General features: G+C 39.2%; 77 protein-coding genes, 1 tRNA gene and 1 riboswitch. Of the genes, 27 read left to right on the forward strand and 51 right to left on the reverse strand.

What is annotated here, in order from left to right; genetic code table 11:
- Both I2F31_RS11970 and I2F31_RS11975 read right to left on the reverse strand, forming a co-directional pair.
- A partial coding sequence (locus I2F31_RS11970; protein WP_195773937.1) for a cold-shock protein occupies nucleotides 1-321 on the reverse strand: 321 nt, incomplete at its 3' end.
- On the reverse strand, nucleotides 314-1,282 hold the full coding sequence (locus I2F31_RS11975) for a homoserine kinase (RefSeq protein WP_195769734.1): 969 nt from the start codon (nucleotides 1,280-1,282) through the stop codon (nucleotides 314-316). The genes I2F31_RS11975 and I2F31_RS11970, both read right to left, overlap by 8 nt.
- 104 nt (nucleotides 1,283-1,386) lie before the next feature.
- Here I2F31_RS11975 and hisF point away from each other — a divergent pair, with 104 nt between their 5' ends.
- On the forward strand, nucleotides 1,387-2,145 hold the full coding sequence (gene hisF / locus I2F31_RS11980; RefSeq protein ID WP_195769735.1) for an imidazole glycerol phosphate synthase subunit HisF: 759 nt from the start codon (nucleotides 1,387-1,389) through the stop codon (nucleotides 2,143-2,145).
- Between the two features lie 30 nt (nucleotides 2,146-2,175).
- Here hisF and I2F31_RS11985 read toward each other — a convergent pair whose 3' ends face one another.
- Genes I2F31_RS11985 through I2F31_RS12010 form a run of 6 tightly spaced genes read right to left on the reverse strand, consistent with a single transcriptional unit; the run spans nucleotide 2,176 to nucleotide 8,267 of the window.
- The gene (locus tag I2F31_RS11985) at nucleotides 2,176-2,928 is read right to left on the reverse strand and encodes a CDP-diacylglycerol diphosphatase (RefSeq protein ID WP_195769736.1); all 753 of its coding nucleotides are present in this window, start codon (nucleotides 2,926-2,928) and stop codon (nucleotides 2,176-2,178) included.
- Nucleotides 2,929-2,932: 4 nt separating this feature from the next.
- The gene (locus tag I2F31_RS11990; RefSeq protein WP_213014888.1) at nucleotides 2,933-4,126 is read right to left on the reverse strand and encodes a phospholipase D-like domain-containing protein; all 1,194 of its coding nucleotides are present in this window, start codon (nucleotides 4,124-4,126) and stop codon (nucleotides 2,933-2,935) included.
- 40 nt (nucleotides 4,127-4,166) lie between these two features.
- Nucleotides 4,167-4,796 (reverse strand): MotA/TolQ/ExbB proton channel family protein, encoded by a 630-nt coding sequence (locus I2F31_RS11995; protein WP_195773938.1) that lies wholly within the window; start codon nucleotides 4,794-4,796, stop codon nucleotides 4,167-4,169.
- Between the two features lie 12 nt (nucleotides 4,797-4,808).
- Entirely contained in the window at nucleotides 4,809-7,022 is a 2,214-nt protein-coding gene (locus tag I2F31_RS12000) for a TonB-dependent receptor family protein (protein WP_195769739.1), read from the reverse strand.
- A 20-nt stretch (nucleotides 7,023-7,042) separates the two neighbouring features.
- The gene (locus I2F31_RS12005; RefSeq protein WP_228285932.1) at nucleotides 7,043-7,861 is read right to left on the reverse strand and encodes an energy transducer TonB; all 819 of its coding nucleotides are present in this window, start codon (nucleotides 7,859-7,861) and stop codon (nucleotides 7,043-7,045) included.
- 1 nt (nucleotide 7,862) lies between these two features.
- Nucleotides 7,863-8,267, reverse strand: a complete 405-nt coding sequence (locus tag I2F31_RS12010) for an ExbD/TolR family protein (RefSeq protein ID WP_195769740.1) — start codon at nucleotides 8,265-8,267, stop codon at nucleotides 7,863-7,865.
- Between the two features lie 253 nt (nucleotides 8,268-8,520).
- Here I2F31_RS12010 and I2F31_RS12015 point away from each other — a divergent pair.
- A tRNA-Thr gene (locus I2F31_RS12015) sits at nucleotides 8,521-8,596 on the forward strand.
- A 48-nt stretch (nucleotides 8,597-8,644) separates the two neighbouring features.
- Here I2F31_RS12015 and I2F31_RS12020 read toward each other — a convergent pair.
- Nucleotides 8,645-10,618 (reverse strand): phytase, encoded by a 1,974-nt coding sequence (locus I2F31_RS12020; RefSeq protein ID WP_195769741.1) that lies wholly within the window; start codon nucleotides 10,616-10,618, stop codon nucleotides 8,645-8,647.
- Between the two features lie 21 nt (nucleotides 10,619-10,639).
- On the reverse strand, nucleotides 10,640-13,132 hold the full coding sequence (locus I2F31_RS12025) for a TonB-dependent receptor (protein WP_195769742.1): 2,493 nt from the start codon (nucleotides 13,130-13,132) through the stop codon (nucleotides 10,640-10,642).
- Between the two features lie 301 nt (nucleotides 13,133-13,433).
- On the opposite strand from I2F31_RS12025, the gene I2F31_RS12030 reads away from it, so the two are divergent.
- Nucleotides 13,434-14,366 carry a GGDEF domain-containing protein gene (locus I2F31_RS12030; protein WP_195769743.1) on the forward strand — a complete coding sequence of 311 codons (933 nt, stop codon included), beginning with the start codon at nucleotides 13,434-13,436 and terminating at the stop codon, nucleotides 14,364-14,366.
- A complete protein-coding gene (locus I2F31_RS12035; RefSeq protein ID WP_195769744.1) occupies nucleotides 14,363-15,364 on the forward strand; it encodes an AraC family transcriptional regulator in 1,002 nt (333 codons plus the stop codon). The genes I2F31_RS12030 and I2F31_RS12035 overlap by 4 nt, the downstream gene beginning before the upstream one ends.
- Here I2F31_RS12035 and I2F31_RS12040 read toward each other — a convergent pair.
- Nucleotides 15,356-15,673 carry a hypothetical protein gene (locus I2F31_RS12040; RefSeq protein ID WP_195769745.1) on the reverse strand — a complete coding sequence of 106 codons (318 nt, stop codon included), beginning with the start codon at nucleotides 15,671-15,673 and terminating at the stop codon, nucleotides 15,356-15,358. The genes I2F31_RS12035 and I2F31_RS12040 overlap by 9 nt on opposite strands.
- 249 nt (nucleotides 15,674-15,922) lie before the next feature.
- Between I2F31_RS12040 and I2F31_RS12045 the strand changes: the two genes are divergently transcribed.
- Nucleotides 15,923-16,828 (forward strand): EamA family transporter, encoded by a 906-nt coding sequence (locus I2F31_RS12045; protein WP_195769746.1) that lies wholly within the window; start codon nucleotides 15,923-15,925, stop codon nucleotides 16,826-16,828.
- On the opposite strand, the gene I2F31_RS12050 is transcribed toward I2F31_RS12045, so the two are convergent.
- The 7 genes from I2F31_RS12050 to I2F31_RS12080 form a co-directional block, all read right to left on the reverse strand.
- The gene (locus tag I2F31_RS12050) at nucleotides 16,825-17,637 is read right to left on the reverse strand and encodes an SAM-dependent methyltransferase (protein ID WP_323127583.1); all 813 of its coding nucleotides are present in this window, start codon (nucleotides 17,635-17,637) and stop codon (nucleotides 16,825-16,827) included. The genes I2F31_RS12045 and I2F31_RS12050 overlap by 4 nt on opposite strands.
- A gap of 1 nt (nucleotide 17,638) precedes the next feature.
- Entirely contained in the window at nucleotides 17,639-18,937 is a 1,299-nt protein-coding gene (locus I2F31_RS12055; protein WP_195769747.1) for an FAD-dependent oxidoreductase, read from the reverse strand.
- A gap of 592 nt (nucleotides 18,938-19,529) precedes the next feature.
- On the reverse strand, nucleotides 19,530-20,162 hold the full coding sequence (locus I2F31_RS12060; protein WP_195769748.1) for a LysE family translocator: 633 nt from the start codon (nucleotides 20,160-20,162) through the stop codon (nucleotides 19,530-19,532).
- A gap of 276 nt (nucleotides 20,163-20,438) precedes the next feature.
- Nucleotides 20,439-20,756 (reverse strand): AzlD domain-containing protein, encoded by a 318-nt coding sequence (locus tag I2F31_RS12065; protein WP_195769749.1) that lies wholly within the window; start codon nucleotides 20,754-20,756, stop codon nucleotides 20,439-20,441.
- Complete coding sequence (locus tag I2F31_RS12070) at nucleotides 20,753-21,478, reverse strand: AzlC family ABC transporter permease (protein WP_323127584.1); 726 nt, start codon at nucleotides 21,476-21,478, stop codon at nucleotides 20,753-20,755. Before I2F31_RS12070 ends, I2F31_RS12065 begins: the two co-directional genes overlap by 4 nt.
- Before the next feature lie 75 nt (nucleotides 21,479-21,553).
- On the reverse strand, nucleotides 21,554-22,387 hold the full coding sequence (locus I2F31_RS12075) for an AraC family transcriptional regulator (RefSeq protein ID WP_195769750.1): 834 nt from the start codon (nucleotides 22,385-22,387) through the stop codon (nucleotides 21,554-21,556).
- A gap of 403 nt (nucleotides 22,388-22,790) precedes the next feature.
- Nucleotides 22,791-23,465, reverse strand: coding sequence for a YoaK family protein (locus tag I2F31_RS12080; protein WP_195769751.1), 675 nt, complete (start codon nucleotides 23,463-23,465; stop codon nucleotides 22,791-22,793).
- A 107-nt stretch (nucleotides 23,466-23,572) separates the two neighbouring features.
- Here I2F31_RS12080 and I2F31_RS12085 point away from each other — a divergent pair, with 107 nt between their 5' ends.
- The gene (locus tag I2F31_RS12085) at nucleotides 23,573-24,316 is read left to right on the forward strand and encodes an AraC family transcriptional regulator (RefSeq protein WP_195773939.1); all 744 of its coding nucleotides are present in this window, start codon (nucleotides 23,573-23,575) and stop codon (nucleotides 24,314-24,316) included.
- A 227-nt stretch (nucleotides 24,317-24,543) separates the two neighbouring features.
- Here I2F31_RS12085 and I2F31_RS12090 read toward each other — a convergent pair whose 3' ends face one another.
- Both I2F31_RS12090 and I2F31_RS12095 read right to left on the reverse strand, forming a co-directional pair.
- Nucleotides 24,544-24,966: a hypothetical protein gene (locus I2F31_RS12090; RefSeq protein ID WP_195769753.1), complete on the reverse strand. Its 423-nt coding sequence runs from the start codon at nucleotides 24,964-24,966 to the stop codon at nucleotides 24,544-24,546.
- 411 nt (nucleotides 24,967-25,377) lie between these two features.
- Nucleotides 25,378-25,734 (reverse strand): DUF6984 family protein, encoded by a 357-nt coding sequence (locus I2F31_RS12095; protein ID WP_195769754.1) that lies wholly within the window; start codon nucleotides 25,732-25,734, stop codon nucleotides 25,378-25,380.
- A 54-nt stretch (nucleotides 25,735-25,788) separates the two neighbouring features.
- Here I2F31_RS12095 and I2F31_RS12100 point away from each other — a divergent pair, with 54 nt between their 5' ends.
- Nucleotides 25,789-26,250, forward strand: coding sequence for a hypothetical protein (locus tag I2F31_RS12100; RefSeq protein ID WP_195773940.1), 462 nt, complete (start codon nucleotides 25,789-25,791; stop codon nucleotides 26,248-26,250).
- A 47-nt stretch (nucleotides 26,251-26,297) separates the two neighbouring features.
- On the opposite strand, the gene I2F31_RS12105 is transcribed toward I2F31_RS12100, so the two are convergent.
- The 6 genes from I2F31_RS12105 to I2F31_RS12130 form a co-directional block, all read right to left on the reverse strand.
- Nucleotides 26,298-28,289 carry a TonB-dependent copper receptor gene (locus tag I2F31_RS12105; protein WP_195769756.1) on the reverse strand — a complete coding sequence of 664 codons (1,992 nt, stop codon included), beginning with the start codon at nucleotides 28,287-28,289 and terminating at the stop codon, nucleotides 26,298-26,300.
- A gap of 88 nt (nucleotides 28,290-28,377) precedes the next feature.
- On the reverse strand, nucleotides 28,378-28,818 hold the full coding sequence (locus tag I2F31_RS12110; protein WP_195769757.1) for a DUF2946 domain-containing protein: 441 nt from the start codon (nucleotides 28,816-28,818) through the stop codon (nucleotides 28,378-28,380).
- 148 nt (nucleotides 28,819-28,966) lie between these two features.
- The gene (locus tag I2F31_RS12115) at nucleotides 28,967-29,380 is read right to left on the reverse strand and encodes a DUF6691 family protein (protein WP_195769758.1); all 414 of its coding nucleotides are present in this window, start codon (nucleotides 29,378-29,380) and stop codon (nucleotides 28,967-28,969) included.
- A gap of 9 nt (nucleotides 29,381-29,389) precedes the next feature.
- Nucleotides 29,390-29,800: a YeeE/YedE family protein gene (locus I2F31_RS12120; protein ID WP_195769806.1), complete on the reverse strand. Its 411-nt coding sequence runs from the start codon at nucleotides 29,798-29,800 to the stop codon at nucleotides 29,390-29,392.
- A gap of 7 nt (nucleotides 29,801-29,807) precedes the next feature.
- Complete coding sequence (locus tag I2F31_RS12125) at nucleotides 29,808-30,362, reverse strand: GNAT family N-acetyltransferase (RefSeq protein ID WP_195769759.1); 555 nt, start codon at nucleotides 30,360-30,362, stop codon at nucleotides 29,808-29,810.
- Between the two features lie 10 nt (nucleotides 30,363-30,372).
- Complete coding sequence (locus tag I2F31_RS12130; protein ID WP_195769760.1) at nucleotides 30,373-32,481, reverse strand: TonB-dependent siderophore receptor; 2,109 nt, start codon at nucleotides 32,479-32,481, stop codon at nucleotides 30,373-30,375.
- A gap of 322 nt (nucleotides 32,482-32,803) precedes the next feature.
- On the opposite strand from I2F31_RS12130, the gene I2F31_RS12135 reads away from it, so the two are divergent.
- The 3 genes from I2F31_RS12135 to I2F31_RS12145 are packed head-to-tail and all read left to right on the forward strand — an operon-like array spanning nucleotide 32,804 to nucleotide 35,664.
- The gene (locus I2F31_RS12135; RefSeq protein WP_228285155.1) at nucleotides 32,804-33,865 is read left to right on the forward strand and encodes an ABC transporter substrate-binding protein; all 1,062 of its coding nucleotides are present in this window, start codon (nucleotides 32,804-32,806) and stop codon (nucleotides 33,863-33,865) included.
- A gap of 30 nt (nucleotides 33,866-33,895) precedes the next feature.
- The gene (locus tag I2F31_RS12140) at nucleotides 33,896-34,891 is read left to right on the forward strand and encodes a FecCD family ABC transporter permease (protein WP_195769808.1); all 996 of its coding nucleotides are present in this window, start codon (nucleotides 33,896-33,898) and stop codon (nucleotides 34,889-34,891) included.
- A 2-nt stretch (nucleotides 34,892-34,893) separates the two neighbouring features.
- Complete coding sequence (locus I2F31_RS12145; RefSeq protein WP_195769761.1) at nucleotides 34,894-35,664, forward strand: ABC transporter ATP-binding protein; 771 nt, start codon at nucleotides 34,894-34,896, stop codon at nucleotides 35,662-35,664.
- Here I2F31_RS12145 and I2F31_RS12150 read toward each other — a convergent pair.
- The 7 genes from I2F31_RS12150 to I2F31_RS12180 form a co-directional block, all read right to left on the reverse strand.
- Nucleotides 35,659-37,023: a sensor histidine kinase gene (locus tag I2F31_RS12150; RefSeq protein ID WP_228285933.1), complete on the reverse strand. Its 1,365-nt coding sequence runs from the start codon at nucleotides 37,021-37,023 to the stop codon at nucleotides 35,659-35,661. The genes I2F31_RS12145 and I2F31_RS12150 overlap by 6 nt on opposite strands.
- A 14-nt stretch (nucleotides 37,024-37,037) precedes the next feature.
- Nucleotides 37,038-37,727, reverse strand: a complete 690-nt coding sequence (locus I2F31_RS12155; protein ID WP_195769762.1) for a response regulator — start codon at nucleotides 37,725-37,727, stop codon at nucleotides 37,038-37,040.
- Between the two features lies 1 nt (nucleotide 37,728).
- Entirely contained in the window at nucleotides 37,729-39,378 is a 1,650-nt protein-coding gene (locus I2F31_RS12160; RefSeq protein ID WP_407647890.1) for a phosphoethanolamine transferase, read from the reverse strand.
- A 46-nt stretch (nucleotides 39,379-39,424) separates the two neighbouring features.
- Nucleotides 39,425-40,129 carry a phosphatase PAP2 family protein gene (locus I2F31_RS12165; RefSeq protein ID WP_195769764.1) on the reverse strand — a complete coding sequence of 235 codons (705 nt, stop codon included), beginning with the start codon at nucleotides 40,127-40,129 and terminating at the stop codon, nucleotides 39,425-39,427.
- A gap of 363 nt (nucleotides 40,130-40,492) precedes the next feature.
- Nucleotides 40,493-41,086 (reverse strand): single-stranded DNA-binding protein, encoded by a 594-nt coding sequence (gene ssb, locus I2F31_RS12170; protein WP_195769765.1) that lies wholly within the window; start codon nucleotides 41,084-41,086, stop codon nucleotides 40,493-40,495.
- A gap of 65 nt (nucleotides 41,087-41,151) precedes the next feature.
- Nucleotides 41,152-42,516: an MFS transporter gene (locus I2F31_RS12175; RefSeq protein WP_195769766.1), complete on the reverse strand. Its 1,365-nt coding sequence runs from the start codon at nucleotides 42,514-42,516 to the stop codon at nucleotides 41,152-41,154.
- 150 nt (nucleotides 42,517-42,666) lie between these two features.
- Nucleotides 42,667-43,749 carry a DUF475 domain-containing protein gene (locus I2F31_RS12180; RefSeq protein WP_195769767.1) on the reverse strand — a complete coding sequence of 361 codons (1,083 nt, stop codon included), beginning with the start codon at nucleotides 43,747-43,749 and terminating at the stop codon, nucleotides 42,667-42,669.
- Nucleotides 43,750-43,889: 140 nt separating this feature from the next.
- Here I2F31_RS12180 and tenA point away from each other — a divergent pair, with 140 nt between their 5' ends.
- Nucleotides 43,890-44,576 carry a thiaminase II gene (tenA, locus tag I2F31_RS12185; protein WP_195769768.1) on the forward strand — a complete coding sequence of 229 codons (687 nt, stop codon included), beginning with the start codon at nucleotides 43,890-43,892 and terminating at the stop codon, nucleotides 44,574-44,576.
- Here tenA and I2F31_RS12190 read toward each other — a convergent pair.
- Nucleotides 44,573-44,932: a GlpM family protein gene (locus tag I2F31_RS12190; RefSeq protein ID WP_195769769.1), complete on the reverse strand. Its 360-nt coding sequence runs from the start codon at nucleotides 44,930-44,932 to the stop codon at nucleotides 44,573-44,575. The genes tenA and I2F31_RS12190 overlap by 4 nt on opposite strands.
- A gap of 294 nt (nucleotides 44,933-45,226) precedes the next feature.
- Here I2F31_RS12190 and I2F31_RS12195 point away from each other — a divergent pair, with 294 nt between their 5' ends.
- From I2F31_RS12195 to omp33-36, 3 genes are all read left to right on the forward strand, one after another.
- Nucleotides 45,227-45,604: a hypothetical protein gene (locus tag I2F31_RS12195; protein WP_195769770.1), complete on the forward strand. Its 378-nt coding sequence runs from the start codon at nucleotides 45,227-45,229 to the stop codon at nucleotides 45,602-45,604.
- A gap of 125 nt (nucleotides 45,605-45,729) precedes the next feature.
- Complete coding sequence (gene uvrA, locus I2F31_RS12200; RefSeq protein WP_195769771.1) at nucleotides 45,730-48,564, forward strand: excinuclease ABC subunit UvrA; 2,835 nt, start codon at nucleotides 45,730-45,732, stop codon at nucleotides 48,562-48,564.
- Nucleotides 48,565-48,957: 393 nt separating this feature from the next.
- The gene (omp33-36, locus tag I2F31_RS12205; protein ID WP_195769772.1) at nucleotides 48,958-49,866 is read left to right on the forward strand and encodes a porin Omp33-36; all 909 of its coding nucleotides are present in this window, start codon (nucleotides 48,958-48,960) and stop codon (nucleotides 49,864-49,866) included.
- 70 nt (nucleotides 49,867-49,936) lie between these two features.
- Here omp33-36 and I2F31_RS12210 read toward each other — a convergent pair whose 3' ends face one another.
- Nucleotides 49,937-50,608 carry an ion channel gene (locus tag I2F31_RS12210; protein ID WP_407647889.1) on the reverse strand — a complete coding sequence of 224 codons (672 nt, stop codon included), beginning with the start codon at nucleotides 50,606-50,608 and terminating at the stop codon, nucleotides 49,937-49,939.
- A 189-nt stretch (nucleotides 50,609-50,797) separates the two neighbouring features.
- Between I2F31_RS12210 and I2F31_RS12215 the strand changes: the two genes are divergently transcribed.
- Both I2F31_RS12215 and I2F31_RS12220 read left to right on the forward strand, forming a co-directional pair.
- The gene (locus I2F31_RS12215; RefSeq protein WP_195769773.1) at nucleotides 50,798-51,172 is read left to right on the forward strand and encodes a hypothetical protein; all 375 of its coding nucleotides are present in this window, start codon (nucleotides 50,798-50,800) and stop codon (nucleotides 51,170-51,172) included.
- 78 nt (nucleotides 51,173-51,250) lie between these two features.
- Nucleotides 51,251-51,883, forward strand: coding sequence for a DedA family protein (locus I2F31_RS12220; protein ID WP_195769774.1), 633 nt, complete (start codon nucleotides 51,251-51,253; stop codon nucleotides 51,881-51,883).
- Between the two features lie 127 nt (nucleotides 51,884-52,010).
- Here the strand turns inward: I2F31_RS12220 and prfB are convergent.
- A protein-coding gene (prfB, locus tag I2F31_RS12225; protein ID WP_195769775.1) for a peptide chain release factor 2 occupies nucleotides 52,011-53,106 on the reverse strand; the annotation gives its coding sequence in 2 pieces (ribosomal slippage) (nucleotides 52,011-53,033 and nucleotides 53,035-53,106; 1,095 coding nt in all).
- Nucleotides 53,107-53,452: 346 nt separating this feature from the next.
- Here prfB and I2F31_RS12230 point away from each other — a divergent pair.
- Together I2F31_RS12230 and I2F31_RS12235 are read left to right on the forward strand one after the other, a co-directional pair.
- On the forward strand, nucleotides 53,453-54,226 hold the full coding sequence (locus I2F31_RS12230) for a putative porin (RefSeq protein ID WP_195769776.1): 774 nt from the start codon (nucleotides 53,453-53,455) through the stop codon (nucleotides 54,224-54,226).
- A 75-nt stretch (nucleotides 54,227-54,301) separates the two neighbouring features.
- Entirely contained in the window at nucleotides 54,302-54,955 is a 654-nt protein-coding gene (locus I2F31_RS12235) for a haloacid dehalogenase-like hydrolase (RefSeq protein WP_195773942.1), read from the forward strand.
- Nucleotides 54,956-54,980: 25 nt separating this feature from the next.
- Here I2F31_RS12235 and recJ read toward each other — a convergent pair whose 3' ends face one another.
- From recJ to I2F31_RS12265, 6 genes are all read right to left on the reverse strand, one after another.
- Nucleotides 54,981-56,699, reverse strand: a complete 1,719-nt coding sequence (gene recJ / locus I2F31_RS12240) for a single-stranded-DNA-specific exonuclease RecJ (RefSeq protein ID WP_195769778.1) — start codon at nucleotides 56,697-56,699, stop codon at nucleotides 54,981-54,983.
- 7 nt (nucleotides 56,700-56,706) lie between these two features.
- Nucleotides 56,707-57,366: a pyridoxamine 5'-phosphate oxidase gene (gene pdxH, locus I2F31_RS12245; RefSeq protein WP_195769779.1), complete on the reverse strand. Its 660-nt coding sequence runs from the start codon at nucleotides 57,364-57,366 to the stop codon at nucleotides 56,707-56,709.
- Between the two features lie 18 nt (nucleotides 57,367-57,384).
- Complete coding sequence (gene glmM / locus I2F31_RS12250; protein ID WP_195769780.1) at nucleotides 57,385-58,725, reverse strand: phosphoglucosamine mutase; 1,341 nt, start codon at nucleotides 58,723-58,725, stop codon at nucleotides 57,385-57,387.
- 136 nt (nucleotides 58,726-58,861) lie between these two features.
- A complete protein-coding gene (gene guaB / locus I2F31_RS12255; RefSeq protein WP_195769781.1) occupies nucleotides 58,862-60,328 on the reverse strand; it encodes an IMP dehydrogenase in 1,467 nt (488 codons plus the stop codon).
- Nucleotides 60,329-60,601: 273 nt separating this feature from the next.
- On the reverse strand, nucleotides 60,602-61,180 hold the full coding sequence (locus tag I2F31_RS12260; protein WP_195769782.1) for a TMEM165/GDT1 family protein: 579 nt from the start codon (nucleotides 61,178-61,180) through the stop codon (nucleotides 60,602-60,604).
- 72 nt (nucleotides 61,181-61,252) lie between these two features.
- Nucleotides 61,253-61,386: riboswitch (yybP-ykoY riboswitch) on the reverse strand.
- A 76-nt stretch (nucleotides 61,387-61,462) separates the two neighbouring features.
- A complete protein-coding gene (locus tag I2F31_RS12265) occupies nucleotides 61,463-61,672 on the reverse strand; it encodes a hypothetical protein (RefSeq protein ID WP_195769812.1) in 210 nt (69 codons plus the stop codon).
- 278 nt (nucleotides 61,673-61,950) lie between these two features.
- On the opposite strand from I2F31_RS12265, the gene I2F31_RS13540 reads away from it, so the two are divergent.
- The 3 genes from I2F31_RS13540 to I2F31_RS12280 are packed head-to-tail and all read left to right on the forward strand — an operon-like array spanning nucleotide 61,951 to nucleotide 65,191.
- Nucleotides 61,951-63,483, forward strand: coding sequence for an amino acid ABC transporter permease/ATP-binding protein (locus I2F31_RS13540; RefSeq protein ID WP_195769783.1), 1,533 nt, complete (start codon nucleotides 61,951-61,953; stop codon nucleotides 63,481-63,483).
- A 27-nt stretch (nucleotides 63,484-63,510) separates the two neighbouring features.
- Nucleotides 63,511-64,347, forward strand: a complete 837-nt coding sequence (locus I2F31_RS12275) for an urea carboxylase-associated family protein (RefSeq protein WP_195773943.1) — start codon at nucleotides 63,511-63,513, stop codon at nucleotides 64,345-64,347.
- Nucleotides 64,348-64,375: 28 nt separating this feature from the next.
- Nucleotides 64,376-65,191: an ABC transporter substrate-binding protein gene (locus I2F31_RS12280; protein WP_195769785.1), complete on the forward strand. Its 816-nt coding sequence runs from the start codon at nucleotides 64,376-64,378 to the stop codon at nucleotides 65,189-65,191.
- A 55-nt stretch (nucleotides 65,192-65,246) separates the two neighbouring features.
- Here the strand turns inward: I2F31_RS12280 and I2F31_RS12285 are convergent, their stop codons facing one another.
- The 7 genes from I2F31_RS12285 to I2F31_RS12315 all read right to left on the reverse strand — a co-directional run bounded on the left by I2F31_RS12285 (nucleotide 65,247) and on the right by I2F31_RS12315 (nucleotide 73,330).
- On the reverse strand, nucleotides 65,247-66,977 hold the full coding sequence (locus tag I2F31_RS12285) for an acetyl/propionyl/methylcrotonyl-CoA carboxylase subunit alpha (RefSeq protein WP_195773944.1): 1,731 nt from the start codon (nucleotides 66,975-66,977) through the stop codon (nucleotides 65,247-65,249).
- The gene (locus I2F31_RS12290; protein WP_195769787.1) at nucleotides 66,974-68,569 is read right to left on the reverse strand and encodes a 5-oxoprolinase subunit B/C family protein; all 1,596 of its coding nucleotides are present in this window, start codon (nucleotides 68,567-68,569) and stop codon (nucleotides 66,974-66,976) included. The genes I2F31_RS12285 and I2F31_RS12290 overlap by 4 nt, the downstream gene beginning before the upstream one ends.
- Nucleotides 68,570-68,584: 15 nt before the next feature.
- Nucleotides 68,585-69,394, reverse strand: a complete 810-nt coding sequence (locus I2F31_RS12295; protein WP_195769788.1) for a putative hydro-lyase — start codon at nucleotides 69,392-69,394, stop codon at nucleotides 68,585-68,587.
- Nucleotide 69,395: 1 nt separating this feature from the next.
- Nucleotides 69,396-70,166, reverse strand: coding sequence for a LamB/YcsF family protein (locus I2F31_RS12300; protein WP_195769811.1), 771 nt, complete (start codon nucleotides 70,164-70,166; stop codon nucleotides 69,396-69,398).
- A gap of 12 nt (nucleotides 70,167-70,178) precedes the next feature.
- On the reverse strand, nucleotides 70,179-71,411 hold the full coding sequence (locus tag I2F31_RS12305) for an NRAMP family divalent metal transporter (RefSeq protein ID WP_195769789.1): 1,233 nt from the start codon (nucleotides 71,409-71,411) through the stop codon (nucleotides 70,179-70,181).
- A gap of 239 nt (nucleotides 71,412-71,650) precedes the next feature.
- Complete coding sequence (locus I2F31_RS12310; protein ID WP_195773945.1) at nucleotides 71,651-72,589, reverse strand: LysR family transcriptional regulator; 939 nt, start codon at nucleotides 72,587-72,589, stop codon at nucleotides 71,651-71,653.
- A 57-nt stretch (nucleotides 72,590-72,646) separates the two neighbouring features.
- On the reverse strand, nucleotides 72,647-73,330 hold the full coding sequence (locus I2F31_RS12315) for a GntR family transcriptional regulator (RefSeq protein WP_195773946.1): 684 nt from the start codon (nucleotides 73,328-73,330) through the stop codon (nucleotides 72,647-72,649).
- A gap of 204 nt (nucleotides 73,331-73,534) precedes the next feature.
- On the opposite strand from I2F31_RS12315, the gene I2F31_RS12320 reads away from it, so the two are divergent.
- From I2F31_RS12320 to I2F31_RS12345, 6 genes are all read left to right on the forward strand, one after another.
- Nucleotides 73,535-73,807, forward strand: a complete 273-nt coding sequence (locus tag I2F31_RS12320; protein ID WP_195773947.1) for a hypothetical protein — start codon at nucleotides 73,535-73,537, stop codon at nucleotides 73,805-73,807.
- 29 nt (nucleotides 73,808-73,836) lie between these two features.
- Nucleotides 73,837-75,201 (forward strand): ABC transporter ATP-binding protein/permease, encoded by a 1,365-nt coding sequence (locus I2F31_RS13460; protein WP_195773948.1) that lies wholly within the window; start codon nucleotides 73,837-73,839, stop codon nucleotides 75,199-75,201.
- Nucleotides 75,202-75,363: 162 nt separating this feature from the next.
- Nucleotides 75,364-76,635 carry a siderophore-interacting protein gene (locus tag I2F31_RS12330; protein ID WP_195773949.1) on the forward strand — a complete coding sequence of 424 codons (1,272 nt, stop codon included), beginning with the start codon at nucleotides 75,364-75,366 and terminating at the stop codon, nucleotides 76,633-76,635.
- 18 nt (nucleotides 76,636-76,653) lie between these two features.
- Nucleotides 76,654-77,832, forward strand: a complete 1,179-nt coding sequence (locus I2F31_RS12335; protein WP_195773950.1) for a multidrug effflux MFS transporter — start codon at nucleotides 76,654-76,656, stop codon at nucleotides 77,830-77,832.
- A 143-nt stretch (nucleotides 77,833-77,975) separates the two neighbouring features.
- Entirely contained in the window at nucleotides 77,976-79,388 is a 1,413-nt protein-coding gene (gene wbaP / locus I2F31_RS12340) for an undecaprenyl-phosphate galactose phosphotransferase WbaP (protein WP_195773951.1), read from the forward strand.
- Between the two features lies 1 nt (nucleotide 79,389).
- Nucleotides 79,390-80,196: a glycosyltransferase gene (locus I2F31_RS12345; RefSeq protein WP_195773952.1), complete on the forward strand. Its 807-nt coding sequence runs from the start codon at nucleotides 79,390-79,392 to the stop codon at nucleotides 80,194-80,196.
- Nucleotides 80,197-80,252: 56 nt separating this feature from the next.
- Here the strand turns inward: I2F31_RS12345 and I2F31_RS12350 are convergent, their stop codons facing one another.
- Nucleotides 80,253-81,005, reverse strand: a complete 753-nt coding sequence (locus I2F31_RS12350) for a glycosyltransferase family 2 protein (protein ID WP_195773953.1) — start codon at nucleotides 81,003-81,005, stop codon at nucleotides 80,253-80,255.
- Nucleotides 81,006-81,012: 7 nt separating this feature from the next.
- Nucleotides 81,013-81,924 carry a rhamnosyltransferase gene (locus tag I2F31_RS12355; RefSeq protein ID WP_195773954.1) on the reverse strand — a complete coding sequence of 304 codons (912 nt, stop codon included), beginning with the start codon at nucleotides 81,922-81,924 and terminating at the stop codon, nucleotides 81,013-81,015.
- Between the last annotated feature and the right edge of the window lie 118 nt (nucleotides 81,925-82,042).

Genomic DNA, 82,042 nt, shown 5'->3' on the forward strand with positions numbered 1-82,042 from the left:
AAATAACACCAGCCAATAAATAAGAATCGCAATGGTCATTTTATCGAGCTTAGATGACTGGGTTTGAGGAAATTGCTCAAATGTGGCTGACTGAGAACGAGTCTGTTGAGCATTTAAATACACGACGCTTTTGGCGGCAAAGCGACCTTTACCGTCTACAGCCACAGTATATTCTAATGCACAGCCCACAATCGGGCGTGGGCCACGTTTAGCAAAGTCTTTAATGTGTAAAAATACACGGGCTTTCGATGTATCTTTTGGCTGAATAAAACCATAGCCCTGATCATCAAACCATTCGACCAAACGTCCCTGATCACGCATGGGTTGACTCAAGTTGTAAACGTGCCAAACGATTTAATAACATTTCACGCATTTGAGCAGGGTCTTTTTGGAATACATCACTACCGCCACGCCCTTCTAAGCGGTTTAAACGTGCCACATTTAAACGTAACAACCAAAAACGACATGCGCACATGGCTAAATACACATCTAAACATGCCAACTCATCAGCACTCATGGTTCGCACAGTTTGATACGCCTGTAAGTAAGCATCTACACGTACTTGATCTAAACTTACTTCAGGATATTGGGTACAAAACTCATTAATGGTGATGGCAATATCAAACAGTAACTCATCAAAATTAAGCTCAAAAAAGTCTAAAATGCCCGTAAGTGTGTCGCCTTCAAATAATGTGTTATCTCTAAATAAATCTGAATGGACCCAGCCTTTCACACGGTTTGGATACTTGGCTTGATATTGACTAAACACACCATATACTTGGTCAAACAGTACAGCGTCTTGTGCTGACATCTCTTCTTTTTGTAGCATTTGACCAATATTGGTCCAATACTCATGACCACGGCTGTGGCTACGTGTGAGTGGGAAATCAAGTAAAGCCACATGCAGTTTGGCTTGTGCCGTTGCAATTTCTTTGACTTGTGCCACATTGGTTTGTTCTGGGTGTTGGCCCCACACTCTTGGTGCAACTTGAGCAGGTTTACCCACAATATAGTGAATGGCTTTACCATTATGACTGAGCGGTGCTGCTACAGGTACACCATGTTGTGCTAATTGTTGCAATACAGGCACTAACTCGCCCGCACTTTGCTCTGTTTCATTTTCAAAGACCGTGAGCACATACTGTTTTTGGTCTTCGCAGATAATAAAATAGTTCGTATTTTGGATGCCGCCTTGAATCGGCACGAGGTCAACCACGTTTAAGCCGTATGCACGGGTAAATTGTTGAACTTCTTCTAATTGCAAAGGCGTATAAACAGACATAGAAAACCTGCGTGAAACAAAAATAGTTTGATAGAATACCTGAAGTTTAACAAGTTATAGCCGATCTCGGAAACTTTATTTATAAGCCAGTGCAGGACACCCATATGCTCGCAAAACGAATTATCCCCTGTTTAGATGTCGACAACGGCCGTGTGGTCAAAGGCGTACAATTTTTAGACATTCGCGATGCAGGCGACCCTGTAGAAGTAGCACGGCGCTATAACGAACAAGGTGCAGATGAAATTACTTTCTTAGACATTACTGCAACCCATCATGGTCGAGATACCACTTACCGTACTGTAGAACGTATGGCTGAGTCAGTGTTTGTACCACTAACAGTGGGTGGTGGTGTGCGTAAAGTCGAAGATATTCGCCTATTGTTAAATGCAGGTGCAGATAAAGTCAGCATTAACTCAGCTACTATTACCAATCCAGAATTTGTACAAGAAGCCTCTGCTCGTTTTGGGGCACAGTGTATTGTGGCTGCCATAGATGCCAAAAAAGTTGCCGAAGGGAAATGGGAAATTTTCACTCACGGTGGGCGTAAAGCCACAGGCATAGATGCGATTGAATGGGCAGTAAAAATGGCCAACTACGGTGCAGGCGAGCTACTGGTGACCAGTATGGACGCAGACGGTACCAAAGCAGGTTATGACATTGCACTCATGCGTGCCATTAATGACCGTGTTTCTGTACCCACCATTGCTTCAGGTGGTGTAGGTAATTTACAACACCTTGCTGATGGCATTTTACATGGTGGTGCAGATGCTGTGCTTGCAGCCAGTATTTTTCACTTTGGGCAACACACGATTCCTGAAGCAAAAAAATACCTTGCTGAGCAAGGCATAGAAATGCGTTTGTAAACGTATCAATGCACAAATACGTTTTGTCTCTTATTGTGTGACCTGACAAAACGTATCTTGTATTTCTTCAATACTACCTAAATTTTTCTCAGTTAAATCAAGCTTGGTCGCAAGGAGTATCATGTCTGTATCTGTTGCAGACACCATGGCTAAACCATATTCTGCCATGTGACCTGCCTTAGTTTTCTGTAAATAATCAGACAATATGTGAAATGGGCTTGTGGTATTGAGCTCTGCCAATGTGATTTTCTTTGCTAAATAAGTATGCCCTAAAATTTTATTAGGTAAGGCTTGCCAGTGAGTTGTAATACTTGGCCGTTCGTGTTCAAGTTGTACATAGACTGCTTTGCTTAAGCAAGAAGAGTGTATATGTAACTGGTCTTGGGTACGCCCATATGCTGAATTGACTGAAAAAGATAAATAACGTGGTTCAATGGCTTTTTTATTTTGTGTATCTAAAATATGCCGTTGTACCCATGCATCATTAAAATAATTTTTGGCAGTAGGTTGTAAAAGCTGTGAGTCTTCAATGCCTGTAATTTTAGCAGTTGGAATAATCAAGGTTTGTACAGGCCCATGCCGATCTCTTAACACTACGTAACCTGATGGTCTATTCACCACCAAACACGCATGGGTGTCATCTCGGCTCGTTTCACAGCGATTACTCACAATATCCCACAAAATTTGTCGCTTTGGCAATGTTTTAGGCACAACAAAACAACTTGTCAGCACACTACTCAAGGTAAAAACTGCTAAAAGATTACGACAATTCAAATAGTGCATATATTTACTCTTTGGCAGGGTTGACGACTTTATAAGGCATATTCACATCTACTGCATGTGCATACTCACTTTGCCATAAATCATCATACAAGCGGTCTAAATTTTGGGTAATATCCGCATTATTATTTAACACAATCTCTAAATTACGAGACTGCTCAAAGTAGCCACCACTCCAATTTGATGTCCCCACCCATGCTGTTTTATGGTCTATAGTCATATACTTACTATGAATCACCCGAGCATAGGGAATAAAGCCATCTTTACTTTTAGGAATGGTCACAATTTTAATGTTGATATTGGGTACAAGTGCTAGGCTTTTAATCCAAAGAATATCTGGATACCGAATATTCCAGTCTGCAATCATTAAATTAATCTTTACGCCACGTGCAGCCGCTTCTCTTAAACTACGTTCAATAAAGTCATAAAATACACGCTTGCCCTTACCTTCGGCATAACTCAGTGGTGAATACTGCATGACTTGAATATTAATATTTGACTGCGCACTGGCAATCAGTTTCGGAAAGTTGTCTACGACGGTATAAATATTGGCAGGGGTCACCTCCGGTGGACTCGCCAATAAATAATCACCTTGCATGACCTGTGGCGGTGTTTTATGTTGCGTAACATGTGGAATGCTTTGTTGTTTTCCTAAACGGGTTTGATTATTCCAATCGGTTTGGAAAATCTGTTTCATTTGCCCAACCACCTGAGCATCTTGTATTTTTAGCCCTGTTTCATGAATATGCTTTAAGGCTCGCCAGTCAAAATTTTGACTGCCCACAAACGCCACTCGGCCATCAACAATCAAGTATTTCGCGTGAATAATGCCATTGTCTATTTTAGAGAAATCCATCACCTTCCATTCAAGATTTGGAATATGCTGAATATATTGAATGGTGTCTGGATTAGATAGACTGAGCCCTTTTTGGTCAAGTAAGAAACGTATTTTCACACCCCGTTGCCCCGCTCTTTTTAAAGACTGCAACACAGCATCAAGTGCAGTATCTGGCAAGCTCGACACATAAAATTGTGCAATCTCTATTTCAGATGTTGCCCCATCAAACAACTGTTGCCAAGTGGTTTGTGCATCTTGCAATGCAGGGTGCTGTAAAGTGGTTTCTGTTGGAATATTTACCACCAGCTCAAAGTCAGATGAACCTTGAGCATGAGCGGTATAAGATACACTCAGAGAAGTCAAAAAAATGCCCAAACAAGCGAATTGTTTGGGCAGTTTAACATTAAGCATAACGGTTTTCTTCAGTCGATTGTGCTTTCCAATCTGACGCTTTCACCACTTTACTCTTACCTGTGTTAATGAGTAATACTTTAGACAACTCATTAATACGTTCAATACGGTTACCTAAGAAGTTATTAGCAACCAATGCTACAAGCGCAATGGCAATCCCCAACCCTGTAGCATATAACGCCGTACCCATACCCCCTGAGACCTTACTGGCATCAGACACACCAGATGCTGCCAAGGCTTGGAATGTATCTACAATACCTAAAATTGTACCCAATAAACCTAACAATGGTGCGGCAGCAACAATGGTTTCTAACACCCAAATACCTTTATTTAAAGCCGCTTTGCTTTCAATGTACTGTTGTTCAATGGCATCGTTACGCTCATTTTCAGTTAAACCACTGACTAACAATGGCTCAACCAATAAGTAGGCAGGGTTTTTGTCTTTTTTCTCAATCTGCTTTTCATCGAGTGCATGATGTTGTTTCAGTTGTTCATTTAGCTTTTTGGTTTGCTTTTGTGTCCATGTCAAATAAATCACACGTTCAATAAAAATCACACATAGCACCGCTAAGCAGGCATACATCATGTAAAAAATAATACTATGAACTAATTCAGCATTCATATTGGTTCACCCTTAAAGTTTTGCAGATAGAGAGATCACAAACGTACGCTCTTCACCAATATTATAAAGTGGTGCTGAACCTGTCGCTGTGCCTACTGTTTTTGAATTTATTTGTACTGTTTTTGCCGATGCTAAATATTCTTTATCAAACATATTGTTCACACCAAAACTTAACGTCACATCTTTTACAAAGTTACCTTTGACTGGCACATGTACACCTGCCGAGAAGTCAAATGTGGTACGACCTGCAATTTTTTCATCGTTAGTCAAGTCACCATAAAATGGCCCTGTGTAGTTACCGCTAAAGTTCCAAGACCATGTACGGTTGTCATAGCCAATACCTGCGCTAAAGACATTTTTAGATGTATTTGGCGTTTGTTTACCCACGGTTGGTAAATACACGCCTTTATTTAATGCATTGCCTTTTTGTTTAGAATCAGTGTAACTATATGACGTGTAATAGTTCATGTTGTACGGTAAGTTGCCGCTCCACTCGAGCTCTACACCACGGCTATCCACTTTACCTGCATTCACCATGACATAATCACCGCTCGGGTCTTGGCTTGAAATTTGGCGGTTTTTGTAATGCATATTATATGCTGTTGCACTTAGCAACATGTCTTGGGTTTGATAACGCCAGCCAAGCTCTTGGTTTAAGCTTAACTCTGGTTTTAAATTAATTGAGTCGCCTACGTTATACAGCACATAGTTTTGTGGTGCACGCATGTTTTTAGAGAGGTTATAGAAGAACTGATTTTGATCATTAAGCTGATATTTGGCGCTAAAATTCGGCAATAGCTCATTGTATTTGGCCTGCTTTGTTTCAGCTTTGGCAGAAAGACTACCTAAATTGTTACCTTTACGTTCAACACTTTCCCACGCTAAGCCACCTAACAATGTCACTTTCGGTGAAACATACCAAGCATCTTGTAACCATACACGTTGTGCAGGTGTAATGGTAAATTGATTACGTCCTTGGACCACTTGACCTTTAGCATCTATAAACTGATTTGACTCTGCCCAAGTATCTGCAGGGCCTGATGTTGTACTGGTTGTAATATACGGCTGTGTTTGACGTTGACGTGCACGCTCATACCAATAGCCTGTAGATAGGCTATGTTGGTCGTTAATGTCCCATTTGGCTTTCACCGTTACACCAGGACGCCATGTTTGCGTCATAGATGGACGATAAAATGCTGTCGTTGCAGACAAATTGCTTAAGTCATAAATACCCGATTTACTCGATGATTTTGACAAATTGCTCGTACCATTAGAGCCACCACCATTACCCCAGTAATAATACGGCTGAATGGTTGCTTTAAAGCTGTCACTTAAAATCAAATCTTGCGTAAATGATACATTTAAGTTTTCAAATGGATTCCGTGCATTTTGGTATCGATCTGCTGGAAAATCTGCTTTGTGACCGTTACTACCCGTTGCATCTGGTGCTGCATCATAAGCAGCTTTCGTAATTGTTGCATAACCATAGTTATCTTGTTTGTTATATTTCACAATCAAACTACTGGTATTGCCATTGTCTGCTTTATAAAATGCATTGGCTTCGACTTTATTGCCTTCTAAGTCGCCTTGGCCTTTCCATTTATTGGCCTCTGTATGTGATGCAGACAACCATGCACTAAAGTTACCTATTTGGCCTGTTTCAATACGAGCAAAGGTTTTTTTCAGGTCATTACTACCAAATTTTTGCTCTACAAATAAACCTGCATTTTTATCTGGACGTTTGGTACTTAAACCAATATTACCGCCACTCGAACCAATATGCGGGCCGTCTACTTCTGCCGAACCTTGGGTCACAAACACTTGACTGATGTTTTCCGAGTCACCTAAAAGGTTTGGATACACCGCATAGTTTCCAGAGTCATTTAAAGGAATACCATCGGCAGATAAACCAATTTGATCTGCCCCCATACCACGCATGGTGTAATTCAAGCCACTTATGCCCGATGAGTCAGTACTACTCATTTGCAAGCCAGGTACTTTCGCAATTTTATCTAAAGCATTGCCTGCACTTGGATTATTACTCAAAGCTTCACTGGTCACCACTGAACGAGCTTTTGGTGTGTCTTCTTGTACCATCAGACCGCCACCTAACGCTTGGCCTTGTACAGAAACTACACCCACATCGACACTTTGGGCGTGTGCAGTTGCAGATAAGAGTATAGACAGTACAGAAACTGACAGTAATTTTTTCTCAAACGTTTTCATTTCTTTCCCCTGTAGTTAAACTACGGTGCTGTATAATTTAATGTGGCAACAAATCGTTTTTGGCTTTCGCCTGAAAAGGCATCTTCAGGAAATGGCTCAACTTGCTTAATGGCTTGTAAACTTGAAAGTGCGACACGGTTAAGCAACATACTCTTAGATTTTGAAGCAATGCCTGAGTCTAAGACCTTGCCACTACGGTCAATTTGCAACCACACTTCCACATTACCTTCTGGTCGCTCAAGCGATGCTTCTCGCCCTGTTGGGTAACGTTTTTGTTGCTCAACCGCAGCTCTGACTTTATTTAAATAACTTGCTTCCGCCGAATGGCTTCCTGTGCTTGCAGGTTTTGGTTGTTCTGCAACAACAGGCTCAGCTTTGGCTTTAGGTGCTTCTTGCACTTTTTCTGCGACAGGTGCAGGTTTTTCTACTGGATTTTCAATCACTTTTTCAGTGACTTTTGCTTCAGTAACAGGTGCTTTTTGCGTTTCATTCACTTTTGCCTCAACCTTTTTGGGTTCAACCTTTTCTATAGGTTTCACTTTTGGTTCAGGTTTTGGTTTCACCTGCTCCACTACTTTAGGTTTTGGCTTTAGTTTTTCTTCAATAATTGCATCTTCAGGCGGAGCTTCTGGTTCTGGTGTGGCCTGCACTACTGGTGTTGGCGGTGTAACAACTGGCTCTGGTGGTGCAGCCAAAGTAATTTCGATGGGCTTTTCATCATATTTTGGTTCGATTTTCAACACATCTGGTTGCGTCAAAAAGAGCAAATATGCCCCCATAAACACCGCAGGACACCAACTTAAAGCCTTTCGATGCTGATAAACAACATACATACTCATACTAGACTTTCCGTGTGGCCAATGACACCGAGGTAAAACCATCTGCACGTAAACGGTCCATTACACTCACCAATTGCTCTACTGCAACACCCTTATCGCTATTAATAATCACAGCAATGCTTTTACCTGCTTGTTGTTGTGATTTCAGTGACTGAACGAGTTGATCGATGCTGGTATTTTGACCATCGAGCTGAATTTGGTCTGCCAATAAAGTCACAATAGCTTTTGTTTGTGGTTTTAATGCTTGTGAAGTGGTTGCTGAAGGCAGTTGTGTTTTGAGCCCTTGTGATGGAATAACATTTAAACTAATGAGTACAAAAAAAACCAATAAGAACATCATCACATCAATCATTGGAATCAATTCGATATGTGGTTTTGCTTTTTTTGTTTCACTCCAGCTACGCATTATTTTCACCATGACATATTTAATGGTGCAAATTCTATGAATTAAATATGACAAGACCTTGATAAAATTATGACAATTTCATGAAATTAAAATATTTTAAAATCATTCAGTTAAAATAAAAAACCAACACAACCATCAAACCACAATAGGTATGAATCAACAGTTGTATTGGCAAGGGTAAAACTTAAATATGCTAAATGGTTATTTTTTGGCTTGACCTTTTTTAAAAACTGTATAGAATTGCCACCACGTTGCCGACATAGCTCAGTTGGTAGAGCAACTGACTTGTAATCAGTAGGTCCTCAGTTCGAATCCGAGTGTCGGCACCAACGTATTTTTATAGACCATCAACCCCAATTGATGGTCTTTTTTTATGCCTACTCTGGCAGTTTTAGTGCCTGAGCAATACTTGTCCATGGTACATATTTAAAATTTTGGTTGCCTTCAGGCATACGCTTATGACCATCTTGTGCCACAAACATGCCTTGCTTCCATACACCACCCATTGCAAAACTACTCACTTCTAAACCATCTGTTTCAGAAATGGCATCAATGTTTTTCGCAAGGTTCATACCCACTTTAAAACGACCACGGTATTGGTAAGGTGCAGTCGCATCAACCACTACATAGCTGTCATTGCCTTGGCTTGAGAACACCAAATAGCTATGGTTCTTACCTTGGTAGATACCCATACCTTCAATGTCATCTTTCACACCATGCTCACCCACTGCAATCACTTTTTGCAATGCGTCATTGTTTGCAAGCAGGCTCATACTCCACACAGCGTGATCTTCTTCACCCAGAAAAATACGATCGTTGAGGTCATCTACCACACAGCCTTCAGGTTGAGTTTTTACTGCAAAACGCTTGACTTCAGTACCTTGTAACTGTTTATTTTTGCCTGTGATTTGATATTGTACAAATGTACCATCTTTATCATTTGGAATAGCAAAAATGTCTTTGTCACGGTTTTGGTATAAACAAATCCCGTAAATATCTTTTAGACTGGTCGCAACTTCACCCAGTACAGACACCTTGCCCGTGCTTTGATCAATGGCAAATACATGTAAGCTGTTTTGATCACGATTGGTTGCAATCGCCACATCTACACGCTCATTTCCCCACATAAAGTTCGAGCGGACATCGACATTATTTAAACGACCTACAGGCAGGTACTGGGTCTCTTTACCTTGCAAGTCATAGACTTGTAAGCCACCGAGTTTATCCGTACCTAATACTCTAGATTGGCTCGGGTTTTTCAAATTATGCCAAATCGCGGGGTCATCGGCCGCATCGCCTGTATGTGGCACAGTCACCGTTTGTATTTCTGGTTGCACCGTCACCACATCTGTAATTGCCACTTGAGTAGTGATTGGCTCAATATTGGCTTCCTTTTCAGAAAGGCTGGCCATTTTTAATTGATGGTTGTCATTCACTAAAAATTTGACTTGCCCTTGCTCTGACCATACCTGTAATTGCTCAGGTTTTTTCATATCTGGCAAAGACCATGTTTTTAAATATGTCCAAGCTTTGCCTTTTTGCTCGTATTGGTAAAGCAAATGAGCCTTTTCATCTAAAACAAAGGCACTTTTTCCAAGTAAAGCCATACCCGCAGGTGTACCTTGTATCTGACCATATGGCTGTACTAGGTCAACAATTTGGCGTGTAAACGGTTGCTCAGGGTCGGCAGGATACTGCCATACACCAATGCCTTCTTCATTGATCAGCAGTTTGCTTTTTTGCTGATCAACTGCACACGAACTACTGCCCACAGGTAGGTTTAACTGGCGTACCAATTTAGGAGCAACAACGGTCTCTCCATGTTGACCAATAATCCACTGCTCACCTTGCCCTTGCTCACCAATGAGGAAAGAAAAGATGTCTTTACTTTCATTTTCATACAAACACAGTGTTTCTATTTTAAAGGTGGTTTTAGGCAATGCCGTCATTTTTGACCATGTATTTGTTTTAAAGTTAAACGTACTGGTCATGGCTTGTTGGTTTTTTAAATCAACCACTTGCACTAAGATCTGTGATGCATCTAAAACACGATACCCCACCGCACCAAACTTCCCTTCAAGTTGAGTCAGCACTTTATTTTGCTGATCTAAAATGCGTAAACCTTGGTTTTTACTGCTTTGAATTACAAATGCTTCAGGCCATGCAGCTACAGCAAGATGCTGAACTGCTTCAACTTTAAAGTCATTGTCTGCAAGAGTGTTAAACTGAAGTGCAGTGCTACTACTTTGCACTTGGCTAGCAGAAGCTACAGATGCCTTATTTTCAGCAGGCTTGCCACATGCGACCAACACCAGTGCCATGCTACTGATTAATATCGTTGTTTTAAACATATTTTTTAACCGTCAATTACATTAAAAATGTGTGAATGTCAGTGCCAATTTATACGTTGGCCCATAAGTTTCATACTGTGCATTCATCGACTTTGAACCCGTATATGCGTAGTACGCCTGATTGGTGACATTACCCACATCAAACTTTAATTTGAGCTGTTTGGTGATGTTGTAGTAGCTGCTAACATCGACAAAGAACTGCTTGTCATTGTAAATATCTAAGGCAGGCTGGCTCACATCTGTAATTTGATACACATTCGCTGACTTATAATTGGCAGACACTTTCACACCTGCTCGCTCACCCTCCCAACCCAACAATGCATTACCCACAAAGTTCGACTGGCTTGGGAAACGAATATGGCGTGTGGTATAGGTATCTGACACGGTAGCATCTGAGTGGCTCAGTGTTGTATTTAAACCCCACACTAAACCATTCCACGGTGCAGGTAGTTGATCCATTTTTTGTGAATACGCCAGCTCTAAGCCATAAATTTTCGCTTGATCACCATTTTTATAGGTTGTGGCTGTATCAAAATCTGCCCATCGCCCCTGACCTGAAAGGTCTGTTTTGTAGACAAAGTTTTTAATTTTTTTATAGAACACATTGGCAGATAACGTACCTGCTGTACCAAAGTAATGCTCTGCACTTAAATCAAAGTTCTGTGATGTCAGTGCTTTTAAATCGGGGTTACCAAACTCTGCTTCTAAGTCGGTATTGCTCACGTACATTCCTGGTGAAGATTGAGCAAACGTTGGACGTACCACAGTACTGGTATAGGCTGCACGAAGTAGGGTGTTTTTATCTAGCTCATAACGCAAAGTTAAATTTGGTAGCCAGTTGTTATAATCTTGCTTGTGCGATGTTGGCGATATTTTGGTATCAATATAACCATAGCCTTGAGAGGTCTTTTTTGTGCCTTCAAAACGTAAACCTGCAATCACACGTAGCTTGTCTATATCTACAGTGTTCATGAAATATAAAGCATTAATATTTTCTTTGCTGTTAAAATCATTAACAGTAGATGCTTCTAAGTCAATGTTTTTATTTGGGTCTAAACCAACCAAGTGATTTTTAGCCGCCGTTTCATCAATAAATGGGCCGAAACTGGCTAGGCTGTAATCTGCATCGCCATAGAAGTCATTACTACCCGCATTTGCTAAATTCTTTTTATACACCCACTCATTTTGATCATTGGTTTTTTGACGATGGCTGATCTTACCACCAAACTTAAACTGTGCTGCATACTCAGCTAAGCTATAGTCACGGCTAAAGTCGAGCTTAATATTTTTCTCGGTGTCTTTTGTCAGTGCTTGCTTTTGCTTAATACTATTTAAAGTAAAGTTTTTCGGGTTATTTAAATCACTCGCACTTGATGTAAATACTGGGCGTTCAGTGTCTGAATAACTTAACCCTTTAAACTTGCCTGTGTACTCTGCACCCGACAAACCTTGTGGGTCATTTTCTTCTGCTTCGCTATAACCCAGTTGACCTTCAACCACCCACATACCAAGCTGTTGCTTACCACCAAGTACATATGATTGTATGCTTTGATCTTCTTCACGTGCCTTTAAAGCACGCGTCACTTTACCTGTACATGCCTGATTTACAACACATGGACTATCAAACTTCACATTACGTGCATAGCGTGATTCGGTATCATCAAAACGGCTGTAAAGCGTTTTTAAATAGTATTGTCCTGAGTCGGTACGCCAGTCAAAATTTAACCCTGCACCTAAACGCTCACGAGCAATATCATAGTAACGCATAGAAATTTTGTTAATGCCTTGACCTGTCCACTCACCTTCAGTTTCAACATTGTCTGAACCAAACTTACGGTTTTGGTAACTCAGTGCAGCCGCCACACCAAAATTATCCTCACCGCCTAAAATGCTAAAACGGTTACTAATTGCACCTGAAAATTTAGGGCTATATTTATCACGTAAGCTGTTATAGCTGCCTTCAGCTGTGCCCGTATAAAATAAACCTTTATGGTCAAATGCAGACAAGCTATTCACTTGTACTGTACCACCTAAAGAGTTGGCATCTAAATCTGGCGTAAGTGTTTTAACCACCGCCAAAGACTGTACCAGCTCAGAAGGTAAAACATCTAAAGCCACACCACGGCGATTACTTTCAGGTGCAGGTACTAATGTGCCATTAATAGTGACGGCATTTAAGTCGGCACTTAAACCACGCACTGTTACAAAACGCCCTTCGCCCTGATCTCGTTCAACAGATACCCCTGGCAAACGCTGTAATGCTTCTGCGGCATTGTCATCTGGCAGTTGACCAATACCATCTGCATGCACCACACTACTAATGCTGTCTGAGCTTTGTTGCTCACGTAAAGCAGCATTCATACTGGCAGCTTGCCCGGTACCTGTAACCTGAATAACACCTAATGACTGTACTTCATTGTCTGCTGCATGTGCTGGATTCAACGCCATTAACGCTAAAACCAATGTACTCAATTGAAATGTATTTAAAGCGGTTTGTTTTTTTGAATGACGCATTACCTGAAACCCCAAGCGAAATTAAGTCTGCTGTAGGCACAATAAGTTGTAATTGTTAATGATCTGTTACAGTATTTTTTTATAAGTATGTTTTTGGATACTTTGGTCTACTTTTTGTCAAAAAATGAGCTGATTTGACCTCAGAAAAAGTGTTAATAACCACAATCTTTTGTAAAAAAGTGCTATAAATTGCATTCTAAAGCTTAATTTAAAAAAAATAATGAGCTATTTTGACTAAATCTTACGCCATAAAAACGTCATATAAATTTGCTTAACTATAAAAAAACACTCTATTTTTAATATGCACGCTCATCTTAGTCGCCCATTAAAGTTCACCTACTACGTGTATCTTTTATCACTGTTATGCTTATTAGGCTTAGTATTATTTTTAACTTTTGGTCAAATAAAACATCTCGCACAGTGGAATTGGGTCGATATTTTAGGCGAAGGTGGTTCAACTATATTTATTGGTCTTTGGATTGCCCTACTATTAAAAGGCCGACCTCAAGGCCGTGTTACCAATTATATTTTTTTCGGGCTAAGTTTTATCTTTTTTCATCTTTGGATAGATACTTTAGATGAGTTTATTCGCTTACCAAAAACCATTCATTGGAATGCATGGTTAGAGTCTGTGCCATTTCCGATTGGTATTGGCCTACTCACCATTGGTTTAATGTATTGGAAACAAGAACAACTGGCCATTTCTAAACAACTGCTCAAGACTGAACGCATTTTTCGAGATCATCGTTTATTTGATGCACTGACCCCACTTGCTGATGCCAACTATTTTAAAGCACAGCTGAATACACTCATAGACAACTCAAAAGACAACGCACCGCACTGTGTGATTTTAATCGACATGCAACAGTTCGATGCCATCAATAAAAAATATGGCTTTGATGAAGGCTCTTTAATTTTACAATATATTTCACAAACACTGATCTTGAACTTACGCTCAGATGACCTCGTTTGCCGACTGGCAGGCGACCGTTTTGTGATTTTATTACCACAAACACGCCTAAAACAGGCCGAAAAAATGACCTTACAGCTTAAAAAATTGGTCGCAACTTGTCAGTACTACCCTCAACATTCAGCTCAAGCAATTGAACTTGCTGTTCATGCTATCTGTAGTGAAATTGACCAAGCCAATGCACATTTGGTCTTAAAACATTTAAACCAAAAACTACAACACACAAAACAAAATGACCCTATACATCAGGTGGTACTTCAATGAATTACGAACATGACCACCCGTTTATACCCGCACACCATCAACTGTCTTTACTCATAGATTTGGCAAGGCAGTATCATTTAGATGACCACATACTTTTAAGTGGTAGTGGTCTATTTTTGCAAGATATTTTATCTGCCAATAAAAAAATATCTTACTTACAGTTTATGACGGTATTAAACAATGCCAAAGCTCACTTTCACAGTGATGATATTCGCTTTTTATTTGGTGGACGCTGTTTAACCACCCCTTTTAACCATGCCTTAAAATCTATTTTATATGCACAAAACTTTGAGCAAGCACTCAATCGTTGCTTGGAATTTCACGCCTTAGTTTGCCCATGGCTTACCCCTAAGATCATGAAAAACCATCAGGAAATCATTATTTATTGGTTAAATGTACCACGTAACAACGATGGTTTATTTTTATTAGAAATGAGTATGAGTGCATTTAAAGCACTATCTAGAGAAATTTTAGCGGAAAAAGTCACTTGGCAATTTGATTTTAATAGCGATGAGCCTGAGTATATTGAACAATACTGGAGTCATTTGGGCGATCAGTTACACTTTAAGCAACCCATTTCTTGTATGCGTCTAAGCATAGATTATTTACAAAAACCGCTACCACAACACTCTTTCACCCTATCTTCAACCTGCTATATACAAGCACAACATGACATTGAAAAATACCAACTACAACACAGTTTTTTAGAAGCTATCTACCGGTACTTAATGCAAAATATTGGACAAGGCGTTTCATTAGACAGCACGGCAACTTATTTTTCTATGAGCAGTGCCACGCTCAAACGCAAACTTAAAAAGCACGGCACATCTTTTCAAGCACAAGTTGACCAATGCCGCTTACATACAGCCATGATATTACAACGCGTACATGGGTTTAACAGTGAGCAAATTGCTCACCATTTAGCCATCCATGATCCGACCAATTTTCGTAGAGCCTTTAAACGCTGGTGTGGCTTGCCTTTACAGTCATTAGTTTAAACCATAGCATTTAGACGTCGCTACATTTTGGTCTGTATTTGAATTTGCAGGATAAACAAAACAAATTAAGGCTTTTTTACCTTGTTGTAAGGTAAATACTGGGCCTGTGTCTTCAATATTTGTACTTACAATCTTCGCCCCATGATTCAAAAAATCAGACAATGGCTTTTGCTCTGCTTTAAGCACCGTTGGGTACTCTAGTGCATTGTCTGCAACTTTTGCACCTGTTGCAGGTGGCCAAATACTTTGTGCATATGTGAATTGACTTAAAGTCCCTAAAGTCAGTAATACAGCAGTGGATTTTAGCATGTATTTTTCCTAAAATGAGATTTCGTTTCAATATAAATTACTTAAAAAACAATAAGAAATAACATAATACAAGTCTCAACAAAGTGTAACTTTAAAGAATCTAGTCTTTATAAAATTTCTCGTAACCATCTAAGTTTCATTGCCTAACACACACCACAAAAAACCTCATTTAAGTGACAACTCAAAATTATATTGTATACACCTGAGTTAGCATGTTATAAACACAAAAAATAATAAAGAGTAACCTTCATGACCATTAAAGACTTCTTACTTGCATGTATTGTCATTTTGGCATGGGGTGTCAATTTCGTGGTGATTAAATTTGGGGTTCAAGATATTCCCCCCTTTTTATTAGGCTGCTTACGCTTTGTTTTTGTGGTCTTTCCTGCCATATTTTTTATTAAACGCCCACCTGTACCTACACGTCTCATTTTAATGTATGGTTTGGCCATCAGTTTTGGTCAATTCAGCTTACTATTTTTTGCCATGTATTTAGGTATGCCAACAGGTATCGCCTCTTTAGCATCTCAAGCACAAGTCTTTTTCACACTCCTATTAGGCGTGCTATTTTTAAAAGAAACATTAAAAATACAACATATTATGGGCATGTTGGTTGCAAGCATGGGACTCATTATTTTAGCCATCAGCAAAGCAGGTATAAACAGCCACGTGCCTCTGATTCCATTTTTATTTATTTTAGCGGCAGCCCTCTCTTGGGCAATTGGTAATATTTGCAATAAAGTGATTTTAAAACATGCCAATGTCAACGCACTGTCTTTAGTGGTATGGGCAGGTCTTGTACCCATTATTCCATTTTTCCTCTGTTCTGTATGGCTCGATGGCATTGATAAAGTCGGCATGAGCCTTGCACATATTCAAGCCAAAGATATTTTTGTAGTATTTTATCTCTCTATTGTCTGTTCATTGGTTGGCTATGGCTTGTGGGGCTACCTACTTAACAAATATGAAACATGGCGAGTTGCGCCACTGACGCTACTCATTCCTGTGGTTGGCTTAATTACCGGCTTTATTGTGTTAGGTGAGCGTTTATCTTACACACAATATATTGGCGTAGTCGTCATAGGTTTAGGGCTATGCATTAATATGTTTGGTCAACGAGTTTTTGCTCGGTTCAAAAGAAAACAAACCATCTAATTTTTAGACATAGTCACTTGTACATAATCAAGTAAACCATCTTGGTATAGCTTTTGGCACAGCTTCGCAGTCATTTTAATTTTAAAACCTGACAATCCTGTAAACTGCGTTGCGGGTTGCTGTGCAACATAATTGGCAAAGCCTAAAAAAACCTCTTGGCTTAGTCTTTGTATCTCTAATTGATGATAACCCTGTACTTGAGCCATTGATTGTAATGTTTGCACTGTTTCTAGGTGTGCAACCTGCACATTGGCAGATTTAAGCAAGTACTGATATTTTTTTTGCTGTAACCATGTTTGGTTATGCCAACGTTCATTGAAAAGCAAGTAATGAAAACCTACTCGTGTATTTGGCTTCACTAAGTGCCGAATTGCATGAAAAAAATCTGGCAAATAGCTATGATATAAAGCATCTATGCAGACAATAACATCGTACTGCTGTGTTAATCCATCTAATGCTAAGAAAGAACCTTGGTGCACCTGAATGTCATGGCTCACATTTTGAAGACGCGCCACACAATTTGCTTGTAATTCAATGCCCGTGATCTGCTTTACGGCGTAATTCTGTTGCCAAAAAAACAGGCTTGCCCCTTGCCCACACCCTAAATCAAGTACATGGTCATTTGCGCAAAGTTGTAATTGGTCGGCCAAGTGTGTGGCTAACTGCTCACATGCTTGCACATAACTGTGTGTTTGCGGTTGCCAGAAACCCAAGTTTGTCCAAGCATATAAAGCCGTATCCCCCAACATAGTGGCATCTACAGCGTATTTATGCCGTGATGCCCCGTGATGTTGCGGTATTTTTTGCACGCTAATAACCGAGTTCAGGTGCAACAGTAACTTTAGGTTTTAAGCCAACAAATGGCAGTGGTGCACCTAAGTTTTTTGCAATCTGCATGGCCGATGTCACAGCAGACTCTAAAATTGGCAAGCCATCGCACGACCATGAACCACAGAAATACACCTTACGATCTGTCGCTTTTTGACGGCGTTGTAACTCCGCATTTAACTCAATGGTCTGCCAGTTCACTACAGCACGGCTCAACTTCACAGTAGAAACAATTTTTTTCTGATCAATTGGCATGACAGGTCGCCATGTCTGGAACACAGCCTCTTTACCTACCAGTGTTGGCTCAATCGCATTCATCCATACAGTAAACTGTTGTTTTGTAAATGGACGATCCATCATATAACTGAGTACTGACCAATCTTTACGGCGTGGTGGCATGACTGTGGCATCAGTATGTATAACCAAGTCACCCTCTTCAAATTTAAACTGTTTGAGCAATGCAAGATCATCAGCAAATTGCTCTGAGTTTAAAAAGTCTTCAAGCTTGTTGGTTGGTGTAGCAACAATGGTACGGTCAAATAATTGTTGAACACCTGCGGCATTTTCCACATAAACTTTTTCGCCTTGTAACTCAACTTTAGTCACGGCAGAACCACTTTCAATGTGTATGCCTTCTATCAGTTTACTGACAAATGCAGGTGCACCGCCTTGTAAACGCAGTAACTGATCGCCATTGGTCAATTGTTGTAAAAAAATCAATAACGGTTTTGCAGGCCATTCACCAATGGTTTTTGGATTACAAGTACAAATGGTGTATAGCACAGGCATAATTGCACCATTCCAAAAGACTTCTTCAATCTCATTTTTATTAATAAATTCAGATAAAGTAATGTCTTGACGCTTAGATTTAAAGAAGCGGTAAATTGCACTTTTTAACTGCAACATGCCTTTGACTAAACGCACGCCATATTGCTGTAAACCCTTGCGGTTATTAATAATTGGAAAATTACCAATCGGTGCACGTGATGTGGTCAACCACGTTTCAATTTTTTCCTCAAACAACCAACTGCACGACATATAGGTTCGTACAGGGAATGTGTCTATGCCCAAATGTGTGGCTAAACTTAAGGTATTTTTCCATAAATAAGGGTTCATCACACGTAGCGGTGCATCAACGATTCCACCATCAAACTCAATACTGTGACTGTCCATACCACGCCCAGGCAGGGCTTCAAATACGGTAATATTATGCCCAGCATCTTTTAAAATTCGTGCAGTAGCCAGTCCCGCCATGCCACTTCCAATGACTGCTATATCCACGTAAGTATCCATTAAAAAGTTTTTTTTATTATGCGTGATCTGAACTCGAAAGACCTTATTAAAAAATACCATTCTGAATGGGTTATGTGTCTTTTTTTTAACATGCTGTAAATTTATTGTTTTATGGCAACTTTAAAATCGCTTTTATTTATATTGATGTGTGTTCCAAAATACATAGGGGGTAACTTGATAAATTATATATTAGAAAGTGGGGCTAATTTCTAAAACAAGGGATTTAAGAAACGATGAGAATGCCATAAAAATCAATATTTTCGCCATCATCAAAATATTCAGGATCAATTTCATGTAAATTTACACCTGACCCACTAGTGAAATCATATGGAATCAAAATTATTAATTAAAGTATCCGTCATATCATTCTACGTTTCTTAATTTTCCGAACATAATACAGATTCAAACTCTTGCTACCGACTAGAAAGATCAGAAGATGACCTTACGGTATAGCTCAAAACACTTTTAAATGTTGTTCTAACCATATCTCTTGATACATTTATTGCCACATGTAAGTTATAGCCAAAGAATCACTTAATAGAAATTTTATTTCATGTTTTAGGTATGAGTTAGGATTGTGCTAGCGTTTGCTCTCGAATAATATACGAAAGGCTAATCCTGCCAATACTGTACTCATTAACCAACGTTGAATTTGTGCCCAAAAAGGTTTCTTCTGTAAAAAAACAGCTATTCCTCCTGCAGAAATAACTATTAAACTATTAACTGAAATACTAATAAGAACTTGAAGACTCCCTAATTGTATAGACTGTAGAAGTATATTTCCTTGCTGAGGGTGTAGAAATTGCGGTAATAGAGACAGATACATAACTGCAATTTTTGGATTCAATAAATTAGTCAAAAATCCCATTAAAAACAATTTAAGCGATGAATCCTTAGGTAGTTTTTTGAGTTGAAAAAGAGGGAGAGCATTTGGTCTTATAGCTTGCCATGCTAACCAAAGTAGATAAACAGCACCTGCAATTCTAATTGCATCATAAGCATATGGAACAGCAATAACTAGTTTGGTTAACCCTAAAGATGCACATAGCATATAAAATAAAAAACCACACGCTACACCTGCTAAGGAAATAAAACCTGCTAATTGTCCCTGACAGATACTACGTGAAATTAAATAAATCATATTGGGACCAGGAGTCACTACCATTATTAAACATATGAGAGAAAATCCAAGTATTTGAGAAATATCCAGCATAATTAGATCCTCTAGGTTTGAGTATAATTTACTTATTTTTATAGCATGATATTCTTTATTTGAGTATTTCCCACTCAATATATAAAAGTCAAGCTGAATATAAAGTATACATAACACAGCTGACCTCAAATACCCAAATGCATTAATTTTTCTTGAATCGCATCACTAAAAGGTATCAGTCTAATTAGGTAGTCTTAACAACCTTATCACTAATAAAAATTGCAATATCATATAAACACATTTAATTTATATAAGGCTAAAAATATTAGTGAAGTTTTAAAATATGACATAGTTTAAGCAATAGAAAAAAATTGAGCTTAAAACCAAACTAAGTAAAATATGACGTATAATGAGCGAAATTACTATCGAAAAAATAGCAGCGTATAAATAACTATTAAGAGAAATTTCTTTTAAAATATGTTGATCATCAAAAAATATTATAGGAATGCAAATTGCAGTTAATAGGCTTGGAGCTGCATATTTAAGCATCCTTTCTAAAAAACTTGGGATTTTTATTGCAATTGTTGGTTCTAGAAAAAAATACCTATTAAAAAAAATAATGATAGCAAGTCCAAAAATTGTAACCCAATTCATTTAAAAGACCTCTGAGTGTTTAAATTTTCTAATAGTGTGCTTATAACCATACCAAATAAACCAGCAATAATTAGAGCACCTTGAATATGAAAAAATGTTAATAAAAACATCGATATTGCCGTCAAGAGTACTGAGCAGAATGTCAATTTATCTTTTATCAGAGTTAAAATTAGAGGAATAAAAATTGCTATTATCGAGAAATCAAGGTGGTAACTTTGAAGGTTTGGAATAGTCGATGCTAAGAAAACGCCCATGGCACTAAAAGCGATCCAAAAGATATAGAAGCATAATCCAGCGCCAAGAAGATAATAAAAATTTCTTTTGGTTGAATCTGATCCTATAGCAAATAGCTCATCAGTGAGTAAAAAACCTAGGCTTAATCGGTGTTTAATGGGAAGATGTTTAATGTCATTTCTTAGTGTTAAAGCATAGATGAAATGTTGTGCAGTGATAAAGAATACAGTGAGAAAAATACTTATGGTGGAAGAACCAGCCATGACAAGTCCTAGGCTTACTAACTGGGCTGCTCCAGCAAACATAACAATAGACATACCCAAAGCCTGACTATTTGATAGTCCAGCATGTATAGCCATAGACCCTGCTAATATAGCCCATGGAATAGCTGAAATTGAAAGAGGTAACATATCTAAAACACCTTTATAAAAAAGGTATTTGGACTGTTTTTCCTCCTCGATACTTATGGGTGTTCTTTCATGACTCACTTTGTTTATCCAATAAAAATATATGGAAGTAAGTGTGTCTATGAATCAGAACCAAGACTTGTATAATATTGCTTATTATTGAATAAAAATATTTGCTATATACTGCGATGGAGTTACTCCAACAGCCTTTTTGAAATGGCGATTAAAATGACTTTGATCGGAGAATCCACATTTAAGTGCAACAGATGTGACTTTTTCCCCTTTCTTCAATAGTTGTTGAGCTTTAATAAGTCTAACTTGGAGTAACCATGCATGAGGTGGTAATCCTACATTTTTTTTGAACTCTCGTAGAAAATGCCAAGGGCTAAGATTTGCTAAAGTAGCAAGATCATCTAAGGAAAGGTTTTCATCGGAATGAGATGAGATAAAGTCCTTAACTAATAATATTCTAGATTGAGCATTTGATAAATCAGATACTTCTCTTCGGCGTCTTCCATGCTTTGCCATTAGGCATGCAATCGTTGATAAATACATTGTCTCTTTAAAAAGTAAGTTATCTTTTTCTTCTAGTAAATCAAATAATAGGCATAATTGGCGAGCTAGCCCCTCATCATGTACAACTGCTTGCTCAAACCAAGGAGCCTCACCTTTATTAGAGAAAAAGTCTTGGCTAATATCTATTAACATTTCTGGCGTTGGATAAATGGCTCGATAGCTCCACCCAGAGGATAATGCCGATGAACCTGTATGTACTTCATCAGCATTAACTAGAATGATATCTCCTTTAGGAGCAATATGATTTTGTCCTTTTCTAGAAAAGGCTTGAGCTCCTCGGGTAATCACTCCTATGCAATATTCTTCATGTACATGCTTTGAAAATTGTTTTTGATGATAATGAGCTTTTAATAGCCCAAGTCCACCTAGCTCCCTTAGGTGCAAATAATTTACGGACTCTTTGTGATTCTGCATTATCTTTCAATGTCTCAAAATAAGAATGTATAGAATAAAATTGCGTTAAAAAAACTAATACTATCTAAGATAATTAATCCTAGATAGTATAATGGACAGCTTTTACTAAACCTTTAAACCAGCTTCAACAAAACTATCCCATTATTTAAAAAGTGGGTTTAAGTCACATGATCACCACTAGCCATTGCTATTTCATATGATCAATACCTGAAATTAACTCTCAGCCCATACTTTTTAAAATAGCCTTGTTGTTCTGCACCCCATATTGCTAATTTCCAACCACCATTAAAGCTAATGATACTGACATTCTTCTCTTTATGTTCAGATGAATGAATTAATGTGATAGATAAGTCAAAAAACCTAATATAGACTTATACAAAACTAGCTCCTAAAAAATCAAAGGTTATGATTGATAATCATTTTTAAAAAAATAAATAGCTATCATTAATATTGGTGGGATAAATAAGATGAACTTCAAATAGAAATGATAGATTAGTCCAGCACTAGCACAACCTATTGTAAAACTAATAATCTGAGGTAGTACTTTCTTAAAACGATTAGTCATTGCTACCCTATCTACACTTTTATCTTTCGTAATAATACTTCCTAAATCAACCATTAATTGTGTAGTAGACCCTGTCATTACAGTAGTTGGAGCTTCTTTTATCCAATACAAACGGTGAATCGCATTCTGTATCCCCATACTAAAAATTAAAAGCATACCCACAGTGAAGGCAGGCCAAGAATACTCTAAGGAAAATGGAATGTATTTTTCTGAAACAAAAGCAGCTAATAGATACAAGAAAAATTTAAATTTTAAAAGAAATGAATAAGATAATTTTTGATGTCTTAAAAAATACTGATCAATTACTTTACTAATAAGTACTGCAAAACAAAACATTGGTAATGCGAATAACTTTGCTAAAGTAGCGGATTGAGTATTAGTAACAAGTGAATACCCCAGAGTTACAAAGTTTCCTGTAACATGTGCTGCAAATAGGCCACCAATAGATAAAAAACTTGCTGTATCTACATAGCCTGCATTAAAACTTAAAAATATGGGAAGCTTCCGTTGCATGTTCATCACTTTATTGGTAAATAAGTAATCCTATTTTCTAATAAAATTTACTTTTATTCTTTTTTTAAAGTGCCAAAATAGTTCGATAAACTGCCAACATTTGATTTATGCATATTACAGAAATTAAACACGACTCAAATGCCGAAATTCCCTACCATGTTCATGATAGTAGTCAGTTATTAATTGTCAAAAGTGGTATATCTAAGGTACAAGTTGAAAATGGATGGTGGTTAGTCATGCCTGAGACTGGTCTTTATATCCCCCCTAAAATCCCACACAGAGCACTGTATGCTAAAGATGCAAACATAGTAAGAGTTCTATTTAACTCTAAGAACCCTAGCACTTTATCTCATGTTAGTTTAATCACATTTTCGAACTTAACAAATGCTTTAATAGAAGAAATAATGAGACTGAAAAACCAAGAATATACTTTAGAGGTTTTCAATCAACTAGAATTAATTTACCAACTATTACATTATCAGGTTAAAGATAATTTAAAAAAAGATAACTTATATATCTCTGATGGTTATGACAAGAGACTCAAATACATTACAAATAAATTAAAAAATAATCCATGTTGCTTAGACAGTTTGTATCAACTTGCTAAGGAAGCTAATTCAAGTTTAAGAACGATTAATCGGTTATTTGAAAAAGAAACAGGGCTTACATTTAGCCAGTGGCGTCATCATTTAAGAATGATGATCGCAATTGAAAAACTACTACAAGGCAGTAGTATTACAAAAATCGCTTTTGAAGTTGGTTATCAAAGTTCAAATAGTTTTTCGACAGCATTTCATAAATATATGGGGCAACCACCTCAAAAATATTTATTAAACTATAAAGCAACTTAAAGCGTATCTATACCAAGTACCCTACAAATGGGAAGCTTCTTTTACTCCATTTAAGTTTAAACGATGCTAAGCGTAGGACACCTTTTACATAATGCCTAAATAAGGTTTACAATACAGTAATATCCATTAAAATTTTTTTATTATGCGTAATCTGCACTCGAAAGATCTTCTTAAAATACCATTCTGAATGGTATTATTTTATACTTACTTTAAAATCAATTTGAATATTACTGCTCTTTCAAATAATCCTGATCGCTTATCACTTCTAAAATGTGCAACTGACTGATCTCTAATTTTTTGATTATCTCAGGTATAAGAGACTTTTCTACAAAGAGATAGTCGGTTCGATCAAAGCCACCTTGTAACTTTAATTTGCCATTGCTCAGGCAAATATTCATCATTTTTTGCTCTCGTAAACTATTAATGATGGCTACTTTATATTCATGAAAATTTACTTTTTTATTTTCTTTTTCACAACTTTCATCAAACAATGGCAAATAGAAGTCTAGAAATTTTGCCTCACCTACTAAATATTGTTGTAGTACATGCTGTTCGACTGAAAGCCCATAAGACATATATTTACACTGCTCAGCCTCTGCTTCTGAAAGCCAGTGATCAAAAACAGAAACTACAAAAACACTGTCCCACATATATCAAACTCACATGATTCAATTTAAATAAGACTTTATTTATTTTTTCTTATTTTCTCTAAATGATTTTTTAATCTAAAGTAAAAACAGCATACAAATATTGCAACCATACAACATAAGATTGGCACTATATCAAAAGATTTACCACTACTAGCATTAATCATTTGAGCATATATGGTGAGCACTAAAAAAATGCTGAAAAATATGATTCCTCTTCTTTGGGACTTTTCTTGTTGCGTTTTATTCATTTTAAATTGCTCTAAGGTTTTATTTTTTTAAATGCAAACTATTCTCACATGGTAGGTAATAACAAATAGAATGTAAAGAAATCTTTCACTCTCTTGAACCATCAAATACAAGATATGGCTCTTTTATTAATGTACTTTAAAAGCCACTGATTACTCACTTCTATTAAGGCTTTAAAGCATATGTTTTTCTAATATTTTTAATATTAAATGGCTTGGTGAGTGCAGAGAAATCTTCTACAAAACTGTCAACTTCTCGTGCAATACCACGTTGATCTATGAATAGCGTCACATTGACTTGTTTATTCTCATCTAAATAGTCGATTTGCGTTTGACTTGTAACAAGCACACCATCGCTCGAATTACTTTCGCTCGGATAGATGATTTTAAATGATCCCATCGCACCATCATTTAACGGCATTGCATAGCACTCTGGTAAAGGTACTAAAACATTTATTTTTATCGGTGAAATATTGATTAAACTCTTAATAATGAATATTTCATCTGACGTGAGGAGTCTCATATGGTATACCTAAGTTAATCTATTCACACTACCCAAAAATGCGGTATTCAGCAAATGACCATACAGCAAATGACCATACAAGGTTTTTTCAGTCATAAAAAAGCGATTCTTTTTGCTAAAAACACATCTATTTTTCAAAATGCCTCTGCCATCAATACAGAACATCTTTGGCAAATGTGTGATAGAAATTTTAGTGATCTAAACAATCCAGATTATGCTCAGGTCATTCAATCTGTTTTTTCCCTGTATAAAGTCAATACATCAACACACGCATTTGAATCTACAGAAAAAATATTAGCATTTGATATTTCATCTAGCATGTACGATTGTTTGGCATACCAAGAAAGTCATGGATTTTTTGATGAATGTGACTGCCCTCCACCTGAATTTTGGATGGCTTATATAGATGATCGACTTTTTTCTTATATTCCTAAAGCGTATATAGATCAAGCCAATGCAGGCGTGAATATCTCTATGAGTGAGAGCTTGCAATGGCTAGAACCGATCTTTGCATAATGTTTTATAAAAAAAGCACTTCCAAAGAAGTGCTTTTTTCCAATCAATTAAAACTTAAATTCAACCCGTGCCCAGTAGTTGCGACCAATATTATCAACTTGGTCTGTACCACTAAAACCAACATTAGCATTACCCAGTTTATTTAAATGCTCGCTATAAGTGCGGTCAAAAACATTATCAATACCCAGAGCCAAAGTGACTCCATTGTTCCAACGGTATGCACTATTTAAAGAGACCGTGGCAAAGCCCTGACTTGGCCCTAAATCATAACCCACAATATTGCCTTGTTTTTGGCTATAGCGATGCTGTGCTGCCACTACACGCCACAATGCACCAACGCTATACTGGTCTGCAACATAACGTAAGTTTACACGTGCTTCTAACGGTGCAATTTGTGGTAAAGCACGGTTTTGGGTGGTATTTTCTCCCCAAGCGTACATGGCACTCACATCAGTTTGAATATGCGGTGTAAATTTATACCCCACACCAAACTCTCCGCCTGCAATTTTAGCATTTACATTCATCGCATTGGTTGCCGTACCGTATTGGGTCAAAATAAAGTCTTGCACATATCCTGCATAAGCAGATGCCCAATGGTTTAAGCGCTGCCCCTGATACTGATACCCCAAATCAAGTTGAGTGGTTTTTTCTGCTTTTACTGCATTAAATACATCTTGGCGACCATTACCTAAACTTGGCGAAAATATTTCCCAATAGTCTGGCATACGCTGTACATGACCAACGCCAATATAGGTTTTGGTATTGAGTGCAGGAAACTCACTTTCTAAACGTATAAAACCACTTGGTAACGTTTGGCTACGCTTTTGGTTAAACCTCTGTGTCGCCACTCTAAAATCTTTGACATCTACAGCATCTACACGTGTACCGATGACCACTTTTTGTTGCTCAGACAGTGCATGTGATGCTTCAGCAAAAATACCATATGACTCAAATGACATATCTTTTTGACGTGGCAACTGTTTATAGAACCGTGTACCACGTTTATTATGGCTGTTATATTGATGATCTAACCCTGTTAGCACGGTCCAATCACTCACATGGGCAGTGATCTCCATGCGCTCATTTAAAGTCTTACGTGCCACATTTGAAGCCATCGCCATATTTTTATTCAGCGGTCGTAAACCATAATTATCCATCACATGGTCATTAAAATTATAGTTCAATTGTAGATCTATTTTCTCAATCACATCATTGATATAGGTTTGCTGAAAACGAAGCCCCAAATGGTCTCTGGCAAACAAAGTACCGTCCATACCACGGCCTGCATATGCCACTTGCCCATTGGCTTTTCCTGCTGTGGCTTCTAACCACGTATGTTCAGTTGGTCTCCAACCCAGTGCGAGATCTGTATTCCATTTTTCCCAATTGGCATGCACGGTTTTACCTGCACCATCAACATAATCATTTGACACCGAACGGTTTGCATTTAAGCGAGCATAGTACTGTTGATCTCCCACAGCCACATCTACATTATGGTCTAAACGACCAAATGAGCCCATGACTGTGCTGACCTGACCTTTATAAAACTGACCATCATTAAACGTTACAGGCTTGCTATCAAATAATACTGTTGCAGCAGAGCCTGGGTTAGCAAAGCGTACTGTTTCAGGGCCTTTAATCACGGTCATCTGATCAAAACGCTCAGGTGAAATATAAGAGGTCGGTGCATCCATACGACCACCGCATGCCCCAAGGTTTTCAGAGTTATCTGACAAGACTTTTATACGAGAGCCAAACATGCCTCTAAAAGTAATATCACTATTGACCATACCTGCACTTTTCACGGCGTTAAAGCCCATAATACTTTGTAAATATGCAGCACCATCCACTGAAGGCATGGGTTGAGTCGGTTGTTTCGGGTCTAGCACGACTACTAGACCATTAGCAGTGTTTCCTTTTTCTGCAGTACTCACAATTGGGGTGAGCTGCACCACTTGGTCAGCATAAGTATGCTGTACATATAAGATACAAGAAATCATGGCAGCCAAAGGGCGCATAACATAAGTTGAAGTAGACATATTTTTTCTCAAATTTTAGCTGTAACAAAGCAATACTGGGTAAAATCACCCAATATGACGTGTTCAATACATGTTTTAATGACGTGTTCTAGCTAAACGATGGCGGTGCTCGCCCTTGAGGTATGAGAAATAAACGCTGTAAATTAAAGTACACATGCTTAAATGCATGCATAAATGCCAGTAGTCTGACCTTCAATTTGACAAATATTTCGTTAATGCCTAAATCCAAGAATGGAATCAGATGATTATAAACGGTACAAAATGGACACTGATGATATGCATCATGCATACCCGTTGTATGATTGGAGTGTGCTTTGGCCGTAAAAGGTTTTTCTACTGTTTCGGTATGATGATGGTGTGTTGAACTCATGGCATCTGTATGATGCATGCTATGTTCAGTTTGAGGTTGTTCAAGTGCAGTGGTAATGGTTTCACACAGCACAGCCACCTGCATTTGCTCAGGCAAAAAAGGTTGCAGAAAGACGGCAAGCTGTAAAATTATGGCACTGATTGACAGTACCCACCCCATCTGAAACAAAAGCACAAAACCGTTGAATTTATTACATTAAATTATAGCATAAGTCATATTATTTAGGCATATCAACCTATATTAGATTGATTGAAAATCACGATAAGTATAGAAAAATAATATATTATTCAATACATTAAAATACTTGTCACTTAACTGTTTTATCACACAACCACATACCAAAAAGCATAGCAATAATAAAGTAAATGGCTTGCATATATCCCAAAGAAAGGAGTGCCAAAACCGGTGCAGGGCAAATGCCAGAAATACCCCAGCCTATACCAAACAATGTTGCACCCAGTAATAATTTACGATCTATCTGCTGCCCTGTAGGTAGGTGTATTTTTTCATTAAACCACGTATTGTTTATTTTATGATGTTTCACCAGTTGAAATGGAATGATGGCCACTAAAATTGCCCCGATCATTACAAAGGCTAAACGTGCATTCCAGTGCCCAAAAATATCTAAAAAAGAGTGTACAGTATGCGGATTGATCATATCTAAAATCATCAAACCTAATGCAAAAATCCCACCCCATAAAAATGCCAATGCTTTTTTCATGGTGTCCTCTCAGGCAAAAATGTGTTTGAGTAAAAAAACTGTTAAAAACCCAGCGCACATAAACACAGCAGTTGCAATAATTGAACGTAAAGACAAACGGCTAATACCACACACCCCATGACCACTGGTGCAACCTGAACCTAAACGCGTGCCAAAGCCCACCAATACGCCACTAATGACAAGCCATATCGCAGAAGTTTCCAACTGAATATCTAGTGGTTGAAGGTATTGATAGATAAAAGGCACAACCATTAATCCCATGAGAAACCAAAAACTACTGTGTTGGAATATCATTTTGTAATGAAGTTGTTGTGAGATCATGCCACTAACCCCTGCCACACGACCATGCGTCAATAAATAACCCACCACAGCAATACCAATGAGCACACCACCGACTAAACTTTGTATGTATTCCATGATTCAATGCTCACTGATAATTTATTGTATTGAATGAAGATGAATCTAAGCGCATATGTATGGTATACCATATTGGGTCTTGTTCTTCTAATATGGTCTCAAAACCCTGCTGTAACCAAAATGCTTTTGCACCTGCCAAAAATGGCTGGGTATGTAAATAAATGACATCTATATTTTTTTGATGTGCAAGCTGTTTTAACTTCTGTACCAATTGCGTAGCGATCTGTTGCCTGCGGTACTGTGGCAAAACATAAAGCTTAACCAACTCGACTACAGTCTGTGCTTTTAAATCAAATAAATGCGAAAAACGTTGGTCATAGGCTCGAAAACCTGCAACTGCAACCAATTTTTTTTGCTCATATACTGCAATAAAACACCCCAAAGGGTGCTCAATAAAAGTCTGCTGAAAAAAAGAAAGATCATCAGGAATCACCTGATGATCTAACATGGGAAACATGATTCGACGGCCTGCCATTACAAAATCAGTCATCGCTTGAATTTGCAAGGCATCTGCTTTCTCAACCACTTTAAACTGTAATGCTGTTGTTGTGGTGAGAAAAGACATATTTACTCCATTAGAATTTATAATTTACTGTTAAAAAGATTTCTCGTGGATTACCTGGAGTCACCCACTGTTGTGCATAGCTTGATGCATAATACGTTTTGTTAAATACGTTATTGAGTGTCGCTTGAAAACGTAAGTTACTGCTTGCTTCGTAGTACGCATTGAGATTTGCAATGGTATATGCAGGTAAGTTAAAGCCATCATCTGCCATGCTACCAGAGCGTGAAGACATGTATTGTACATTACCACCTAAACCAATTTTTTGCTCGCCTGATTGCCAGACATCATAGTTTGCTAACACGTTTGCACTGTTTTTCGGGCTATTTAAAATACGTGCACCTTTGTAATCGCCTTTTTCAACTTTAGCATGTGTATAAGTATATGCGAGTTTTACATTTAAACGCTCTGTCGGTTGCATAGCAACATCTAATTCTACACCACGGCTTTTTTCTTCGCCATTTGCAATACTAAATGCGGTATCTTTTGGATTGGTTGCCAATACATTCTGTTTTTTCACGTGGAACACAGACATTGAAGACGTCAGTAAGCCATCTAGTAGTTTTGCTTTTGCACCTAGCTCATACGACCACGATTTTTCAGGATCAAAACCTTGACCATTAATATCTAGACCAGAGTTTAAGTGAAAGGCTTGACCTGCACTTGCAAACACAGACCATTCATCATTCACTAAATAGTTCACCGATGCTCTTGGGCTAAAGTGAGTAAAGTTACTTTTACCTAATACATTGGTTCTTTTATTCAATAGTGATTGTTTGTAATAATCTAAACGACCACCGAACAGCACAGACCACTGTGGATCTAGCTCAATATAATCACTTAAGGTTAACGCTGCATTTTTTTGGACTTCTTTGGTACTAGATACTACACCCGTCACCTCTGGTAACGTTGTTGTATAAACAGGATTATAAATATTAATAAAGTATGAATTAGCACGGTAACGTTTGAGTGTGTTTTCTAAGGTCAACTCACTCAGACTTGTACCAATCACCACTTTATGTTCAATGCTACCCGTTGCAAACTCACCTAAAGCATCATGATTGAGCAAATAACTGGTTGAGTGATTATCACGTAAACGGCGTTCGCGGTTTAGATCGCCATTTGCTTGCACGTTTTGCAAACGTGCTTCAGTTGAATAGCCTTTTAAACTGTTGTCTTTATAGGTAAACGACGCTTGGCTTTTCCATGCATCATTCCATAGGTGTTCAACACGTAATTGCTGTAATGTATCTTTCATGGTCAATTGACCATCATTTTTTTGACCTAAAAAGCGAGTGATTGGAATCACACCAAGCTGATTATTGACAGCCACCACACCACGGTCGAATTGGGTATGAATGGTTGAATATTCACTGTCATAATTCACTTGTGTTTGATCTGACGGTTTCCATGTCAGTTGTGGTGCAACAAATACACGGTCATTTTTTACAAAATCACGAAAGCTATGGTTTTTCTCATAAGCTGCATCTAAACGGTATGCCAAAGTATCTGTAATAGCATCGGTTGAACCTACTGCAACACGGTATTGGTCATGTGAACCTGCTCGTGCAGAAACTTCTTGCTCAGGGCTAAATTTTGGCTTTTTAGTCACAACATTTAGCGTACCACCTGGGTCTCCTGCCCCATACATGGCCGCTTCTGGGCCTTTCAGAAACTCAACTTGTTGAATATTGGCCATATCTCTTGACGCAGATAAACCTAAGTTATTAATACCATTACGTAAACTAGATGCCCCAATGGTTTGGTCAGTATAAAAACCACGGACTGAGTAGTTGTCCCATAACCCACCAAATGGGTTGAGTACCGACACACCACTCACCACCCCCAACGTATCACTAATACGTTGTGCATTGGTATCTTGTAATACTTTTGCAGAAACCACCGCCACATTTTTTGGTGTTTTCATCGGGTCAATGGCAAATTTTGTAGATGCACTTGAAGGTTTACCTGCATAAGGGACTTTGACGGTGCTTTCTGATTGAAATGAAAGCGAATTAAGCACAGCAACATCTTCAGATTGTGATGTTTTTTGTTCTTCTGCTTGAGCAAGGGGAGTAACACACAGAAGGGTTAAAGGTACAAGGTTTAGCCACTGTTTCATGTTATTTAACTTCGACAAATATTACGTTATAATATAACACTATAACTAAAACTTATACAATAATTCAATCTTTATTTAAGGTTGGTCATGTTCATAAATACAAAATATAAACTACATCAATCATTTTTCAAATAATGAAACACCATTAACATGTTAAAAATAAATGCTTTTCACCCCAATAAATACAAATAATTCTTATTCTCTTTAGTGCATTAATTTTTTTAAAAAACATTCAATTTTTATGATTTTTCTACATGATGTGGTTAGAATCTTGCTGTTTTTTATACTTTATTCAATCTCGCTGATGGAGCAATATGTGAACATGTACGTTCTTCGTCATCATCTATGGCAAATGATGACCTGTATGGTCTTGGTTGTCATCACAGTATGGCTCAGTGCATGTAGCGCTCCACCTTCTGTAGCAACGTCACCGATGAATTCACCCACAGACATTCAAGTCACCGATGCTTCAAATCATACCGTTACCTTAACACGCCCTGCACAGCGCATTGTGGTGCTCTTTGAGGCCAGTTTAGATGATTTATATATGCTCGGTGCAGGTCAGTCTGTGGTGGGCATTCCTGCTAAAGTTTACCATTCACCCAGTCTTTTTGCGGCATATCGCCTCCTCGACCCACGTATTGCACAACAACAGATTGCAACACCCAGTAGCTGGGAAGCATCGACCAATTTAGAAAGCATTGTGGCATTACAACCCGATTTGGTTTTAGTCAGTTCAGGGCAACGAGATGTCATTGAGCTATTAAAAAGCATGCACATTGCTGTTTATGCCGTACAGTCAGAAAACTATCAGCAAACTCGTAAAGAACTCCTAGATCTTGGTGTCTTAACAGGACAAGCTGAACGCGCGAAACAGTTGGTGAGTTTTATTGAAGATGAAATTCAAGCCATGCACAACACCAGCAATATGCCCCCTAAACAAGTCTACTATGCATGGTCAGGTGGGCGTATTTTCTCAACATCAGGCCGTAACTCTATGCCAAACACCGTCATGGCATTGGCAGGCACAGAAAATATTGTTAAAACTGAATTAGACCAACCCACAGTGAACCCTGAGCATTTAATTGAATGGAATCCAGATGTGATTTTACTGTGGAACTCTGACCCTAAACTGATTTACAACCGCCCCGAGTTACAGTCATTAAAAGCCGTACAAAATAAGCAAGTCTTTAGCTTAAACCCAAGTTTTTTATTTAACCCCCACACACCCAAAATTTTATTGGCAGCCAATCAATTACACCACTGGGTGAGCCCATCAAAACAGTCAGCAATTTATGCCAGCCAAGATCAAAAACGTATTTTAAGCATGTTTTATGGCCCAATCATTGCAGAGCAGTTGCTGCAACTTGCTAAAAATACCTAAGGATATATTTTGAAAACCCCAGTTTTTTGCATGATTTACGTGTTTCCAATCCCATTTATTATTTTTTCTTTACTGATTGGGCCATCGCAACAATTTGGCTGTATAGATTACGCCCATGCCTTACTCAGTTTTGTATTACCCTCACACTACTTTAGCCAGTACCATGCCAATGACCTTGCCATGATGCAAAATATTATTGTTAATATTCGCATGCCTCGGGTTTTTCTCACTTTTTTGGTAGGTGCAGCACTCGCTTCTTCAGGCAATGCCCTACAAGCCCTATTTCGTAACCCACTGGTGGACTCTTATATTTTAGGTATTTCATCGGGGGCTGCCTTAGGGGCAGCTTTAGCATTACTCACGCAGTGGCTACCTGTGCAAATTTCAGCCTTCATTTTTGGTATTTTTGCGGTATGTCTGACCTACGCTTTTGCACAGCAACGCCATGAAAAAAGCTCTGTGGTGGTCATTTTACTCTCAGGCATGATTGTATCGGGCTTATTTATTGCAGGACTAAGTATCGTGCAATATTTGAGTGACCCTTATAAATTACAAGCGATTGTACAATGGACAATGGGCAATTTACATCAGGCAACATGGAGCAAGGTCAATCAAGCTGTCTTGCCAATTTCTGCTTCACTAATTGTTTTATACATTTTACGCTGGCGTCTAAATTTATTGGCTTTAGGGCATTTAGAAGCCCAAGCCGTAGGGGTAGACCCGAAAAAAGACCAATTTATTGTGATTCTATGTGTGACTTTAGCCACTTCATCTTCCGTGGCTGTGGCAGGAATTATTAGCTTATACGGTCTTTTTCTCCCCCACCTCATTCGCATGATGATTGGTCCTAACAATGCCAAGACTGTGCCTGCAAATATTTTTTTAGGCGGTTCTTTTTTACTGCTGATTGATAATATTTCACGTACATTTTCAAGCTTTGAAATTCCAATTGGTATTTTCACCATGCTGCTCGGTGCACCGATCTTTTTATATTTAATTCGTCGCTATAACATGAACTGGGCGTAATCATGACCAATATTTTTATTCGTGAATTAAGTTTCCAATACCAAAACCGTCAAATTTTAGAGCATATTAACCTACAGTTTCATGCGGAACGTTTTTCTGTATTATTGGGTAAAAATGGCAGTGGAAAGTCAACATTATTCAACCTCATGGCAGGCATTTACCCCCTGCAACAGGGTCAGATTTTATTCGAAACACAGCCTTTACAGACACTCAAAGGGCAACAACGTGCTAAACAATTTGGCTTTTTGGCACAAAATCATCACAGTGTATTTAACTTTCAAGTACTAGATGTAGTCATGACAGGCCGTAGTGCTTTTTCAGGCTATAGACCTTCTTCAACAGACCAAGATCAAGCTTTTGATGCCTTAAAGTCTTTAGATATTGCACATTTAGCACAAAGAGATTACACCACATTGTCAGGTGGTGAACGCCAATTGGTGATGATCGCACGGATTTTAACGCAAAACCCTAAAGTTATTTTCTTAGATGAACCCACTAACCATTTAGACATGTACTATCAAGCATTTTTAATGGAAAAGTTACAACAGTTAAGCCAACAAGGCTACACCATTGTTGCAATTATGCATGACCCCAATTTGGCATTTTTATACGCAGATGACTTTTTCTTTTTAAAGCAACAACAGATTATAAAAGCCGACAGTAAAGACCAAGCCTCTTGCCCAATACATTTACAGCAGATTTATGGTTTGGCTTTTGAACAAGGGTTTGTGGCTGGTGAACCGATGGTCATGCCGAAAAAGAAAAGCTTATAGTGATGATATTACTTTAAAGCGTAGCTGAGCACACAGCCCTGAAAGTTCTTTAGAGTCTAAAAGGGTTAATTCACCTTGAATTAAAGCCAATGCAGTATCAACAATAGATAAGCCCAAACCACTTCCCACCACATGCTGTTGGGTTTCGACTAGGCGAACAAATTTATCTCTGACTGCTTGGCGTTGATGTGTCGGAATACCTGAGCCACTGTCATGTATTTCAACCACAACATCGGCGTCTACCAGCATCACTTTCACTAAAATTTGCCCATCATTGGGTGTGTATTTAATGGCATTGTCCAAAATATTAACAAAAATACTTTCAATGGTGGCATAGGTTGCCCAAATTTGCGGAATATTCATGTTAGGTGAGATATCCACCTGAAAATGCATATTTTTTGCAAGCATCGCAACCTGTAATTGACCAATTGCCTGCCGAAGTACATCTAAGACATCTATTGGTAAAAATTGTTCTACATTCATATCATCTTGATGTGCCAATTTCATCAGTTGCTCTACCAGCCGTGCCATACGCTGTGTACTGAGCTGTAAATCCGCTAAATTTTCTTGATACACTGCACTGCTTCGCTCTGTTCGCTGTAAAAGTTCAACATGTAGCTGAATGGCAGTTAACGGTGTTCTCAGTTCATGTGCAGCATTGGCAACAAAGAGCTGTTGCTGATTTTTAGCGTGGGCAATACGCTCAAATAAATAGTTTAATTCATTGATTGCAGGAATAATTTCTGTAGGCAGTTTGGCTATTTTAATTTCTGATAAATCTGAATGATGGCGATGAGAAAACACCTGTTTTAAGTCTGCAAGTGGTCTTAAATGCTTTTTAATCAGCCGATATAACCCAAACACTCCTAGAGGCACAAAAAACAAATACGGCAACAACATATTGATCGCTAACTCTTTAGCCAATGCCACTCGTACCCGCATGAGTTGACTAATTTGTATTTGCTTGTCGCCAACAGGGCGTACATACATTTTTAAATCGCCTCGGGAGGTCATTTGATTCGTAAAGTAGGCCTTTTGTGCAATAGGGAGCAAATAGCCATGCGAAAGACCGGTATGTTTTAATTCAGATTTTTCAACCACATCAATAAACACATCTGTTTCGTTATAACGATATTTGGGATTAAACACAGATGTTCTAAAACTTTGATTATGTACTTCTAAGAAGTTCGCCATTTCCTGCATTTGACGATGAATCACTTCTTGTGATTCTTCAAGTGCAATCCGATAGGCAGAAATACCAATTAAAAATAAAAGTACTAAACTAAAAATGCAGATGGTTACAGACATACGCTTACTCAGCGAATAACCATAATATCGAGCACGTAGTTTTTTTAACATTGCTATGTCATCAATTATTGATTGTTTTCATTGGAGATATTTAGGCAATACCCCAAACCACGGACATTACGAATACGATGTTTACCCAGTTTCATGCGTAAGTTATAAATATGCACTTCAATGGTATTACTTTGAATCTCATCGTCCCAATCATACAACTTTTGCTCAAGCATATCTCTTGAAAAAATCTGATTGGGATACATCATCATTGGTTCAATAATCGCCCACTCTTTGCTCGATAAAATCACTTGTGTGTCATGATCAAAAAAACGATGGGTCTGCGGAAACATACTTAATGCCCCTACTTTAAAGCACACCTCTTCATCGCTATAGGCCGTACCACGGCGAATCACCACCTCTATACGTGCCAGTAACTCATCAAAGACAAACGGCTTAACAAGATAATCATCCGCACCAAGCTTTAGCCCTTGTACTTTGTCTTTGGTTTGGTCACGAGCACTTAAAATAATCACCCCTGTTTTATGCAGGTTCAGCGTTTTACGTAAATACTGTAAAACTGCTATACCGTCATACTCAGGTAGCCCTAAATCGAGCAAAACAAGGTGGTAGAACTGCTTAGATAAACAGTCGAGTGCTTCCAACCCTGTTTTCGCCCAATCGACATGATAATTTTCATGGCGCAAAAGCTGAATGGTTGTTTTACTAATCATTAAATCATCTTCAATGAGCAGTATTTTAATCATTTCAGTTTCCTTGACACTGGTGTAGTAAGTCGAGATTTACATCTGAAACGGCTGTTTTCACATCAAGTAAATTCAACACCGTTGGAAAGAAATTATCTTGGCTCACGGCATCATGAACTTTCTTTTTCAAACATGCAGTACTTTGTGCCTTGGTTGGCCACTGCGGTGAGAACCACAACATCATTGGAATATGCGTTTGCTCTTTTGGTGCAATCATATATGGTGCACCGTGTAAATACATGCCATTTTCACCTGTAGATTCACCATGATCAGACAAATAAAACATACTCGATGCCACAGGCAGTGCTTGCAACTGTTTCACCACGCTACTAATAATATAGTCAGTATAAACAATGGTATTGTCATAAGTATTAATCAGTTGTTCACGACTACATTTTTGAATACTGTTGGTCGCACATACCGGTTTAAAGGTTTCAAATTCTTTTGGATAACGCTTGTAATACGCAGGCCCATGACTGCCCACTTGATGTAAAACAATGAGCTGATTTTGCTTAAGTGCTTTTAAATCTAAACCACTTAAATAATGCTGTAACCCTTGCAACAGCACTTCATCATAGCACTCACCGCCGTCACACCACTGTTTATATTTCGGGTCATTTTCAGGAATAATCACGTGCTGAATACGGTCACATGCACCTTTACACCCTGAGTTGTTATCAATCCAAGTGACTTCGTAACCTGCTCGTTTGGCAATGTCTAACAAACCTTCACGATGCGATGCTAAACCTTCATCATACTCTTTTCTTGGCATGCCCGAAAACATACAAGGCAGTGACACTGAAGTTTGTGTACCACATGATGTCGCCGCGGTAAAATTGATCACATCAAGCTGACTCAGTTCTGGATTCGTCTGACGATTATAACCATTTAAACTAAAGCTTTGTGCTCGCCCAGTTTCACCCACAATTAAAACCACAATTTTGGGGGTCTGTGCCTGTCCAACAAACTGAGCATCTGTACCGTACTGTACTAATGGTGGGTTTCCTTGTTTAAACTGCTTTTTAAAATAACTACCACCATTTGAAATCACATTCAGGGGTGAAATTTGCCCTTTTAATTCTCTATGTTCTCTAAAAATAGGGGCATATTGGCTATAGAATGAAAACAAACCAAGGCCGACCACAAACAAAGCGATAAAGCTGATGATGATCTTTTGGTAGAAGGTAGTCAAGAACCGTTTTGGCTGAATATTTATACACAGTAAAACAATGAGTGGAATGAAAAAGAACTCAAAAAAATGGATGAAAAATGGTACAGAAATAAGGTCTTTGACCTCATTTACATCTGTTTGCATGACATTTTGAATTTGTTCTTTGGTAATGTCTATGCCCAGTTGGTTGACAAAATAACTACTGCTTGCTGTCAGCACAATAAACAGCAATGCAACTGTTTTTGCTGTACGATGCCATGAAATGATTTGTAAAACAAAAAGATATAATGCTGTAATAATCAAAAAAGTAACGCACAAAAATAAAATTTGTGAAAAACCTTGGAAAGCACTGTATTCAGTCACTTTTTGATAAAAACGAAAGTTAGCAAAACCTGACATCCATATGGACAGCAACAGATTAAACACCAATAGACTCATGTTTAATCGTTTTAATTTAAAAGGTAAAGGCATAGCGACCATCAACATATTCACAGACACGTTATTACAACGCATCAAAATTAAGAGTTTATGAGCACTCTAAAAGAAGTGGCTTAAAGCCTGAATAAAATGTACGAAAGGTCTTATATATGACAAATGCAATCAGCCATGACCACCACAAAGACCATAAATTATGGCTTAAAAAATGTGCACCTCGTATCATTTGAACCCAGCTCATCATAAGACCAAGGGTCAATGCAAGTATTAGTCCAGTCTGTGCAATCTTCGGATAATCATAGCGATATGCAAAAAATAAAATAATCAGGGAGAAACCACCAGAGGCATGGCCACCGGGGAAACATTTTGCACTAGTATTCACATCTTGAGACCAATGTATTGTACCTAAATGAGTACTCACCATAGACCAAGGACAAGCATGTGCAGAAAATGATTTTAAGACTGCAATATAACTGACAGAACAAGCCATTGAAAACAAAACCATCATACAGATTTTTTGTAAAATTGGATTTCTTTTACTGAGTTTTAAATAAAATAAAGTGATCAAATGTAATACAGCAATACAAATCACCACATATTTCAGCCCATAATGCCCAATCGAAATCAGATAGGGGTTATTCATATAAGTATAGTCACCCTGTGGACTGACCCATGGGGCTGAAAATAGCTGATCTACTTTCCCTGCAACAGGGATAAAAATATTTAATAGCAAACAGCTTATGCACAATAATAATAAGTTAGACACATCAAATGCGTTCAGAGCATTTTTTCGCAAGACCATACACCTATATACCAGATGTTGGTATTAAAAAATGCCAAAATGAAGGTTTGATGAGCCAAATACGTTTAATTTAAAGAACAGGTATTCTTATTTCTGTCGGCAATCACGCCAAGAAAATATATCATTTTAGACACAGTGCACTACGTTTTTTCGTACACATACATACACCAAATTGCTCTACTTCTCCTCTTATCGTTATCGCTACAATAATCATGTCGCAAAGGAGTCGTACATCGCAAACTGAAGTGATGTACAAATGCGTAAGTGTCACAAGATATGATACTTCTCTCGGTGGAGATAGTAAAAAAGCCTAACAGGATGTTAGGCTTTTTTACGTTTTAAACTACTCAAAATGCTCTAGAACGGTAAATCATCATCTAAATTATTTGGAGCAGGTGCCGCAGTTGGTTGCTGTGGCTTGCTTTGAGACTGCTGACCATAGCCACCTTGTTGAGGTGCACCGCCATACTGATTATTCGATGGCTGGCTATTATTGTTATAGCCCGTGTTTTGGTAGCCAGTATTACCACCACCATAGCCACTATTTTGCCCTTGTGGCTGTTGGTTAAAGCGTGGCTCGTTATAACCGCCCTGACCTTGCTGTGCATCAGACGAGCGTGCTGAATCTAACATTTGCATGCTGTCACCACGAATTTCAGTGGTATAACGCTCTTGGCCGTTTTGGTCAGTCCATTGGCGGGTACGCAGTGATCCTTCAATATAGACTTTAGACCCTTTGCGTAAATACTGCTGTGCCACTTCGCCTAAACGGTTATTAAGCACAATACGGTGCCATTCTGTATTTTCTTTACGTTCACCCGTATTTTTGTCCGTCCAAGCTTCACTGGTTGCAATTGAAAACTGAGTTAACGAACCACCATTTGGAAAGCTTTTAGTTTCAGGGTCTTTACCCAAAGTCCCAACAAGAATTACTTTATTTACACCACGCATGGTCTGTCATTTCCTCTATTATTTATAAAATATGCTCTATTCTACCTAATTTATAAGATTCAGCACTAGATGGCTAGGTCTTTGCCGAATAACTGCGTTAAGTCCTGTCGTCCTTCATCAGTCACAACACGCTTATCTAACTTTACGTAAGCCACATTTTGCTGTGACATCACTACCACTTCTTCTACACCTTGCACCGCTAAAATCCGTTGCGTCAGCATTTTGCTATCGCACTCAGGGGGTAATGTTAATACCAACGATGACAAATAACGTGGTTGTTTTAAACTAAAACTGATAACCAACCACACAATTGCAATAGCGAGTAATATACTCCATCCAATCGCTGTTTGATGTAGCATCAGTAATTGACCACCTAAAGTACCACCACAAAATGCACCTAAGAATTGTGCACTGGCATTCACTCCCATGGCTGTGGCTTTTGACTGAATTGGTGCTGCTTTAGATAACCACGAAGGCAATAAAGCTTCCATAACATTAAACGCGACAAAGAACAGTCCAAGACCAAGCAACAAAATATATTTAGAGGTGAAACCAAAGACCAAGACCAAGAGGCCTAAAATTACACCTGTGATGGCTGTAAGAAAAATTCCACGCATTTTGCGGTATTTTTCTGCCACAATAATACTTGGAAATGAAAATAACACACCTATAAGTAACAGTGGCAAATAAACAAAACCATGTTTCGCCAGTGGAATTTGGGCATATTCAATGAGCTGTGAAGGCACATAAATAAACATGGCCGTGAGCAATAAGTGTAATGAAAAAACTGAAAAATGTAGGCGATTTAAATCCGCCATACTCAATACATTTTTTAACTGTTTTAAATAACCTTGCTCAAAATTTTGATGATGCCGTGTCGTTTTAGGGACAAGTAACAACATAAGTATAGCCAACAGTCCCATCACTGTCGTTACCCAAAACAAACCAGAAATACCCAGCACACTGGTCAACCACGGGCCAATACTAAATGCCACTACAAATGATAGGCCTATGCTCATGCCCATGACTGCCATGGCCTTGGTACGCTGTTCTTCACGGGTCACATCGGCAAGTAACGCCATGACCACCGCAGAAACTGCGCCTGCACCTGCAATGGCTCGACCAATAATCACCCCATAAATGGTATGTGACATGGCAGCAACCGCACCACCTAGTGCAAATAACAGTAGCCCAAATATAATTAAAGGCTTACGGCTGAAACGATCTGCCCACAAGCTAAACGGAATTTGTAAAATGGCTTGAGATAAACCATACACCCCCACTGCAAAACCAATTAACGCAGGCGTAGCATATTGATATGACGCTCCCTCTACCGCAAATACAGGAATAATCATAAACAGCCCAAGCATTCGCAGCGCAAAAATACTGCTTAAAGCAAAGGTTGAACGGCGTTCTAAAGCATTCATCATATTCATTCTATCAATGGCTTAGGGAGTTAACTACGTCATCAGATGGCCTAACTGCTGTCTAATGCGTTGCTTTGGCCAAACAAAGCAATGTTATTTTCGAGTCATTCTATTATATACAGTTTACTGAATCTTGACTTAATACTAGACCCATCAGCCTGTTGGACGCTGTGCTTTATTATAACGCACTGAAGCCACCACTGCCCATACAATAAAGGCAATGCCGATCAGCCCCGTCACAACTTCTGGTACATGCACACCTGTACCACTGAGCAACATAATCACTGCCAATGCACCAATGGCATAATGTGCACCATGCTCTAAATAAATATAGCTGTCTAAAGTGCCTTGCTCAACCAAATAAATGGTCATTGAACGCACAAAAAGTGCTCCGATGGCCAGACCAAGCATAATAATCACCACATCAGAGGTAATGGCAAATGCCCCAATCACACCATCAAAGCTAAATGACGCATCAAGCACTTCTAAATATAAAAAGCCACCAAGACCTGCTTTCACCACACCCTTACTTGCACCATGTGCATCATGCATAATCGCTTGGCCGTGTTCATCAACCTCAGGTTCACCACCCAACAAATGACCCAATACTTGCACACCAATATAAACCACAATACCCCACACACCTGACATCATCACTGCCAAACGTACTGCTTCAGGTACTTGCTGTGCCACAACCAACAACGCAATTAAAGCGATAAAAACAGACATCGCTGGCACACCACCTAAGTTGGCTAAACGTTTTTCTAAGCCTTTAAACCAATGCGTGTCTTTATCTGCATCAAAAAAGAAATTTAAAAATACCAACAATAAAAATGCACCACCAAAAGCCGCAATTTCAGCATGATGTGCCATTAAGCGTGCCGAATACTCTGTAGGCTGATTCAACGCAAGTTTCGCCACTTCAACCACCCCCATGTCGGCAGTCACCGCCACAATCACCACAGGAAATACCAAACGCATGCCAAATACGGCAATTAAAATTCCCACCGTTAAAAACAGCATTTTCCAAAAAGGTGTCCAGCCTTTTAATACCGATGCATTCACCACCGCATTATCAAACGACAAAGAGATTTCCATCACCGCTAAAATGGCAGTAATGGTCAAAGCTTTAAACATGGTTTCTAAACCTGCTTCAGGCCCATGCGTATAGCCCCAATAGGCTGAAATCGCCAAACAAATCAAACTTAAAAAAATAGAAAAACGAAAATGCTTCATGCCACTGACTCACCAAAAAGGATAAAAAACCACACCGCAATGCACCACACTTTCTTATTCATCGGTATCATTGCAAAACACACGGCGTAAAAGTGCGTTATAGTAAAAAGAACGCTCTTTAATAGCAATCATATAACGACATGACACACACATTTACCCAACAACTGTGGCAAGACAACGTTGATTTATACCAACACACCCTCAACCACCCGTTTAACCAACAACTCGCTCAAGGCACACTGCCAAAAGAGATTTTTCAACACTATATTATTCAAGATGCACACTATTTAGTGGCCTATGGCAGAGCCTTAGCAGTCACTGCGGCCAAAGCTTTCGATGCAGACGATATTATACAGTTTTCTGAAGGGGCTAAAATTGCCATTATTGTTGAACGCAGTTTGCATAAAGACTTTATGCAACAGTTTGATATTGCACACAGTACCTTTGAAAACACACCTTTAAGTTTGGCTTGCCACCACTACACGTCTTTTCTCACAGCCACGGCATGGTCTGAAAGCTACCCTGTGGTTTTAGCCTCTCTGTTACCCTGTTTTTGGATTTACGCAGAAATTGGCAAAGAGATTGTGAAACAGTCACAGCCGAATAATCCCTATCAAGCATGGATTAACACTTATGCAGGTGATGAGTTTAACCACGCCGTACAAAATATTATACGTACCATAGACCATGTGGCCTCACTTTCTGACCCAAGCACTTTAGAAAAAATGAAACGTGCTTACAGACATGCGGCCGAACTTGAGTGGCTCTTTTGGGACAGTGCCTACAAACAACAAAACTGGCATGGTTTAGATCAGCTCAAAGGCTAACGGTAAAATGACGTCCACGCATACAATAGTATGCCTGCTGCAACGACCCATGCGCAGGTCGCAAGACCTAAACATGCCCCAATAGATACCCGTGTTGCCAAGACATATACCATCGCCAAATACACAGCATACGGAATTAAAGACCACAGCCCGAACAGGGCTGTTTTTTGTAGTGCCTGTGCGCCCTGCCCTTGAAATACAATCACATGAGCAATCAAAGCAAAGGTTGGAAACAGTGGAATAAGCCCTGCAATGTAAAATGATTTACTTTTAGAAAGCACTGAAATAACCAGTACCATGAGTGCACCCAACAAACATTTCAAAAATAAACCAACCACAGCAACCACCACCCACATTTAAAACTTAGCCAATATTACGCAAAAATGCTACCCCAAAACACAAGACACTATATATTGTGTAAATTATTTTAAATAATACAACATATAGTACATAACATGTCATATCGCTTAACAATTTGTTTTTAAATCATTTCTCTTTTACATCATACTTTATGTCACAAATATAGTCATTCCAAATGTAAAATAAGCTTGCTTTTAAGCCTTTTTTCTTGCAACCTAAAAATACAAATGATAACCGTTTACATCTAAAAACCATTAAGACACCCCAATACAACAAGCGAGAATCTAACTATGCAACAGAACGATACCCAAGGTACTGAGGCAATCCGTGCGATGAAAACACTGCGTCAGTGCTGGGAAAACAATGAAGAAATTTATATTAATAAAGGCTGTTTACACTGTGGCTCTGCCGCCACCTACCTCATTTACTTCACCAATCGTGACATACAAAACACCATGTTACATTTCATTGAAAAATACAACTGTAACCGTGTAGACCGCTTTGACTTACTCGACATTGAACACTTTGCAAGTGACTACGAGCGTGTCTTAGTTCAACTTGAACAACACATTCAAGACTATGCACAAGGCTGTATGCAAAAGCCTCGCCACATCTGTTTTGAAGAAGTCAGCTCGATTTTTGAACGTGAACTCAACATGGCCTGCTAAACACCGATCACACAAAATGAAGCACAACTTTAGTTGTGCTTCATTTTTGATTGTTGAATAATAAACACAGTTATACAAAACCATGAAAATAACCAAATATTTATTCAGCAAGGATACCCCACGTTATGAGCCAAAGTCATATCCGTATTCGAGGTGCACGTACTCACAACCTTAAAAATGTGTCACTCGATATTCCACGTGATAAATTTGTGGTCATTACAGGATTATCAGGCTCTGGAAAATCATCACTGGCATTTGACACACTGTATGCAGAAGGTCAACGCCGCTACGTGGAATCACTCTCTGCCTACGCGCGCCAGTTTCTTTCACAAATGGAAAAACCAGAAGTCGATTCCATTGAGGGACTTAGCCCCGCCATTGCCATAGAGCAAAAATCAACCAGCCATAACCCCCGCTCAACGGTGGGCACAATCACTGAAATTTACGACTATTTACGTCTACTCTACGCACGTGTAGGTACACCGTACTGCCCTGAACATGACCTCCCCATGGTGGCACAAACCGTATCTGAAATGGTCGATGCTGTTAAAGCCCTCGAAGAAGGTACAGCACTACTTTTACTCGCCCCTGTAGTACGTGAGCGTAAAGGTGAATACACCCAATTGTTTGAACAGCTTCAAGGTCAGGGTTTTGTAAGAGCTCGAGTTGATGGTGAAGTTGTGGATATAGACACCCCACCTACCCTCGATAAAAAGAAAAAACATACCATTGAAGTGGTGGTTGACCGATTTAAAGTCCGAGATGATTTAGGCAATCGTATTGCAGAATCATTTGAAACTGCCCTACGACTTGGTGGTGATATTGCCATTTTATCTTGGATGAAAGGCGAACAGCCTGATCGGGTGTTTTCTGCCAAACACTCTTGCCCACAATGTGACCGTGCTGTTGGTGAGTTAGAACCACGCCTATTTTCATTTAACAACCCCTTTGGGGCATGCCCTGTCTGTGATGGTTTAGGTACACGTAGCCACTTTAGTGCAGACAAACTGATTCCTAATCCAGAGCTTTCAATCAGCCAAGGTGCAATACGTGGGTGGGATCGTCAAAAACCCTACTACTACACCATGCTTGCCAAAGTGGCCGATCATTTTCAGCTACCGCTAGACATACCATGGAATGAACTCGACAAAGACACACAAAAGAAATTTTTACACGGCACGGGGCGAGAAAAAGTCGACTTAAGCTATACCGATGAGCGTGGTAGAAAACACAGTCGCATACAGGCTTTCGAGGGTGTACTACCTAACCTAGAGCGCCGTTACAGAGAAACTGAAAGCAACTATGTCCGTGATGATTTATCACAATACCTCTCAAATGCTGCCTGTGATGCTTGCGATGGGTCACGCCTCAATGAAATTGCACGCCATGTCAAAGTCAAAGACCAAACCATTGCCAACATTACCCAAATGTCAATTGGCGATGCCGCAAACTACTACCAAGACATTGCTTTAAGCGGTGCAAAAGGTGAAATTGCTGAAAAAATATTTAAAGAAATTAAAGAGCGCCTACACTTCTTAGTCAGTGTAGGACTCAACTATTTAAGCCTATCACGCTCGGCCGAAACCCTCTCAGGCGGTGAAGCACAGCGTATTCGCCTTGCCTCTCAAATAGGTGCAGGACTCATGGGTGTGATGTATGTGCTTGATGAACCCTCTATTGGTTTACACCAACGAGATAACAATCGTTTACTACAAACACTCATTCGACTACGTGACTTAGGCAACACCGTATTGGTAGTCGAACATGACGAAGATGCCATACGTGCAGCCGACCATATTATTGATATTGGCCCGGGCGCAGGTGTGCATGGCGGTCACATCATTGCCGAAGGTACAGCCAAACAACTGGCAAAGCACAAAGACTCACTAACAGGCCAATACCTCTCAGGTAAACTTAAAATTGCTGTGCCTGAAAAGCGACAACAACCTGCCGACCCAAGCAAAGCCATTAAACTCATGGGGGCAAGTGGTCACAACCTAAAAAATGTCGACTTACATATTCCACTTGGCATTATGACTTGCGTCACGGGTGTGTCTGGTTCAGGAAAGTCTACCCTGATTAACCGCACGCTATTGCCACTGGCAGCCACACAGCTCAATGGTGCAACCACACTCACTGCAGAAAAATTTGTATCTATTGATGGTTTACAACATTTAGATAAAGTCGTAGACATTGATCAAAGCCCGATTGGACGTACACCACGTTCTAACCCTGCCACGTATACAGGGTTATTTACCCCTATTCGAGAGCTGTTTGCACAAACCCCTGAAGCCAAAGCCCGTGGCTATGCCGCAGGACGTTTTTCATTTAATGTGAAAGGCGGACGTTGTGAAGTCTGCGAAGGCGACGGCATGATTAAAGTAGCCATGCACTTCTTACCCGACATGTATGTACCATGCGATGCCTGTCACGGCAAACGCTACAACCGTGAAACATTAGAAGTCAGCTATAAAGGGCAAAACATCTCAGATGTACTTAATATGACTGTTGAGGATGCAGCCACATTCTTTAGTGCCATTCCTGTCATTCACCGCCGTTTAGATACCCTCATGCAAGTGGGTCTTGGCTATATCCGACTTGGCCAAGCGGCAACAACTCTTTCGGGAGGTGAAGCGCAACGGGTTAAATTAGCACGTGAACTGGCCAAACGAGATACAGGCCAAACCCTTTATGTACTCGATGAACCAACCACAGGCTTGCACTTCCATGACATTGCCAAACTCCTCGACATCTTGTATGAGCTTAGAAATAAGGGCAATACCATTGTGGTGATTGAGCACAACTTAGATGTGATTAAAACTGCAGATTGGATTGTTGATTTAGGCCCAGAAGGAGGCTCAGGTGGTGGGCAAATTATTGCTGAAGGTACACCTGAACAGGTGGCTGAAGTGTCTGCATCTCACACAGGGCATTTTTTAAAACCGCTATTACAAGCGTAAATAACCTACTCATAAAGCCAAAGTACAAGCCTACTTTGGCTTTATTTCAATCCAATGTTTTTCCCGTACACCATATAAATAACATGATGTAATCTGCACTTTTATGGATACTTTTGCATCAATTAACAATAATTTACATAAAAACAAAGCACCAAATCAGGGAATTTTGTTTCTTTTTATAACTCAGAAAATAATTCAAAAATAGCATAACATCTTGTTAATCATCAAAAAATATCAATAAATAGACTATTTTTTAATAGAATGGTCTATTTTGTAGCACTTTTTTGTATAGAAATGGTTTTTTGAAGCTTAAAACAGGGAATTGACTAAATATTTTGTAACAATAGAATAAGCAGAGTAATTGACATAAACGACTCTTTTGGAAGTTTAAACATGAAAAAAATCGGTTTAGCAACAGCTGTATTATTAGCCATGACCGGCGCGCACGCATACCAAGCTGAAGTACAAGGTCAGTCTGAATACCTGCAAACTAAAGGTGCAGAAAGCACATATACAGGTGATGCTCAAGGTACTTTTTACTTTAAAGATGTAGATGCATCTAAAGGCCCACTTGCGGAAGCTGCATTTTTAAACAAAGCGTCAAACGTACAACTTGGTTACCACTTTGACCGCCAAAAAGACTTTAATGATCACTCATCAAGTGTAAAAACTCAGTCTTACGGTGCAAAAGGTGAAGCTTATTACACAACATCTTACGTACCAGTACCTGTATACGGTAGCGTGTCTTACAACCATACAGATGTAACAGATAAAGAAACTGGTTACAAAGACAAAGACCACGGCGACCGTTATGCACTTGAAGTCGGTGCAATGCCAGCAGACAACTTCTTAGTTGCTGTAGGTTATACTAACGTGACTAATGGTTACTCTTTAGACAACTTCAAAGCATTTAACAACGGTATTTTAAATGCACGTAACGAAGCAAACACAGCAAACTATCGTTATAAAACGGATGCTGTGACTGCACGTGCTAAATATGTAGGTGCCATTGACAACACCAACATGGCTGTTGGTTTTGAAGTAGACAGTATTTTTGTACGTGGTAGTGCTGCATACGGTTTAGCAACTGACCTATATCTCACACCTAAGTTCAGCGTAGGTGCAACTTATGCAGACACATCTGCATTTAACTCAGGTACAGACCATATTTGGGGCGGTAACGTAAACTACTTCGTGACACCTGCTGTATCTGTAGGGGCAACATTTACTAAAGCCAATGCAACTGATGGTGCGACAGATGACTCTCAAACCATTGGTATGAATGCACGTGTTCGCTTCTAAGCAATAAACACAGCAAACATAAGAAAAGGGATACATCATGTATCCCTTTTTTAATTTTAATAAAATATATTTATAACCGAGGGCTTTTACTCACATATTGCAAAGCGATTAAACGTGACACGATCATCGCCAAATACATCACACCTATAAACATTTGTAAAATAGAAATGATTTTCACCAAAGGCTGTGCAGGTAATAAATTCGATAACCCCGTTGCCGTTTGGAGGCTAAAGCTAAAAAATAAAATATCTAACCAAGATTGTTCAGGCCCAGGGTGTACAGTATTCACAAAACTATTCGGCACTAAAAGTTGGCAAGTACTATAAGCATAGGCAAAAGCCCAAGCCAATAAAGTAAAGGCAGCCGCTGCTGCAAACAGCTCATCTTTGGTTGAATAACGGTCTGCAAACATATAACGCACCAAACCATAGGTGGCACACAAATATGCTCCGATTTCAAAGCCATGTGCGGCGACTTGCAAATACACATCATCCAAGCCAAACATCATTAAAAGCAGGCAAAAAATCGCACCAACAATAAAAAATCGCCCCAACCATTTAAATACAATCGTTTCACGAATGACTCGGGCAATCAACAACAATGCCAATACCCCTAACCCCCATGTAATCACACGGTATAAATGATGTGATATTGGAAAAAATGTCATGATTAAAATGCACATTTGCACAACCAACAACCATGCAGAAGGCAATAACTTCCAATGTTGAATAAAAATTTTCACAAAAAAAGACCGTATGTGAGGTAATTAGAGTGAAAGTATACCTTGAACATAAAGCATCGCATATGCTTAAAGACCTGTTCATTCAGTTACATTTTGTTGAGCACAATCACATTTTTATACTATGCTCTAGTGATCAATACATGTATTTTAAATATGAACTCACTCTTTTATGATTATAGGAGCATGTAAATGTCACTACGTCATACCCTATTTATGCTTGGCTGTGCTATCTCACTTGCAGCATGTGCAGAAACCAATACCATTTTAAAACAGCACGAAAACTTAATTGGCACATGGAACTCATCTAACAGCCAAATTACTATTAAAAAAGATGGTTATTTAGAATACCAAACCAGTAACCAGCAAGAAAAAACTGCCAGTGGTGTCTATGAAAAAAGCAGTGCTCAATCTTATATGATGGCACCAATCACACTGATTGAAAACAATACCATTCAACTCAATAGTGGTATAACTACCACCACATTTAAAATTGATAAACCGCCATATCAAGTCAAACAGCAGTGGCATATAAGTATTAATGGCCAAGACTATGTAAAAAAATAGTCTGTTATCTACTTTTACTACTGACTTTAGCCACATACACTGTTAGGATTTTGACACGCTTATCAAACACACAAGTACATGGATATCATTAATTTTATTCTACATATAGACCAGCATTTATTTGACTTTATTGTGCAATATGGCAAATGGATTTATGCCATATTATTTATTATTATTTTTGTAGAAACAGGTCTAGTGGTCATGCCATTTTTACCTGGTGATAGTCTATTATTTGCAGCAGGTGCTTTGGCTGCATCAACAGGGGTGATGGACCCAACAGTACTCATTATACTGCTGTGTATTGCTGCTATTTTGGGTGATACGCTCAACTACCATATTGGGCGTTATATTGGGCCACGTGTGTTTGAGATGGACTCGCGCTTTATAAAAAAAGAACACCTTGCTAAAACCCAAAGCTTTTTTGAAAAACATGGTGGTAAAACCATTATTTTTGCACGCTTTTTACCATTTATTCGCACCTTTGCACCTTTTGTGGCAGGGGCAAGCCGTATGAATTACCGTTTTTTTCTCATGTTTAATGTGATTGGTGCTGTACTTTGGATTAGCTCTTTTATTGTTTTAGGCTACTTCTTTGGTAACTTACCTATTGTCAAAGACAACTTCACCCACCTGATTATTGGTATTATTATTTTAAGTATCTTGCCTGCTGTATTTGAAATTGTGCGTAATCGCTTTAAAAAGAGTGCATAAAAAAAGAGGCCTGCTCATCCTCTCATAAATAACCAAAATTTTGATGATGAACGACTATTTTCTTATCAGTATTTGAGTAGATATGAAAGCAGATGGTTACGAGCAAACCTCGTAACCATCTCGTATTTTAGAGACCTTGTTTTAGACTTGCTTCAATAAACTTGTCTAAGTCACCATCTAACACAGCTGTCGTGTTTGAATTTTCTACACTGGTACGTAAATCTTTAATGCGTGAGTCATCTAAAACATAAGAGCGAATTTGACTGCCCCAACCAATATCTGACTTCGAGTCTTCCAGTGCTTGAGCTGCATCGTTACGTTTTTGCATTTCTAACTCATACAGTTTTGCACGTAATAATTTCCATGCACGGTCACGGTTGGCATGTTGTGAACGCTCATTTTGACATGCTACCACTGTACCTGTTGGCGTATGGGTTAAACGTACTGCAGAGTCAGTTTTGTTAATATGCTGACCACCTGCCCCTGAGGCACGATACGTATCGGTACGAACATCGGCAGGGTTAATGTCAATTTCAATGTTGTCGTCAACTTCAGGCGATACAAACACCGCACTAAATGAGGTATGACGACGATTACCACTGTCAAAAGGTGACTTACGTACTAAACGGTGTACGCCTGTTTCTGTACGCAACCAACCAAAAGCAAACTCACCATCTACACGAATGGTGGCAGATTTTATCCCTGCGACATCACCATCAGACACTTCCATCAACTCTACTTTAAAACCATGACGCTCAATCCAACGCATATACATACGTAATAGCATAGATGCCCAATCTTGAGCCTCTGTCCCACCCGAGCCTGCTTGAATGTCTAAAAAGCATGGGTTTGGGTCCATTGGATTATTAAACATACGGCGGAATTCGAGTGCGGCTAATTCTGTTTCTGCTGTATTAAGTTCTGACTCTACATCAACCAGTAGGCTTTCATCGTCTGCTTCAACAGCCAAGTCAAGCATGGCTTTGGCATCATCAAGTTGTTCTGCCAGTGCATCTAGTACATTTAAAACGTTTTCAAGCTCGCCTTTTTCTTTGGCCATTTTCTGAGCTCGGTTTTGGTCGTTCCAAATGGCAGGGTCTTCTAGTTCACGTAAGACCTCTTCAAGACGTTCTTTTTTCAGATCGTAGTCAAAGATACCCCCGTAGCGTATGACTACGTTCGTTAAGGTCTTTTAATTGATTTAAATACGGATTAATTTCCACGTAAATCTCTCTTACAATGTAGATATTCTTAGCTTTTATTTTAGCATAGCATGGGCTTTTCAGATGCAATGATTAAAAAAATAGCCTATATTTGAGCAGATAAAATCTCAGATTTTTTTAAAGTGGTTTATATAAAAACAACACAAACATACAAGACATGCATACTATTAATATAACACAACAATTTTAAAAAACCATAAAAAACAAAAGCTTATAATATTTTTTGATGTAAAAAAATACATCTTATACAAATCAACCAAGCCAAAGAATTGACCAAATTTGCTTTTGTTCTACACTCTAAGTTGTAACAAAACATGAATTTTCATACTTTCAAGGGAGAGTAATCATGAAAAAGACACTTCTTGCAACTGCACTATTTGCAGGTCTTGCGATCACAGGCACTGCCAATGCTTATCAGTCAGAAGTTGGTGGTAACTACAGCTATTTAGACCCAGAGCATAGTGGCGGTGTCAGCCAATTTGGTGTAAATGGTACATATTACTTCAACCCTGTGCAAACCCGTAACGCCCCGCTTGCCGAAGCTGCTTTTTTAGATAAAGCCAGCAACGTGAGTGCTGTTGCACAATATGGCAACAACAGCGGTGTTAAAAATTCAACCTATGGTGCATCAGGTGAATACTATGTTCCAGATTCACAATTTTACTTAGGTGCAGGTGTTGCACGTAATGAAGTTTCTTTGAAAAACACACCAGTCGATCAAAAAACCACATTATATAATGCCGAAGTCGGTTACTTACCTGCACCAGGCCTATTGGTTGCCGTGGGTGTACAAGGCTATGATGTGAAAGATGGTGGTGATGGTGCAGACCCTACTTTACGTGCCAAATACGTCACCCAAGTCGGTCAGCATGATGTGAATTTAGAGGCACGTGTTGTTTTTGGGAGTAACAACAACCGCCAATACTATGTGGGCGGTGACTACTACATCGACAAAACCCTCAGTGTCGGTGCAAACTACACCAAAGACAAATCACTTGACCAAGACCAATGGGGTCTCACTGCGAAGAAATTTATCTATCCAAACTTAAGTGTTGATGGACGTATAGGCTTTGGCGACAATTACAATACCTATACTGTAGGTGGTTCTTATCGCTTTTAATATCCACAGATATTGCAAGGGCATGTATTTACATGCCCTTGTTGTTTGATGGATACATAAGAATAAAGGCTAACTATGAATGACGTGATCGTTTTTGATTTAGATGAAACACTCATCTCAAATGACTCTACTAAAATATGGATTACGCGATCCCTGAAAGCCAACATATTCAGGTTCAGCTTGGCTTTACTCATCATGCCACTCGCCATGCTACTGATGAAAACGAAGCAATATAAAATTATTGGTTCATCACTCTTTTTATGGGTTGCGACGTTCGGATTCAACGAAGAACAATTACTGTCTCAAATCAAGCAGTTTGCACAACAGGTAAAACTTGGCCAGATTGAACATTTACATTGGTATAACGATGGCTTAGAGACATTAAAACAGCATCTGCAAGAAGGTAAAACCGTCATTATTGTCACTGCCGCACCAGAAATTTTAGCGCACGCTTTAATACAATCTGTAGACTTTTCTGTGACTGTACTTGGAACACCCCTCAAAAGAAAGCTTGGGGGATGGGTCGGATACGCACATTGTAGACATATAGAAAAAGTCCGACGACTCAAGCTGATCGGCATTACACAACCATGGTATGCATCTTATAGCGATGATATCAAAGAAGACTACCCTATACTCAGCCACTGTAAGTACCCTTACTTAATTAACAATAAGCAAAGTCACGTACCAACAACAGCATTGAAGATCACACCACTTGAATGGTCTTAAAACACTTACATGGCTACACAAATCTTCATAATGATGCGGTATCTGAGCTTAAATACAACACTTTCAACTGTAAACTGACTCGTCCTTGAAACTCATTTTTATCGAGTTCATACACCAACTTAACTTGTGATTGCTGTTCATCAAAACAAAAAAGGTCTTTGGCATTAAAGGCAATTGCATCGACATATTGCCCTGTCGTGAGTTTTAGACTGAGTTTTAAGTGCTTTTCTTTCAGCCAGCGAAACTGATGAATGCTAAAAACACCCTCAAATATAGGGGCAGGAAATTTTTGCCCCCATGGGCCAAATTGTTCAATGGTTTGTACCGTATCTAGCGTTAAATCTGTATGATTCAGCTCACCATCTGTCCAGACAACAGCTTGTAATAATTGTGGGTCACATTTGGCAATTTCGGCCTCAAAAGCTGTTTTAAATGGCTCAAAATCAGTTTGGGCAATGGTTAACCCAGCAGCAGCAGCATGCCCACCAAAAAAACGAACCAACTTCGGATACTGCTCGACCACACGCTCAATGGCATCCCGAATATGCACACCCTCTACAGAACGTGCAGAGCCTTTAATATGTACGCCATCTTCATCTACAGCAAATACGATACTTGGCCGATGAAACTGCTCTTTTAAACGGCCTGCCACAATACCAATCACCCCCTGATGCCAATGAGGCTCAAACAACACCAATGCCGAAGGTAAATGCGTTTGGTCTAGCTGTATGTCCTGTAAAATGTGTAATGCATCTTGTTTAATCTCAGCCTCAACCGCTCTACGCTCTTGGTTTAATTGCTGTAGTTGTTGTGCCAAAGGGTATGCGTCTTCAAAGCTTTCCGACAATAAACACTCAACCCCAATATGCATACTTTGCATCCGCCCTGCTGCATTTAAGCGAGGCCCGAGTGCAAAGCCTAAGTCACTGGCGGTGATTTTATGCATATCACGCCCTGCGACATGCAACAGAGCCAAAATACCTGCCCGACAATTGCCTTGACGAATGTGTTTTAAACCGTAATCAATTAAAATGCGGTTATTGTGATCCAGTGCTGCTACATCTGCATACGTACCCAGTGCCACAAGGTCTAAATATTGCACCAGACTGGTGGTGCTTTTCCCTTGCTTTTTACGCTGTGTGACTAAATCAGCCAACACATAAAAAGCCACCCCAACGCCTGCCAAAGCTTTACTGGCAAATTCACAGCCCAATTGATTTGGATTCACCACGGCATCGGCAGCTGGTGCGGGTTTTGTAGTGAGGTGGTGATCTGTGACCACCACGGTCATGCCGTACCGTTTGGCCTGCTCAACCCCTGCATGGCTTGAAATACCATTATCTACAGTAATCAGTAACTGTGGTGCATATTGTTGCTGTGCTAAATCTACAATTTTTTCTGTGAGACCATAGCCATACTTAAACCGATCTGGCACTAAATAATGAACATCAGCCCCCAAAGCACGTAATACCAAAACCATGAGTGCGGTACTGGTTGCACCATCGGCATCATAGTCACCCACAATCACAATACGCTGTTTTTGGTCTATGGCTTGGTCTATATAACTGACCGCTGTACTTAAGCCTTTTAATGAAGGCGACAGTAAATGTTTAAGTTTAAGCTCCAACTCATGTAAAGAAGTCACATCACGGCGTGCCAAAATATTGGCCATAAACGGTGCAATGCCCTGAAGTTGTTCAGGGCATACTAAAAGAGGTCGAGTTTTTATTTGTGGATTAGACATATCAGCTTTAAGGCATTAAACGCTGTAATTGCCACGTTGCATCATCTTGTTTGGTGTACTGCAAACGGTCATGTAAACGGTTCGGGCGACCTTGCCAAAACTCATATGCAGTAGCCTGTAAGCGGTAGCCACCCCAAAATTTGGGTTTATCTAGCTCAGTTTTGGTCGCAACAGAGGCAAAGAAGTCATCAAAATGCTGTTGTAATGTCGCTCTACTGTCAATGACACCACTTTGTGGTGTGCTGACATGGGCTGCAATTTGACTGTCTCTTGGTCGCTTGTGGTAGTAATCCACTGACTCTTGCTCAGACACTTTCACTACTTGACCCGAAATACGCACCTGACGTTCTAAGCTTGGCCAATAGAACAAGATTTCTGCACGGGTATTTTGTGCAAGGTCTTGGCCTTTTTGGCTGTCATAATTGGTATAGAAAGTATAACCTTGTTCGGTTGCTCCTCGAAGCAATACCGTGCGAACATGCGGTTGTCCTTCGCCATCAACAGTGGCCAAATACATGGCGTACGGCTCATCTGTATTCACAGTTAAAGCATGATTAAACCATTGCAAAAACTGCTCATGCGGATTTTTTGCCACCTGTGACTCAAGAAGCTCACCTTTTTCATAACTGAGTCTGAGCTCACTTAAGTCTTTGATTGGATCACTCATGACCATACATCCTTATATTTATACTGCCTGATTGGCTTGTGCTTTAATGGCATCTGCCAAGCGGTTTGCTAAAGCATGTACTTCTTCTGCTTGCTCACCTTCAACCATCACTCGAATCATTGGCTCTGTACCTGATTTACGAATAAGTAAGCGACCACGCCCTTTGAGTTGCTCTTCTGCTTGCTCAAATAAAGTAACTAACTCAGGAATCGCAAATGGGTCAATCATTTTTTCTAAACGTAAATTCACTAAAATTTGTGGAAATAATTCAAAGCCTTCCACTAACTCATGCAGTGCTTTATTTTGATACACCATTACAGTTAAAACTTGCAACGCTGCAATAATGGCGTCACCTGTGGTGCTTTTATCTAGGGTTAAAATATGCCCTGAAGGCTCACCACCAATCGCCCACTGTTGTTCTACTAGTTTTTGTAATACATGGCGATCACCCACTTGGGCTCTTAAAAAAGGCACTTCGGCCTGTTTTAGTGCCAACTCTAATGCCATATTGCTCATGACTGTGCCGACAATACCCACAGGCTTTTTCTTGGCCTTGGTGGCAAGCATGTATAAAATATGGTCACCATCAAGCAAGCGACCAAACTTGTCTACCAGTACCACACGGTCTGCATCACCATCGAAGGCGATACCAAGGTCTGCGCCATGCTCAACCACTGCTTTTTGTAAAGCTTCTGGGTGAGTTGAACCACAGTTTTCATTAATATTTTGCCCGTTTGGCTCGTTGTGTATGGCAACCACTTTCGCCCCAAGCTCACGAAAAACCGCAGGGCCCACGTTGTAAGCTGCACCATGTGCACAGTCCACCACAATCACTATGCCACGTAAATTGTAGTGGTATGGAAAACTCGACTTACAAAATTCAATATAGCGGCCATTGGCATCTTTCACACGCACGCTTTTACCAAGCCCTGCGGTATTTTCAATCACAATCTCGTGTTTTAATTCTTCATTAATTTCATTTTGTAATTCTTCAGGAAGTTTTTTACCTTCCGATGAAAAGAATTTAATCCCATTATCAAAATATGGGTTATGTGATGCTGAAATCACAATACCTGCATCTGCATGCAATGCACGGGTTAAATGGGCAATGGCAGGTGTTGGCAATGGGCCAAGTAAATGCACATATACGCCTGCTGCATTGAGCCCTGCTTGTAGAGCCGCTTCTAAGATATAACCAGAGAGCCGAGTGTCTTTGCCCAATACAACAACGGGCTTGCGGTCAACATTTTGCTTTTTAAGTACTTTACCTGCAGCAAAGCCGAGTTTTAATGCAAACTCAGGCGTAATTGGTAACTGACCAAATTTTCCACGAATACCATCTGTACCAAAATAACTCATGCGTCTCTCATTTATCCATTGAACAGGCCATCTTTTGCCAACCTGCTTTTTGTTTTACACTTTTTTATACTTTACACCAAAATCAAAAAGACCGTCATGCTTTGACGGTCTTTTTATCTTGTTTTAATGCAAGCAATTAACCTATATGGTAATTTGGTGCTTCTTTGGTAATGGTGACATCATGTACATGTGACTCTTTCATACCTGCTGCAGTAATTTTTACAAATTTTGCATTATGGCGTAAATCATCAATGGTACTTGAGCCTGTGTAACCCATAGATGAACGTAAACCACCCATCATTTGATGTAGAATCACACCCATTGCACCTTTGTATGGTACACGACCTTCAATCCCTTCAGGCACAAGCTTTTCAGCTCCAGCTTTTGCATCTTGGAAATAACGGTCTGCTGAGCCAGATGAACCTGCCATTGCACCTAAAGAACCCATACCACGGTATGCTTTATAGTAACGACCTTGGAAAAACTCGACTTCACCCGGTGCTTCTTCAGTACCTGCAAGTAAAGAACCAACCATAATCGTGCTTGCACCTGCACCAATCGCTTTTGACATATCGCCAGAGAAACGAATACCACCATCTGCAATTAAAGGAATTTGCTCTTTCAGTGCATTTGCAACACTGTCAATCGCAGAAATTTGCGGTACGCCAATCCCTGCAACAATACGTGTGGTACAAATTGAACCTGGGCCAATACCCACTTTCACCGCATCTGCACCAGCATCTAACAATGCCAATGCCGCATCACCTGTCGCAATGTTGCCACCAATGACTTGTACTTGCGGGAAGTTCTTTTTCACCCAATTTACACGCTGAATGACACCTGCTGAGTGACCATGTGCTGTATCGACCACAATCACATCCACACCCGCTTCGACCAATGCTTCTACACGTGATGGTGTTTCTGCACCTGTACCTACCGCAGCACCTACACGCAAACGACCTAAATGGTCTTTTGAACTGTTTGGATATGACTCTGCTTTACGAAAATCGGTAACGGTGATCAACCCTTTTAATGCATTATGCTCATCAACCACGAGCACTTTTTCAATGCGGTGCTTTTGTAATAACGCTTGAATATTTTCTTTTGACTCACCTTCACGTACAGTGACAAGGCGGTCTTGCGTGGTCATAATATTACTTACAGGTTGTTCAAGGTTTGTTTCAAAGCGAGTATCACGCCCTGTCACTATACCAACCACTTGACCATCTTTAACAACAGGCACACCACTAATATTATTGGCATGTGTAATGGCATTAAGCTCACGTACTGTTGTTTCTGGTGTCACAGTAATCGGGTCTTTGACCATGCCTGCTTCAAATTTTTTAACACGGCGTACTTCGGCAGCTTGTGCTGCAATATCCATGTTTTTATGAATAATACCAATACCACCGTTTTGAGCCATTGCAATGGCCATACGTGCTTCAGTTACCGTATCCATCGCAGCAGATACTAAAGGCACATTGAGATGAATGTCACGTGTTAAACGTGATTTGAGGGAAACATCTTTAGGTAGGACAGTAGAATAGGCGGGCACTAATAAGACATCATCGAAGGTTAGGGCTTCTTGAATGATGGTCAGCATAACAGTCTCACTGGTTAATTCCGTGAGCTATTATAAACAAATTTTTTTTCAAATTTCATTTATTCTGCATTTTTTTTCAAAAATCTTGTTTGAGTGATCCGTTAAAGTCAGCTTATTTTAAAATTGTGATGCTTGTGCCTAAATTTCATCATGCTTAATATCAAAAATAGGTTTATATCATCAACCGAGATATAAACCTATTTTTGATTATTCCCTTTTAAGAGGGAGACTTGTGTAAGACTATTAATATATGGCTTAGTCTATGGGTTGAAATTAAGCCATATAATGTTGTACCACAGCACTAATACCAACCACTAAAAAGATGACTGCACCAATTTTATGAATAAGCGAGATGGGTAATTTCCCTGCCAACTTATTACCCAGAAATACTGCTGGGGCATTTGCAATCATCATACCGATAGTTGTTCCGACCAATACAATAATAATACTGTCAAAACGTGCCGACAATGCAACAGTGGCTATTTGCGTTTTATCACCAATTTCAGCCAAGAAGAATAAAATGAACGTTGCACCAAATACACCAAAGCGTTGCCACTTATAAATACTTTCGGCTTCATCACCATCGAGCTTATCTGGAATAAGCATCCATACAGCCATGCCAATAAAACCGAGTGCCAAAATCCAAACCATCGTAGTTGGGCTAACGACTGTGGTTAACCACTGCCCTAAAACGGCAGAAATACCATGGTTTATTGTAGTTGCCAGCACAATAGCGAATAAAATAGGCACTGGCTTACGAAAACGTGCAGCCAATAAAAGTGCAAGAAGTTGAGTTTTGTCTCCCATTTCGGCAAGGGCAACGATAGAGACAGAGATGAGAAAAGCATACATGACATGTTTTCCTTGGCCAGCACAAATACCTATGACTTACCCACTCCTGCCAGCCAAAGTGCAGAGATGGTAAATCAAAGGTCTTGCCAACAAAAGAAAATCTGGTTCTTTGCTACAATGGCCATGTTCAAAATATGTAGAACAAGTATGTTGACCATCATCTATTTACGTGATGTAAATAGCGGCTACTCCCCAATGAAGTTAGCGCCATTATATAAAAAAAATTCTTTTTTGCAATCCCTACTAAAACAGTTGGGTTTATTTGTTTGCAACATTTTGTGTTTATTCAGCTAAATTAAAGGTAAATGATTTCCAAGTCGCCATACATAATGAGTCTCTAAAACGGCTTGCATCTCTTAATGAAAAACACTTTTTTAAATGGCTATACGGTATGCACACCCCATCTTTTTGCATGACACGGCAATACGCTGAATAATAAATATTGGCTCTTTTTGAGTGCAAAATTGCTTTTAAATTGGTGAGCTGTTGCATTATTGTATACTTTTTAGCTTACATAGTTAGACAGTAGCTGTTTTTTTAACCCACCTCAAGATAAAAGATACCTCCGTGCGACAACTGTGGTCGCAGTGTTTTTCTTTACTGTATTTTCTCGATTTAGATAGTTAAAAATATCGCGTATTGGCAAAATTTCTATACTTTTTCATATAAAAACCAACAAACAACGAATTATTGGCATTAAACGTGCTTAAAACATAATTAACACTTGTCTCTTGTATATGAAGACAGCAAAGTATCTCACGGAGAAAAATATGTCATTTGATTGGAGTTACACATTAAGTCAGCTCTGGAATACTTCGTTTTGGAAAGCCTGTTTAGTCGTCATCGAACTGAGTTTGGTGGTATGGCTCGTAGGTAATATCTTTGGTTTTATTTTGGCATTGGCTAAACAATCTAAAAACCGTTTTGTTGCTCAAATTACGTCAGCTTATATTTGGTTCTTTCGTAGCCTACCATTATTAGTATTACTGGTTTTCACCTACAACCTCCCTCAAATGTTTCCATCAACCAGCTCATTTCTTGCCTCTCCATTTATTGCAGGTGCCATTGCCATGCTTTTAAATGAGTCGGCGTTTATTGCTGAAATACATCGTTCAGGGCTCAGCTCTATTCCTAAAGGTCAAATCGAAGCAGGTAAAGCACTGGGTATACGCTATGTTGGTATACAAAAACTGATTGTGATTCCACAAGCATTACGTGTGGCAATGCCCTCTTTAAGTAATGAGTTTGTGACCATTGTTAAATTAACCTCTTTGGTTTCAGTCATTTCTTTAACCGAAATTTTATTGGTTGGACAACGCCTCTATACACAAAATTTCCTTGTCATGGAAACCATGCTGGCGGTTGCTTTTTACTATATTCTAATTGTGACTGTATTTGGTTGGGTACTGACTTGGTTTGAAAAGAAATTAGATGTTTCATTGCGTCAACCTGGGCTACTTTCAGCAGACAGCCCACTCAACAACTTGCAGTACACCACACAAGCGGAACCAATACCAAGCAAGAAAAACCCACTTCACCGTGGCGAATATGCCCTTGAAACACATCAAGTCTGCAAATCATATGGTGACCATCAAGTTCTTAAAGGGATTGATTTAAAAATCAAATGGGGCGAAGTGGTCTGTATTATTGGCCCATCAGGTTCAGGGAAAACCACTTTTATTCGTACACTCAATGGTCTTGAAGAGTTAACAAGTGGCCAAGTGTCATTGTTAGATCAGCCATTTTTATCTTCAGACACTGACCTAAAACACAATAAAAACTACCAAGAAAATATCATTCATATTGGTATGGTTTTTCAAAACTTTAATTTGTTCCCACATAAAACCATTTTAGAAAACGTCACCCTTGCACCGAACTATCACCAAAAGTCAGATGCATTGGTCAACAAGATTACAGCATTAACCATGCTTGAAAAAGTGGGGATGAAGCAACATGCCAACAAATACCCACATCAACTTTCTGGTGGTCAACAACAACGTGTGGCGATTGCTCGTGCTTTAGCCATGAAGCCATCTGTGATTTTATTTGATGAACCAACGTCTGCGCTAGATCCTGAATTGGTCAATGAAGTCTTAAAAGTGATTGAAGATCTGGCTAAAGAAGGCATGACCATGCTCATTGTGACTCATGAAATGGACTTTGCACTGAAAGTGTCTAACCGTGTTGTGTTTATGGAAAACGGTCATGTGGTGGTTGATGAGTCTCCTGAACAGATTATTCAGTCAGACAATGATCGTTTACATCAATTTATGGGCTTAAAAAAGAGCGAACCTCAAGTTTAGACAGCACACAATTTATAGGAGCAAAATATGTATAAAGACTATCCATCAGCCTATCAGGGAGGTGCGGACTCTCCCCTAGAGGTCGATAAAGCCTTTTATGATCGTATTCGAGAAACAACTGATGCACGAACGTTAGTGAGCCAAGTTGAAGTACCAATTCGCTCAGGCTATGCATGGGAAGTCAAAGCAGGACAAGTCTTTAGAGTCACTGCACCTAAAGGGGCTCAGGTTGGCGACTTTAATATTTGGAATGCTCATAATCCAAGAGAGCGACTATGGGCGTCTCGTACGCGACAACTGCAAGGGTCACATGTCAGTATGTATGACCGCTTGTGGTCGACACTGCCCTTTATGCGACCATTGGTCACCATTACCGACGACAGTCTCAAAGACTATGGTATAGATGAACACGGCGGACGCATTCATGACCTACTCGGGACACGATGCGACCCATATATTAACCGTATTTTAACCGGTAAAGATTTTGACCATCACTGTCACTCTAACCTGACACGTGCTGTTTTACCCTATGGATTAACTGAGTTTGATGTGCATGACGTGCTCAACATTTTTCAAGTCACAGGACTCAACCATGAAAGCAAATACTTTATGAAAACATGTCCTGCTCAAGCAGGCGACTACCTCGAGTTTTTTGCCGAAATTGATGTTTTGTGTGCTTTATCGACCTGCCCAGGTGGCGATTTATCTTTACCAATGTGGGGGCCTGATGCACAAGACCCTATTTCGGTATGTAGACCGCTTGGTGTAGAAATTTTTGACCTCGACCCAGAGCTGATTAAAGACTGGGAATCACCCCAATGTTCTCCATATGCTGGACAACATGGACTCACTTTAACAAAGTAATTTAACAATATAATTTTAGGAATAAAATATGTTTAAAAAACTACCTCTTGCGACTTTAATCACGTCATTAGTTATTGGTCTGTCTGCATGTAGCAAACCTGAAGAGAAAAAAGAAGCACCTGCAGAAGCGACGGCAACAGCACCGTCTACACTGCATATTGGTTCAGATTTAACCTACCCTCCGTATGGCTATTTCAAAGACAATCAACCACAAGGTTTTGACGTTGAGCTACTTGGTTTACTTGCCAATGCCAACCAACAAAAACCTGAGTTTGTTGACACACGTTTTGCAAGCCTGATTCCAAGCTTAAACAGTAAGAAGTTTGATGTAATTGCATCTTCAATGTTTATTACACCTGAGCGTGAAAAACAAGTGAACTTCATTCCTTATGCAAAAGTAGGTAATGCACTGATTGTACGTACAGGAGAAGGATTCGCACCGAAAGATCCAAAAGATCTTTGTGGTAAAACACTCTCTATTCTTAAAGGCTCAGCAGGGATTCCTAAGCTAGATGAAGTGTCAAAAGACTACTGTGCTGCAAACAATAAAAAAGGCATTACCATTCGTGAGTTCGATACCTCTCCTGAAGCATTACAGTCACTCCTTGCCAAATCATCAGACGTACAATTTGATGATACAGATGTTGCAAAAGGCTTCATTGCTAAAGTGAATGGGAAAGTGATGATTTCAACCACTGAACCGTTATACCCACAAACATTGGGTATCGCTGTGCGTAAAGATGACGCTGCAACGCTTGCAAGCTTAACCAAAGCTTTAGAGACCATCAAAGGCAACCAAGAGTACCAAAAACTGCTTGATAAATATGGTATTAAAGGCATTTAACCAATACACATTAAAAATCATGCATCGGCCTTGTGGCGATGCATGATTTTTTTATTTAGGCCTTAATATGAGCAACAACATCATCTGCCTGAATATTCACTTGGCAGACCTGATCAATAGTGAGTATGCCGGCCTGATGTGCTAAAATCGGCACTTCCATTTTCATGGCCTCCATCAGCCCAATGATCTGACCTTTTTCCACCAAGTCTCCTGTTTCAGCTTTCCACTGCGTAATCACACCATTCATTGGAGCAAGCACCGCATTACTGCTGTGTGACTGATTTGATACCGCTTCGTGTATGCCCACTCCAGACTGTTGACCCAGTGCCCCTAAAAGAGCAAGTGGCAAACCAACCTGATGTAACTTACCATCAATTTCTAAATCTACATACTGCATGGTTGCACCATGACGCTGTTGGCTACGCTGATATGGTGCATAGTCTGCGCTAAAGTCTTGCTCAATCCAACGGGTATGTACATTAAATTCATCGACAAAATCAGGTTCATTTAAAACTGCCTGATGAAACGGTAAAACCGTGGCAACACCTGCAATTTTAAATTGACTCAATGCCCGTTTGGCACGCTGTATGGCCAATTGACGTGTTGGTGCTGTAATAATCAGTTTAGCAAGCAGTGAATCAAAATGACTCGACACCAAACTCCCTTGTATCACTCCTGTATCTAAACGCACCCCCAAACCACTTGGTGCAGAAAATTCGGTTAGCTCACCAAAGGCAGGAATAAACCCTCTAGCAGGGTCTTCTGCATTTATGCGAAACTCAATGGCATGACCTTGTGGCTCAGGCATACTTTGAATCGACAACGTATTTCCTAAAGCAATAGAGATTTGCTCAGCCACCAAATCTACACCTGAGGTTTGCTCAGTAATTGGATGCTCTACTTGTAAGCGTGTATTCACTTCTAAAAAAGACAACATACCATTCTGGCTCAGTAAGTACTCGACTGTACCTGCTCCCACATAGTTGGCCTTTTTACAAATGGCTGTGGCAGAGTCTATAATTTGTTGCAAAATTTCTGTAGAAATAAACGGTGCAGGTGATTCCTCGACTAACTTTTGGTTACGGCGTTGCAATGAGCAATCTCGTGTACCCACCACCACCACATGACCGTGTTGGTCAGCAATAATTTGTGCCTCGATGTGTCTTGGGCGGTCTAAGTACTGCTCTACAAAACACTCCCCACGGCCAAACGCCGTTACTGCCTCACGCACCGCAGAGTCATACAGTGCTTCTACATCATTTAAATCTCTTGCCACTTTTAGCCCACGGCCACCACCACCAAAAGCCGCTTTAATGGCAATCGGCAAGCCATGCTCAGATGCAAAATCATAGGCTTGCTGTGCATTTTGAAGTGGCTCAGATGTGCCTTTGACTAACGGTGCACCCACTGCCTGTGCAATTTTTCGGGCTTCTATTTTGTCACCTAAAAGCTGAATACTTTTAGGTGATGGGCCAATCCAAATCAGTCCAGCATCTAACACGGCTTGTGCAAACTCAGCACGCTCAGATAAAAAGCCGTAACCAGGGTGAATCATGGTTGCACCTGATTGCTGTGCTACCTTTAAAATGGCATCAATATTTAAGTAGGTATCTTGGGCTGTAATACCCTTTAATGCCCATGCTTCATCTGCATATTTACAATGCAAACTGTGAATATCCTCTTCTGCATAGACTGCAATCGATGGAATCTCTAAATCTTTACAGGCTTGAATAATGCGTACAGCAATTTCACCACGGTTAGCAATAAGTAATTTATGTGTGCTCATACGTTAATATCCATAAACTCTGAAACTTTATTAAATTTGATCAAGCATCCTGCTGGAATTTGTGCCACTAAATCTAAATGGTGCTTGGCAACTGTTGCAATGACAGGGTAGCCACCGGTAAGTGGGTGGTCATTCATAAATAAAACCGGTTGCCCACTCGGTGGTATTTGTAACGCACCTGTGACTGTACCTTCACTGGGGAGCTCTTGATGCTGTGTACGCTTCAAAGCCACTTCACCCTGTAAGCGTAGCCCCACGCGATTAATATCGTTACTCACCTGCCATAACTGATTGAGTAATATCTCTAGGCTCTTAGCTTCAAACCAATCTGCTCTTGGGCCAAGTACAACATCTAGTACCACTGTATCTTTAGGTTGCGGTAGGATTCTTAGTGGTACGCTCTGAGTAGACACTGCCTGTTTGGGAGCTTGACCAATGGCCACTTCATCACCAATAGATAACGGTTTCGGGCCTAATTCAGCCAAAGTGTCAAAACTACAACTGGCTAAAACTTTTTCAGCCAACACCCCGCCACGTATGGCCAAATAATTTCTAAGCCCTGCTTGTGGTCGTTTGATCTCAATGATGTCGCCAGCATCAAGTGCGATGGCTTGACCACAAGCCACCTCTGCAACCGTACCATCGGCATATTCAATCACACAGGTACTGATTGCACCGGTAATCGCCATGACTATTGGGACTTGTACTTGTGCTTTAAAACCACCATTTAAAATCTCCAGCACTGCATCATTAAGGGCATTGCCAACACATTGATTTGCATCCTGCATTGCACCTGAATCGAGTGCACCACCCACACCTACACCCACTGCAAATTTGCCAATACGGCCACGGTCTTGCACTAAGGTTTGCATGCCCGTATTTAAAATTTTTAATACACTGTGAGTGGGTGCGAATGATTCAGAAACTTGTAGTGCATCTTGCCTTGTAATGTGCTTTGGTACACTGACCTGAGCCACGTGTTTGGTGTCTTTGAACACAACACGATTACCCGGCAACAACAATGCAGGCGGGTCACGGTGAATGTCCCACATGCTGGCATCGGTGCGACCAATCAATTGCCAGCCACCGGGGCTGTCTTTAGGATACACACCCGTATACTCACCTGCTAAAGCCACAGACCCTGCCACAATACGCTTACGGGGTGTACTTAAACGAGGAATACTGCCAAAAGGACGTTGCTCACAATTTAAGTAACCAAAACCCGGAGCAAAACCAATAAACGCCACTTTCCACTCATGTTGCGTATGACGCTGTATCACCTCTTGCGTGGTCACGCCTAAAAGTTCAGCCACTTGAACAAGGTCTTCACCATCATAACTGACTGAAATGACCACTTCTGTGCCTTGTACGGCGTGCTCATGCTGTACATGTTGTTGTGACAACCAAGCAATGAGCTGTTTTTGTGTGGTTTTAAACACTGAAAACTGAATTAAAATGGTTTTTTCAGCAGGAATCATGTCTACAATGGCAGGATGATGATGACGCTGTAAATGCCTAAAAAAATGCGTCGTTTCCAATAAGTCATGAAACTCTATAAGAAAGCTGTCTAAGCTGACCGATAAAAATCGCACAATGCCTCCTTTTTACTAAATAGACCATGTACGGTCAGGTATATCTGTAATCAGCATATGACCAGGTGCATGGCTAATGGCAAATGGAATTTTTGATTGCATCACAGCCGCTTGAGGTGTTACACCACAAGCCCAAAACACTGCAATTTCATCGTCTAAAATACGAGGGGCATCGCCAAAATCTGGGCAATAAATATCTTGAATACCCAATAAATGTGGCGAACCAATATGTACAGGTACACCGTGCACTTTAGGTACTTTCGCCGTAATTTGTACCGCCTGAGGCACTTGATGTGCTTTCATCGGACGCATAGACACCACCAACTGCCCTGATATTTTTCCTGCCGAACGACACGCAATATTGGTTAAATACATGGGTACATTTTTTTGGTCTGCAATGTGGCGAACCTCTATACCTGCGGCCATTAAGTCGGCTTCAAAAGAAAAACTACAGCCAATTAAAAAAGTCACCAACTTGGGGTGTTGTTGCCAAATATTAGAAATATCGGTCACTTCTGCAGTTTTTTGACCGTGCTCCCAAATGTGGTATTTAGGAAAATCTGTTCGAATATCAATACCCTCGCCCAATTGCGTGTGGTATTGACCCGCTTCAATGACATCTAATACAGGGCAACTTTGCGGATTACGCTGTGCATAGAGCAGAAAATCCCATGCCCAGTCTTCAGGTACGCAAATCATATTGACTTGGGTCAAACCTGTCGCTAAGCCTGCTGTGGGTTGGTCATACCCTTGTCTGATTTTAAGCCGTGCTTGTTGTGCTTGCTTTAATTGCTCTGCCGTTGCAAGAAATTGAATACTAGACATACTATCCCTCCGCTTTGGCAGAAAATGCAGTAACACCAATATGACTCTCGCTCAATACATCAATAATTTTTTGAGTGATTTCAAGTGCGCCTTGAGTGTCACCATGCACACAAATGCTGTCTGCTTGAATGCTGGTGAATGTGCCATCTATAGACATCACACCGCCATCTTTCACCATGCCGACCACACGTTGTGCAATTTGGCTTGCATCATGTAAAACAGCCCCTTCTAAACGTCTAGACACCAAAGAACCGTCACTATTATATGCACGGTCAGCAAAGGCTTCTGATACAACCTGTAAACCCTGCTCTCGTGCAAAGCCCACCAAATCAGACCCTGCCAACGCTACCAACTTCAATGTAGGATTAAATGCTTTAATGGCATCAGCCACCGCTTTTGCTTGGGTCAAATTATGTGCAATGGTGTTATACAATGCTCCATGTGGTTTCACATAACTCACCGTTGCACCAATGCTACGTGCCAAACCGTCTAAAGCGGCCAATTGATACAGCACATCAGCATACAGTTCGTCATACGACACATCCATATTACGGCGTCCGAAACCGACCAAATCTGGGTAAGCCACATGTGCCCCTATAGCAACTTTCGATGCATAGGCTTGGCGTAAGGTCGATAAAATACCTTTTGGATCACCCGCATGAAAACCACAAGCAATATTGGCACTACTCACCAGTTTTAAAATCTCTTGGTCATTGCCCATACGCCATGAGCCATAACTTTCACCAAGGTCACTATTTAAATCAATCTTCATCATGGCATGCTCTTATAACGACTTTAAATAATTGAAAATAGTATTAAACGAAATGTAGCCCATATACCATGTCAGCAAGCATGTGAGCACACCGAGTATGGTTAACCACATTGGATAGTCATATCCACCAAGTAAATCTTTTCGGCAGGCTGCAACATATACAAAAAGTGTCAGACCGACAGGTAACACAAGGCCATTTAAACCACCTACAAAAATGAGTAAGCTTGCAGGGGTTGCCCCTAAAATAACAAACAATAAAAGCGCAGCAGCAATAAAAATAATGGTGCAGACATTACGCTGTTTTAAGGTAATATCTTTTTTAAATGCTGTAAAAAATGAAACCGATGTATAAGCCGCTCCAATGGCACTACTAATACCAGCAGCAAAGAAAATAAGACCAAAGAGTTTAAAACCAAACATGCCTGCCGCATATTGGAATGCTTGTGCGGCTGGGTTTGCATTTTTCGCTGATAGGTCAATGACAGCACCACTCGCCACTACACCAAGCACCGCTAAGAAAAGTACATAACGAACAATACCAACCACAATAATACCTTTAGTGGCTGCTCTTGAAACTTCCTGAATATGCTCAGGCCCTACAGCTCCTTTGTCGAGTAAACGGTGTGCCCCTGCATAACAGATATAACCACCGACCGTACCACCCACAATGGTAGTAATACTGGCAAAGTCGACATGGCTTGGTAAAATCGTTTGATGAAATGCATCGGCAACAGGTGGTGCAACAATCACTGCAACAATGACTACCAATAATATCTTTACTACGCCGAGTAAAATCATACTTTTATCAACAACCACAGTGGCTTTTTTTGACGCAAAAATCAAAATGGCAATCGCACCACTAATCACCCCACCCCATTTGGTATCTAGGCCAAATAAAGCATTTAGACCTAAGGCCGCCCCTGCAATATTACCAATATTAAAAAAGAAACCGCCAAAAATCACCAATCCTGCGAGTACATAACCACTGCCGGGCAAAGCGGCATTGGCAACCTCAGGTGCTCGCATTTGAGTCAGCGTGACCACACGCCAAATATTTTGTTGCACCACATAATCAATAATAATAGAGAGTAAAATACCAAAGCCAAAAGCCGCACCCATTTTGGCGGTGAATGTAGCTGTTTGCGTTAAAAACCCCGGGCCCATAGCAGACGTTGCCATGAGAAAAATTGAGGCAACAATGGCCCACTGTCTTTCATTAAAAAATTTCTTAGTATTATTTCCCATGACGCTCCCCATTTAAAAAATTAAATACGCCATTTAATAAATCATAGAAAACATTGAATACTCAATGCCTAAAACACATTTTCTCAAGAACATAAATACATGATAAATAACAATATAATCCAAACATCAGTTTACCTAATACAAGACCATTAAATAAACTAATGATTGGAAATTAAGCATGTTTTATTGTGGTGCTTTATTGGTTTTATTCTGGTGCGGGATGCCATTTTATGTGGCATTTAATACAAGTAAAAATCTTCACTCTCAAACTGCTGATTCAGTTTTTTCATGGCTTTATTGGACACATCAACCGCAATATCTGCTAAGTTTTTCTTCACGGCATCATCTCGGCCAACGGTATACACACATAAAAAACGATAGGGATCTAACTTAATTTCAGTGGGCAAAATATAAAGCCGTTTTTCTCGTAATTCTTTGAGTACAGACAAGTGAGGTAAAACACCAACGCCCATCCCCTCTTCAGTCATTTTTATGAGTGTTGCCAACGAATAACTGGTAATGGTTTTTGGCTCAGCCAAGCGTAACTGATTCAACTGTTGCTTAATGTCTAAGTATGGATAGGTATTTTTAGGATAACTAATAATGGTTGAACGCACTAAATCTCTAAAACTCAAAGTATGTCGCTTCAAAAAAGACTGACCGTGTTTGGCAGAAATCAAAAAGCTTTGTTCAAAATGACACAAAGGGTGCTGAATACAATCAAAGTCACAGGTATGATCTAACATAAAGACCATATCTAGCTCACCATTTTTAAGTGACTCTTTCAGTACAGGTGTAATATTAACAATAATATCGACCGTAATATGCGGATAATCGCTATATACTTTTTCTATAAAATCAACCAACCACGAATGAACAATGGTTTCCGCTACACCTAAACGAATGGTACTTTCCGTCAAACTATGATTAGATAATTCAGCCAAGAATTGTTCATTTAACGCAATACTTTTTGTCGCATACTTAAATGCAACTTTGCCTTGATCTGTCAAATGTATCGTACGTGACCGACGTTCTAATAGTTTTACCCCTAGCTCATGTTCTAACGATGCAATTCGCTGTGATATAGAAGATTGTGTGGTACCCAGTTGTATTGCAGCTTTATTAAAACTACTTAACCGAGCAACCCAATACAATGTTTCAAGGCTTTTATAATTCAAGTGCTTACACACCTATAGAGACAATACACCTGATCATATAACACAGGCTCAAAAAAACTACAGTAAATCTGAACTTTTTGGCAGTAAATGCAATAACTGATCGCATACCTGATGAATATGCTGTTCAACTAACTGTGCAGCCAGTGCCGTATCTTTTATACGACATGCCTGTAAAATGGCACGGTGCTCACGATCTGCAATGGCTTTTGCATCCACAGAATGTTCCATTTGTAGCCGTAAATAACGCTCGATCTTGTCGTAAATAGAGCGAATCATATTTACTAAAACAGGTCGTTGTGAGCCATCATATAGCGACTTATGAAATGCCCAATTCAACTCTGCTGTACGTGATGGGTCATCTAAATGGATGAACTCATCTAAAATTGCTTCAGCACGGGAAAAATCGTCTTCTGTTAAATGAGGTATGGCCATTTGAATGGCTTGAACTTCTAAAATGACCCGTATTTCAAAAATTTGTGCCAATTCAAAGTCACTAATCCGTGTAACCGTTGCTCCTTTATTACGGTGAAATTGTACTAAACCTTCTGCTTCTAAACGCTTGAGTGCTTCACGTACAGGAATTTTACTGACATTAAATGACTTGGCAATTTCATCTTGGCGAATAGGCTCGTTATCTAAAAACTCACCTCGAATGACTGCATCTCTCAAAAACTTTAAAATGACTTCTGAACTAGAAGGTAGTTCACCTAAATTGGGCGCACTTTTTAAAGTTGCCGACATAACAGACCTCATCGCTATATTATTTAGTATATTTTATATGAAATGGCATACATCAGGTAAATTTTTATATGCCCACGTACATCACATCTACATACAAACCATTAAAATAAAGACCTGTTACACTGGATTAAAACGACACAACCACGCGTTATTATTTATATTAAACCGCTTACTAGGTAAAGCAATGTTGCTTTAAAGTCAGATATGAAAACACCTATTTCTACATGGCAACTGATTAAACCATACTGGGTTTCAAATCAAAAATGGATTGCATGGGGCCTCCTGTTTTTAGTCATTTCACTCGACATGACCAATGTCTACATGATTATACAAATGACGTATTGGAACAAAGATTTTTTTGATGCCATTGCCAATTATGACACCCATGCCATGACGCCACTATTTATGACTTTGGTTGGCCTACTTGCGACAATTATTAGTGCACGTATTTTCAGTACTTTTTTAAACAGCTCTTAGAAATACGTTGGCGTACATGGCTCACCAACGTGTACATTTCAGACTGGTTGCAAAATAATCGTTTTTATCACATCGAAAAACAAAAACTCAACGACAACCCAGACCAACGTATTGCCGAAGATTTAGGCTTAATTGCTAAAAAAATATTGAGCTTATTTACAGGGCTACTGAAAAACTGTGTCAACTTGGTGTCATACAGCATTATTATTTGGAGCCTTTCAGATACATGGCTATTTAATATTCATGGCAATGCCTACACCATTCCGGGAGCAATGCTTTGGGCCGCTATTTTGTATGCATTCATTGGCTCTTTCATTATGGAAAAAATTGGTCACCCCATGGTGTCTTTAGACTATAAACAACAACAATACGAAGCCAACTTCCGTTCGTTACTCATTGGACTGCGTAGAAATGCCGAACAGGTGGCTTTTTACCAAGGCCAAGGTGCTGAAAAAAACAGACTACAACATGCATTTATGACTGTGCAGTCAAACTGGCGTAGCATCATGACCTACACCAAACGTATTTCATTTACCGAATCTGTATATTTAGAAATAGGCACATACCTTCCATACTTGCTCATGTTGCCACAATATTTTGCGAAAAAACTCACGCTCGGCACTGTCATGCAACTGACGCAAAGTTTTTTACGTGTTCGAGCATCTTTGTCTTGGTTTATTTTTAACTACCAAGACCTTGCTTTATTGCGTGCTGCATTACGGCGTTTAGGCGAGTTTCAAGCCTCTTTACAACAGCAAAATAGCGAGCAAATGCAAACACATCATCATGAAGATACACAAATCATGACCCATGCACTCAAGCTGTATCGGCCAAATGGTCAGCTACTCGTCAATGTGCCCAATATACACCTAACCACAGGTCACCGCTTACTGATACAAGGCCCATCTGGCGTAGGTAAAAGTACCCTACTTAGAGCATTGGCGGGAATTTGGCCCTACGGTTCAGGGCAAATGTACTTACCAAACAGCCAAGACATGCTATTTTTACCACAAAAGAGCTATCTGCCTTATGGCACACTCAAAAGCATTTTGTCTTACCCACATATAGAACTACCACTAGACACTGCCACATATGCTCAAGCCTTAACCAAAGCCAATCTTAGCCAACTGATTGAGCAACTAGAGCATGCAGATGACTGGGAAAACATTTTATCTTTAGGTGAACAACAACGCTTAGCATTTGCCAAAGTACTCCTGCAAAAACCGCGTTATGCTTTTCTCGATGAAGCAACATCTGCTTTAGACCCTCACAACGAAAGTCACTTATACCAACTTTTAATGGATGAGCTACCACAAACGACTGTCATTAGTGTGGCTCACCATGAAAATTTAAAGCAGTTTCATAGCCAAACACTGCAATTACATGCACCATAAAACACAGTCACCCAGCTAGAATCAGCTACATAAAAGATATATCTTTTATGTAGCTGATTCTTAAGCATTAAAGCAAACAAGCCACCTAAGTTACAAAAAATAACTTACAACACCCCTTAAATAAAAAATATAATAGATATATCTTTTTAATTTATATTCATTATGAAAACTAAATCATCTCATCATGGTTTTGGCCGTGGTGGCCTACGCTGGGTCGTTCTATCACTCATTCAGCAAAAACCTCAACACGGTTACGACCTAATCAAAACCATTCAACATATGACGCAAGGTACCTATACCCCGAGTGCAGGTGTGTTATATCCACTACTAAACGACTTGGTTGAAAAACAACTGGTTATTAGCGAGCCTGATGCAAACGATGGACGTAAACGCAGTTATCACATCACCCCCTTAGGCGAACAAATTGCAAATGTTTATCAGCCAGAAGTGGATGAACTACTCCATAAAATACAACAGCGTTCAAAGCAACCTTCTGTGTTGCTTGAGAAACTAGATCAAGTCAAACAAGACATGCGTCAATTACTTTCTCAGCAAGAGCTCACCCATGCAGATGCAGAACTGTTGGCCAACAGCCTAGAGCAAACGAGAAAAACCATACAACATATTCAGCAGAGTAAAACTATGCAAAATCAAGCGATTGTTCCCCCTCAAGAAAAACAGCCCTATCGGGTAAAACATCAACTCAAAGTACGTTGGGTGGAAGTACAACAAAAAGTACAACTGTCACCTCATCTCTTACGCATTGTGTTTTATGGTGAAGATTTGGCGGACTTTACCAGTTTAGGCTTTGACGACCACGTAAAACTATTTTTTCCAGACCCAAATACAGGTGAAATACACGTACCTAACTTTGATAAAACCCAACCACCTACAGACATAAAAAAAATTGCGAGAGATTACACTCCTCGAGCCTTTGACCCACAGCAAAAAACGCTGTGCATCGACTTTGTACTACACGAGGCAGGCCCTGCAACAGATTGGGCAAAACATTGCCAACTTGGTGAACGGCTTGTGATTGGTGGGCCACGTGGTTCAATGATTATTCCGCAGAGCTACAGCCAACACGTGTTTATTGGTGATGAAACGGCATTGCCTGCCATTGCACGGCGTTTAGAAGAACTTCCTCAACACAGCAACGTACTGGCCTTTATTTTTGTGAATGATGAACATTCTAAAATTGAGCTCACACATTCAGAGCACTGTCAGGTGTTTTGGTTACAGCCAAGCCATCAACAAGCTTTGGCAGAACATATGTGGTCCAAAATAGATTGGACAGAGCATGACAGCTTTTTCTGGATTGCTTGCGAAGCCGAACAATCTCGTCAGTTAAAACAGACCCTTACAGCACAATACAGCATCGATAGCACGCAGATAAAAGCTGCAGGCTATTGGCAAAAACACACTTCTGTTTAAATGATTTGAGTACATCATATGCAACAAAAACCGTACACCACCACATGGCTTTGCGTACTGGCAACACTCACTGCACTTGGGCCTTTTTCTATAGATATGTATTTGTCTGCCCTACCCAGTATGGCAACTGACCTACATGTCACGACATCTAACATTGCAAGCACACTACCTGCTTACTTTATGGGTTTGGCCTTTGGCCAGCTCATTTACGGGCCGATCACCGACCACTTTGGACGTAGAAAACCACTCTTTATTGGCTTGGCCTTGTATATTATTGCCAGTTTAGTCTGTGTCTTTGCCACACAACTCGAAGTCCTTTTTATATCCCGAGTCGCTCAAGCACTTGGTGGCTGTGTAGGTGTGGTGGTTGCACGCTCTGCTATTCGTGACTGCTTAGAAGGTGCAGAGGCTGCACAAGCATTTTCATCGCTTATGGCCGTACAAGGCCTTGCACCTGTACTTGCACCACTCTTTGGTAGTGTGGTGTTGGCTTACTTTGAATGGCGTGCCATTTTTGGGGCTCTGTTTGCATTAGGGGCGATTGCATTGATTTTGTCTTGGTTTCAATTTCCCGAAACCCTCCCTCCTGCACGCCGAAAAAAACACACCTTTACTTCTGCATTAAAAGGCTATGCTGAACTAGCAAAAGATCAAAGCTTTATTGTACCTGCTGTTGCCAGCGGTCTACTTATGGGACTTATGTTTACCTATATCAATAGTGCATCTGAGCTCTTTATAGAACAACTTCATACTTCTACAGGGCTATTTTCCGTGTTATTTTCAATCAATGCATTTGGTTTAGTCATTGTGGCAAACATGAATCGTGTTTTGAGTAAAAAATATTTGCCATTACAACTACTGAAATTTGGTGCAGCGGTACAACTTATAGCGACCTTATTTTTACTTGCCATTGCATTTTTAGGTTTTGTTTCTATAACCACACTCATGCTTGGATTATTTTTTATGGTGGCTTGTGTTGGTTTTGTTGCACCTAATGCCACTGTACTTGCTTTAGCAAGCCAAGGGCAACGTGCAGGTCAGGCCAGTGCATTACTTGGTGCATTACAGTTCTTTTTTGGCCTAATCTCTGGAGCGATCTTGGCTATATTACCACTAGACCTTATGCATGACATGACCCTAGTGATGCTTACATACTGTGTGATTGGCATTATGCTTATTTGGAAGATTCGAGGGTAACTGCTTCTTAAACAAAAAACAGTAACTTAAAAATCAACCTTTCTAAGTTACTACTATAAATTTATCACAAAGTATTTGAACTTCTAAAAAAAGGCTTTAGTATACATTTGATATTTAAGTTATTATGAAAAATGATGTCTAGCATGATAAAAAGTAACGATTTAAAAAAAAATTTAAGATCCAGCATTCTTATTGTATCTGATTTACTCTCAATGCTTTTTCCCTTTATCGTATTAATTGGTTTAAGTAAAGAATATGCGAGCTTCCTCTCCTCATCAGAACAATACGTTTACCTATACACACATCTTATTATTACACTCTTAGCAATAATATCTTTTAGTGTATATTTAAAGCACTATAGTACTAGAAAATCTTTTTGGTACGAATTAAAGGAGATCTGTTCAACTTTAATCGGTCTTGCTTTTATAGAAGTTGCTCTATTAAAAATTTTAAATATTGAAACCCTATGGCTAAATATCTTACTAAGCTGGGCTTCGACGATTATACTATTTACAGTTTTTCGCATAGCAACTAAAAAAATACTATCTATTATAAAAGTATGGCAACAAAATGTCGTAATTATTGGCTCTGACCAAACTGCTGTAGATGTTTATGACACTTTTTCAAACGACAAAAACTTTGGCTTTAACGTTGAAAACTTTATAAGCATAAGCCCAACTAAACTGAACAATATTAATAATATTCCCATACTTAATGTCCAACCTAACGAAATAGAATTTAATCAACAAACAACTTTTATTATTGCATGTGAAAACCATGAAATAGAGATTGCAAACGAATGGCTTAGAGAATTAATCTGTCGTGGATACCAAAATATTTTTAGTGTTCCAACACTAAAAGAGTTACCACTGGATCAAACTCATATATCCTTTGCGTTTGGTCAGCATACGATGTTGCTACAAATACAACAAAGTATATCTAAACCACTTTCTACTTTATTAAAACGTATTTTTGATATTGTGATTACAAGCCTTATATTAACCATGATTAGTCCAATTCTTGTCATATTATATTTAAAAGTTCGTAAAGATGGTGGACCTGCTTTTTATGGGCACGAACGTGTTGGACAATTTGGTAAGAAGTTTGATTGCTATAAATTTAGATCAATGAAAACCAATTCAAAAGAGCTATTAGAAGAGCTACTTGCAAAAGATGAAAATGCAAGACAAGAGTGGGAAACTCACTTTAAGTTAAAAAATGACCCACGTGTTACTAAAATTGGTGCACTTCTAAGAAAAACATCTTTAGATGAGTTACCCCAACTGTTTAACGTGTTACGTGGCGATATGAGTTTAGTTGGCCCTCGACCAATCACTGAAATAGAACTACAACGCTATGAAAAAGATGTAAGCTATTATTACTTAGCCAAACCAGGTATTACAGGGCTTTGGCAAGTGAGTGGTCGCAGTGAAATAGACTATGTTACCCGTGTAAAATACGATACATGGTACGTTAAAAATTGGTCTTTATGGAATGACTTTGTTATTTTACTAAAAACAGTTAAGGTCGTGTTAGCTAGAGATGGAGCATATTAACATGCAACGAAAAACAATTGCATCTATCGTCATTTATAAACATGATTACGAAGAGTTAGAACCGACACTCAACTCTCTTATTCACTCACCAGATATTGATAAAATCATTTTAGTTGATAATGACCAAAGTACTTGGGCGAATACGAGTCTTCATGAAAAGATTCATTATATAAAATCAGAAGGTAATTTTGGTTTTGGCTATGGACATAATAAAGCCATCAAAGCATTTGCCGAAGAAGCTGACTTTTTCATTATATGCAATCCAGATATTGCATTTGAAAAAGAACAACTAAAAAATCTACTTAACTACGCTGAAAGTAGCTCGAAAGGTCTGTTCTTACCTAAAATTATAAAAGGTGATGGTTCTAACCAACAAGGTGCACGACTATTACCTACTCCACTCAATTTATTTGCCAGAAGGTTTTCACCAAAACTTGCTGAAAAACTTGACAAGAAATATCTTCTTGAAAGCTTTAAAGAAGATAAGCCAATAGAAGTCCCAAACCTCATTGGCTGTTTTTTAGTGTTTAAAAGTAAGGCACTCATTGAGCTAAATGGTTTTGATGAAAGGTTCTTCATGTATATGGAAGACATAGACCTATCAAGACGTTGCTATGAAAAGTTTGGGGCAGTGTATTACCCCTTAGCTCATGTAACACATCTACATGAGCAGGGATCATACAAAAATCCAGTACTACTCAAAGCACATATTAAAAGTGCTATTCAGTATTTCAACAAATGGGGTTGGGCTATTGATTCTAGAAGAAATAAAATTAACAAAAACTGTTTAAAGCAAGTAGAAAGATAAATTATATAGAGAGCTATAAAAATATTTATAAAGTATAGCTCTCTAATTACAATATATTATTCTTTAAAATTCTTATAATTATTAACAAAATCATCTAAACCAACTGCTTTATATTTTTCTATGTCTCTTTCAAGTAAATTAAATTGTTGTGAGTAGTATGGCCCCGCAGCATGAAAACATTTATGCTCTTTTATAATACCAGAGCCTTTTCCCAATAATTTAAATAAATTCTGTAATGCACCATCTTCACCTGATTTCATACTTATTGGCATTAAATTAAATAACCAAGAAATTTTTTTAAAATCATTGCTTCTGAAACCTGAACACCATCCTCCAGTCGGCCCTTTTTCAACAACTAACTTATCAATATTTACCTCTTTATAATGAGAAATATCTGGTTTAGCACCATTTGTATGTTCATTCTGAATCACATTCAGTGCAAGAAACCCAAACTTAGTAAAACTTTCAAGATATTGAATAAAAATTTCATCTACATTTTCAGGGAAAGCGAGAACATCATCATCAAACTCTACAATTATATCGGCTATGGATGCTAACTTAAAAAGTTTCTTATATGCTTTTAATCTCAAATTCACTTCTGAAAAGTGACAGATAATTTCAATATTTGAACTATAATTATTATAAAAAGCACTAATAACTTCTTTTGTATTATCTGTAGATGCGTTATCAAATATAATTATATTACAATACTCTTTATTTTTAATTGAAGAATACAACTCAATTAAAGATCTTTCAAGCATTTGACTACGGTTCCAAGTCAAAACAACAAAGCTAATTTTTTTATTCATTTAAATACTAACCCTTTTTAACCAAATATTGCACACCATCTTTGATACCTTTAAAGAAAGCTTTTATATAAGAAATTTTATTCTTAGAGTGTAGTAAAATAATAATTTGCTGTATTAAGTTTACAAAAATTTGTCTTGTAGGTACAATTTTAGGTATATGGGCTTCTTTAAACATATAGAAAGCATTTCTAGTTACAAAATATCGCCTGAATGGTGAATGTATTGGTGTATTAAAAAATTTAAACTCAATAATACTATCTCCTACAGCATGCTTCATTACAGCGCGAGAGGAAATAAAGTTTTCATATCCTAAACTTTCAAAGCGAAAACACCACTCTGTATCTACATAATCAATAAAGTACGCTTCTCGCATTAATCCTACTTTTTTTATTGCATCTAATGAAGCCATAGAACCAGATGATATTAACAGTGTAGAACGCATTGGTGTCGTAATATTAGATACATCTAATTTCTTACGATGACCACTAGAATAATCTATCGTTTTGTAAAAAAAGTTATAACGGCTATCAATGAATCTTGGTCCTATTAGTCCTACATTAATACCCTGACTCTCAATCTCTTTATAATCTTGCATCAAGTTGTTAATAAAATCTTCTGGGATAGCGCTATCTTGATCGAAGAAAATCAAATAGCTTAGGTTTCGTTGAAGAGCTAAATCAATAGCTACATTTTGTGCTTTTGCAATCCCATAATTACCATTTAACAATATCAACTCTAATTTTGTTGTACTTGAAACAGCTCCATCAAAAACCTGTAGATCTAAAATATTTTTTGAGCCATTATCTACAATAAAAACAGTTTTAACTTTTTGATTAGATAAGCAATTCACCAATGAATATAGATTTTCTATATTGGGATTAAAAGTTACAATAACTGCGTTAAATTCATTATGGGTCACAAAAATATTCCTAGAAAATCATGTAAGTTAAATATTTTATCCATTGAGAAAAAATATATATAGGTAAAATATGGAGCTAAAATTATAGCAGTAACTACCTTATATACTCTTAGTATAC

The organism is Acinetobacter rathckeae, from assembly GCF_015627125.1.
Taxonomy (GTDB): Bacteria; Pseudomonadota; Gammaproteobacteria; order Pseudomonadales; family Moraxellaceae; genus Acinetobacter; species Acinetobacter rathckeae.

Excerpts from the sequence above, each read along its gene's own strand:
- I2F31_RS12335 (WP_195773950.1), top strand. The coding sequence starts at position 76,654 with ATGCAACAAAAACCGTACACCACCACATGGCTTTGCGTACTGGCAACA.
- I2F31_RS12260 (WP_195769782.1), bottom strand. The coding sequence starts at position 61,180 with ATGTATGCTTTTCTCATCTCTGTCTCTATCGTTGCCCTTGCCGAAATG.
- I2F31_RS12160 (WP_407647890.1), bottom strand. The coding sequence starts at position 39,378 with ATGGTCGCTATGCCTTTACCTTTTAAATTAAAACGATTAAACATGAGT.
- I2F31_RS12045 (WP_195769746.1), top strand. The coding sequence starts at position 15,923 with ATGACCATTAAAGACTTCTTACTTGCATGTATTGTCATTTTGGCATGG.
- I2F31_RS11975 (WP_195769734.1), bottom strand. The coding sequence starts at position 1,282 with ATGTCTGTTTATACGCCTTTGCAATTAGAAGAAGTTCAACAATTTACC.
- I2F31_RS12180 (WP_195769767.1), bottom strand. The coding sequence starts at position 43,749 with ATGAAGCATTTTCGTTTTTCTATTTTTTTAAGTTTGATTTGTTTGGCG.
- pdxH (WP_195769779.1), bottom strand. The coding sequence starts at position 57,366 with ATGAGTGATCCAATCAAAGACTTAAGTGAGCTCAGACTCAGTTATGAA.
- I2F31_RS12110 (WP_195769757.1), bottom strand. The coding sequence starts at position 28,818 with ATGGGGTGGGTACTGTCAATCAGTGCCATAATTTTACAGCTTGCCGTC.
- I2F31_RS12150 (WP_228285933.1), bottom strand. The coding sequence starts at position 37,023 with ATGTTAAAAAAACTACGTGCTCGATATTATGGTTATTCGCTGAGTAAG.
- I2F31_RS11995 (WP_195773938.1), bottom strand. The coding sequence starts at position 4,796 with ATGAATGCTGAATTAGTTCATAGTATTATTTTTTACATGATGTATGCC.
- I2F31_RS12350 (WP_195773953.1), bottom strand. The coding sequence starts at position 81,005 with ATGAATAAAAAAATTAGCTTTGTTGTTTTGACTTGGAACCGTAGTCAA.
- hisF (WP_195769735.1), top strand. The coding sequence starts at position 1,387 with ATGCTCGCAAAACGAATTATCCCCTGTTTAGATGTCGACAACGGCCGT.
- I2F31_RS12115 (WP_195769758.1), bottom strand. The coding sequence starts at position 29,380 with ATGAAAAAAGCATTGGCATTTTTATGGGGTGGGATTTTTGCATTAGGT.
- I2F31_RS12265 (WP_195769812.1), bottom strand. The coding sequence starts at position 61,672 with ATGCAACAGCTCACCAATTTAAAAGCAATTTTGCACTCAAAAAGAGCC.
- I2F31_RS12275 (WP_195773943.1), top strand. The coding sequence starts at position 63,511 with ATGTATAAAGACTATCCATCAGCCTATCAGGGAGGTGCGGACTCTCCC.
- I2F31_RS12190 (WP_195769769.1), bottom strand. The coding sequence starts at position 44,932 with ATGTGGGTGGTGGTTGCTGTGGTTGGTTTATTTTTGAAATGTTTGTTG.
- I2F31_RS12215 (WP_195769773.1), top strand. The coding sequence starts at position 50,798 with ATGTCACTACGTCATACCCTATTTATGCTTGGCTGTGCTATCTCACTT.
- I2F31_RS12305 (WP_195769789.1), bottom strand. The coding sequence starts at position 71,411 with ATGGGAAATAATACTAAGAAATTTTTTAATGAAAGACAGTGGGCCATT.
- omp33-36 (WP_195769772.1), top strand. The coding sequence starts at position 48,958 with ATGAAAAAAATCGGTTTAGCAACAGCTGTATTATTAGCCATGACCGGC.
- I2F31_RS12140 (WP_195769808.1), top strand. The coding sequence starts at position 33,896 with ATGATTTACGTGTTTCCAATCCCATTTATTATTTTTTCTTTACTGATT.
- I2F31_RS12075 (WP_195769750.1), bottom strand. The coding sequence starts at position 22,387 with ATGCAGAATCACAAAGAGTCCGTAAATTATTTGCACCTAAGGGAGCTA.
- I2F31_RS12010 (WP_195769740.1), bottom strand. The coding sequence starts at position 8,267 with ATGCGTAGCTGGAGTGAAACAAAAAAAGCAAAACCACATATCGAATTG.
- I2F31_RS12020 (WP_195769741.1), bottom strand. The coding sequence starts at position 10,618 with ATGTTTAAAACAACGATATTAATCAGTAGCATGGCACTGGTGTTGGTC.
- I2F31_RS12300 (WP_195769811.1), bottom strand. The coding sequence starts at position 70,166 with ATGAAGATTGATTTAAATAGTGACCTTGGTGAAAGTTATGGCTCATGG.
- glmM (WP_195769780.1), bottom strand. The coding sequence starts at position 58,725 with ATGAGTTATTTTGGTACAGATGGTATTCGTGGAAAATTTGGTCAGTTA.
- I2F31_RS12005 (WP_228285932.1), bottom strand. The coding sequence starts at position 7,861 with ATGAGTATGTATGTTGTTTATCAGCATCGAAAGGCTTTAAGTTGGTGT.
- I2F31_RS12040 (WP_195769745.1), bottom strand. The coding sequence starts at position 15,673 with ATGCTAAAATCCACTGCTGTATTACTGACTTTAGGGACTTTAAGTCAA.
- I2F31_RS12195 (WP_195769770.1), top strand. The coding sequence starts at position 45,227 with ATGCAACAGAACGATACCCAAGGTACTGAGGCAATCCGTGCGATGAAA.
- tenA (WP_195769768.1), top strand. The coding sequence starts at position 43,890 with ATGACACACACATTTACCCAACAACTGTGGCAAGACAACGTTGATTTA.
- I2F31_RS12030 (WP_195769743.1), top strand. The coding sequence starts at position 13,434 with ATGCACGCTCATCTTAGTCGCCCATTAAAGTTCACCTACTACGTGTAT.
- uvrA (WP_195769771.1), top strand. The coding sequence starts at position 45,730 with ATGAGCCAAAGTCATATCCGTATTCGAGGTGCACGTACTCACAACCTT.
- I2F31_RS12295 (WP_195769788.1), bottom strand. The coding sequence starts at position 69,394 with ATGTCTAGTATTCAATTTCTTGCAACGGCAGAGCAATTAAAGCAAGCA.
- I2F31_RS12000 (WP_195769739.1), bottom strand. The coding sequence starts at position 7,022 with ATGAAAACGTTTGAGAAAAAATTACTGTCAGTTTCTGTACTGTCTATA.
- guaB (WP_195769781.1), bottom strand. The coding sequence starts at position 60,328 with ATGCTGACCATCATTCAAGAAGCCCTAACCTTCGATGATGTCTTATTA.
- I2F31_RS12155 (WP_195769762.1), bottom strand. The coding sequence starts at position 37,727 with ATGATTAAAATACTGCTCATTGAAGATGATTTAATGATTAGTAAAACA.
- I2F31_RS12145 (WP_195769761.1), top strand. The coding sequence starts at position 34,894 with ATGACCAATATTTTTATTCGTGAATTAAGTTTCCAATACCAAAACCGT.
- I2F31_RS12285 (WP_195773944.1), bottom strand. The coding sequence starts at position 66,977 with ATGAGCACACATAAATTACTTATTGCTAACCGTGGTGAAATTGCTGTA.
- I2F31_RS12345 (WP_195773952.1), top strand. The coding sequence starts at position 79,390 with ATGCAACGAAAAACAATTGCATCTATCGTCATTTATAAACATGATTAC.
- I2F31_RS12235 (WP_195773942.1), top strand. The coding sequence starts at position 54,302 with ATGAATGACGTGATCGTTTTTGATTTAGATGAAACACTCATCTCAAAT.
- I2F31_RS12060 (WP_195769748.1), bottom strand. The coding sequence starts at position 20,162 with ATGCTGGATATTTCTCAAATACTTGGATTTTCTCTCATATGTTTAATA.
- I2F31_RS12085 (WP_195773939.1), top strand. The coding sequence starts at position 23,573 with ATGCATATTACAGAAATTAAACACGACTCAAATGCCGAAATTCCCTAC.
- I2F31_RS12025 (WP_195769742.1), bottom strand. The coding sequence starts at position 13,132 with ATGCGTCATTCAAAAAAACAAACCGCTTTAAATACATTTCAATTGAGT.
- I2F31_RS12090 (WP_195769753.1), bottom strand. The coding sequence starts at position 24,966 with ATGTGGGACAGTGTTTTTGTAGTTTCTGTTTTTGATCACTGGCTTTCA.
- I2F31_RS12065 (WP_195769749.1), bottom strand. The coding sequence starts at position 20,756 with ATGAATTGGGTTACAATTTTTGGACTTGCTATCATTATTTTTTTTAAT.
- I2F31_RS12220 (WP_195769774.1), top strand. The coding sequence starts at position 51,251 with ATGGATATCATTAATTTTATTCTACATATAGACCAGCATTTATTTGAC.
- I2F31_RS12280 (WP_195769785.1), top strand. The coding sequence starts at position 64,376 with ATGTTTAAAAAACTACCTCTTGCGACTTTAATCACGTCATTAGTTATT.
- I2F31_RS12315 (WP_195773946.1), bottom strand. The coding sequence starts at position 73,330 with ATGTCGGCAACTTTAAAAAGTGCGCCCAATTTAGGTGAACTACCTTCT.
- I2F31_RS11985 (WP_195769736.1), bottom strand. The coding sequence starts at position 2,928 with ATGCACTATTTGAATTGTCGTAATCTTTTAGCAGTTTTTACCTTGAGT.
- I2F31_RS12100 (WP_195773940.1), top strand. The coding sequence starts at position 25,789 with ATGACCATACAGCAAATGACCATACAAGGTTTTTTCAGTCATAAAAAA.
- I2F31_RS12135 (WP_228285155.1), top strand. The coding sequence starts at position 32,804 with ATGTACGTTCTTCGTCATCATCTATGGCAAATGATGACCTGTATGGTC.
- I2F31_RS12130 (WP_195769760.1), bottom strand. The coding sequence starts at position 32,481 with ATGAAACAGTGGCTAAACCTTGTACCTTTAACCCTTCTGTGTGTTACT.
- wbaP (WP_195773951.1), top strand. The coding sequence starts at position 77,976 with ATGATAAAAAGTAACGATTTAAAAAAAAATTTAAGATCCAGCATTCTT.
- I2F31_RS12125 (WP_195769759.1), bottom strand. The coding sequence starts at position 30,362 with ATGTCTTTTCTCACCACAACAACAGCATTACAGTTTAAAGTGGTTGAG.
- I2F31_RS12035 (WP_195769744.1), top strand. The coding sequence starts at position 14,363 with ATGAATTACGAACATGACCACCCGTTTATACCCGCACACCATCAACTG.
- I2F31_RS12080 (WP_195769751.1), bottom strand. The coding sequence starts at position 23,465 with ATGCAACGGAAGCTTCCCATATTTTTAAGTTTTAATGCAGGCTATGTA.
- I2F31_RS12105 (WP_195769756.1), bottom strand. The coding sequence starts at position 28,289 with ATGTCTACTTCAACTTATGTTATGCGCCCTTTGGCTGCCATGATTTCT.
- I2F31_RS12320 (WP_195773947.1), top strand. The coding sequence starts at position 73,535 with ATGAAAACACCTATTTCTACATGGCAACTGATTAAACCATACTGGGTT.
- I2F31_RS12330 (WP_195773949.1), top strand. The coding sequence starts at position 75,364 with ATGAAAACTAAATCATCTCATCATGGTTTTGGCCGTGGTGGCCTACGC.
- recJ (WP_195769778.1), bottom strand. The coding sequence starts at position 56,699 with ATGTCTAATCCACAAATAAAAACTCGACCTCTTTTAGTATGCCCTGAA.
- I2F31_RS12175 (WP_195769766.1), bottom strand. The coding sequence starts at position 42,516 with ATGATGAATGCTTTAGAACGCCGTTCAACCTTTGCTTTAAGCAGTATT.
- I2F31_RS12095 (WP_195769754.1), bottom strand. The coding sequence starts at position 25,734 with ATGAGACTCCTCACGTCAGATGAAATATTCATTATTAAGAGTTTAATC.
- ssb (WP_195769765.1), bottom strand. The coding sequence starts at position 41,086 with ATGCGTGGTGTAAATAAAGTAATTCTTGTTGGGACTTTGGGTAAAGAC.
- I2F31_RS12230 (WP_195769776.1), top strand. The coding sequence starts at position 53,453 with ATGAAAAAGACACTTCTTGCAACTGCACTATTTGCAGGTCTTGCGATC.
- I2F31_RS13540 (WP_195769783.1), top strand. The coding sequence starts at position 61,951 with ATGTCATTTGATTGGAGTTACACATTAAGTCAGCTCTGGAATACTTCG.